The following is a 115,343-nucleotide window of genomic DNA, read 5'->3' as shown; positions in this document are numbered from 1 at the left end:
CTGCCGGCGCGTGCCTGCCCGCTCGGGCTGATGCGGCACGATGACGCCCGCGCCCTGTTCGGGGCCATCGTCGGCGCGGACCGGCTGCGCCGGGAGGGGGCCGACGCCGACCGTGTCCTCGCCGAGTGCGGATCACTTCCGCTGGCGGTACGGATCGCGGCCGCCCGGCTCGTGAACCGGCCCGGCTGGAGCGTCGGCACGCTGGCCGACTCGCTGCGCGACGAGCGCGGTCGCCTCGGGGCGGTCCGCTTCGGCGAGCTGGAGGTGCGGGCCGGCGCCGAACTCAGCTACCGCCATCTGCCCGAGCCCGCCGCCACCGCCTTCCGCACGTTCGGAGACCTGCCCGACGACGCCGTCCCGGGCTGGCTCGTCGCCGTAGCGACGGGGTGCGACAGTGAGACGGCGGGGGGTCTGGACACCCTGCTCGACGAACACCTCGTCGAAGTCGTCGGCAGAGACCGTCTCGGCCTGAACCGTTACCGCATGCACGACCTACTGCGGTGCTACGCCCGGGAACTGGTCCTGACGGAGAATCAGGAGATCCGGCTGCGGCGTCGCCTGCGGGTCATAGACGCGCTCACCGCCCTCGCCCGCTCCGCCAACGCTGCCATGCCCACCCGCTTCCTCGGTGTGCTGGGCGAGCCCGACGAGCGGGGTTTGCCGGACGGATCGGCCCACGATGTCGTCCTCATGGTGCGCGCCCGGCCCGTGGACTGGTTCGAGAGCGAGCACCGCAACCTCGTCGCCGCCGTCGACGCAGCAGTCCGGCTCGGGCGGACTGACAGGGCCGCCGACCTGGCGATCGAACTGGCGGGCTTCTTCGACATGCGCGGCTACTACGGGGACTGGCTGCGGACCCACCGGCTCGTGCTCGACGCCATGCCGCACCACGACGACGTCCGGGCTGCTTCCCTGCTGCGCAACCTCGGCCAGCTTCATCTCTACCAGGACAGGTACCCGGACGCGCTCGCCTCCTTCGACCGGGCCAGGGCGCTCTTCGCTGAGCTCGGACACCCCACGGGGGAAGCGATCGCCGCGGTGGGCTCCGGCTCCGTCCACCGGATCGTGGGTGATCTCGACGCCGCGCTCGGGACGTTCACCGCCGCGCTCGAGGACTTCGCCGCGTACGGCGACCGGCACGGCGAGGCGGTGGCACGCAACGCGATCGCCTCCGTCTGGCTGGAGCGCAAGGACCCGGAGGCCGCGGACGGCTGGCTGCGAGGGGCCCTGGAACTGTCCCGTGCCGACGGGGACCGGCACCGCGAGGCACAGGTGCGCCGCAGGGTCGCCATGCTGCACGAACTGCGTGGCGAACCGCAGGCGGCGCGTGCCGAGCTGGAGCGAGCCCTCGGCATCTTCGACGAGTTGGCCGACCTGCACTGCGCCGCGTACGTGCAGCAGAGCATCGCGGAACTGTGCTTGCGGCAGGGCGACGCCGGTGAGGCGTCGGCGCTGTTGACCGGTGCACTCGCTGTGCAGCAGCAGCTCGGGGACCGCCGCGCCGAGGCCCAGGTGGCGGGCCTGCTGGGCGAGTTGCACGACGCGACCGGCCGCAAGCAGACCGCGCGGCACTACTTCAACCGATCCCTCGCCACCTGGCGCCGCCTGGGTGTGCCCGATGAGGCCGGACTGGTGGACGCCAAACTCCGCTCCATGCGCTGAGAGGCTGTCGGGTGACCTCCGGCCGGGCGGCCGGCACGCACGCTTCCCGTGTTGTCGTCAGTCGGCGCCGCGCCGCGTCGGCTCCCTCTCCGCCCCGGAATCGCACGCACCGAACCGCGTTCGCATGCGGCTCAGAGGCCACCCGACAGCCTCTGAGCGGCGCCGATGGAAACAGGTGTGGGTGCGACCGCCGTCGCACCCACACCCGGCTCAGGGGATCACTGGGTGCCGGCCGGTCCTTCCGCCGACACCCGGCGGTGTGTCAGCATCTGTTGTTGCTGACCTGGTTGCGCCTGAGGTAGTCGCTCCACGTGACACCCTGGACGACCGCGACGACGACCGCTCCGTCGTGCTTCTGCTCGTAGTGGAGGTGCGGGGAGATGTCGTACAGGGCCGAGGTGTTGCCGACCTCGCCGATCAGCTGGCCCACGTTCACCGTGGCGCCCGCGGCCACCGAACGGGTCCTCAGATGGGCGTACCGTGTCTGCCAGCCGCCCCCGTGACCGATGACTATCGTGTTCCCGTATCCGGCGCCCGTCGAGTAGTACGACTCGAGGACCGTGCCACCGGCACTGGCGAACACCCGGCGGCCCAGGTCGTCCGGGGTGCCGTTCGCGTCGTAGTGGTTCCAGTCGATCGAGTGCGCGGGACTGTGCCCCGACCAGTTGTTGCCCAGCCATGTCTGGTTGCACTCGAAAGGCATCTTGAAGGCGGGCCGTGCGGCAATGGCGGCTTCCGACGAGTTCGCGACCGGCGTCGCGACAGCGGTGGGAACGGTGAGAACTGTGGCCGCGACCGCGCTCATGGTGATCAGCGACCGGCGGAAATTCCTGTGCATGGCTCTCCCCTTGTCGTCTTGCGTCGGGTGACACGGCGATTCAAGAAGGCGGGCATACACAGCGGATACATTCCGCCCACCGACCCCGCACACCTGCTTCCTCGCCGGCCCAGAGGCGTGCAGGGCTGTGGTGGAATCCCTCTACGTCACAGGCGTCCGCGCCCCGGAGCGAGGGTGCCGGTGGGCTCGATCCGCTGTGGCTGACATTCGAGATCCGGGGTTCAGCCCCGGCAGGATGTCCGACGTGGAGAGCATGGGGAGGCCAGACGTCCGGCAGGGGCGTAGGCGTTGGACAGCGTGGTCAGGTCGTCCACGTCCTGGACCTCGACGGGCTGAACCCACCAGCACCCACCGCGGTGCGTGTCCTCGTAGGTGAGTGCGCCGCCATGCCCCGGCCGGCTTCGGTGTGCCTCGCCGCGCACCGCTCTTGGCTGTTATGTGGGAACGGCAGCGGAGGTCCTCAACCCTACGACCCGGCCCCGGGGCCACCTGATGATCCCTTGGGTGGCCGGAGGGTTGCGATCTCGAAGGAGCTTGAGGTGCTCGCGCGCGGTGCCGGCCGGACGGTGGGAAGGGGGCGCTGGGGACCAGTTGGGGACCACCCGCTACGCGCGGTGGTGCACGATGCATGCCTACACGCACCACTCGCGCCTGGATGAAGACCGCTGCATCCAGAAAATCCTCTTGACGCTCACTCCTTGGGGGTCAAGGGGGCGCAGGTTCACCTCCTGTCGTCCCGACTGGAGACAGTTGTCGATCAAGGCCGGTATCGGAGGTATGCGATACCGGCCCTCGGTCGTTCTCGGGGACCGGCGGGGCACCGGTGTGCTTCGACCGGGCCGGTGTCAGCGGCTCGCGACGAGGGGATGTCGGCCCCGATCGCTGCGCGCCCTCAGGCCGCCGTCGGGAGGCGTCCGGGGCACACCTCCGCCTGCACCGCCGGACCCGGTCCGGCGCGCGGCGCGCACGCGTGGGCGACGCATGCAAGTCCCGGACCCGCCCGACGGTTTGGGTACCCGCGCACCCGTTCCTGAGTAGGAGCGCTCATCTCCCGGGGACGGCTCGGCGGCCACAGTGGACGCATACGACAGCGCCAGCCACTGGAGAAGATCATGTACCTGCCCCGCAGAACGAACCGATCCGCCACCGCCCTCCGGCCGACGGGGGCACGCCTCGTGGTCGCCGCCCTCGCGAGCGGAGTCGCCGCGCTGCTGCTCACCGGATGCGCCGGGTTCGAGTACCGGGAGGACGTCTGCTCGGACGGCGAGTATCCGGTCATGTCCGTGGGTGCTACCGGTTCCGCCTGCGTGTCCGACGACGAAGAGCCGCCCACGGGCTTCGTGCGGTATCCGGAGGGCAAGGTCCCGCAGCAGGTGGACGACAAGTGGGACGTGTACTGGAACACCCACACCCTCGACCGGGACGGCCGTGTCATCGACGCCCCGGCCGGCTGAGGCGCGCGGACGGTCCGCCGGTCGCACGGCGGACCGTCCCGAGGCCCCGCGTCCTTACGGCGGGCCGCGCCAACGCCCGGCCCAGCCCCGAGGCCCCGCCCGCGCCGTGCGGGCGGGGTCTCAGCGGGCCACCAGCAGCCGGGCGGGGCTGCGGGAGGTGCTGCCCAGACGCCAGGTGACGGACGCGGCCGGCTCCGCGAGCCGGAGGTGGGGGAACCGGGCGGCCAGCCGGTGCAGGGCCAGCCGCAGTTCCAGCCGGGCCAGCCACGCGCCCAGGCAGTAGTGCGGGCCCGCGCCGAACGACAGGGTGGGCGCCTCCAGCGGAGCGAACAGGTCGTCGGGATGTCCGGTCCGGAACACGGCGGGGTCCCGGTTGGCGGTGCCGCAGTCCGCGACCACCACCGCACCCGCGGGGACGACGACGCCGCCCACCTCGACGTCCACCGACGCCCGGCGGGTGCTGCCCCGGTCGTCGCCCAGCGGGATCAGGTGCAGCAGCCGGTCGGCCACCACTCCGGCCGCCTCCTCGTCGGCCCCGATCAGGGGCCAGGCGTCGGGCCGCTCGTCGAGCAGATAGAGCAGCGCGTTGCTCAGCATCGTCATGGTGCTGTCGTGGCCGCCGACCACCAGCCCGCAGACCAGACTGACCAGTTGCGACTCGGGGATGGCGCCCTCCTCGTCGGCGGCCAGGACCAGGCTGCTGACGAGGTCGTCCCCCGGTTCGCGGCGTCGCCGCTCCAGCAGCCGGGCGCCGAAGTCCAAGAACTCCGCCAGCGCCGCGTCCACCTCCTCCTGGGGCAGCGAGCCGTCGGTGAAGGCGTACTCGGTCCAGTGCCGCAGGCGCTCGCGGACCGACGGGTCGAGCCCCATCAGGCGGCTGATCACCGCCACCGGCAGCGGCAGGGCGAACTCGGCGACGATGTCCGCCCGTCCCTCCCACCGGGCCAGCTCCGCCAGCAGTTCGTCCACGATCGACGCGATCCACGGCTGCCACCGGGCGACCGCCCGGGGCGTGAACGCCCGGCGCAGGGTGCGGCGCAGGCGGAGGTGTGCCGGACCGTCCTGGTTGAACACCAGGTCCGGATCGCTCACCAGCCCCGACGTCCCCACCGGCCCCGGCCCGTCCGGCGCGTGGAGTTCCGCGCGGGTGAACCGGCCGTCGCCGAGGACCTGCCGCACGTCCGGGTAGCGGGTCACCAGCCACCCCTCGGAGCCGTCCGGCAGGGTCGTCGGCCGGGGCGGTCCGGGCGGGCCGAAGTCCAGCCGGTGCAGGGGGAGCGGGCCGGTCGGGCCACGGGTGCCGGTGTGGTCGAGGGGCGGGGTGGTCACACGGCCTCCTGGTGGACGCGGTCGGCGCGGTGCGGGCGGTGCGAGGAGCGGGCGGCCCGCCGGGGCATGGTCTTCACAGCTGCACCAGTACTTTCCCGCGGCCGGCGCCGCGGTCGTGGTAGAGGCTCGCGTAGGCGGCCGGGATGGAGTCGAAGCCGTGGTACAGGGTGTGGTCGCACACCACCTCGCCGCGCCGTACCAGATCGCCCAACTCGGCATGCAGCGCACACCAGTTCTCTTCGGTGAACCACTCCAGCGAGAAGATCCCGCGCACGGTGGCGCGCGGGAACATGAGGTACGGCAGCAGCCGCGGTCCGACCGCGTCCCGTCCCACCTGGGTCGCCCACTGCCAGCACACGGCGACCCGGCTGTCGATGTTGAGCATGGGGAACACCGCGTCCGTCACCGCGCCGCCCAGGTTGTCGAAGTAGCGGTCCACCCCGTCCGGCGCCGCACTGGCCAGCGCGTGCCGGACGCTGTCGGCGTCGTCGCCCTGCCGGTAGCGGACCACCGCGTCGAACCCGAGCCGCTTCAGGTACTCCGCCTTGCGCGGACTGGAGGTGGTGCCGACCACCCGGGCGCCCGAGAGCCGGGCGAGCTGGCCGACCAGGGTCCCCACCGAGCCCGAGGCGCCGCTGACGACGAGGGTGTCGTTCGGACCGGCCGCGAGGAAGGTGCGCAGGGTGCCCCAGGCGGTCATGCCGGGCCCGCCCATGGAGCTGAGAGCCGTCGCCAGCGGCAGCGCGTCGTCGTACCGGCCCGGGTCGAGCCGCCGGTACGCGGGGAACACCATCGGGAAGGTCCCGGTCTGCCAGAGCGCCGCCGCGCCGGTGCCGATCACGTGCGAGCGCCAGCCGCCGAAGCCCTGCACGAGGTCGCCCGGCCGGTGGGCCGCGCGGGGGCCCGCCTCCAGCACCTCCATGATCGAGTCGGCGCCCATGTGCGCGCCGAGCGGGGTGTCCAGCGCGATGCCCTGGAGGTACGGGTCGACCGACACGTAGAGGGTCTTCAGGAGCATCTCGTCGGGGGCGAGGTCCACCTCGACGTCCTCGACCACTTTCGCGTAGACGCGGTCCACGTCGGGGACGCCCTCGACGTGCTCGCGGACCACCCATTTGCTGATCTTCACAGGGGTTGCCTTTCCGTACCGTGGGGGCCCGGCTCCGCCGGGTCCGCGGACCGGCCGGCTCCGCCGCCGACCGGGATGACGACATGGGTGGGCGGGGGAGCGGACCGGTCGACGTCGGCGGTGAACTCCCGGCCGTCGTCCCGGCAGACGAACTGCATGACGTGCCTGCCCGCCGCCGCCGCGCGGATGAGGCCGCCGGTGGTCGCCCAGACGCCCGACTGGTAGAAGTCCGCCAGACCCGGCAGTCCGGGCCCGTGCTTCTTGACCAGTTCCTCCAGCTTCTCGCCGCTCTCCACGAACGGCTGCCAGCCGAGCACCGTCCCGTCGTGGTTGCCGGTGTACCGGACGTGGGTGAGCGGGCTCGACACGTCCCGCACCGTGACGGCGTCCGTGATGCCGGGGAACCGCTCCTCCAGGAAGCGGACGAGCGCGAGGCGGGCCCTGCGCTTCGCCGCGTAGTAGCCGCGCCCGTGGCGCACCGGCAGGGTGTGCAGTTCCTGGCCGCCGCGGGACCGCGTGACCTGCTCCGGCCCCTCGTCGAGGGCGCGCCAGGGGGCGATGTCGCAGAAGTACGTCACGTACACGACGGTCGTGCCGCGCGGGGAGAGCTCCGGGTAGTGGCGGCTGCGGAACTGGACGTTGATGCTCGGGTGGCGGATGCCGGTCAGTTGGGACGCCACGTCCTCGTCGAGCAGGTAGGTGGTGCACGGGTCGGCTTCGGGGAAGGACCGGTCGAGCCCGAGGAAGAGGGTGAAGTAGCCCGGGAACACCATGCCCGGTTGGTCGATGGTCTCGGTGTAGAGCTTGCGGTAGTCGTCATCGAGGTACCGGCCGCCGAGGAGCTTCCTCATGGTGGTGGGTCCGTCGCACGCCGACACGACGATGTCGGCGCGCAGTTCGCTCCCGTCGCTGAGGCGGACGCCGACCGCCCGGTCCTCCTCGACCAGCACCTCCTCCACCTTGGCGTTGTACCTCACCCGGCCGCCGAGCCGCAGGTACCGCTGCTCGACCGAGCGGGCCAGGCCCAGCGACCCGCCCTCGGGCACCCCCGCGGAGAGGTTGGCGTGCGAGGCGAGCTGGAAGTGGGTCGGCAGGACGGGGAAGTTGGGGTGTTTTTCGTAGAGGACGAAGTTGAACGCCTGGCGCAGCAGCGGATCCTGGAAGCGGGCCGAGTACTCCGACATCAGGACGGAGATCGACGCGCGGACCGCGTTGAAGTACGGCAGGAACGACGCCAGCATGCGCCAGCGCTCCACCCGGCCCATCAGCCCGACCGGCTTGAGGAACGGGTAGACGGCCAACGCCTTGCGGAAGGCGCGCAGGCGGTCGCAGAAGTCCCGGACACGCCTCTCGTCGGCCGGGGACAGCGCGGTCAGATGGGCCTGCAGGCGGTCCGGGTCGGAGTAGAAGTAGACCGCCCGGCCGTCCTGCCCGCGCACGACGTTGAAGACGTCGAAGTGGCGCACCTCCTTGCCCTGGAGGGCGCCGAGCTCCAGCCAGATCTGGTGCATCTCGTTGCCGGGACCGCTGCCCAGCATCCAGCTCACGCAGGCGTCCAGGGTGAAGTCGCCGCGCTCCCAGGCGGTGCAGCAGCCGCCGGGGACGTCGTGCATCTCCAGGACGTGGGACCGGTAGCCGTTCATCTGCGCGTAGGCGCCGGTGGACAGGCCGCCGAGCCCCGCACCGATGATGATCATGGTTTCCCGGCGGCGCGCGTCCGCCGGCCCCTTCCTCCGCCTCGTCACGCGCCCGCCCCCTCTCGGGAGGACCACCGGTCGAGCTGGGGGAGCCGTCCCAGCTTCCCGGCGTGCCAGGGCTCGGTGGCGGTGCTCTCCCAGGCCCGGAACGGAATCCCGAGCTCGGCGCAGAGGTACTGCACGGCGAACCTCCCGGTGGAGGCGGCGCGGATCAGGCCGCCCATCCCGACCCACTGGCCAGCCATCGAGAAGCCGCTCAGCCCCGGCAGCCGCATCCGGTCCTTGCCGACCAGGTCGGCCGCCACGTCGTCCGCGTCGGAGAACGCCTTCCAGGCCAGGATCGAACCGTCGTGGTTCCCGGTGTAGCGCCGGGTCGTGGCCGGCGAGGCCACGTCCACCAGCTCGATCCGTCCGGCGGCGCCGGGCCACTGCCGCTCCAGGAAGTCCCGCACGAACGCGGCCACTTTCCGTTTCTCGGCCCGGTAGGCCCTGCGGTCGGTGCGGCGCAGCGTCTGCCAGTGGGCGTAGTCGCTGAAGTAGGTGCAGTGGACGACGGACTTCCCGGCCGGGGCGAACCCGTCCGCGTAGCGCGAGCGCAACTGGACCACCAGGCTGTGCTGGAGCGCGCCGGGCAGCCGGGCGGCGTCGTCGGCGGGGAGGAGGTAGGTGGTGCTGTGGGCGTCCCCGGCGGGGAGGTCGCCCCGGATGCCGACGAAGGCCGAGACCACGGCGGGGAAGAGGGTGCCGGGCCGCCCCAGCAGTTCGTCGTAGAGCCGGTCGATCCGGGGGCCGGTGTACCGGCCGCCGAGCAGCCCGTACACCGCGGTGCGGCCGTCGCAGGCGGCGACCACGTGCTCGGCGTAGTACGTCCTGCCGTCGCGCAGCCGGATTCCTACGGCCCGGTCGTTCTCGACCAGCACCTCCTCGGTCCGGGCACGGTAGGTCACCGTGCCGCCGAGCCCGGTGTACCGCTCCTCCAGCGACCGGGCCAGACCGAGCGAACCCCCTTGCGGGAAGCCCGCGTTGCCGTGGTGGGCGGCGGCCATGTTGAACAGGTACGGCAGCAGCGGAAAGCCCTCCGGGTCCTGGAAGAAGATGTTGCGGAACGCCCTGCGCAGCAGCGGGTCCTCGAACCGGTCGGCGAACCGGTGCATGGGTGTCGCCGCGGTCCGCCAGAACAGGCGGAACGCAGGGAGCACGGTGCGCAGCGTCGCCGCACGCTCCCGGACGGTCCGCAGGTCCGGCGCGGTCAGGAACGGGTACAGCTCGATGTCGACGAAGCGCCGCAGGTCCCGGCAGAAGGAGCGGATCAGCCGCGCGTCGGCCGGCGACACCGACAGCAGGTGCGCCTCCAGCCGGTCCGGGTCGTTGTAGAACGTCACGGACCGCCCGTCCTCGTCGACGACCCGGTTGAACAGTTCGAAGTCGGTGATCGTCTTGCCGTCCAGGGCGCCGAGCTCGCGCCACACCCGGTGGGCGTCGTTGCCGGGGGCGGTGCCGATCAGCCACTCGATGCAGTAGTCGAAGAGATAGCCGTCGCGGGACCAGGCGGTGCAGCAGCCGCCCGGCAGCACGTGCTTCTCGAACACCCGCGTGCGCAGCCCGCTCATCTGCGCGTAGGCACCGGTCGACAGGCCCGCCACGCCCGCGCCGACGACGATCACGCGGGGCGGGCTGCCGGGGGTCCGCTCGCGTCGGACCCAGTCGGACTCGTCGTCATCGCGCACGGTGTTCCCCCTCGGTCAGCAGGTCCCGCACCAGCGCCGCGTTGGCCGGCAGGTGGGCCGGGTCGAGCATCTCGGCGTGGGTGCCCGAGCCGCGCCGGACACGGGTGCCGAGGGTGGAAGCGCCGTGCCAGGAGCCGGGTGTGCCGACGGCGTGCAGCGCGGTCTTCTCCTCGTCCGTCACGACGCTCACGTACGCCCCCACCGCACCGGAGTTGGGGGTACGGCCGCAGAACGCCAGGTACTCGGCGGCGTGCTCCAGCGCGGTGCGGGTGACGATCTCCGACCCGGTGTGCCGGCGCAGGTGCAGGGCGAGTTCCGCCTCGAAGGCGGCGAGCCCCCGGGGGTCCGGCTCGTACGACTTCACGGTGCGCAGCGAGTCGAGCACCACCACGTGGCCGACGGTGCGACCGCGTGCTTCGAGCTCCTTGGCGACCTCGAAGGCGAGGTTGCCGCCGAGCGAGTACCCGAGCAGCAGGCAGGCGCCCGCGGGCTGCTCCCGCTCCACCAGGTCGGCGTAGCGCCGTACCTTGTCGTCGCCCGGCAGATAGTGGAATCCCACGACCCGGTACTCCGCCAGTCGCGCGGCGAGGCCGCGGTAGACCAGGCCGTGGCCGCCGGCCGGAGGGAAGCAGAAGAGCGGCGGCTCCCGGTCCGGATTGAAGGCCAGGAAGGGCAGTTCGTCGGCCGGCGTGGTGGTGACCAGGTCCTCGACCGCCGCGGCCATCCCCCTGAGGGTGGTGACCCGGTACAGGCGGCTGACGGGGACGGCGACGCCGAACTCGGTCCGCAGGTGGTGGAGGAGCTCGATCAGCTTGACGGAGCTGCCGCCGCACTCGAAGAAGTCGTCCCCGAGGCCCGGCCGCTCCGCCCCGAGCAGCCTTTCCCACAGCCGGGCGGTCGTCGTCTCGTAGAGCGTCACCGGCGGTTCGTACGCCTCCCGCAGGTCGCCGGTGCGCGGCGCCGGCAGCGCGGCCACGTCGACCTTGCCGTGCGCGGTGAGCGGCAGCGCGGGCAGCTCGGTCACCGACGACGGCACCATGTAGGAGGGCAGGGCGTCCGCGAGGTGGCGGCGCAGCGCCCGGCGGTCGAGCGTCGCGCCCGGCTCGGGCACGACGTAGGCGCACAGTGCGGGCTCGCCGGCGGCGTCCGGGCGGACCACCACCACGGCCCGCGCCAGACCGGGCCGTCCCGCCAGGTGCGACTCGACCTCCCCGATCTCGACGCGGTGCCCGCGCAGCTTGACCTGACCATCACTGCGCCCGACCAGATGCACCCGCCCCCGGGCGTCCCAACGCGCCACGTCACCGGTCCGGTAGAGCCGCGCCGGCGGGGAGTCCGCGTCACGGCCCAGGGACCGGGTGACGAACCGGCGGGCCGTCTGCTCCGGGTCGCCCGCGTATCCGAGCGCGAGCCCCTCGCCCCCGATCCACAGCTCGCCCGCCACCCCGGCCGGCACGGGATCGCCGTGCGCGTCGAGGATGTACAGGACGGTGTGCGGCAGCGGCCTGCCGATCGGCACCATCAGGCCGGGATCGAGATCGTCCACCGGCCCCTCGAAGAAGGCGCTGTCGATGGTCGCCTCGGTGACCCCGTACGAGTTGACGACCCGGGTGCCGGGTCCGCACAGGTCACCCAGCCGCCGGTATTCGGCGACCTTCCACGCGTCCGAGCCGACCACCAGCAGCCGCATGAAGTCCAGGCGCTCCCCCTCCCGCTCGCAGTGGTCCATCAGACCCCGCACCACCGCGGGCACGAACTCCGCGCAGTCGACCCGTTCCGTCCGCATCGTGCGGTACAGCCGGGCCGTGTCGAAGAGGAGGTCGCGGTCGGCCAGCACCAGGGTGCCGCCCGAGCACAGGGCGCGCACCAGGTCACCGGTGAAGACGTCGAACGAGGGCTCCGCCATCTGGAGGTGGACCGACACGTCCTCCTCCAGCCGGTACGCGCGGCGCCAGGCGTGGTACGCCGCGGCGAGTGAGCCGTGCCCGACCCGCACCGCCTTCGGACGGCCGGTGGACCCCGAGGTGGTGATCACGTAGGCGGGGGAGTCCGGAGCAGGCCGCGCGCACGGGGCGGGACCGTCGTGCTCCGCCGTGCGCAGGGCGTCCGGCGTCACCACGGCCGCCGGCAGCGCCTCGGCCCACGCGGTGCGGTGGCCGTCGACGACGACGAGTTCGGCGCCGGCGTCGGTCAGCACGCGCGCCGCCCGGTCAGCGGGCTGGTCGGGGTGGAGCGGCAGATAGGCCGCGCCCGTCTTCAGCACCGCGAGCAGGGTGACCACCAGCTCCGGCGACTTGTCGAGGCAGATCCCGACGACCTGCCCCGGCCCCGCACCCCGCAGACGCAGCCCCCGGGCCGCGGACTGCGCCCGGCGCTCCAACTCCGCGTAGGTCAGCCGTTGTGTCCCGCATGTCCTGCCGCCGAGACCGGGCGCCGAGACGGCGACGGCCTCCGGGCGGGCCGCCGCCACGTCGGCGATCAGCCGCTGCACCGGGCGGAACTCCTCCGGTGCGGTCCAGGCCGGGGAGAGCTGCGACCGGCCGCTCCACTCCCCGAGCAGCTCGGCGCGCTCCTCCCGCCCCAGCATGTCCAGCCGGGACGTGGGGAGTTCGCCCGGCGCACCGGTCAGACCGTCGAGCAGCCGGACGTAGTGCGACGCCATCCGGCGCACCGTCTCCGGCAGGAAAAGGTCGGTGTTGTACTTGAACACGCAGTGGAAGCTGCCGTCGGACTCGTCCTCGTACACCGACAGCGTGATGTCGAACTGGCCCTCCTCCTCGGGGAGTTCGATGTAGTCGAGCCGGTATCCGTACCGCTCGGCGGAGACCTTGTGGGTGAGCAGGATGAACATCGCCTGGAAGACGGCGGAACGGCTCGGATCGTGCTGGAGGTCCAGCTCCTCGACCAGCAGGACGAACGGGTACTCCTGGTGGTCGAGGCCGTTCAGGACGGTCCGGCGGACCTGGTCGAGCAGTTCGCCCACGGTGGGGGACCCGCTCAGGTCCCCGTGCAGCGGGAGCGGATTGACGAAGTAGCCGTACACCGCACCGAATTCCTGCTGGGTGCGGCCGGTCACCGGACTGCCGACCACCACGTGGTCCTGCCCGGAATAGCGGTGCAGCAGCAGGTAGTAGGCGCTCAGCAGCACCATGAACGGGGTGACGCCATGCCGTTGTGCGAGCGCGTGCACCCGGGCGCCCAGCCCTGCGTCGAGGACGAAGAACTCGGAGGCCCCGTTGTGCGTCTGCACCGCGGGCCGGGGCCGGTCCGTCGGCAGGTCCAGCAGCGGCACCTCGGCGGGCAGGTGCGCGCGCCAGTAGTCGAGCATCTTCGCCGCCTCCGGCCCCGCCAGGAAGCGGTTCTGCTCGTTGAGGAAGTCGAGGTAGCGGGCGGCCACCGGAGGCAGCGACGGCTCCCGGCCCTGCCTCAGCGCCTCGTACACCGTGAACAGCTCGTCGATGAAGGTGAACGTCGAGATGGCGTCCGAGACAATGTGGTGGACGGCCTTCATGATGACCCAGCGGTCCCGGTCGCGCCGGAACAGCCGGAAACGGAAGAGCGGGTCGTGCTCCAGGTCGTAGGGTGCGCGGTACTCGCGGACGACGGCCGACCGGATCTCCTCCCAGTCCTGGCCGGTCACGTCGAACAGGGCCAGGTCGACAGCCGTACCCGCGGTGGTCCGCTGCACCGGGCGGCCCTCCTCCAGATGGAAGTTGGTGCGCAGCGCCGGATGCCGGACGACGAGCCGGCGCACCGCCTCGAACATCAGGTCGGGGTCGATCTCGGCGCGCACCTCCACGGCGCCGCCGATGTTGTACGCGTAGCCGTCCGGATTGAGCTGCTTGAGGAACCAGAGGGCCTTCTGGTTCTGCGTCAGCGGGTGGTCGTCCGGATCGGTGAAGAGGGTGACCGCACCGGCGCCGTCTCCCGCGCCGTCGGCCGCCAGCTTCTCGGCCAGTCCGTCGTGCAGCAGGCCGGCCAGTTCGCGGACGGGGGTACCGCTCAGCAGCGCGACCACCGGCAGGGCGACGCCCACCTCCGCCTGGGTCCTGGCGCGCAGCTCCATCGCGAGCAGCGAGTCGAGCCCCAGCGCACCGAGACCGGCCGCCGGGTCGACCGCCCCGGCGGGCGAGCGCAGCACGGCGGCGGCCAGCGCGGTGAACCGGTCGGTCACCAGGGTGAGCCGCCCGGAGGCGTCGGCCGCCCGGAACGCGTCCAGGAATCCGCTGCCGCCCTCGGGGGCGTGTTCCCGCGCGGCGGCCGCCAGTGCGGCGACCAGCGGGGGCGGCGCGTCGTACCAGGCGAGGAACACCGGCCAGTCGACCACGGTGGCCACCACCAACTGGGCCCGGTCCTGCCCGAGGACCCGCTCCAGGACCCGCATCCCGGCCTCCGGGGCGAGCGAACTCATCCCGCGACTGTGCAGATAGTGGTCCACCAGGCCGAGATCCTCGATCATGCCGGTCGCCCACGGCCCCCAGTCGAGGCTCAGCGCCGGCAGCGCCCCGGCCCGGCGCCGGTGGGCCAGCGCGTCCAGGAACGCGTTGCCCGCCGCGTAGTTGGTCTGCCCCGCCGTCGTCAGCAGCGAGGCGATCGAGGCGAAGAGCACGAAGTGCTCCAGAGGTTCGTCCCGCAGGTGCCGGTCCAGCACCGCGGCGCCCACCGCCTTCGGGTCGTACGCGGCGTCGAACGCCTCGCGGTCCATCTCGGCGAGCACCCGGTCCCGGACCCGCCCGGCCAGGTGGAACACCCCGCGCAGCGGCGCGCCGCCACCGTCCCGGTAGGCCGCCAGCCACCCGAGGAACGCGTCCTCGTCGGTGACGTCGACCGTCGCCAGGACCGGCTGCGCGCCGAGCGCCTCCAGCTCCCTCAGCAGCGCGACCGCCCGGCCCGGCGCGGACTCCGGGTCGGTCTCCGGCCAGTCCTTGCGTGCGGGGACCGCGGTGCGGCCCATCATCACGATCCGGCGGGCGCCCCGCTTGGCCAGCGTCCGGCACAGCAGCCGGCCGAGCGCCCCGAAGGCCCCGGTGACCAGATACGCGCCGTCCGCCCGCAGCCGGACCGGCAGCGGCCGGGTCAGCCTGTCGGCGGGCAGCAGCCGGCTGGTCGCCCGGCGGTCACCGCGCAGCCCGATCTCCTCCTCGTCGTCGGAGCCGAACTCGCGCAGCAGCGCCCCGGCGTCGTCACGCGCCCCCGCCGCGCCGGCCGCCCGTCCGGGGTCGAGGTCGATCAGCTTGCCCCGGAAGGCGCCCAGTTCCTGATGGCGCAGCACCCGCGTCACCCCCCAGGCGGCGGCCGGCGACGGCTCGACCGGATCGCCCGGCGCCACCGGCTGCGCCCCGCGGGTGACGACGTGCAGCCGTCCGCCGTCCGCCCGCGACGCCAGCGTCCTGGCCAGCGCCACCAGGGAGTACGCTCCCGTGCCCGCGGCCCGCGCGAGCCCTTCCCGGCCCCCGCACGCGTCGAGCGGCGGCAGGTCGAGGTTCCACAGGTGCACGATCGTCCCCCGGAACGGGCGCCCCTCCTCGTCCAGCGCCGCGAAGAGCCGGTCCCAGTGGCCGGCCCGGTCCGGCACGAGCGTGAACACCCCTTCCTTGTCCGCCCCTTCGAAGGAGGTGCCGGCCCGGACCGTCCGGCAGCGGTCGCCGCGGGCGGTCACCAGCTCCGCGAAGGCGTCCGCCACACCGCCACCGCCGTCCGTGAGGAGCAGCCAGTCCTGGACGCCGGCCGGCTCCGGAGCCGCGACCGGGGGCAGGTCCACCCACCGGGGCTCGACGAGCCAGGAGTCGACGGTGGCTCGGGAGACGGCGGCCGACGCCTTCTCGACGTCGGCCGCCCGGAAACCGCGCAACCGGCCGAGCGCCGATCCGTCCTCGGCGTACAGGGACAGGTCTCCGACCAGTTCGTCGCCGTCCTGCCCGGTCACCGTGGCGTGCACCCACAGCGGCCGGTCGCCGACCGGACCGATCGCCACCTCGGCGATCGACAGCGGCAGCCGCATGCCGGCCGGGGCGGGCGGGGTGCCGGGGACCGGGATCAGCGGGGTCAGCAGGGACTGGAAGCAGGCGTCCAGCAGCACCGGATGCAGGTGGTGACGGGCCGCGTCGTCCCCGATCCCGGCCGGCGGGGCGATCCGTGCCAGGACCTCGCCGTCGCCGATCCAGATCTCCCGCACCGCCCGGAACGCGGGCCCGTAGTGGTAGCCCAGCGCCGACAGCCCCGCGTACACCTCCGCCCCCTCCAACCGCCGGACGGCGCGCCCCCGCACGGCGTCCGCGTCCAGTGGCGGGACCGGGGCGTGGCGCTGGACGGCACGCACGACACCGCACGCGTGCACCGTCCGCTCCGCGTCGGCGCCGTCCGGCGCGGAGGCGACGGTGAAGTCGCCGCTCTCCAGCGAGAGCGACACCTGCACGGTCCTGGTCTCCTCCTCGGACAGGAACAGCGCCTTGCGCAGCTCGACGTCGGTCAGCACCGCCGCCGTGCCGTCGCCGCCGAGGGAGCGGACCGCCTGGGCCGCCATCTCCAGATAGCCCGCCGCCGGGAACACGACGGTGTCCTGGATGCGGTGGTCGGCGAGGTAGGGCAGCCGCTCGGTGTCCAGAGCGGCCTGCCAGGTCGGGTCGCCGTGGTCGGTGCGACGGCCCAGCAGCGGATGGTCGAGCAGACCGCGACGGACCTGGGCGACCACCGCCGGCTCCGTCCAGTGGCGGTCGCGCCGCCACGGGTAGGGCGCCAGCGCCACGGGCCGGCCCGCGGGCTGGAGCACGTCCCAGGCGACCTCGACGCCGAGGCTGTGCAACTGGGCCGACGAAGCGGCGAAGCACGCGGACTCGTCCTCCGCGCGCCGCAGGGACGGCAGCACGACGGCCGTACGGCCGCCGTCCGCCAGGCACTCCCGGATCGCGTGACCGAGGACCGGATGCGGGCCGATCTCCAGGAACAGACGGTGCCCGTCGTCGGCGAGACGGTCGACGGCCGCCCGGAAACGGACCCGGTCCCGGACGTTGCGCCACCAGTACCCGGCGTCCAGCTCCGGGCCCCTGGCCACGCCCTCCCGCCCCGTGAGGTGCACCGGCACCAGCGCCGGACGGGGATCCAGATCGCCCAGTGCCGCCAGCAGCTTGTCCTTGATCCGGTCCATCTCCGCGCTGTGGTAGGGAACTTCGACCGCGAGGAACCGGGTGAAGACCTGTTCGGCCCGCAGTTCCTCGGCCAGCGCCGCCAGCGCGCCCTCGTCCCCGGCCAGGGTGACCGCTCCGGGGCTGTTCACGGCGGCCACCGAGATCCTGTCCCCGTGGTGCCGCAGCCGGCGCTCGATGCCGTCCTCCGGCAGGCCGACGGCGAGCATCCCGCCGGTCCCCGCCAATGTGTGCTGGAGACGGCTGCGGTGCACCGCGATCCCGACCGCGTCCCGCAGGGAGTAGACGCCCGCCTCGTAGAAGGCGGCGATCTCACCGGTGCTGTGGCCCACGACGGCCGCAGGGTGGACGCCGTAGGACCGCCACAGCGCCGCGAGTCCGGCCTGCACCGCGAAGTTGGCGGGCTGCGCCAGCCACGTCTGCGACATCCGCGAGACGTCCTCGTCGGCCGCCATCTCCTCCAGCAGGGACCAGTCGGCGATCCGGCGGATCTCCCGGTCGCACGCCTCGACCGTCTCCCGGAACACCGGTTCGTCCGCCAGCAGCCCGCGGCCCATGCCCCACCACTGCGGGCCCATCCCGGTGAACACCCACACCGGCGACCGCCCTCCGGAGGGCGGCGCGCTCCCGCGGATCACCCGCGGATGCGGTTCGTTCCGCAGGTACGCGGCGAGCCCTTCGTCCAGGGACTCCCGGCACGAGTACACGACCGACAGCCGGGACTCCAGGTGCTGGCGCCGGTGCGCCAGGGTGTGCCCGAGGTCCGCGAGGTCCACCCCGCCGGCGAGCTCGGTCCGGATCGCCTCCGCCCGCTCGGGGAGTGCGTCCGGGTGGCGGGCGGACAGGGGCAGGATGCTCCAGCTCCGGCCCGTCGCGGGTCCGGGCCGAGGCGTGGCTTCCGTACCGGAGTCCGTACCGGAGTCCGTACCGGAGTCCGTACCGGTCTCCGTTCCGGCGTCCGTGTGGGTGGCGGCTTCCCTCGCGGCGTCGGCGTCGGCGTCGGAGTCGGTGTCGGTGTCGGTGTCGGTTGTGGTTGCGGCGTCGGGCGCGGCTCCGGTGCCGGTCCCTCGCTCCGGACGGGCCGGCGCCGTGGGTGCCTCCTCCAGGACCACGTGGGCGTTGGTGCCGCCGAAGCCGAAGGAGTTCACCCCGGCGCGGGCCGGTCCCTCGTGCGCGGGCCAGTCGGTCACCCGGTCGGGGAACTCGTAGGGGGAGCCGTCGCGGTCGATGGCGGGGTTGATCCGTTCCAGGTTGATGTGCGGCGGGATCAGCCGGTGTTCGAGGGCGAGCGCGGTCTTGATGAGGCCCGCGATGCCCGCGGCCGCCTCGGTGTGCCCGATGTTCGCCTTCACCGAGCCGACGTACACGGGCGCGCCGGGCGTCCGCCCGACGGAGAGCACCCGGGACAGCGCGTTGGCCTCGACCGGGTCGCCCACCGGGGTCGAGGTGCCGTGCGCCTCCATGTACTGGAGGTCGCCCGGAGTGATGCCGGCGTCCGCGCAGACCCGCCGCACCAGGGACGCCTGGGCATCCCCGTCGGGCACCGTGATGCCGTTGGTCCTGCCGTCCTGGTTGACCCCGCTGCCGATGATCACCGCGTGGACCGGGTCGCCGTCCGCGATCGCGTCCGCGAGCCGCTTGAGCGCGACGAGCCCGACGCCCTCCGCGCGTACGTAGCCGTCGGCCGCGGCGTCGAAGGCGCGGGACCGCCCACCGGGGGACAGGAATCCGCCCTTGGTCTCGGCGACGGTGTACTGCGGCGCCATGTGCAGCAGGACTCCGCCCGCGAGCGCGAGGTCGCTCTCGCCCCTGGCCAGGCTCTGGCACGCGAGGTGGACGGCGACCAGGGACGAACTGCAGGCGGTGTCCACCGAGAGGCTGGGGCCCCGGAAGTCGAAGGCGTGCGAGATCCGGTTCGACACCATCGTCATCATCGTGCCGGTCGCGGTGTGCGCGGCCAGCGTCCCGAAGCTCAGGTCGGAGAACTGGAGGATCTTGTAGTCCAGCGTGAACGCCCCGACGTAGACGGCCGTGTTGGAGCCCGCCAGGTCCGCGGGGCGCTGCCCGCCGTCCTCCAGCGCCTCCCAGGCGACCTCCAGGAGCTTGCGCTGCTGCGGGTCCATGTGGTCGGCCTCGCGGGGGCTGATGCCGAAGAAGGCGGGCTCGAACTCGTCGAAGCCGTCGATGTACCCGCCCCGGCCGCCGGTCAGCCGGCCCGGCTTGTCCCGGTGCGCGCTCCGCAGGGTGGAGACGTCGTAGCGGTCCGCCGGGGTCGGCGTCACGCAGTCCTTGCCGTCCACCAGATTCCGCCAGAAGGACCGGTGGTCGGTCGCGCCGCCGGGAAACCGGCAGCCGATACCGATGATCGCGATTCTGTCCGTCGAAGCGCCGCCGGTCGGGGCGCCGTCGCTGGAAGCGTCGTCCGTCGAGTCAGCCACGAGGGCACACTCCTCAAGTGGGTTCGGTGGTGCGGGCGTTGCCGCACGGGTCAGCCGCAGGGGTGGTGTCGGTGGGCGTGTTCCGGGGGCGCGCGCATCGCTGGTACGGGCCGGGAGGCGGCGGGCTCCACGGGGCCGGGACGCGGTTCAGGCGGTGGTGCCGGTGCCGGTGCCGCGGTCGTGGTTGTTGCCGTTGTGGTTCTTGGCGTCGCGGTTCGCGCTGGGGCGCCAGGGGTGCAGGAGGGTCGCGACGATCTCGTCGGTGCTCGGGAACGCGGCGGGATCGGTCAGCCCCACCGCGACCGGTTCACGGCCGGGCCGCCAGGTGAAGCTTCGGAAGAGGTGGTCCCAGCACGACAGGTCGGAGCCGTAGTGCCCGGCCTCCGTGAGATCCGTACTGTGGTGCAACCGGTGCTGTTCCGGGCTTGCCAGAACGTGGTTGAGCGGCCCCAGCCGCACATCGATGTTGGCGTGGACGAAATAGCCCTGAGCGGTCGTGAAGAGGCCCGCTGCGAGCACGGCCTCGGCCGAGAACCCGACGAACGCCAGGGTGAGTTGGACGACGCCCTGGGCGAGGACGATGTCCAGCACGTGGTTGACGCCGTTGTTGGCGACGTTGACCTTCTGCGGGACGTGGTGCACGCCGTGGAACCGCCAGAGCAAGGGGTGGGTGTGGGCCAGGCGGTGCACCAGGTACCCGGCCAGCGAACCGCACAGCAGCGCCCCGGGAACCCCCGCCCACAGCGGCATTGCCGTCCCGGCCGGCGCCACCCGGATCACCGCGGCCGTCACCAGGAACTGCGCCACCGCGCTCGCGGCCATGGTCAGCAGAAAATGGATGCCGTACCAGCGCCATTCCGCGCGGCTGGGATGCCAGGTGCGACGGTGGGGAATCACCCTTTCGAGAATGGCCAGATAAAGCAGGGTGAATACCAGAAACAGTGGACTGACCGTGCCGGGGTCCCATCGGAGGACCAGCGAACCGGCCGCCATGGCGACCGTGGCCGAAAAGAGGAGGGGAAAGGCTGCTGAGCGGAGCAGGGTACGTAAGTGTTCGGTGCGGGCCAGGGGTCCGAGGTCTTTCCGGACCGTGCCCGACGACTGGATTTCGTCGATCGGACGTCCTTCTTCTTCGCGCACCCCGGTCACCTCCGTCGATGAGGGTGCGGGCCGCCCGACCTGCGCCGTTGCAGGGGGAGCGGCCGCTGTCGGCGGTATGCGGGGGAGTCGCCGCCGGGCCCGGCGCATGGAGCGGCGCGCCGCACGTCGGCGGTGGTGTGAGGGAGGGAAGGGGACGGGCCGACCGGAACCCGGCGGGCGGTTCACGCGCTCCGCGGCCCCGGCCGGGCTCGCATGATTCTTTTCCTTTTCCGGCGGCTTCAATCCTCGTATGGAGCGAGAGAGGGAACTCTTTCGGGGGACGTCCGATGTGCTCTCGGGTGGGAGATTCTCGGCCCGTGCGGCGGGAATTGAGCGAGGAATGGTTTCGGCGAGGCGAACCGAATAGTCATCTTTTCATTCATGCGGCCGGGGTGTGTTCTGTTGAGGGGTGGCCGGCGGTGGCGGTCGGTGGCGGTCGGTGGCGGTCGGTGTCCCAGGAGAACCGCCACCGGTCCGCCCTCGCCGGGTCGATGCCGCCGCACCGCACCGGCCGCCGCCGACGGTGCGTGTGCGGTCCCCGGTCAGGTAGGCGAGTTCCACACCCGGTGCCCTTTATTTCGAGCATGGAACGCAGCTCCCACGCGTTCGCCACGTCCACCACGGGATAGCGGCCGGTGCTGCGGTCGCCTCCCTCGGCAGTCCGGCCGTGGGCGAACAACTCGACGGGGGCGGGCGGGTGATCATCGCCGGACCGGGTGGGCATGAACCCGGCCATGTCCCGTTCGACCGCCCCCACCACGTCCCCGTCCCCGTGCTTCCACCCGGTCACGACCAGGCAGGTTCGCCCGAGCGTGGTGGCGATGCGTCTGCCGGGCTTGAGTGCCGCGAGGGCCGGACGGAGCCCCGGACCGGCGGGTAGCCCCACCGTGGACACGATGCGGTCGTACGAACCGGGCACGTGCTCCGTCGCGTCCGCAGTGACGAACTCGGGGTGGTGGCCCATGGACGCGAGCCGTTCACCGGCGGAGCTGGTCAGGTACGGGTCCACGTCCAGGCTCGTCACGTTCTCGGCCCCGAACCGGACGGACGCGTATGCGGTGAGCCCGCCGGCTCCGGTGCCCAGGTCGAGCAACGACAACCCGTCCCCGAGCCGCCCGTGTCGCAGTATCCGTACCGCCAGGCTCGGCAGTGTGGCGGACGACGTGGGCACGCCCTCGGGATGGTCCCCCTGCTGTGCGTGGTCGGCGTGGAGCGTGCCTACCTTGGTGACCAGGGACCGGTCCGAGTGAGCCGCGTGCAGCCACGCTTCCGGGATGGCCGATCCGTCGCGGAGAACCCACGCCCCCGAACCGTCCGCTTCCCACCAGCGCGGGACGAGCCGGTGTCGGGGCACGGTCGCCACCGGGCCCAGCCATCGGGAATCCGGCTCCGCCACTTGGTGGGCGAGCCTGCCCGCTCTCTCTTCCCCATCCATGGTGCGAGCCTTCCAGTCCTCAGTAAGCGGGATCGCACGCTTCGGTGTTCGCGGGGTCGCAGTCCCCGGAACCGTCCGGTGGGCACGCGCTGCGGGTAGGAAGCGGATACGCGCGGAGAGGTCCCGCCATGCTGCTCCGCCGAACAGCTCGGCGAGCGGCGTTTCCCGCACGTTGCCCGCCGGGAAGTGTCGCGCGAGCACGCAGCCTGCGAGGTCGCTGTTCGGCAGGGTGGCAGCTCGTCCACGGGTGCACCGTCCGCAGAGACTGGATACCGGCGAGCGGGCGGGCGCTGCGTTGAGCGTCGTCATTGTGCGTTTCCTCCCGTGTGGCGTTGCAGATGTGCGACCCTGCCCGATCACCGCCGCCTCAACGGCGGCGGCGACCAGGCGGAATCGGCGTCAGCCGGATCGGCCCGCGTGGGCGAAGGGTTCGCCGTCCACCAGCAGGGGCAGTCCGGAGCCCCGGTCGCTCGCGTCCACGGCCTGGCGGATGCGCCGTTCCTGGTGCAGGGGATACAGCGAGTGGAGCTGGTCCACGGGCATCCGGCGGAGGCCGGACACGTCGTCCGTCGCGGCGTCGGGAATCCGTACGCGGGCGGCGTCCGTGGCGCTGACGACACCGCCGTCGGGGACGACGTGCAGCCCGCAGGGTTCGCGGCTCCCGAAGTCGGCACGCACGTGGTCCAGCACGAAGTAACGGCGAAGAACGCACCGGAGGCCGGTCTGCTCCCGCAGTTCGCGCGTCGCCGCCTCCGGGACCGACTCGTCGCCGTACGCGCTGCCGCCGGGCAACTGCCACGCCCCGTGCGCCGGCTTCACCATGAGCACGGCGCCGCCCGGATCACGGACCAGGACCAGCGCTCCGACCCGGCGCGGGAGCGGAACGACGAAGTCATCGTGCGCCATGGCCGCCCCCTGGATGCGCCTCGGCCTGGTGACGACGGCGCAGGACCCGCCAATCGGTCGCCCGGCTCAGGTCACCGGCGGACTCGGCCTCATTCTCGGCGAGTTCGTGATCCAGGCACACGGGGCAGCCGTCTGTCTGCTCTACCCGTACGGGGTGCTGTTTCGCGGTCACCGTGCACGTCCCCGGCTTCTCGCGTTGTCCCGCGCCACTCCGGCGCGCATGCGTTCCTCAGGGGTGGCCGGTCGCACTATCGTCGGCTCGGCCTCCCATTCCCGGCCCCCGCCGAGCGGCCGCAGGGCCCAGTACGGGCCCGACCGTCCACGGAACTCCCCGACCCGACCGGATCGGCTCGTATCGACCATGACTACCCCCAGAGAGGGTGGTTCCGGCTCTGTGACCACGCGCTCGCCTTCCTCGAAGCGTTCCTGCTGTTCGCTCTAGGCAACCGCGTGATCACGCACAGCGGTACTGTTGGGAAGCGCACAATGATTAAGAGCGTTAAGCGCTCAACGGCGTCGTGCACAGGGAGTTGAACCGATCGTGGGCACCAGCGAGCCGAACACCGCACTGGAGGGTTTGTTCCGCGAGACCGGGTGGACCCTGCGGCAATGCGCGCAGGCCATCAACCGGGTGGGAACGGAACGAGGCACCCCGAAGGCTTACCGAGCGCCGTCCGTGCACCAGTGGCTGGGCGGCGGCATGCCCCGTGACGATGTGCGGCCGTTGATCCTGGAGGCGTTCGCCCGCAGACTCGGGCGACCCGTCACGCATGCGGACGCAGGTTTCCAACCCCCCCGGGCCGGGACGGAGGGCGGGGCGTCCAGCACGTTTGACGGAATCATGGACCTTGGCCGGCTGGACATGGACCCGTCGCGCCGTGGTGTGTTGAGCGTCGCACTGTTTTCCGTCGCCGTCACCATTCCCGATTGGCCCGACGTGGTGGGGCGCATGGAGGCCGCGCACACAGGTTCCCGGACTCGCATAGGCATGTCCGACGTGCGCACGGTCACGGCCATGACAGAACAACTCTCGTCGATGGACGACCAGTTCGGGGGCCGGACCGCTCGCCCTCTCGCCGCGACATTCCTGGTGAACACCGTCGCCCCCTTCCTGCGGACGGACGGACCCGAGGACGTGCGGAAAGCGATGATGTCCGCCGCGTCCGACCTCTGTTACCTCACCGGATACATGGCGGTGGACGAGGGGTTGCACGGCCTCGCACAGCGGTACTACGGGAAAGCCCTGGAACTCGCGGGGGCGTCGGAAGACCATCTGACGTTCTGCACCACGCTGCGGGGCATGAGCGTGCAAGCGGTGGATCTGGGTCAAGGTCCGCTGGCCATGAGGCTCGCGGACGCCGCTGCCGCGTCCTCCCCGCAGGCCGGGCCACGCATGCGCGCCTTCCTCGTCGGGCAGCAGGCGCACGCCGCCGCGCACGTCGGGAACCGGCGATCCGCGCTGATGTACCTCCAGGAAGCCGAGGTGGCCATGGACAAGGCCGAGTCCCGGGGCAAGGTGTTCGGCTCCTACGATCCCGCGTCGCTGAACTACCACACCAGCCAGGTCCGCTACGAGATGGGAGACGCGCACGGGGCTGTGGCGGCTCTCCAGGAGTCGGACCGGCTTCGGTACGGCGTCTATCGGCGCACACGCGTCAAAGAGCGGGCGATCCTTGCCGAACGGCAACTGGCCGTAGGGCACCTGGAAGCGGCGTGCCACACCTGGGGGCGGGCGCTGGACGATTATCCGTTGGTCAACTCGGGGCGCATCGACAAACGAATGACCGACATGTTCACTTTGGTCCGGCCCCATCTGCGCAACCACGAGGCTCAGTCCCTCTACGAGCGCGCACGTGAGATGGTGCGTCCGGAGCTGGTCCCGGCATAGCGAAGGCCCCGCCGCGCCTTCCGGGGGAGGCGCGGGCGGGGCTTCGTCACGCTGCCACCGGCCGGAACACCGCGCGGCGGAGCCCGGCCGGGGGCCCCGGGCGGCCGGCGGATCCCGGGCCCGGTCAGGCGGTCCGGCCGGAGCCCGAGCCGCCCGACGCCGCCTTGATGCCCTTGGTGATGGTGTCGAGCACGGACAGCTTCGGGGCGTCGGCGCTGACGTCGAAGCCGGAGCGGACCACGACCAGCATGTCCTTGCTGGTGGGGGACGGGAAGACCAGCGACTCGACGTACCCGTCGTCGCCCTTCTTCGTCACCACCTTCCAGCGCACCACGTAGCCCTTCTGCCCGGCCACCGTGACGGCCTCGGACTTGAGCTGCTCGTGGGAGGTGATGCCCTCGTACGCCTTGTCGCCGTAGGACTCCTCGGCGTTGACCGAGATGTCCTTCTTGGCGGCGGCCTCGGCGGTGGTCGCGGTGTTCTCCAGGGCCGCCGCGGGGGCGGAGAAAACGCCGCCGCGCACGCACGTCGTGTCGGCGGCGCCGGGGCACGCGTACTCGCCCGTGGTCAGGCCCGCGCCGACCGTGCCGGACTTGCCGGTCCAGCCGTCCGGGACCGGCAGCGCGATGCCGCTCGCCAGGTCGGTGGCGTAACCGTCCTCGGTGCCGGGGACCTGGGAATCGGGGGACTGCTCCTGGCCGTCCCCGCCGCCGTTCTGCCCGCCGCCGTTCTGCCCGCCACCGCCGCCCGGCGCGCCGGGGCCGCCGGAGGGGGCGCCGGACGGGCGGCCCGCGGGGGCGGACGAGGCCGCCGAGTCCTTGCCGCTGTCGTGCCCGAGCACGTACGCACCGGTGCCGACGGCCGCGAGAACCACCACGCCGGCCAGGACGCCGACAGCGATGCGTAGGCGACGGCGCCGGGTCACGGCGGGAGGGATGCGGAGTTGGTCGGTCCACTGGCTGCCGTCCCACCAGCGTTCCTGTGCGGGGCCGAATCCTGTGTACCCGGGGTCTGGATGCCAGCCGGGCGGGGTCGTCTGGTTCACGGTCATACCGTATGCGTACTGAGTGAGAATCACATGAAATGGTTGGCGTGATATCGCATCCGCCGACCGGATCTCGGATCCCGGTTGCCGAGCCCCCGCCGTCCGCGCGCCCGTCCTCACCCGAGCAGCAGTGCCCCGCCGTCCCCACCCGTCCTCACCCCAGCAGCAGTGCCGTGGCCACCGTCACCGGCGCGGCCAGGATCGTCGAGAGCAGGATGGACTCCCGCGCCAGCCGGACGCTCGTGCCGTAGTGGGTGGCGTAGGTGAACAGGTTCTGCGCCGCGGGGAGTCCGCTGGTGACCACCACGGCGAACAGCGCCGGGCCGTCGAGCCCGAACGGGCCGGCCGCGATGGCCCAGGCGATCAAGGGCTGGGCGAAGCTCTTGAGCGCGACCGACAGCAGGACCGGGCCGCGCTCCCTGCCGCGGGCCGGGAGTTCGCTTCCGTGCAGCGAGATACCGAACGCCAGCAGCACGCCGGGCACCGCGATCCCGCCGATCAGCACCACCGGTTCCAGCACCGGGCCGGGGATGCGCAGGCCCACCAGGTTGACCGCGACGCCGGACAGCGAGCCGATGACGATCGGGTTCCGGAACGGGGTGGTGAGCAGGCGTGCGACCGACTCGCGTTCGCCCTGCCCGGACGTCTCGATGACGGTCAGGGCGATCGGGGTGACCACCAGTTGCTGGAAGAGCAGGATCGGCGCGATCAGGGTGCCGTCCCCGAGGACGTACACCGCGATGGGGATGCCGAGGTTCCCGGCGTTCACGTAGCAGGAGCAGAGCGCCCCGATGGTGGTGCGGCCGACGCTCCAGCCGCGTACCGCTCCGACCGTGACGAAGGCGCCCGCGACCACCAGGGTGCTGAGCGCGGTCACCGCCAGCGGCAGCGAGATCATCGCCGACAGGTCGGCGGAGACCATCGTGGTGAACAGCAGTGCGGGCGAGGCGACATGGAAGGAGAGCTTGGTGAGGACCGTACGCCCGTGCTCGCCCAGGACGCCGGTCCGGCCCACCAGATAGCCGACGGCGATGATCGTGGCTATGACGCCGAAACCGGTCAGCACCCCGTTCATCGGCGACCCGGCGGGGATGCGGGGGAGGGCGGGACCGCGGGATTCGGATGTGTCATGCATGCAACGTTATGGATCATGGGGCGGTCCGCACAAGGTGCCTCAGGCTGTGGTCCGACCACATGGCGAGCGTGACATAGGCTGAGAATTCGACCCTATGGTGACGAGCGCCGGCGGCGTCCCCGCGCGGACCTCCCGTGGCGGGCGGCCGGGGCAGGGAGTGGTGGATGCCTGTCGAGTGGGAGCCCGTGCGGCAGTCCCGTACGCATGAACTCGTGCTCCGGTCCATCGAGGAACGGGTGTTCGCCGGGGAGCTGCGGGCCGGTGACCGGCTGCCTCCCGAGCGGGAGCTGGCCCCGGTGCTCGGGGTGAGCCGCTCGGCGCTGCGCGAGGCGCTGCGGGTTCTGGAGACCATCGGGGTGCTCGTCGCGCAGCCCGGCCGGGGACCCGACTCCGGCGCGCGGATCGTCCGCAACCCCGACGACGCGCTGGGCCGGCTGCTCCGGCTGCACTTCGCCCTCGGCAGCTACGGACTGCACGACGTCCTGGAGGCACGCGTCACGCTGGAGCGCTCCAGTTTCGAGGCGGCCGCCCGTCACGCCGCCGATGAGGACCTGGAGGCGGCGGCCGTGCTGCTGGCGAGGATGGGGGAGCCGGGGGTGACCGTGGCCGAGTTCAACGATCTGGACACCCGTTTCCACGTGCTGATCGCCGGGGCCTCCGGCAACGCCCTGACGTCCACCCTCACCTCGGCGGTCCGCGAGTCGGTCCGGCCGCTGATCCTGCGCGCGCTGGAAGAGGTCCCCGACTGGCCCGCCACCGCGCGCGCCCTCAACGACCAGCACACCGCGCTGCTGGGCCTGGTCCGGCGGGGCGCCGGCGCCGAGGCCGCCGATCTGGTCGAGGAGCACATCCGGGGCCTGCACGGCACGCTGGTCGACGAGAACGCCGAGCGGGACGAAGCCCGGCCGGGCGAAGACTGACACGCCGCGCCGGAGACCGGAGAACATCCGGGGGCGGAGGGAGGGGACGGTGCGCCGCGCACCGTCCCCTCCGGCGTTTCCTCCGGCGTTTCTGGGCCATGCGGGTGGAGCGATGCGGCCCGAGGCTAGTATGGTCCGACCATAGAAACGATCGGGGAGGACCCATGCGCATCGGACTCTTCGCCACCTGTCTGGGAGACACGCTGTTTCCCGAGGCGGTGAGATCCACCGCGGTACTGCTCGCCCGGCTGGGCCACGAGGTGGTGTTCCCGCCGGAGCAGACCTGCTGCGGCCAGATGCACGTCAACACCGGCTACCAGCGTGAACCCGTGCCGCTGGTACGGAACTTCGCCGAGCAGTTCGGGGACGCGTCCATCGAGGCGGTGGTCATGCCGTCCGGCTCCTGCGCCGGGTGCGTGCGCCACCAGCACCAGATCGTCGCGGACAAGTACGGGGACGCGGCGCTGCGCGCGGGGGTGGCCGGCGTCAGGTCGAAGACGTACGAACTCTCCGAGCTGCTGGTCGACGTCCTCGGCGTCACGGACGTCGGCGCGCACTTCCCGCACCGGGTGACCTACCACCCCACCTGCCACTCGCTGCGGATGCTCCGGGTCGGCGACAAGCCGCTGTCGCTGCTGCGCGCGGTGGACGGGATCGACCTGGTCGAACTCCCGCAGGCCGACTCCTGCTGCGGCTTCGGCGGTACCTTCGCGGTGAAGAACGCCGAGACCTCGTCCGCGATGCTCCAGGACAAGATGAAGAACATCACCACCACCGGCGCCGCCGTGTGCACCGCCGGAGACTCCTCCTGCCTGATGCACATCGGCGGCGGCCTCTCCCGCATCCGGTCCGGCGCCCGCACCCTGCACCTGGCGCAGATCCTCGCCTCCACCCGCACCTCGCCGTACGCCCTCCTGGAGGCCGCCGCGTGAGCACCTTCCTCGGCATGCCCGCCGCCCCGCCCCGTTCCCCGTACGGAACCGGGAACCTGCGCGGCGAACGGAAGTTCCCCCAGGCCGCCCACGACGAGCTGCGCAACGAGCAGTTGCGCCGCAACCTCGGCAAGGCCACCTCCACCATCCGCGCCAAGCGCCTGAACGTCACCGGTGAACTCCCCGACTGGGAGCAGCTCCGGGACGCCGGATCCGCCATCAAGACCGACACCATGAACCGGCTGCCCGAGCTCCTGGAAGAGCTGGAGCGCAAGGTCACCGAGCACGGCGGCACGGTCCACTGGGCACGGGACGGCGTCGAGGCCAACGCGATCGTCGAGCTGCTGGTGCGGGCCACCGGCAGCCGGGACGTCATCAAGGTCAAGTCGATGGCCACCCAGGAGATCGGGCTCAACGAGCATCTGGAGTCCGTCGGGATCACCGCGCACGAGACCGACCTCGCCGAGCTGATCGTGCAACTGGCCCACGACAAGCCGTCGCACATCCTGGTGCCCGCCATCCACCGCAACCGCGACGAGATCCGGGAGATCTTCCTCAAGGAGATCCCCGGCGTGGACCCCGGCCTCGACAACGTGCCCGCGCACCTGGCCGCCGCCGCACGCGCCTACCTGCGCGAGAAGTTCATGACGACGAAGGTCGCCGTCTCCGGAGCCAACTTCGGCATCGCCGAGACCGGCACCCTCTCCGTGGTCGAGTCGGAGGGCAACGGCCGCATGTGCCTGACCCTGCCCGACACCCTCATCACGGTGATGGGCATCGAGAAGGTGCTGCCCCGCTACTTTGACCTCGAAGTCTTCTTCCAGCTCCTGCCGCGCTCCTCGACCGGCGAGCGGATGAACCCGTACACCTCGCTGTGGACGGGCGTCACGCCGGGCGACGGGCCGCAGGACTTCCACCTGGTGCTGCTCGACAACGGACGCACCGCCGCCCTCGCCGACACCGTGGGCCGCGAGGCGCTCAACTGCATCCGCTGCTCCGCCTGCCTCAACGTCTGCCCGGTGTACGAACGGGCCGGCGGACACGCCTACGGCTCGACCTACCCGGGTCCGATCGGCGCGGTCCTCACCCCGCAGCTCGCCGGGATGCACGCCGCCAAGGACGACCCCAACAGCTCACTCCCGTACGCCTCCAGCCTCTGCGGAGCCTGCTTCGACGCCTGCCCGGTGAAGATCGACATCCCGTCGATGCTGGTCGAGCTGCGCCACCAGAACACCGAGCAGTCCGGTGTCACCGCGGAGAAGCTGGCCATGAAGGCGGCCGCCGCCGTCATGAAGAGCCCGAAGCTCTTCACCACCGCCCAGAAGGCGGCCGGCCTCGGCCGGGTCGTCGCCGGCCGGGACCGTACGATCTCCCGCATGCCCCCGCCGTTCGCCGGCTGGAGCGACAGCCGCGACACAGCCGCCCCGCCGAAGCAGACCTTCCGCGACTGGTTCGCCTCGACCGAGGGCGCCGCCACGATGCGGGCGGCGGCTGACGAGGCCACCGCGGCCGGCCCCATGGAGGACGAGAAATGACGACCACCGCCCGCGACACCGTCCTCGGCCGGGTGCGGGACGCCCTCGCGCTCGCCCCCGCGCCGGAGGTGGTCGTCCCGCGTGACTACCGCACCGGGCGCACCCTGCCCGACGCCGACCGGCTGGCCCTGTTCACCGACCGGCTGGTCGACTACAAGGCGTCGGTCCACCCCTGCACCGCCGACCGCACCGCCGAGACGATCGCCGGCGTCCTGCGCGCACGCGGCGCCCACCGGATCGGCGTCCCCGCCGGGCTCGACGCCGGCTGGCTGGCGGCGTACGACGGGGAAGTCCAGCAGGACTCCTCGGACATCCCCGCACCGGACCTCGGCGAGCTGGACGGGGTCGTCACCGCCTCCGCCGTCAGCTGCGCGGAGACCGGCACGATCGTCCTGGACGGTTCCCCCGACCAGGGCCGCCGCGCCCTCTCCCTCGTCCCCGACCTGCACGTCTGCGTGGTGGACCTGTCGTCCGTCGAGGTCGGCGTGGTCGAGACGGTGGCCCGGCTGGTCCCCGAGCGGCCGACGACGCTCATCAGCGGACCCTCGGCCACCTCCGACATCGAGCTGGAACGGGTGGAGGGCGTGCACGGCCCGCGTACCCTGGCCGTGGTGCTCCGTACCGACGTCTGAACGAAGTGCGGTACGCCCGGCCCGATCTGACGTAACGTCAGTGCGGTCACGAGCCGGCGTGCGGCGGCGGTCCCTGACAGCCGCCGCCGTACGCCTTCGCGGGCTCCCGGCCCGCGTCTACCGCTCGCCGTGCTCCACCGACACCGCCACCGGGGCCGACACCGGGGTTGCGGCCCGAGCCGCCTTGGCCGCCCGCCCGAAGGAGACCCGGGTGACCGCGCCGTCCTCGGCCCAGTCGACCTCGACGGTGTCGCCGTCGACGTTCACCCCGCGCACCACCGTGTCCAGGGCGGTCGGCCCGGCTTCCGCCGTCAGGGAGGCGAGGGCGGCGACCAGCACCGTCCCGGCGGCGTCGCCGACGAGCCTCGGCACCACCGCCCAGCGGGTCCAGGCGGTACCCTCCGGAGCGCGTACCTCCTCCCGCGTGTCCCAGCCGTGCAGGCCGTGCAGCGCGGAGACCACCGGCCCGTCGGGCGCGGTCGCCCAGCCGGTCTGCTCGATCCGGGCCCCCGGCGGCGCGCCGACCACCCGGTGGACGCGCAGCTCGTGACGGCCCCGGACCACCGTGACGCTCTCCACCCGCAGTCCGGGCACCGGCTGCCGCCCGGTGAAGACCGGCCGGTACGCGGACGCGGCCCACCCCCATCCCTCCCCGTGCCCGGCGCCCAGCGGCTGGATCCGGCGACGGACGCCGCGCACCCCGCCCACCACCACCGCGAGGTGGTTGTCCGCGGTGTTCAGCGCCGAGGTCGGGCCCGAGACGGTCGAGTAGGCGAACCGGGCGTAGTGCGGGTCCTGTTCGTCCGCCGACTCGGCCATGTGCGGGTGGACGTGGTCGCTGCCGTGGTTGTGCAGCCGCACCACCCCGTCGGCCCCCGTCGACTGGAGCAGCAGCCCCGGAGCGGGCAGCGCGAGAACCCGGTCCGGGCCCTCGCTCGGCGCGGCCCCCTCCGGAGCGGTCCACAGCGGGTGGTCGGCCGGGGCGAGCAGCGAGACGAACGCCTTCGACGCCCAGTACGGCGACGCCGGCCCGGAGTACCGCTGGAGCGTCGCCGCGTGCGGGCCGTGCCAGCCGAGGCTCAGCAGCCCGTCGTCGCCGCCCGCGCCCCGCTCCAGGAAATAGCGCAGCGAACCGCTCAGCAGTCTGCGCGACACCCCCGGCGCGAGCGGGGTGTGACCCGACACCGCGCCGATGCCGACGGCCGCGCCCGCCGCGAACCGGTAGGCGAGCGAGCGCCCGAAGTACATCGGCGCGCCGTCACCGCCGAACATCAGGGAGAACCCCTCCAGGTGCTCCCGCAGCCGGGCCCCGTAGTGGTCCAGCAGCACCCCGTCGCCCGAGAGGTGGGCGTCCAGCACCGGATACAGGTGCAGCGCCCAGCCGTTGTAGTGGTCGAAGGCGCGGCCGTCCCCGTCGGAGTACCAGCCGTCGCCCCGGTACCAGCCCTCCATCAGGTCCTGCGCGCGGGCGCGGGCCGCGGCGGTCTCCGCGTCGCCCCGGCCCACCGACTCCAGGAACCCGGCGACCGAGTAGGGGAAGAGGTACCAGTTGTTGGCGGCGGGGGTGTGCCGCAGGGCGTCGCGCAGCCATGCCTCGGCGCGGTCCTGCACGTCCCCGTCGAGGCGGTCCCACAGCCACGGCCGGGTCAGCCGCAGGCCGATCGCGACGGACGCGGACTCCACCATCGGCTGGCCGAAGACCGTGTGGTCCCGGATGAGCGGCCACGACTCGGCGTCGTCCCGGCCCGGCGTCAGCGTGCCGGCCGCGAGCCCGTCGGCGTACCGCTCCAGCCAGCCGTGCGGGTCCTCGCCGTCGGCGCCCGCCACCCGGAACGCGGCGGCCAGGAAGGTGCGGGCGTACCCCTCCAGCCCGTCGGAGCGGACCCCGGAGGCGGACGGCGGGCCGGGCAGGTCGAGCAGGGCGCCGCCCGGGGTCGCCCACCGCCACGCGGCGTGCAGCAGTCCGTCGGCCGCGGCCTCCCAGTGCGGCCGGGTGTAACCGGTGTGCGGGCTCAGGGCCCGGTCCTCGGCGGGGAGTTCGAAGGGAAGGGTCATGCGAGGAATGCCAGCCTCTCGGGTCGTACGGGATGGGCGAAGCCGTCGCCGGCGGCCCAGTGGGCGACCTCCGAGGCCGCCAGGGCGGCCAGCCGCCCCAGTTCGTTGCCCTGGGAGCCGGCGAGGTGCGGGGTGATGAGCGCGTTCTCGCACTCCCAGAGCGGGTGGTCGGCCGGCAGCGGGTCCGGGTCGGTGACGTCCAGCACGGCGCGGATGCGGCCCTCGCGCAGGACGCCGACGAGCGCGTCCTGGTCCACGACCGGACCGCGCGCGGTGTTGATCAGCGCGGCTCCCTGAGGCATCGAGGCCAGCAGCTCCGCGCTGACCAGGCCCACGGTGGCCGGCAGCAGCGGGGTGTGCACGCTCACCACGTCGCTGCGGGCGAAGAGTTCGCCCAGGCCGACCGCCTCCACCCCGAGCGCCCGCGCCTCGGCCTCGGAGACGTACGGGTCGTGCAGCAGCACCCGCAGGTCGTACGGGCGCAGCAGCTCGATCACCCGGCGGCCGATCATCGACGCCGACAACAGGCCGACCGTGCGCCGGTAGTTGCCGGTCTCCCTCGGGACGCGCAGCCATTCGCCGCGCTGCCGCGTCTCCCGGTAGGAGCGGGCGCGCTCCAGCACCCGCTTGCCGGTCAGCAGGATCATCGCGACCGTGTACTCCGCCACCGGCAGCGCGTTGGCGGCGGCGGCCGAGGACACCTCGATCCCGCGTTCCCAGCAGGCGTCGGTGACGTGGTTGCGTACCGAGCCGGCGGTGTGCACGACGGCCCGCAGCCGGGGCGCGGCGGCGAGCACCTCGGCGTCCAGGGGCGGGCACCCCCAGCCGGTGACCAGGATCTCCGCGTCGGCGAGCGCCGCGCGGGCGCGGTCGGTGGTGAGGTCGGCGAGCGCCGGTGTCGGGTCGAGGTCGCAGACCTCCGCGAGCGCGGCGAGCGCGTCGGGCGGCAGCACGTGCTCGGCGGCGGCGGCACTCATGGCGAGCACCGCGCGGGGCCGGTACGGGCGACGGGATTCGGGCAGGTCGGTCATCTCTCTCCTGATACGAGGGGCACGACGGGGGCGAGGGGTGCGGCCGCCGCACGCGGCGTCACGGCCGGGGGCCGCCGCGCCCGGTCACTTGACGGCTCCCGCGGTGAGTCCGGACCGCCAGAACCGCTGGAGCAGGGCGAACGCGAGGACCAGCGGCACGACGGCCAGCAGCGATCCCATGATCACCACGGGGTAGTACTCGGGCGACACGGAGGCGGAGCTGTTCCAGGTGTAGAGGCCGAGGCTGACCGGATACAGGTCCTGGTCGGAGAGCATCACCATCGGCAGGAAGAAGTTGTTCCAGATGGCGGTGAGCTGGAACAGGAAGACCGTCACGAGACCGGGGGCGAGCATCCGCAGCGCCACCTTGACGTACGCCGCCAGTTCGCCGGCCCCGTCGATCCGGGCCGCCTCCAGCACCTCGTCGGGCACGTACCCCTGACTGAAGATGCGGCCGAGGTAGACACCGAACGGATTGAACAGCACGGGGATGAAGACCGCCCAGAAGGTGTTCACCAGCCCGGCCTGCGACGCCATCAGGTAGAGCGGCAGGGCGAGCACGGTCTGCGGCACCATCACGGCGGCCAGCACCAAGCCGAACAGCTTCTCCTTGTGGCGGAAGGCGTACTTGTCGAAGGCGTAGCCGCACGCGACGCTGATCAGCGCCCCGAGCGCGGCGCCGAGGACCGCGTACAGCAGGCTGTTGGCGTACCAGCGTCCGTAGAGCCCGCCGTCCATCGAGAACAGGTCGTCGAGGTTGCGCAGGAACGAGAAGCCGTCCAGCGACAGGACGTCGCTGGAGAACAGCGCGTCGCGGTCCTTGGTCGAGGCGAGCACCAGCCAGAGCACCGGCGCCAGGGTGTAGAGCACCGAGAGTCCGACGACCAGGCGAACGGTCGAGCGGCCCAGCAGGCCGCGGGCGCCGCGGACACGGGCGGGCCGCGGGGCGGCGGCGGTCTGCGCACTCATCGGGTCTCCTCCTGCGCGGCGTCGGCGCGGTTGGTCCAGCGGGTCACGCCGTAGGAGAGCGCGATCGTGCACACCAGCAGCACCACCGAAGCGGCCGCGGCCAGGCCGTAGTTGTTGCGGGTGAAGGCGGCGTCGTAGATGTACATGCTGGGCGAGAAACGGGAGTTGATCATTGGTGTGGACTGGCCGAGCAGCATCGGCTCGGTGAAGAGCTGGAGGGCGAAGATCAGCGTGAACATCGCCACCATCACCACCGACGACCGCACCAGCGGGGCCTTCACCCGCAGCGCCGTGCGCACCGGCCCGGCGCCGTCGACCACGGCGGCCTCCAGCACCTCGCGCGGCACCGCCTGGAGCGCGGCGTAGAAGACCACCATGTTGTAACCGAGGTTGCTCCACAGCGCGATGTTCACGATGGACGGCAGCACGGTGTGCACCCCGAGGAAGTCGACGGTGACGTCCATCGTTCCGAGCAGTTCGATGACCGGGCTGAGCCCCGGGGTGTACAGGTACAGCCAGATGATCGCCGCGATGATGCCGGGCACCGCGTGCGGCAGGAAGAGGGCGAGCTGGGCGGTGGCCCGCAGCCGGACCACGCCCGCGTCCAGCAGCAGCGCCAGGGCGAGCGCCCCGAAGACCATCAGCGGGATGTAGATGAGGCAGTACAGGGCGACGACGCCGAGACCGCCGAGGAACGTCGGGTCGGTGAGCACGGCGGTGTAGCCGCGCAGGCCGACGAAGACCGTGCGCTCCGGGCCGAACCCGAGTCCGGGCTGGTCGTCGCTGAAGAAGCTCAGCCACACCGCCGTGCCCACCGGAATCAGGAAGACGGTCAGCAGCAGGACGAAGAACGGGGTCATCAGGACGCCGGCCGCGCCCAGCCTGCGCCGCTGGGCGGTGCGGCCGGGACGTGCCTGCGCGGTCCCGGCCGCCGCCGGGCGTCCGGCGCGGGGCGCGACGGTGGCCGTGGTGGTGCTGGTCATGGGAGTCACCTGCCTCTGTACGGGGAGCGGGGGCCGCGTCGCGGTGCGCGTGGGGTGACCGGCGGGCCGCCGGCGTGACGGGTCCTCATGTCGAGTTCCGGGTGGTGGCGAGACCGAGCGCCCGGAGGTCGGGCATGGTGCCCTCCTCGGCCGCCTCGATCGCGCCGAGGACCGTGCCCCTGCCGCCGCCCGCACGGGCGAAGCCGTCCTGCATCACCTTGATCGTCGCGGTCATCCGCGGGCCCCAGACCCAGCCGTCCCGGATGGTCCGCGCCTGCTCGTCGAAGAGCCGGTAGAGGTCCTGGCCGCCGTAGTACGTGCGGTCGAACGCCTCGCTGCCCACCGGGACCAGGCCCGGAACGGCCGGATACTGGCTGCTGGCACCGCTGGAGAGCCGGGCCCGCAGCGCGTCCGGGTGCGACACCTGCCACTCGATGAACTCCATGGCGGCCTCCGGGTGGCGGCTGTCGCGCGTCACCGCGAAGGTGGAGCCGCCGTGGGTGCCGACGGCCGGGTCGGAGGTGTCCCACTGGGGGAGCGGGGCCAGCTTCCACAGCCCCTTCTGGCCGGGCCGGGCCTTCATCTGCGCCCCCGCGTCCCAGGCGCCGCTGAACCGGGCGAGCACCAGGCCGTTGCCGATCTGCGCGTCGCTCTGCCTGCTCTCCACCCCGTTGACGAAGACCTGGTCCCGGTCGATGAGGCGCTGCCAGTACGCCGCGACCCGGCGCGTCGGGGCGTCGGCGAGCGAGACGTTCCACGCGCCGCCCGAGGTGCCGAACCACCGGGCCCCCGCCTGCCAGGCGAACGCGGCCATGTGACTGCCGCCGTCGGTGGCGAACAGCGCGGCCCGGCGTTCGCCGCCCCGGGCGCGTACGGCGGCGGCGACCTCGGCGAACTCGTCCCAGGTGCGCGGCACCTGGAGGCCGTACGCGTCGAACAGGTCGGTGCGGTAGTGCATGACCATCGGTTCGACGTCGAGCGGGACGCTGAAGACCTTCCGGTCGAAGGTCGTGAGCGCCAGGGCCTGGGGCAGCAGCTTGCGGCGCAGGGTGTCGCTCAGCAGGCCGGTCAGGTCCCGGACCACGCCGTCGATGGCGAACCCCGGCACCTGCGGGTACTCCAGGGTCGCCACGTCCGGCGCGTTGCCCGCGCGGGCCGCGTTGCTGAGCTTGGCGTAACCCCCCTGGTTGCCCGAGGGGACCTGCTGGAAGTCGACCTGCACGGTGCGGCTGCTGCGGTTGAAGGCGTCGACCACCTCCTGGCTGCCCCGGAGGGCGGACCAGAAGGTGATGCGGGTCTTCCTGGTGGTGCTGGTGGTGCTCGTTCCGGCCGACGCGCCGCCGGCGTCGCAGGCGCTGAGCGCACCTGCCGACGTCAGCGCGGCGATCGTGGCCAGGACGGATCGACGGCTCTGTCGACCGGGCATGGGCGCCTCCCGCGGCTCCTGTTCGGGACAACGGGAATACTGATCGCCTGACCGGATGCGGTCAATAGATCGCTCACAAGAAAACCAAAGCGGTCAAACGCTCACTCTGGAACGGGTGTCACCGCGCTCGTCGACCCGCGCACCTTCAACGCGGGGAGCAACTCCGTGCGGCGGACCGGCCCGTCCGCGCCCGGCCCGCCGCCGAGCCGCAGCAGCATCAGTTCCGCGGCGGCCCGCCCGACCTCGGCCTTCGGCGGCGACACCGCCGTCAGCGGGGTGGAGCCGAGCGCCGCCACCACGTCGTCGTACGCCACCACCGAGCAGTCCTCGGGAACCCGCACCCCGCTCTCCGACAGCCGCTGCACCAGCATCAGCGCGTCCACGTCACCGTGCAGCACCGCCGCGGTGGCCCGCCGCTCCCGCAGCACCCGCGCCAGGTCGGGGGCCGACGCGTCGGCCCCGCCGCGCGGGCGCACCGGAGCCGGCTCCGGCACCGCGTCGGGCGAGCTCAGGATCACCGACCAGTCCTCGACCTCCGGCCGGTCGGCCGCGATCCGGGCGAACGCCGCCCGGACGGTACGGGCCGTCGGACTGTCGTCGCGGGCGGCCAGCACGATCCGGCGGTGCCCGAGCGCCACCAGGTGGTCCACCGCCAGATGGACGCCGTACCAGTGGTCGGAACAGACCGTGTCCAGGGCGTGCAGGGCGCTGCCCGGCGCGGGCCTGCGCTCCATCAGCACGGTGGGCACGCCGAGCCCCGCGAGCCACGCGTAGTCCGCCTCCTGCGCCGCCACCGAACGCCACCGCGGCGCGATCAGCAGCCCCCGCGCACCCGCCTCCAACGCCCGCTCCACCAGTGGTTGTTCGGTACCGGCCGCCTGCGGGGCGATGTGCAGCGCGATGCGCAGCCCGTGCTCCTCCAGCAACGACCGGGCCCCGTGCAGCGTCTCGTAGAGGTACGAATGCCGCTCGGGCACCACCAGCGCCACCGGCGCACCCGCCCCACCCTCCCGCCGCCGCTGCGCGGGCAGCGAGGCGGGCTCCTCGGCGTCGGCCGGCCGCACCACCCCGTGCCCGCGCCGCAGCCGCCCCTCGACGGCCAGCTCCTCCACGTCGCGCCGGACCGTCACGACGGAGACCCCCAGTTCGGCGGCGAGCGAACTCACCTTCACCGCCCCGCGCGAGCGCACCACCGCCAGGATCCGCTGACGCCTCAGTTCCACCGGCTCCCGCATGCTGGGGTCCCTGCCCTTCGCCGTACCGCCACACAGTGATCGTTCGACCGTATCGACGACCGCTTTGGGGGCGCAGCATAGCCAGGAAACCCGTCGGGCCACCCGCGGGGCGTGCTTTCCGGCGACGACCGGCTCCCGGCGGCGATCGCACGATCAGGTGTGCATACCATCGGGTCCCGTATGGATACCCTCACGCTCTGGCAACTGGCCGTGCTCGCCGCGGCGTCCGTCCTCGTCGGCTTCTCCAAGACGGCCGTCAGCGGGGCCAATACCGTCAGCCTCGCGATCTTCGCCGCGGTCCTGCCCGCCCGCGAATCGACCGGGGTACTGCTCCCGATCCTGATCGCCGGCGACGTGCTCGCCGTCCTTGTCTACCGCAGGCACGCCCACTGGCCCACCCTCCTGCGGCTCTTCCCGGCGGTCGCCGTCGGCGTGGTCGCCGGCACGGCCTTCCTGGCCGTCGCGGGCGACGACGCGGTCCGGTCCTCGATCGGCGCGATCCTGCTGTTCATGTCGGGGGTCACCATCGCCCGCCGGCGCCGCGCGTCCGCCGCCCCGGCCACGGGCACGGAGGAGACGGCACAGGACGGGCCGCAGGAGACCTCGCGCGGACGCGGAGCCGCCCGGCTGAAGGCCGGCTCGTACGGGGCGCTCGGCGGGTTCACCACCATGGTGGCCAACGCGGGGGGCCCGGTGATGTCGCTCTACCTGCTGTCCGCGGGCTTCCGCAAGCTCGGCTTCCTGGGCACCTCCGCCTGGTTCTTCCTCATCGTCAACGTCTCCAAGGTGCCCTTCAGCGTGGGCCTCGGGCTGATCGACGCCCGGTCGCTGCTCCTGGACGCCTGCCTGGTGCTGTTCGTCCTGCCGGGCGCCTGGCTGGGCCGGCGCTGCGTCGATCGCATCAACCAGAAGCTCTTCGAACGCCTGGTGCTCGCGGCGACCGTGCTGGGCGGGCTCCAACTGCTGCTGCGCTGAGGCGGTCCACCCCGAGCCGGCGGGGGAGCGGGCGGCACGGCTCAGGGGAGCAGCAGCCAGTCGGTGCCGATCGCCGCGACCAGCGTCGCCCCGAGCAGCCAACTCCCCAGACGGGTGCGCCCGTTGCGGCTCAGTTCGAGGACGATGCCGCAGAGTATGAGTGCGATCCCGTACACCCCCACGACCAGGACCGACGCACGGCTCGCGAGGCGCAGCGCCAGCACGACCGCCATCGCCGCCATGCCGAGCGAGGACAGGACGACCCGGAGCCGACGGGCCTGACGGGGCGTCAGTGGAGCCTGTGGGGCGTCGTCGGCGGCCGGGGCAGGCTGCTCCGGCTGGGCAGGCCGGGCGAGCTGCTGGGGCTGGGCGGGCACGTCGGGCTGGTGAGGCCGGGCGGGCTGGGTGGCGGTACCGGCTACGGCGCCGGCGGAGTCCGTCGGGGCGTCCGCTTCCTCGGCTGCCGCCCCTTCGGAGTCTGTTGCCGGGCCCTCCGGCTCCCCGCCGTTCGCCCGCGCGCCGACCGCCCCGTCGTGGCCGGCCGGGGCGCCGTCGGCACTCCGGTCCGTGCCCGGGACCGTGCTGGCGGAGGCGCTGTCGTCCCCGCGGGGGACGGCGGAAGCGGTCGGGGAGGCCGGCGGGTGGTCCTCGTCGTGGGTCTGTTCCTGGTCAGCTGTACTCATGCGGTCGGATCGTAACGGCTGCGCGTGCACGGATCGCGCGCGCCTCCACGCCGCCCGCCCGCGCACCGTGCCGCCCCGCACTCCCGCCCCCGCGCCGCATCGGCCCAGGCCCGCCCGGGCGCTTCGGACGACGTGGTGTCGGGGCGGGAGGGGAGCCGGGCGGTGCAGCCGGGGAACGGGTGACGAGGTGTCAGGCGATCGAGGCCGAGACGATGGCGGCGACGGCGAGGTTGCAGGAGGCCGTGACCCAGACCGCCGGGTGCGGCTCCCGCTCCACCAGCGTGGCACCGAGCTTGCCCGGCGTCACCAGGTCCACGACGAGGAAGGCGACGGCCATCATGACCAGGCCGAGCAGCCCGAAGGCCGCCGTCGACACCAGGCCCTTGCCGAAGTCCTCGTACGTCGTCCAGATCGAGGTGAAGACGATGCCGCCGATGCCCACCAGGGCCGAGCTGAGCAGGACCGCCGCGTTCCGGTTGCGCTCCTCCCATATCTGCCGGCCGAGCTTCCCGGGGGTCAGGGCGTCGATCAGGAAGATGCCGAGCACGAGGAGGACGACGCCGAGCGCCCCGTAGGCGGTGGCGCGGCCGAGGCCGTTGACGATGTCGGTCATGGGGAGGTCGTCTCCAGATCGCTGCGTGGTCGCGGAGGAGTGGTTCCCCCGCGCGTGATGCAGCGCATGATCGTCGTGCGACGGGTTCCGGTCAAGAAAGAAGGCCGCCGCGACGGATCCGCCGCCGGTCGAAGGCCGGTGTGGAGGCCGCCCCGGCACCCCGCCCCCGGGGCGCATCGGCCGCTCTCAGGGGCGGAGCCGTGGCGCCTCCGACGCCGCGTCCATCACGCCCCCCGCCCCCAGCCGGTCCGCCAGCTCCTCGGCCCAGGCGATCAGCGCGGCGACCCGGAGCCCGTGCGGGTCGACCGCCCGGTAGGCGGCGATCGCGGCGGCGCCGCGTCGCAGCAGCCGTGCCCCGCCCGCCGCGTTCCCCCGCGCCGCGTGCGTCAGCCCCACCGCCAACTGGGCCATGCCCCGCCACAGTTCGCGTTCCTCCTGGGGCCCCGATTTCCAGGCGTCCTCGAACACCTCGTGGGCGTGGAACGGCATCCCGGCCCCCAGCAGCCGCTGCGCCTCGCGCACGGTCTCGCCGGGGGCGCGCACCACGCCCTCGGGCTGTCGCTCCACCCCGTGGCTGCCGTACGGGAGCGGGCGGCCCAGCCCGTCCCGGGGGCGCGCGTTGTGCGCCCTGCCGTCGGCGTCCCGGTCCCTGCGCGTCTCGTCCACATCCCCGATTGTGCCTCGTACCTGGCGCGAAACGGTGTGGTGAACTCCGCCAACCACTGTCCGTGGCCCCCCGCGCACGACTAGTCTCGACAGTCGTCCGCACCACTCTGGGGAAGGGGAGGCATGAAGCCGTCCCGGCCGTTGTACGAGCGCGAGCCCGAGATCCAGGCTGCCACCGAAGCGTTGAACGCCCTGTGCGGAGCCCAAGCCATAGGCGGGCTGCTGGTGTTCAGCGGAGAAGGGGGCATCGGGAAGACCGCGCTGCTGGCGGAGATCCAGACGATGGCCGCGGACCGTTGCACCGTCTGGTCGGCCCGCGGCGGCGAGACCGTGACCTCCGTGCCCTTCCACGTCGTACGCCAACTGCTGCAGCCCGCCCTCGACGAGCTGTCGCTCGACGACCGGCTCGAGCTGTTCGGCGACTGGTACGAGATCACCGCCCCGGCCCTCGGCCTGGCGCAGCCGAGTGGGCCGCAGCCGGACCCGCAGGGTGTCCGCGACGGCCTGGACCACGTGGTCAGAGGCCTCGCCACCCGGCTCAGCCACCGCCCGCTCCTGCTCGTCGTGGACGACGCGCACTGGGCCGACGGCGAATCACTCGCCTGGCTCTCCCGGTTCACCGCGCACCTCCACGAACTCCCCGTCCTCGTCGTCCAGGCACAGCGCCCGAAGGAGCTGGCCGATCGCGGCGACGACTGGGTCGCCGACTGGAGCCCCGCGGCCGGCGGCCCCGAGAGCAAGAGCCGCCTCGTCAGGGTCGCGCTGCGCGCCCTCACCCCGGACGCGACCGCCGAACTGGTCCGCGCGGCACTCGGCGAGCACGCCGACGACCCCTTCTGCCGCGAGGTGTGGGCCGTCACGGGCGGCAACCCGTACGAGGCCGTCGAACTCGTCGCCAAGGTCCAGGACAACCAGCTGCCGCCCGTCGAGGAATCCGCCGGCGAACTGCGCGAACTCGGCGCGTCGGCCCGCGGCAGCGGTCTCGTCGCCCGGCTCGAACGACTCGGCACCAACGCCAACCGGTTCGCCTGGGCGGCCGCCGTCCTCGGAACGGAGATCTCGCAGGAGCTGGCCGCCTCACTGGCGGGCATGACCCCCGCCGAGGCCGCCGACTGCACGGCGAGGCTGCGCGACGCCCGCATCGTCACCGGCTTCGACCCGCTGGAGTTCGTCCACCCGTTGATCGCGAGCGCCATCTACCGCTCCATACCGTCCGCCACCCGCACCGCGTTCCACGGCAGGGCCGCCTGGGCCATCACCGAGGCCGGCATGGGGGCGGCGGCCGCCTCCCGCCATCTGCTGGAAGTGCACCCCGAGGCCGACCAGGACGTGGTCCGACAGCTCCGCGAAGCGGCTCGTCAGCACCTGGCCGTCGGCGCGCCCGAAGCGGCCCGGCGCTGTCTGGAGCGCGCCCTGCGGGAACCCCCGCGCCCGGAGGACCACGCCCCCGTCCTGTACGAACTCGGCTGCGCGACGCTGCTGAGCTCCCCGCCCACCACCGTCCGCCACCTGCGGACGGCCCTGGAGATGCCGGGCCTCGACGACGCCCTCCGGGTGGACGCGACGTTCCGGCTGGCCGCCGCGCTCGCGCACAACAACGAACTCCGCGAGGCCGCCGCCACCCTCGCCTCCGAAGCCGCGCGCACCGCGCCGGGTCCGGGGCTGATGCGGCTCCAGGCCGCGCACTTCCAGTGGGAGGGCATGCAGGCCGAGGAGGTGGACGCCCCCGGGCGCTCGCGCCGGCTCGCCAACAACACCCGGCACCTCGCCGGACGCGACAACGCCGAGCGCGCCCTGCTGACGATCCGCGCCTTCGACGCCATGATGCGCGGCGAGAACGCCGCCATGATCGTGGACTACTGCGAACGCGCCCTGGTGAACGGCAGCCCGGCCCGCGGGCTCGGCTGGACGGACGCCGAATGGGGCTTCGAATTCCCCACCATGGTCGGGATCACCTACGCCTTCACCGACCAGCTCGACCGGGCCGAAAGCCTGTTCAGCGAGGCGGTGCGGGCCTTCGAGATCTCCGGCTGGAGCGGCGCGCACCTCGCCTTCGCGCACACCCTGATGGGCCTGGTCCACCGGCGGCGCGGGAAGCTCGCGGAGGCCGAGGGCTTCCTCCGCGAGGGCCTGCGGCTCGCCGACCGCGTCGGCACCGGGCTCGCCGTGCAGTGGGACGCCGCGTGCCTGCTCATCGACACCCTGCTGGCCCGTGGGCGTACCGCGGAGGCGCGGCTCGTCGCCGACCGGTACAAGTTCGGTGCGCCGTGGCCCAGCGCCATGGTCCTGCCGGACGGCCCCTGCGTCCACGGCAGGCTGCTGCTGGCGGAGGGCCGCACCAAGGAGGCGATCGCCGAGCTGGAGTCGATCGGCGCCGCCCTGGAGGCGCGCGAACGGTTCAACGGAGTGTGGGCCCCGTGGGCCGGCGACCTCGCCCGTGCGCTGAGGGACGAGGACCCCGTGCGCGCCGCCGAGCTGGCCAACCGGGCCAGGCAGCACGCCGAGCGCTTCGGCACCGACACCGCCATCGGCGAGGCCCTGCGCTGCCTGGCGCTCTTCGCCCCCGAGGAGGAGGCCCACCGCCTCCTCGCCGATGCCGTCCGCCACCTCACGGCGTCCGACTCCCAGTACGAGCTGGCGCTCGCCCGCTACGACTACGGTGTCGCGACGCGGGACCGCCGGGAGCTCGCCCAGGCCCAGAAGCTGGCCGTCCGGTGCGGAGCGGAGGAACTCGTCGAGCGCGCCCAGCGCGCGGGCGCGTCGATCCGGTCCTCCGAGTGAGGTAATGTTTTCCCTGCGACCGCGCCGGACGGAACGACCGGAGCGGGACCGCAGCGGGACGTGGCGCAGCTTGGTAGCGCACTTGACTGGGGGTCAAGGGGTCGCAGGTTCAAATCCTGTCGTCCCGACTGGAGACAGTCGTTGATCAAGGGCCGGTATCGGAGACATCCGATACCGGCCCTTGATCGTTTTTGGGGACCGGTCGGGGACCGTGTGGGAGCGGTCGAGAGGCACCGCGAGGCGGGCGGCCCGCCCGGCGCCGAGGTCGAGCACCGGGTCAGGTCTGCACCGCGGCGCACAGGGCCCGCGCCAGCCATTCCAGCTCCCCGGTCGCGTCGGGGGACGCATGCTGCCCGCGCACCCGGGCGACGAGCCTGCGGTAGTGCTCTGCTCCTGCCTCGATCCCTGCCTCCAGGCTGCGCAGCACGGCGGCCCGATCGGCGTCACCGTACAGCTCGGACAGCACCTTTGCCGCTGCCGGCCCCTCGGGAGCGACCCCGCGCTTTCTGACCTCCCCGACGGTCTGCACGACCTGCCTGGCCCACCAGATGGACGCCCCGGGCGGACGGCCCTGCCCCGGTACGGGGGTGTTGAGTTCCATCCATGTGCGCAACCGGGCGCGGAACCCGGGGTCCCGAACCAATTCGGCCAGGTCGATCCAGGCGTCGACCTGCTCGGGTGTGGGATCGTCGGGCAAATCGATGCTGTAAGCGCGCACGCGGTCGCGAAAGCGCGGGTCGTCGAGGCCGCCGAACACCTCCTCCTTGAACTCGTCGATGATCTGCTTGCGCTCGGCGGCGGAAAGCCGCGCCAACCGGTTCATCAGTGCTGTCTCCTCAACGGTCGAACCACGTTTCGCCACGGTGGACAGGACGGCCCGGCTCACCTTGAGGGAGCGGATCTGCGCGTCGAGCGCGGCCACATGCGCGCCGGCGACCCCGGCGACCGTGGAGCGGCCACTCAGGACACGGCACACGTCATCGAGCCCGAGGCCCAGCTCCCGCAGGGTGCGGACCAACTCGACGCGGGCCACGGACGCGGCGTCGTACAGCCGGTAGCCGCCCGCGGAGCGGGCTACGGGCGGTACCGCCCCCTCGTCCGACCAGAAGCGCAGGGTACGTACCGGAAGTCCGGTGCGGTGCGCGAGACGGCCGATGGTGAGCACTTCGGTGCGTTCGTCGTCCATGAGTCAGATCCTGGACCCTCCGGCGGCTGGAGACTCAAGCGCCCGTGGGTTCCTGAACGTCGCCAACTCCCCCCGGAGCCGCTCGACATCCCCGGTCTCACACCTCGAAGATGCCCGCCATCAGGCAAGATCACTCAGGGTGACGAAGCGCTGCTGGTCCCACCACCCGGTGTCCCGGCGCCTCCACCTGGGCAGTGGTCGTAGTCGGCCCGGCCTTCCGCCTCGGATACCGTGTTCCCCTACGGGGCGCCATAACGGATGTGACGCCCCCCACCGGAGGTAGTCAGCGTATGAGTTCAAAGCGCAGCAAGAATCCAGCCCTGCCCGTACTTGACGACGCATTCCGACTCGCGTCGGTCAAGGACGCCGAAGAGTCCACCCGCGACCTGGCCGCGCGGCTGGCCACCGCCGAGCTGCGCCGCGTCTCCCACCCGGGCCGGGTCACCTGGGAGCCGACCGATCAGGCCGAGCCCGTACCGGTCCCGCCGACCGTGGTCGACGGTGACGGGGACCTGTGGCTGCGGGACCGGGGCACCGGCACCTGGACCATGCCCGAGTTCGACCCGAAGGAGTTCCCGGCCCGCTGCGGCGAGGTTCTGACGTGGACCCAGCTTGCCTGCGAGTTCGGCCCGCTCACCGGACTGGCCGACGACCGCCGCATCGGCGGCCGGCGCTGACCGCGCAGCCTTCTGGGTTGACCGCACCCCTGAAACGCGCGCTGCGGGGAGCCGGGTGTAGCGGAGTCCGGTCTCCGGAGTGAGGTGAGGGACGCCCTGTCCCAGGCGTTGTGCAACCACCTTCAGTACGGCAGGCCCTCCGCCGCCGCGTTCAGGGCGGCGTTCAGGCATGAGGCGATCTCGCTGTCCGATGCCTCCGGGAAGTCCGCGTATCTGCGCGCGAACTCCTCCATGGCGGCGCGCAGCGCGCCGTTGAGCGTGGCGGCGTGCACGGCGACCCTCAAGTCGCCGGCCTGCGCGCCGGAGCGTTCCGCGAGCAGTTCGGTCAGGACGGGAAGGGCCTCGTCGTGCGCCTGCAGCCAGACGGCGCGCAGAGCCGATTCGGTGGAGGTCATGCGAATCAGGTCGAGGATGGCGGGGACGGCCGCGGGCAGATCGCCCTCGCGGCACGTCTTCGCGAAGAACTCCAGCAGGCTCATGTCCCTGGGCCAGTGCCGCAACCGTTCGACGATGAAGTCGAGTCCCGCTCCGAGCAGGGGCAGTACGCAGCTCTCCTTGCTCGGGAAGTGGCGCCACAGGGTACGGGAGGAGATGCCGACGACTCGGGCGATCTGCTCGCCCGTCGTCGCCACGACGCCCTGTGAGGTGAACAGTTGGAGGGCCGCGACGGCGATCTCGAGTCGCAGAGCTTCCTTGCGGCGCTCCGTGAGGGACTGCTGCACACCGTCTCCCGTCGCCCGCCGCGAAGTCCGCGGCGGCACCTGATGCCCCCCGCGGCCTGCTCGTCCGTCCCCGCGGCCCGCTCTCCCGTTCCGCCTCGCCGCAGCATATCCGGGGGCCTCGCGTTCCCGAACAGCGTGAACGGTGCTTTGTGCGAGCCGTCGCCGAAGGCGGCACGTCTGTGTCCGAGCCGTCGGCGCCCGGCGCACGGCCGCGTCGGAGCTTTGGCGCGGACTTCACGCGGCACGTGCAGACACCTTGTCTCTGACTGACACCCCTCTTTACTCTGCAGTAGGTGACTGGCGAGTAACCGCACTCGTCCGCCCGTTACGTGTCATGCGCGCGACAAGAAATCATGCTCCGGAGGGCGCGATCCGCCCTGCGTCGGACCCCGCACAGCGACCGACCGCACGTCAGCGACCGACAGCACGTCAGCGACCGACCGCACCTTCCCCCTCTCCCAGGAGCTGCTCATGTCCTCCACCAGCGGCTTTCCCAGCAGGCGCGCCGTGCTCACGGGCGCCGCCGCCGTGACCGCGTCGAGCGTCCTCCCCACTGCCGCAGCCTCGGCGGCGACTGCCCGGACCCCGCTGACCCGCGAAGAGCACCGGGTCGTCGTCATCGGTTCCGGCTTCGGCGGAGGCGTCGCCGCGCTGCGGCTGGCGCAGGCGGGCGTCCCGGTAACCGTCCTGGAACGCGGTCGCCGTTGGCCGACCGGTCCGAACGCGGAGACGTTTCCACGCGTCTCCGGTCTCGACAAGCGCGCCCTGTGGCACGGCACGCTGCCCGACGCCGTCAAGCCGCTCGCCCGGCTGATCGGCACTCCACTGAACTTCGAGCCCTACGTCGGCCTTCTCGAACCGGTACTGGGCGAGAACATCTTGAGCGTCTGCGCGGCCGGGGTGGGCGGTGGTTCCCTCGTGTACCAGGGCATGACGCTCCAGCCGTCCGAGGCGGTCTTCAACACCTGGCTGCCCGAGGAACTCGACTGGCGGCGCATGAACGAGGTCCACTACCCCCGCGTCGCCCGCATGCTCCGGCCGGCCACCGCCCCCGACGAACTGATCGCCACCCCGAACTACCGTGCGGCCCGGATCTTTGCCGACCGGGTGCGCAAGGCCGGTTACGGCCTGGAGAAGATCCCGATGCCGGTGGACTGGGACTACGCGCTGGCCGAACTGCGGGGCGAGATGAAGCCGTCGTACACCAACGGCGACTGCGCGCTCGGCGTCAACAACGGCGGTAAGCACTCCGTCGACGTGACGTACGTGAAAGAGGCCGAGGCGACCGGCAGAGTCACCGTGGCCACCCACCACGACGTCACCTCCGTCGCGCGGGCCGCCGACGGCCGTTGGGACGTGCACGTCGACCGGACCGACGACCACGGCGTCGTGCGGGAGCAGAAGATCCTCACCACGCGGGCCCTGATCATGGCCGCGGGCAGCGTCAACACCAGCAAGCTGCTGGTCCGGGCGGGCGCGACCGGAGCCATCCCCGACCTGCCCGACGGACTCGGCGAGGGCTGGGGCACCAACGGCGACCGCATCTACGCCTGGACGAACCTGTGGGAGGACTTCGGCGGCGAACAGGGCGGCCCGGTCGTCTACGGCAGCAAGGCGTGGGACGACCCGTACACCGCCCACACCGTGATCCAGGCATCCCTCCCCCCGCTGGGAATCAACACCAGGACGACGATGCTGGTCGGCTTCGGGGTGAGCCCCGACCGGGGGCGCCTGCGCTACGACTCGGCCACCGACTCCGTGTCCCTGCACTGGCCTTCGGGCGGCGACGCCGCCGCCCACCGGGCGATCCACCGCAGGGTCACGAAGATCGCCCAGGGCCTGGGCGCGCTGACCGACACCAACGCGCTGGTCAACAGCACTTGGCACCCCCTGGGCGGCGCCCCCATGGGCACCGTCTGCGACCTGGACGGACGCGTCCGGGGCCAACGTGGCCTCTACGTCCTCGACGGCGCGCTCATCCCGGGCACGACCGGGGCCTGCAACCCCTCCATGACCATCGCCGCCGTCGCCGAACGCGCGATGGACTCCCTCACCGCCCAGGACGTCGGCACGGTCATCTGACCGCCACCACCCACCCCGTCCCGGTCCCTTCCCCACTCCCCCCATCCGTCGAAACAGGAGCACACCTTGAGCCGCAAGAGATTCCGCCCCCTCACCGCCTCCACCACCGCCCCCTACCTCGCCGGGGTCGTCGCCGGCGCCGTCTGCCTGTGCCTGGCGACTGTTCCGGCCTCCGCCGCCGACACGGCGCCGGTCGTCTCGCGCGGGGTCACCATCCCCGCGTTCTACAACCCGCCGGCCTACCTGCCTTCGGCCAACGGCGCCCTGGTGCGCACCGAACCGATGAAACTCGGGCTGAGCATCCCGGGGCTGGACGGCCGCCCGATGCCGGGTACCGCCACCCGCCTGATGTACAAGTCGACGGACTCCTCCGGACAGCCCGTCGCCGTCACCGGCACCTACATCGAACCCTCGGCCGCCTGGAAGCAGTCGGGACCGCGCCCCCTGGTGGCGATGGCCTCGGGCACCATGGGGCAGGGCGACCAGTGCGCACCCTCCTTCGCCCTGGAGAACCCGCTGACCCTCACCGGCGACACCGTCTCCGTCGGCTACGAGGCCCTCGCCGCCTACCGGATCCTCGCCACCGGCGCGGCGGTCGTCCTCACCGACTACGTCGGCCTCGGCGCCACCGACCGCCTGCACACCTACGTCAACCGGCTCGACCAGGGGCACGCCGTGCTGGACGCCGCCCGGGCCGCCCGCTCGGTGCCGGGCGCGTCGGTCACCGCCGCTTCCCCCACCGGCCTGTACGGCTACAGCCAGGGCGGCGGCGCCGCGGCCTCGGCGGCCGAACTCCAGTCCTCCTACGCCCCCGAGGTCCCCCTCGCCGGCACCTACGCCGGCGCACCGCCGGCCGACCTCACGTCCACCATGAAGGGCATCGACGGCAGCGCCCTGGCCGGCGCCCTCGCCTGGTCCGTCAGCGGCTTCGCCCAGGCGGACCCCGACGTCCGGGCCGTGGTCGAGAACAGCATCAGCGACGCCGGCAAGGCCGCACTGAAGGACGCGTCCACCATGTGCGTCGGTGACGCGCTGTTCGGCTACGGCTTCACCAAATCCACCAAGTGGACCAAGGACGGCCGTTCCCTCAGCGACGTCATCGCCGCCGAACCCCGTGCGCAGGCCGCTCTGGACAAGCAGCGCATCGGCACGCTCAAGCCCACCGGTCCGGTGCGGGTGGCCACCGGTCTCCACGACGACATCGTGCCGCACGCACAGGCCCGGCAATTGGCCGTCGACTGGTGCCGCAAGGGCGGCAGCGTCACCTACGACGCCTTGGTGCTGCCCAACCTCGGCGACAAGATCCTCACCAACCACCTCGTGCCGCTCCTCACCGATCAGGGCGACGCCATCTCGTGGCTGACCGACCGCCTGGCCGGCAAGCCCGCCACCGGCAACTGCTGGAGCATGCCCGTCCAGCCCTGACCATCCCGCTCGGCGCCGCCGGGGGCCCGTCCCCCGGCGGCGCCGAGCGGATCACGGCGGCCTGCGACTGGTCCGGCGGCCCGTCGACCTGGCTTCCGAGGTGCGTGCGCGCAGGGTGTTCTCCACGGCTGACGGCTGACGGCTGACGGCTCACGCCGGAACTCCGGGTTCCGGGCGATCGGAGCGGCGGCAGCTGCTCAGTTGCGGGGCAGCACGCCGAGGAGGGCGGCGGTCAGAGCCAGCTTCAAGGAGTCCTCCAACTCCCCGTGGAAGCGGGCCAGGTCGGGCTCGGCCCGGTAGGCCGCCTGCAGACTGGGCGGGGGTGTGCTGTACGCCGACAGCGCGCCGGCCATGACCATGGTGTGCAGGCTGAACAGCGTCGCGTTCTCGCCCAACTCCGGCAGGTACTTCCGGACCAGACCGCTCATGGTGGCCAGGCGGTCCAAGGAGGCTCGCTTGTAGCGTGCGACGACCTCGACGGAGACGTTGTGTTCCAGAACGCCGCCCTGCGCCGCGAAGAGGTCGCACAACACCACTCGGCCGGCGAGTGAGCGGCTGAGGATCCCGGCCACCGCTGCCGCTCGCTCGGCCATGGGCAGATCCTCGTCGACGTCGGCGGCCAACTCGCCCGCCAGTTCCGACAGCCACTCCTGAAGGAAGCGGTCCAGCAGCTCCAGCAGCACCGCCTCGCGCGACTCGAAGTAGCGCAGCACGTTCGGTTTCGCCAGCCCTACCCGGCGGCTGAGCTCGTTGAGGGTGACCGCGGCCACGGGCATCTCGCCGAGCATGGCCGACGCCGTGGTGAGGATCGCCCGCCGGCGGATCTCCCGCTGCTCTTCGGTGCGCGCCCGCTGGAAAGTCACGGTCATCAGCCTAACTTAGGTACCCCCGGTACGTTGACAATGTACCGGGGGTACTTTAGCGTCGCGGATACAAAGTACCGTCGGTATGTAACCAGGTGGGGGCTCAGCATGAACGAAGAGTGGACGACTGCGAATATTCCGGACCAGCGCGGGCGGGTGGCCGTGGTGACCGGGGCCAACACCGGACTGGGGTACGAGACCGCGAAGGCGCTCGCCGGGCACGGGGCGTCCGTGGTGCTCGCCGTGCGCAACGTCGAAAAGGGGGAGCGGGCCGCGGCCCGCATGACCGGCGACGTGACCGTTCAGGCGCTGGACCTGACCTCGCTCGACTCCGTCCGGACGGCGGCGGCGTCGCTGCGGTCCCGGTTCGACCGGATCGATCTGTTGATCAACAACGCCGGCGTCATGTACACCCCGAAGCAGACGACCCGGGACGGCTTCGAGCTGCAGTTCGGCACCAATCACCTCGGCCACTTCGCGCTCACCGGGCTGGTGCTGGATCTGATGCTGCCGGTGCCGGGCTCACGCGTGGTGACGGTCAGCAGCACCGGCCACCGCATCCGGGCCGCGATCCACTTCGACGACCTGCAGGGGGAACGGTCGTACGGCCGGGTCGCCGCCTACGGTCAGTCCAAGCTGGCGAACCTGATGTTCACCTACGAACTGCAGCGCCGGCTCGCCACGCACGGCAGCACCGTCGCGGTGGCCGCGCACCCCGGAATGTCCAGCACCGAACTCGCCCGCAACACCCCTGCGGCCCTACGGCTTCCGCTCACCCTGCTCGCGCCGTTGATCACCCAGAGGCCGGCGATGGGCGCGCTGCCGACCCTGCGCGCCGCCACCGACCCCGCCGTGCTCGGCGGCCAGTACTACGGCCCCGGCGGACGCAACGAGGTCAAAGGCCATCCCCAGCTTGTCCTTTCCAGTCCGCAGTCGTACGAGGCAGCCGTCCAACAGCGGCTGTGGGCCGTCTCCGAAGATCTCACCGGGGTGCGGTTCCCCTTGGCCGAGCCCCAGCAGACCCCGTCTTTCTCGGGATCGGCCACCACGAACTAGCTGTATGGACCCTCAGCGTTGTTGGCGCGGCTGATCGGCGGCTTGCCGTCGAGTGCGGTGTGGCGGTGGTGGTGGTCGTAGCTGTGGAGGAAGTCTGCCAGGGCAGCGAGCGCTCGTCGTCGGTGCCGTGCCCGGAACCCGTTCGGTCGGCGGGGCTCAGTCCTCCCCCCGTCCCGTGCGCTGCTGGAGTTCCCACAGGGTCCGGAACAGCCCCGGTTCGCGGGTGAGTTCGTCGTAGGTGCCCTCCTGGACGATGCGCCCCCGGTCGAGGACGACGATGCGGTCGGCGACGCTCACGTTGGTGAGGCGGTGGGTGATCAGGAGCACGGCACGGTCCTCGGCGAGCGCGCGCAGACCGGTGAAGATCCGGTACTCGGCGCGGGCGTCCAGGGCCGCAGTCGGCTCGTCCATCACCAGCAGGGACGCCCGCCGGTGGAAGGCCCGGGTGAGGACGGTGCGCTGCCACTGCCCGCCGGAGAGCTGCTGACCGCCGAACCACTCCGCGGTGAGCAGGGTGTCCAGACCGGATCGCAGGCCGGGCAGCATGTCGATCGCGCCGGACGCCTCGCACGCGGCGAGCACGGCCGCGTCGCCGGTGTCGCCCTGGCCGAAGGTGATGTTGTCGCGCAGCGTCAGCGGCAGGTGGGTGTACTTCTGCGGGACCAGCGCGACGTTCCTCCAGGCGTCCCACGGGTCGAGCTCGGAGGTGGTGGCGCGGTCCCAGGCGACCGCACCGCCGGTCGGCAGCAGCAGCCCGCAGAGCAGCCGCGACAGGGTGGTCTTGCCCGAGCCGTTCTCGCCGACCAGGGCCACGATCTCGCCGCGCTCCACGTGCAGCGAAACCCCGGTGACGCTGTCGGCGGGCGCGCCGTCGTACCGGTAGCTGACATCGCGGGCCTCGAACCGCTGCGGGGCGGCCGGCAGGGTGCGGGTGCCGCGGGAGACCGCCATGGCCTGGCCGTGGGCGTTGTCGAGGAACCGCTGCCAGTCCTGTACGTACCAGCCGGTGCGGACCAGGCGGGCCCCGCCGGCGATGATGCCCCGCACCGACCCGGTGGCGGTCTGGAGCGCGAACACCGCGCCCCCGCCCGCCGCCAGGTCCATGCGGCCGGTGGCCAGCAGGTACAGCAGCGCCGCCCACACCGTGGCGGACGCGACCCCGCCGACGGCCGCCCCGGCCAGTCCCATCCAGGCCCCGGTGTCGGCCGCCGTCCGTTCGGCGGCGTTGACCGAGGCGGCGAGCCGCCGGTACCGCTCGATCAGGAACGGGCCGGCCAGGCAGGCCCGCATCTCCTCGCTGGACTCCGTGAAGGCCATGTGCCAGCGGAGTTTGGAGAGCATGCGGCGGCGCCCCGACGTCTCCAGGCCCGCCAAATACAGCACCCGCGCGGCGCGCACGTACGCGGCCGCCTGCGGCAGGCACGCCACCAGGAGCAGGGGCAGGAGCGCGGGGTGCAGGACGGTCAGCACGGTCGCCCCGGCGGCGAGCGTGGCCGTGGCGGCCAGTACGTCCTGCGACTCGGCCACCAGGTCGGGGGTCACCTGGGCGCCTCGGTCGGCGATGTCGTAGAAGTCGTTGTATCCGGGCTGGTTGTTGGCCGCGAGTTCGGCGCCGAGCGCGGCTTCGATCATCGTCAGTTCCGCCGCGCGGGCCAGCACCGGCCGCAGCCGGCCGGTCAGCCAGGTCACCACGATGCCCAGCAGTGCGCGCACGCCCGCAGCCCCGGCGACGACCGCCAACTGCGGTGCCGCGCCCCATAGCCGGTCGGCGATGTCCCCGGACGAGACGAGTGCGGTGATCGTGCTGGTGACGGCGAGCAGACCCAGAGCCGCCAGCACCCCGGTGCCGACCTGGCAGGCCAGCAGGCCGGCCGTCGCCGCCCGGTCCACCCGCCAGGCCATCTTCAGGGACCGGCCGACCAGCGCGGGCAGCCGTCTCGCCATGGTGCCGCTGGTCAGCTGGGCCCCCGCCCGGAGCCGGGACTCGTCGCGGTAGAGGAACTCCTCCTTCTGGTCGTCCTTCCGTGCCTCCCGGGGTCCGTCCTCGGACGGGGTGTCCGCACGGCGCTGTCCGGGAGCGCGGAGCCGTGCGGGGGCGGGGGGTGCGTGGAGGGCGTCGGGCGCTTCGGGCCCACCCGACGGGTCGGGCGTGCGCGAGGGGTGTGGCGTGCCCAACTGCTGTGGCTTACCGGACTGTTCGGGCGTGCTGAGCTGTTCGGGCGTGCCGGGCGAGGTCATTGCGGCCCCCTCTGCTGTCGGTTCGCGGGTGGTTCACGAAGCTCAACGAGCGCCCCCGCAAACCGAACACCTGTGTTTCGGTCGGACCCCGAACCCCCTGGTTCAGGGCCCGCACGGGCGTGCGGTCTACATCCATCCGCGCGCGGCACGGGCCGGCTCCGGCGCCGGGTTGGCCGAAACGCCGCGAACGGTATCGGGGAGGCGGAAACGGGTGCGTTCCTGAGCCGGGTCGCGCCACGTGCCGGCGGACCGGAACGCGGGCGTTCGGAGAGGCGGGGGTGCGCGAGTGGCCGAAGTGGCTGGTGTCGATCTTTGTTCCAGCTGTGTAAAGCGCCACGTGATCGCCCACCGAAGCGGGCGTGACCGGAACCGCAAGGCCTTGCTTCCGGTCAATGATCCGGTCCGCACTGACATGACATGTACATCGCTGCAAGGATCACCGCACCGCACCCCGCACGCACCACCCCTGCTCCACAGGACTTCACTTCGCAGTCAAGAAGGAGTACGAGTGACGAGCGACAGGCGTTCTCACAGAACCCTTTCCCCCGCACGCCGCGATCCGCTGCGCCACCGCGCCGCGGCCGGCGCGCTGGTGGTCACCGCGGCGCTGTTCGCGGTGTGCCTCCCCGCCTCCGGAGCGAGCGCCGGACCGCAACCCGGTCCCGCACGGTCCGCGACCATCAACATCACCGCGAAGCCGAAGGCCGGCGCGCTGCCCGTCGACCTCACCCCCGCCGAACGCGGGAGCCTGCTCACGTCCGCAGCCCGGTCGGGCGCGACCCTCGGGCCCGCGCTGAAGCTCGGAGCGGAGGAGGAACTTCTGCCGAAGGACGTAGTCAAGGACGCCGACGGCACCGTTCACACCCGCTACGCCCGCACCTACGCCGGACTCCCGGTCATCGGCGGCGACCTGATCGTCCACCAGAAGACCGGAAGCCGCACGGTCACCAGGAACACGGACGCGAAGATCGCCGTGCCGACCACCGAGGCCGCCCATCCCGCGGCGAAGGCGGCGAAGTCGGCGCTGAAGGCCGCGGCCGACGAGGGCACGGCCGGCGCCGAACAGGACGGTGCTCCGCGGCTCGTCGTGTGGGCCGCCGACGGCACCCCCACCCTCGCCTGGGAGACCGTCGTCAGGGGCGTCCAGGACGACGGCGCACCCAGCGAACTGCACGTGGTCACCGACGCGACCAGCGGCAAGACGCTCCGCGACTTCGAAGGCGTGCAGAAGGGCAGCGGCCACGGACAGTTCAGCGGCGAGGTCGGCATCGAGAGCACCCGGGGCGCCGGCGGCCTGTTCGAGCTGAACGACACCCGGCGCAACCACAAGACCTACGACCTCGCGCACCGGACGACCGGCACCGGCACCCTGCTGACCGACGCCGACGACGTCTGGGGCGACGGCACCCCGGCCCATGTGCAGACCGCCGCCGTGGACGCCGCGTACGGCGCCCGGAAGACCTGGGACTTCTACCACGACCGCTTCGGCCGCAACGGCATAGCCGACGACGGGCGCGCGGCCTACTCCCGCGTCCACTACGGCAACAACTACGTCAACGCCTTCTGGCAGGACGCCTGCTTCTGCATGACCTACGGCGACGGCGCCGGCAACGCCGCCCCGCTCACCGCCCTCGACGTGGCCGCGCACGAGATGTCCCACGGCGTCACCGCCTCCACCGCCGACCTCATCTACAGCGGCGAGTCCGGTGGCCTCAACGAGGCCACCAGCGACATCTTCGCCGCGGCCGTCGAGTTCTTCGCCGACACCCCGACGGACAACCCCGACTACGAGGTCGGCGAACTCATCGACATCAACGGGGACGGCACCCCGCTGCGGTACATGGACCAGCCCTCCAAGGACGGCGGCTCCCAGGACTTCTGGAGCCCGACCACGGCCCGCCTCGACGTCCACTACTCCTCCGGCCCGGCCAACCACTTCTTCTACCTCCTGGCCGAGGGCAGCGGCGCCAAGACCGTCAACGGCGTCGCCTACGACAGCCCGACCGCCGACGGCCTGCCGGTCCCCGGCATCGGCCTGCACAACGCCACCAACGTCTGGTACCGGGCGCTGACCACCTACATGACGTCCAGCACCGACTACGCGGGTGCCCGCACCGCCACCCTCCGAGCCGCCGCCGACCTGTTCGGCCGGTCCAGCGAGGCGTACGAGGCGGTCGGCAACACCTGGGCCGCCGTCAACGTCGGCCCCCGCTTCGTCGACCACATCGCCATCACCCCGCCGCGCGCTCAGGAGGCCGCGGTCGGCCAGCCCGCCACCGCGCGGATCAGCGCCGACACCAGTCGCGCCGCCGGCCTGACCTACTCCGCCACCGGCCTGCCCGCCGGGCTCACCATCGACCCCGCCACCGGCGTCGTGTCCGGCATTCCGACGGCGGCGGGCGACTTCACGCCCACGGTCACGGTCCGCGTCGTCGGCCAGACCGACAGCGCCTCCGTCACGTTCGCGTGGACCGTCGTCCCGTCCGGCGGCGACTTCTTCGTCAACCCCGGTGACGTGGACATCCCCGATCGCGGCGCCGCGGTGACCTCGCCGCTCATCGTGACCAGCCACCCCGGCAGCGCTCCCAGCGACCTCCAGGTCACCGTCGACATCATCCACACCTACCGGGGCGACCTGGTGGTCGACCTGGTGGCCCCCGACGGCACCGCCTACCGGCTCCAGAACTCCAGCAGCAGCTCCGCCGACGACATCCACGCCACCTACACGGTGGACGCCTCCGCCGAACCCGGCGACGGAACCTGGCTGTTGCGGGTGCAGGACCTCTACTCCCTCGACGTCGGACACATCGACAGCTGGAAGCTGACGTTCTGATCCCGCCGCCGCCCCCTCGGTGAAGGCCGTCCCGCGCGACGACGGCCGTCTCCCGCGCCCCGCCCGGTCCCCCCGGGCGGGGCGCGCCGCGTCGCGTCCGGCAAAACCGGATCGGGCGCGGGCGGGTCCGTGGCGCGGGCCGGTCGGCGGTGCGCGCTCAGCCGAGGAAGGACCAGCGGTGGTCGTCCGCGTCGTTGCACGGGAAGATCGTCAGCCGTGCGTCGGGGCCGCCGCCGTCCTTGTTGGAGACGTCCAGGCAGAGCCCGTCGCTGGAGAAGCTCCGTATCCAGTAGGTGCCGCCCGGCCGCGCGTCCAGCCACCAGAGCTGGTTGTCGCCGGTGGTGCCGTTGCACGGGAACTCGCTGACGCTGGTGGTGGACGCGACCGGCCCGTAACCGGGCAGGTCCAGGCAGAGCCCGTCCTTGACGTTGCGTATCTGGTAGAGGTCACCGCCGGTGGGGCCGGTGTCCGCATAGCGCATGTCGAGGGTCCAGACCTGGTTGTCACCGTTGCCCGCAGCGCAGTGGAACTGGTTTACGGGGCCGTTGACCGCGCCCTTCCCGTACCCCGGCACGTCCGCGCACATCCCCGTGGTCAGGTTCTTCAGCAGCACCCGGGAGATGCTGGGGTGGGACGGGGCCTTCTTCGGCTTGGCCGCCGCTTTCGCCTTCGCCTTCGCCGAGGCCTTCGGGGCGGCGGACGGCTTCGGGGAGGCCGCGGCGGGAGCCTGCTGCCGGACGATCGGCGCGTCGTCCCCGGCGGACGCCTTGGGCGAAGGGGCGGTGGGGGAGGGCGTGGGCGACGGCGACTGCGCCGCGTAGACCCCGCCGTTCCCGGCGCCGTCCTCGGGCCCGTCGCCCTGGAGCGTGGTGCCCGCCGCCAGGTCGGCCTTCGCGGCCTCGTCCTTGTCGGGTTCCTGCACCGCGAGCAGCAACGGCACGGCGAGCAGCACCGATCCGGCCAGCGCGGCGGCGGCCAGCATCGCCTTCTTCGGGCGGTGCACGTCCGCGCCCTCCTCGTCCGAGGCGGTGGCGGTGGCGGTGGCCGTGACGCCGCTCCCGGTCTCCGCGAGGGTCGCGGCGGCGGCCTGGGCACCCGCCCCGGTCCCGGGCTCGGCCGCCGTATCCGCACCCCGCGCCGCCTCACCCGACCGACCCGTCTCCTCCGTCCGAGTCCCCTCGGTCCGCGTTCCCTCGGTCTGCGTCCCCTCCGTCCGAGTCCCCTCCGGCCGCGTCCCCTCCGGTGCGGCGGCCAAAGCCCCGGCGGCACCCGTGCCGGGCGCGCTTGCCCGGCTCTGTGTCGCCTCCGGATCGCCGGCGGTCTCCGGGCTCCGCGCGGCTGCCGGATCGTGGGCGGTCTCCGCCGGAGTCACCGCACTGCCGACCGGCGTCCCCGAACTGGGTCCCCCGGTACCACGGTTCTGTGAGCCTGCCATCAATGGTCCTTCCCGGCCTGACTGTTGGTGTGTCTGGTGTGTCAGGACGCTACACGCGGCGCTCGTCCTCGCACCGGCCCACGGGCCTCGGGCGGGCAGATGAGACTCGTCCGTAATCGCCACGGGCACGGACCGCCCCACACACGGCGCCGGGCCGCCCGCGCGCCGTGCGCCGGTCGGCCCCTAGGGTGGTGTGCATGCTGAAACTCGGGATTCCGGTCATCGGTGTCGAAGACGTCCCCCGTGCCGTGGAGTTCTGGACCACGGCCCTGGGTCTGGTCGAGAGCGAGGAGGCGCGGAGTGAGACCTGGCGGACGCTCTGTCACGCCGACGGTTCGGGACGGGCCCTCGGGCTGCTGCGCAGCTCCTCCCCGGCGGAGCCGCACCCGCGCCTCCACCTGGACCTGTTCGCCGCGACGGCGGAGGAACAGCGCGCGGAGGTGAGCCGGTTGACGGGGCTGGGGGCACGGGTCGTCGACTGGGACCTCTACCCGCCGGACCCCGACTTCGTGGTGCTCGCCGACCCGGACGGCAATGTCTTCTGCGTCGTCGACCTGAGCCACGCCCCGAGCGGGCCGACACCCTCCTGACCGGCGGGACCGCGCCGCACCCGGTGGCGTGCGGGCGGCTCACACCACCAGGCGCAGCGACGTCCCCGACACACCGAGACGGACCGACTGCCCCCAGGTCAGCTCCAGCGCGTCGCCCTCCATGCCGTCGCCGAACACCACGATCCGATCGGACTCGACGGTGAGGCGCAGACCCTGACCGCTTGTCAGTTCTCCGGAGACGAGCGAGGTGCCGGTGGCGGGGGAGGGCCAGGCCTCCCGTACGAACCAGATCAGGTGCGGGTCCGAGGGGGCGGGCAGTCGCAGGGTGCTGCCCCGCTCCTGCCACAGGGAGCGGAGCCAGCCGGTGGCGCCGGTGCCGGTGCCGACCAGGACACCTGAGGACGCCTGGGACTCCGAGGCGTCCGGAGCGCCGGCGGCAACCCCGTCGGGGCCCAGCCGGTAGCGGGCGGTCTGGTGGCCGGGCGGCCCGAGGTAGATCTCGTTGAGGGCCAGCAGCCGCTGGCTGTCGTCGGCCACCGCCTCCACCATCGTCAGCTCGTCCGTCCGCACCCGGGTCGACACGGCCGCGCCGAGCAGCGCGGCCGTGTGGCGGGCGCGGTGACGGACGAGGACCCCGGGGTTGCGGCCCGGGTCCGCGTCGACGCCCACCACCGGCTGCCCCGCCAGGTACTTCGCGGCGTTGGCGACCAGGCCGTCCTGCCCCACCACGACCACCACGTCCTCCGGGGCGAACAGGAACCGGTCGAGGTCCGCGCGTTCGACCCGCGACCGGCGCCACGACAGCGGGACGGCCGCCGCCACGTCCGTCAGCGCCCGCCGGGCGCGTTCGTGGCGCCGGACCACCTCGTCGATGGACCGCCCCCGCGACGAGAGGAAGAACGCCGCCTGGCCGTGCGTGCCGTGCCGGGCGAGGAGTTCCTCGTACTCCGTCGTCCGGTGCACGATCACCGCGCGCGGGGCGAGGCTCACGCCCCGGCCCCCGTGCCGGCGCCGCCGAGCTTCGCCAGCAGGCCGGTGAGCACGTCGGGCGACAGGGTCAGGCTGTCGATCTTCGGCAGGGACTCGGCCGCCTTGGTCGCGGCGAGCGCGTGCAGCACCGCGGGTTCCACCTCGGCGTGCACCCGCAGCCAGGCGGCCTGAGCGTCGGCCCGCGCGGCGCCGACCTCGCGGGCGGCCTCGGCCTGGGCCCTGGCCAGTCGCACCGTGCGGGACGCCTCGGCGGTGGCCCGTACCTCGTCGGCGGCCGCCTTCTCCTCGGCCTCGCGCCGTGTGTTGGTGCCGCGCTGGTCGACGAGCTGCTCCTCCCGGCGGGCGAGTTCGATCTGGCTGGCGAGCTCGTTCTCCGCGATCGTGCGTTCCCGCTCGACGGCGACCGCCCGGCGTTCGTAGGTGGCGCGGTCGGCCTCCTGCTGGATCTGCTCGCGGGCCGGGGTCCGCAGGGCGCGTTCGACCTCCGCCTCCGGCCGGATCGCCACCACCCGCACCGCGACCACTTCCAGTCCGGTGGACGGCAGCCGCGGCTCGGCGGCCAGCCCGGCGGTGACCCGGTCGCGGACCAGGGCGACACCGTCCACGAGCGCGGCGGCGAGCGGCGTGCGGGCCAGCGCGTCCAGGGTGTGCTGCTGCGCGGTCTCGGTGAGCAGGGTGGCGATCTGCTCCAGGGGCGCGCTGCGCCAGATCCCGGTGTCCGGGTCCACGGAGAAGTCGAGCCTCGCCGCGGCCACCGCCGGGTCCATCACCCGGTAGGTCACGGTGGCCTGGACCGTGACGTCCTGGAAGTCGGAGGTGCGGGCGTGGAAGGCCATCGCCAGCTCCCGGTCGTCCACCGGCACCTCGGAGAGGGCCGCGGAGAGCGAGCGATACCAGAAGCTGAGGCCGGGCCCGTCGTGGGTGAGGACGCCGCGCTTGTGGTGGCGGATGTGGGCGGTGGGAGCGGAACGCAGGTGGCGCCAGCCGAAGCGCCGGGTGATGTCTGCCATGGTGGCCAACCCCTCTTTTTTCGTCATGACGACGATAAGGGAGGATGGCGGTTGTCGTCAAGGGGACGAAAAGGGGGGGGCGACGAACGGCCGGCCGGCGACCCTCGGGGGTCGCCGGCCGGCCGGGTGGGTGCGCCGCCCCCGTCCCCACGGTGCGGCGCGTGCGGGCCGTCCTCATCCGCCAGGACGAGCGGCCCACGTCTCTCAGGACTCGGGGGCGGGGGCCTCCAGTCCGAGTCCGGGCAGTACCGCTTCGCGTGCGAACCGGACCAGGAAGTCGTCGTCCGCGTACGCCTCGCCCAGCAGGGGGCGGGCGCGCAGCACGCCCATCAACTGCGCCGGCACGTACGGTGCGGCCGGGTGGTCCGCCGCGATCTCGCCGCGCTCGACGCCCCGGGCGACCATGGCGTCGATCGCGGCGATCTCCGGGACCACCAGGGACTCGCGCAGCGCGCACAGCAGCTCGGGGCTCTGCATCACCGCATGGCTGAGCGCGTGCATCAGTGCGGTGTCGCGGCCGGAGCTGGAGCTGATCTCGGCCGCCGCCGCCAGCAGGTCGCCCGCCAGCGATCCGGTGTCGATGTGCCCCAGTCGCATGCCCCGGTTGTTGTGCAGTGCGGCCAGAACCAGCTCCGCCTTGGACCCCCACTGCCGGTAGAGCGTCGACTTCCCGCACCGCGTCCGGGAGGCCACGCTCTCCATCGTCAGGGACTCGTAACCGCTCTCGCGCAGCAGGTCGAGCGTGGCCGCGTAGAGCTCCTGGACCCGCTCGGGGGTGATCTTCGAGCGGCGTGACGGGGACGCCTGCTCGGGCGCGGCTTCCTGCGGCATCTGCTGTCCCTCCAGCGGCGTGGGCGGCGGTGACATCGGCTATCGATACGCCAGTGTACCGATACGTTCGCGTATCGGTACACTGGCGTATCGATAAGGCGGGAAATCGTTCCCGCCCCCGCACCACGCTTCGTCTGTAAAGGGGCACCGGGGTGATACAAACCCGCAGGAAGCCTGCGGGACGGGAGCCGGACACTTCAGCCCGACCGCCCCTCGTCCGCGAGCTTCTCCTCGTCGTCGGACTCTTCCTCGTGTACAAGCTCGGCCGTCAGGCCGCCAACGGACACGTCGAGGAAGCCTTCCGCAACGCCGGACACGTATGGCACGCCGAACGGATCCTCGGTCTCCCGGACGAGAAGTCCGTCCAGGCCCTCCTCCTGCACGGCGACACCCTGATCCATGTGGCCAACACCTACTACGCCACCGTGCACTTTCCGGCCACTGTGCTGTTCCTGGTCTGGCTTTACCTGCGCAGGCCCCGCCACTACCTCTGGTCCCGGCGCATCCTAGCCGTCCTCACCGGCGCGGCCCTCGCGCTGCACCTGCTGGTGCCGCTCGCGCCGCCGCGCATGCTCGCGGCGTCCGGACTCGTCGACACCGCCCAGGTCTACGGCCCCTCCGTCTACGGGCCCACCCCCAGCACGGACAGCATGGCCAACCAGTTCGCCGCGATGCCCTCGCTGCACTTCGGCTGGGCCGTGATGGTCGGTGTCGGTCTCGTCGTCGCCACCCGTTCCCGCTGGCGTTGGCTCTGGCTGCTGCACCCGCTGGTCACCCTGCTGGTCATCGTCGGCACCGCCAACCACTACTGGATGGACGCGATCGTGGTGAGCGCCCTGCTCGCCCTCGCCTTCGCCGCGATCCGGCTCGAACCCGCGGCCGGCCCGCTCCCCGGCCACCGCCCGTGGCCCGCCTCCGCCGCCGGGACCACGGCGGGCCGCGCGACCCCGGCGCCCACCGCCGCGTACGCCGCTCCGGCCGCCGAACCGCCCGCCCTCACCTCCACCGGAGCCCGGCGATGAACGCCACCCTCGCCGCCGTCGTGCTCTCCCTCGTCTCCGCCGTGGCGTACGCCTCCGCCGCGGTGGCGCAGTCCCGGCTCGCCGAGCGCACCGAACCGGACACCGGCGTACTCGCCCTGCTCGGGCGCGGAGCCTGGTGGGCCGCGGTCGGCCTGAACGCGACCGGCGCCGCTCTGCACGTCGCCGCCCTCGCCTACGGGCCGCTCACCCTCGTCCAGCCGCTCGGCGCCCTCACCCTGGTCGCCGCCGTGCCGCTCGGCGCCCGCGCGGCCGGCCGGCGGGTCAGCCGCACCGAGTGGCAGGGCACCGCCCTGACCCTGGTCGGCCTGGCCGCACTGCTGACCGCCGCGGGCGGCGCCGCGCCGCACCGGACCCTGTCCACCGGCGAGGTCCTGGCCGTCGGCGCGGTCACCCTGGCCGCCGTGGCGGGCCTCTGCCGACCCGGCACCCGCCCCGGCCTGCGGCACGCCGCCGCCTCCGGCATCACCTCCGGCGTCGCCTCGGCCCTCACCCAGACGCTGACCGTGGCCCTCACCGGACACGGCTCCGGCTCGCCGTTCGGCCTGCGGCTGGTGGTCGTGGCGGTGCTCGTCGCCGGATTCGCGGCCGGCGGCCTGCTGCTGTCGCAGACCGCGTACAGGGGCGGCCTCGGCGCGCCCCTGGCCACGCTCACCCTGGCCAACCCGCTGGCCGCCGCCGCCATCGGCATGATCCTGCTCGGCGAACGGCTGCACGGCGGTGCGGTCGGCGTCCTCGCCGCGCTCGTCGGCGGGGCGCTCGCGGTGCGCGGGGTGACGGTCCTCAGCCGGGCCCAGGAGCGGAGCCTGCACGCGGCGGCCCCGGCCGGCCCGCCCACGGGCGCGCCCGCACGCCATGAGTCCTCGGCCGTCCCGCCCGCACCGCAGGGGCCCCCGGCCGTCCCGCCCGCACCGCAGGAGCCCCCGGCCGCCGATGCCGGACCGGCCCCCGCCGCCCCCGTTCCGTCCCGGGTGGTGATCGCGGCCCCCCGCCCCCAGGACCGCACTGCCTCGGGCCCGGTCGCGGCGGGCCCCGTCACCGCCGGTCCCGTCACGGCCGGCGCGGGTTCCTGACCCCGGGGGTGCGGGCCCCGGGCCCCCGGACCGATCCCCGTGCCCGTCCCCGGAACGATCTACGGACCGGTACCGGTACCGGTACCGGAACCCGGCAGGACGGGTGCGCGGACCGGGCGCCGGGCCCGCGCCCGTGGCTGACCCGTAGGCTCCAGCCGTGCCCGGCCGCGCCGGGCTGCTAGCGCTCCACCGGCGCCGGGCCCTGCTCCAGCTCCGCCAGGGCTCCCGCCAGCCAGTCCGTCCAGAAGGTCTCCAGCTCGATCCCGCCCCGCAGCACCAGGTGCTGGAGCCGGTCGGCGGGGGAGTCCCGGCCCGGCGGGAAGTCGCGCGCCTCGATCTCCCGGTACTCCGCCAGCTGCCTGCGGTGCAGCTCCAGATGACGCCGAAGCTCCGCGTCCAGCCCGGCCGCCCCGACCACCGCCGCCGCCCGGATGCGCAGCAGCAGCGGATCGCGGGCCGGTTTCGGGTCCTCGCTCCGCCCCACCCACGCCACCAGTTCGGTCCGCCCCGCGGGCAGCACCTCGTACTCCTTGCGGCCGCCCCGGGCCGGCGGGTCCGGCCGCAGCGCCCGGATCAGCCCGGCCTCCTCCAGCTTCCCCAGCTCCCGGTAGATCTGCTGGTGCGTGGCCGACCAGAAATAACCGATCGACCGGTCGAATCTGCGCGTCAGTTGCAGCCCGGAGGAAGGCTTCTCCAGCAGAGCGGTGAGGATCGCGTGGGGGAGGGACATGACGTGCATCCTAGGGACGGGCGCAGACGCCCGACGCCCGCCGGGGGCTCCGGCGGACACGCTCGTCAGAGTGCGGCGGCCAGCTCCGTGCCCTGCCGGACGGCCCGCTCGGCGTCCAGCTCCGACGCCACGTCCGCGCCCCCGATCAGTCGCACCCGACGGCCTGCGGCCCGCAACTCCTCGTACAGCTCGCGGCGCGGTTCCTGACCCGTGCACAGCACCACCGTGTCCACCGCCAGCAGCCGCTGCTCACCGTCGACCGTCAGGTGCAGCCCGGCGTCGTCGATCCGGTCGTACGTGGCGCCCGCGATCATCGTGACGCCCCGGTGGCGCAGTTCGGTGCGGTGGATCCACCCGGTGGTGGCGCCCAGCCCGGCGCCGACCTTGCTGGTCCTGCGCTGCACCAGGTGCACCGTGCGCGGCGACTTCGGCCGTACCGGCTCGCGCAGCCCGCCCCGGCCCTCGTAGGCGGTGTCCACGCCCCACCGGCGCAGGAACGTGTCCGCGTCGTGGCTCGCGTCGTCGCCTCCGCCGGTGAGGAACTCCGCCACGTCGAAGCCGATGCCCCCCGCCCCGACCACCGCGACCCGGTCGCCGACCGGCGCCCCGTCGCGCAGCACGTCGAGGTAGCTGACGACGCTGGGATGGTCGACGCCCGGTATCGCGGGGGTGCGCGGCTCGACGCCGGTGGCGAGGACCACCTCGTCGTACCCGGTCAGCGACCCGGCGTCGGCGCGGATGGAGAGCCGCTGTTCGACGCCCAGCTCGGCGAGCCTGGTGCGGAAGTAGCGCAGGGTCTCGTTGAACTCCTGCTTGCCCGGCACCCGGCGCGCGACGTTCAGCTGCCCGCCGATCGCGTCGGCCGCCTCGAAGAGGGTGACCGTGTGGCCGCGTTCCGCGGCCGTGACCGCGCAGGACAGCCCGGCCGGACCGGCTCCGACGACCGCGACCCGCTTGCGGGTCCGGGTCGGGGTGAGGACCAGTTCGGTCTCGTGGCAGGCCCGCGGATTGACCAGGCAGGAGGTGATCCGCCCGCGGAAGACGTGGTCCAGGCACGCCTGGTTGCAGCCGATGCAGGTGTTGATCGACTCCGCCCGGCCGGCGGCGGCCTTGGCCACGAACGCGGGATCGGCGAGGAACGGCCGCGCCATCGACACCAGGTCGGCGCCGCCGCCGGCCAGCACCGCCTCGGCCACCTCGGGGGTGTTGACGCGGTTGCCGGTCACCAGGGGCACGGAGACCGCGTCGCGCAGCCTGTCCGTCACCCAGGTGAACGCGGCACGCGGCACGGAGGTGGCGATGGTCGGGATGCGGGCCTCGTGCCAGCCGATGCCGGTGTTGATGATCGTCGCGCCGGCCGCCTCGACCAGCCGGGCCAGCTCCACGACCTCCGGCAGCGTGGAACCGCCGGGCACCAGGTCCAGCATCGAGAGCCGGTAGATCACGATGAAGTCGGCCCCGACCCGCTCACGCACCCGCCGCACGATCTCCACCGGGAAACGGACCCGGTTCTCGAACGAGCCGCCCCACCGGTCGGTGCGCCGGTTGGTGGCGGGCGCCACGAACTCGTTGATCAGGTACCCCTCGGAGCCCATGATCTCGACCCCGTCGTACCCGGCGAGCCGCGCCAGCCCCGCCGCCCGCACGAACTCCTCGACGGTCTCCTCGACCTCGGCACCGGTCAGCGCGTGCGGGACGTACCTGCTGATCGGTGCCTGCAACGCGCTCGGCGCCACCAACCCGGGGTGATGGGCGTACCGGCCGGTGTGCAGGATCTGCATCGCGATCCGGCCGCCCTCCGCGTGCACCGCGTCGGTGATCGTACGGTGCTCGGCCGCCTCGGCCGCGGTCGTCAGCTTCGCGCCGCCGGCTGCCGTCATCCCGCGTTCGCCCGGGGCGATGCCGCCCGTGACGATCAGTCCCACGCCGCCCCGGGCGCGCTCCGCGTAGAACGCGGCCATCCGCGCGAAGCCGTTCTCGGCCTCCTCCAGACCGGTGTGCATCGACCCCATCAGCACCCGGTTCGGCAGGGTGGTGAACCCGAGGTCGAGCGGGCTCAGCAGGGTGGGGTACAGGCTCATCCGGGTCTCCTCGGTGCGGGGGGTCCACGCCTTTCTAGACCACCCGGACAGCCTTGTGCAACAAGTTGCACAATGGCGTACGTCGCATCCTCCCGCTCTGCCTCTTCCGGTGGCGGCGGTGCGGGCGGCGCAGGCGTGGGGCCCGGACGGCCGCCGCGCCCGTCCCCCGTACGGCGTAACCGATCGGGCCCGGTGCTCCCGCCGCGACCACAGTGGAAGGGCCCGCCCGGCCATGACGGCGGGCGCGAGCCCCGCCCTACTCCGGCCCAGGGAGACACCCATGACCTGCTTCAACCGGCGCGACCTCGGTCTGTTCGTCCTACGGGTGGGGACCGGCGCCGTCCTGGCCGCCCACGGAAGCCAGAAGCTGGTGGGCTGGTTCGGCGGCGGCGGCATCGAGGGCACCACGGCCGCGATGGAGGCGATGGGTTTCCACCCGCCCAAGCACAGCGCGGTCGCGGCGGGCCTCGGCGAAGGCGCCGGAGGTGTGCTGCTGGCCCTCGGCCTCGCCACCCCGGCGGCCGGAGCCGCCGCGGCCGGAGCCATGGCCGGAGCCGTCGCCGTACACGCCCCGGCGGGGTTCTTCGCGCAGGGCGGCGGCTACGAGTACCCGGCGTTCCTCGGCTTCACCGCCGCCGCCATCGGTCTCGCCGGCCCCGGCCGCTACTCGCTGGACCACCTCACCTGTCACGTGCTCGACCGCCCCTGGGTCGTCGGCCTCGCCTTCGTCGGCGCGGCCGCCGCCGCGGCCGCCGTCGTCGGCAAGCGCGCCAAGGGCGTCTCGGCGGCCCGCGAGGATGCGCTGGGCGACGACTCCGCCTGAGTGTCCGCGCCGACCTCGTGCAGTACGTACAGAACCCAGAGGTCCGGGTCGCCCACGTACTGGTAGAGATCGATCCGGTCCGTGTCCCCGCCGACGTTCCACCCGTCCCACGTGCAGCCCCCGACCGAGACGTCGACCGCCTGGGTCCAGGTGTCCCGGCCGGGGGAGTACGTCCAGGTGCCCCGCCCGTCGCACTCCGCCGTCGAGTACTCCCGGGAATCCCGGTCCAGCGATTCGAAGTCCACGCCGGTCGCGATGACCGTGCCGTCGGCGGCGAAGTCGAGGGTCCCGCCGCGCCCGTCGGACCAGGTGCCGACGAGTGCGGCGGGGCTGAGGACCGGCGGGCGGTACTCCTTCAGGAGCCCCGTCGACAGGGCTGCCTCGCCGGCGCAGGCGGTGACGAGCACGGCTGCTGTCCCGCCGACGGCCACCTTCGTGAGCAGGCTGCGGGCCCGGGAGCGGCTGGTCAGGGCGGGGGCCGCGATCACGGCGGTGAGGATCAGGGACTGCGCGGCGCCGTCGGCGAGTGAGGCGGCCGACCCGGTCGCGGCGGCCCGCGGCAGCAACACGATGAGGGGCAGCACGGCGGCCGGCGGCAGGACCCACCACCACCGTTCGCGGCCACCGAATCTCCGTCCGAGCGCGTCGCCCAGCCATACGGCGGGAAGCACCACCAGCAAGGTCACCACCGGCCCGAGGAGCGCTGCGCCGAGGACCAGGGCAAGCAGCAGGAACGACGTGCCTTGGACGTTGCCGACGTTCGGTGTTTCCAGGGTCTGCTGATACACCATGAGGACGGCGACGCCGAGCGCCCCCTCCAGGAGCAGGGTCAGTACCGACACGACCAGCATCCGGGTGAAGGATCGCTTCCGTCCGGCTCCCGCGGCGTTTCCCGGCCCGGCCTTCCCCGCCCGGACCGCCCCCGTCCCCCATGCCCCGGCGGCTCTTCGCGGTTCGTCCTTGCTCATGATCGTCCAACTCCCCCTCCGGACAGCACTAATGAACGCGGCTCACCCGGTACACGGGTGCCGCGCTTGCATCCTTCCAGTACTATTGAACGCGTTCAATCGGGAGGTCGGAGGTCCGGAAGCACACGGGGAGACGTGTCCCACCCTCCCGCCTCGCATTGATCCGCCGCGCCGGGGCATCCGGCTCAGCATGGAAACGAGTGCGGTCAGACAGCGCGGCGAGGGCCAGGCCCGGCGAGCCGCGAACAGCAAAGCGGTCGAGATGGGCGCGCGAGCCGGGTTCGTCGCACGCGGCATCCTGTACTTCCTCATAGGGCTGCTGGCCCTGCAGATAGCCTTCTCCGACAGCGGGGGCAAGCAGGCCGACCGGGGCGGGGCGCTCGCCGAGGTGGCTTCCAAGCCCTTCGGTGAGGTGGTGCTCTGGCTCCTCGGCGTGGCACTGGTCGGCATGGCGCTCTGGCGGCTGTCCGAGGCCCTGTTCGGCCAGGCGGGACAGGACGGCGGCAAGGCGGGCAAGCGCCTGATCGCCGCCGGGCGGTTCCTCTTCTACGGATTCGTGTCCTACTCGGTGCTGTCCTACGCGGCCGGTGGCCAGAGCAGCGGCAGCGGGTCGAGCGACCGGCAGACCGACGACGTGACCGCGAAGGTCCTCGACTGGCCCGGCGGGCAGTGGCTCGTCGGCATCGCGGGCCTCGTGGTGGCCGGCATCGGCATCTACATCGCGGTCCGCGCGCTGATGCGGAAGTTCCACAAGCACCTGCGCATGAGCGCCATGTCCCCGAAGGTCCGTCGCGCCGTGGACGTCCTCGGGGTGTTCGGCGGGACCGCCCGGGGCGTCGTCTTCGCCACCGCCGGATGCTTCGCCGTGGCCGCCGCCGTCCAGCACGAGCCGGGCAAGGCCAAGGGCATGGACGACACCCTGCGGTCCTTCACCGAGACCCCGGTCGGCCCCTGGCTGCTCGGCCTGATCGCCCTCGGTCTCGTCGCCTTCGGCGTCTTCTCCTGGGCCAACGCCCGCTGGCGCGAGGTCTGACCCGACCTGAGACCGCGACCACCACGAGGACCCCACCCGGACCGGATGGGGTCCTCGCGCGTGCCGTGGGTGCGTGCCGGGCGGGCAGGCGCGGGTGCCGGGCGTGTGAGACGGGCGCGTGTGTGCGGTGCCGCCGGCCCCGGTTCAGGATCTGGCGCGCGCCTCCGCGAAGCGGGCGCGGCCCTCGGCGAGGTCCACCAGGGGCTCGGGGTAGGTCTCGGACGAGGGGCGCTCCGGGCCCAGCTTCCACGGCTCGTGCACCGAGGAGCCCTGGATTCCGGCGAGTTCCGGCACCCATCGGCGTACGTAGGCGCCCTCGGGGTCGTAACGGCGGCCCTGGATCACCGGGTTGAGCACCCGGTTGGGGCGGCTGTCGGTTCCGGTTCCGGCCATCCACTGCCAGTTGAGCTGGTTGTTGGCAACGTCGCCGTCGACCAGCAGTTCCCGGAAGTGGGCGGCGCCGACGCGCCAGTCCACGTACAGCGTCTTGGTCAGGAAGCTCGCGGTGAGCAGTCGGCCCCGGTTGTGCATCCAGCCCTCGTGGGCCAGTTGGCGCATCGCCGCGTCGACCACCGGGTAGCCGGTGCGGCCCTCGCGCCATGCCCGGATCTCCTCGCCCGCGTCGTGCTCGCCGCGCCAACGGTCGTGCTGGGGGCGGTAGTCGGCGTGCGAGGCGGTCGGGCGGGCGGCGAGCACCTGGTGGTGGAAGTCGCGCCAGCAGAGCTGCCGGACGAACGCCTCCGCGCCGGGGCCGCCCGCTGTGCGCGCCCCGTGGATCAGCTCGGTCACCGAGACCGTGCCGAAGTGGATGTGCGGGGAGAGGCGCGAGGTGGCGTCGCCCGCCATGTCGTCGTGCAGCTCCTCGTACGAGGCCAGCCCGGCTCGCCGCCACGCCGCGAACCGCGCCCGGCCGGCCCGCTCGCCGCCTTCGGTGAGGCCGGGCGAGACGTCTCCCGCGTCCCTCCGGGCGGGCAGGTCCAGCGAGCCGGGGCCGTCGGGCACCCGGACCGCGCGGGGCGCGGTGAGCGGGTCGCGCAGCGACTTCTCCGACCAGCGCCGGAAGTACGGGGTGAAGACGGCGAAGTGGTCCGACCCGGCGCCGGAGGGAACCACGCCGCCGGGCGGGACGGCCGTCACCACCGCGTCGTGGACGTGCAGCCGGCGCCCCTGCGACTCCAGCGCCTCGCGCAGCCGCTTCTCCCGCGCGTGCGCGTACGCGCTCACCCCCGCCGACATGCGCACGTCGTCGGCGTCGGTCTCGGCGGCGATCCGGCCCACCTCCTCGGCCACGTCGCCCGCGCGCACCACCAGCCGTCCGCCCCGCTCCCGCAGCCCCGCGTCCAGGTCGCGCAGGCAGTCGGCGAGGAACGCCCGCCGGTTGGGCGCGGCGAACCCGGTCTCCTCGATCCGCCGGTCCAGCACGAACAGCGGTACCACCTCGTCGCTCTCCTTCACCGCGGCGTGCAGCGGCGGGTGGTCGTGCAGCCGGAGGTCGGAGGTGAACAGGACGACCGAGACGGACATGGCGCTACTCCAGCGGGGGAACGACGGTGGGGGAACGACGGCGGGGAACCGGCAGGGAAGGGGAGGGGCGGCGGGCGGACGACCGCGCCCGGGGGACGGACGTGCTGGGGCGGGTGGGGGAGTCGGTACCCCGGCGCGACGCCCGGGGCGCGGGGGGTCGCCCTCGGGGCGCCAGGGCCCGACACCACCGATTCGGCAGCTTCAGTCACCCCGGATGCACCGCTCAGCCGGAAACCGGGGCTTTCGCCCGTACGGGTGAAGGGGTGCGGCCGGCGGCCCGTGCGATGTTGCGGGCCATGCCGCCGAAGACGATCGCGTGGAACGGCGACACGCTCCACCAGTAGGCGTGCCCGAGCAGCCCGCGCGGGTGGAAGATCGCCCGCTGCCTGTAGTGCGAACGACCGTCGCCCCGGTCCTCCGCGTACATCTCCAGCCAGGCCAGGCCCGGCAGCCGCATCTCCGCGCGCAGCCGCAGCAGCTTGCCCGGCTCGATCTCCTCGACCCGCCAGAAGTCCAGGGAGTCGCCTACCCGCAGCCGCTCCGCGTCCCGCCGGCCGCGCCGCAGCCCCACCCCGCCGATCAGCCGGTCCAGCCAGCCGCGCACCGCCCAGGCCAGCGGGAACGAGTACCAGCCGTGGTCGCCGCCGATGCCCTCGACGACCCGCCACAGCGCAGCGCGGGGGGCGTCCACGTCCAGCTCGCGCTCGTCGGTGTACAGGCTGCCGCCCGCCCAGTCGGGGTCCGTCGGCAGCGGGTCGCTCGGGATACCGGGTACGGCGGCCGAGGACCACCGGGTGGTCACCTTCGCCTCACGGACCCGCTGAAGCGCCAGCTTCAGGGCGGTGTCGAACGGGAACGGGCGGTCCGGGCCGTCGGGTACGTACTCCGCGATGTCGTGCTCGTGGCAGACCACCTCGTACTTCAGCGACTCGGCGAGGGGGCGCGCGATGGACCGGGGCACCGGGGTGACCAGCCCGATCCAGTGGCTGGACAGCCGGGGGGTGAGCATCGGGACCGGCAGGATCAGACGCTTCCGCAGGCCCGCCACCTGGGCGTACCGCTCCATCATGAGCCGGTAGGTGATGATGTCGGGGCCACCGATGTCGAAGGTGCGGTTGACCCCGGCCGGCATCCGGGCGGCTCCGACCAGATAGCGCAGCACGTCACGGACGGCGATCGGCTGGATGCGGGTGGAGACCCAGCTCGGTGTCACCATCACGGGCAGCCGTTCGGTGAGGTAGCGCAGCATCTCGAAGGACGCGGAGCCCGAGCCGATGATCACCGCCGCCCGCAGCACGGTGGTCGGTACTCCTGAATCCAGCAGGATGCGGCCGACCTCGGCGCGCGAACGCAGATGGGGCGAGAGTTCCGACTCCGGTACGTCCACCGGCCCCAGGCCGCCGAGGTACACGACGCGCTCCACGCCCGCGGCACGGGCCTGCTCGCCGAAGATCCGGGCCGCCTCGCGGTCGGTCCGCTCGAAGCCGGATCCGGTGCCCAGGGCGTGCACCAGGTAGTAGGCGATCTTCACGTCGCGCATGGCCACGGCCACCGTCTCCTCGTCGGTGACGTCGCCCCGTGCGATCTCCACGTCGCCCGCCCACGGGTGGTCCCGGAGCTTCTGAGGGGTCCGGGCCAGACACCGCACCCGGTGTCCCGCCCTCAGCAATTCGGGAACCAGCCGGCCCCCGATGTATCCGGTGGCGCCGGTCACCAGACACCGCGCCCCGCCGTCGTTCTCGTCCGCCATGGGTACCTCCGCCTCCGTGTACCGGACCCCGCGGCCCACCGTCCACCGTGTACGGCCGCCGACCATTCCGCCCGGCGGGCCACGCCGGATGCACCGGTTCTCCCTGCCCGCGGACGGCCGAATGGGTCGCGGTGAGCACCGGAAAGGGTCCGCGACGGCCCCGGCACGGTAACGGAGGGACGCCGTCGTGATCTTCTCGAAAGGTCCGCCGGGCGCGTCGGTCCCACGTTCGGGCGGCGTCCCGCCCGGCGACGGGTACCACGGCAGGCGTGCCCCGGCGCGAACTCGGTGTGATTCGGCGCATCCGGGGGGCGGTGATCGCCGGAAGAGACGCGAAGGGACCCGCCGGGGCGCCGGCCCGGCGGGTTCCGTATCGGCAGCAGCGCCCGCAGGGGCACGACGGGACGGAGCGTTACGCAGACGATGCGAACACACGGACGTGCGACGCACTTCGGCCTCATCCGGGCGGACGCGGAACGGTCGGAAGCGGAACGGCCGGGCGGGGAGCGGTCGGACGGGCAGCGGGACGGCCAGGACCGGACGGACGGGGCCCCGGCCGACGGCCAGGGGTTCCGCCCGGAGACCGCGGCGGACCCCGGGACCGGGTCTCCGGGCGGGCCGACGGCCGGTGCGCGGTCCCTCCGGTCGCCGCGGGACGTCGACGCCGACGTGGCCGGAGCCGTCGTCGCCACCGCCCGCGCCGTGCTGGACGCCCGGGTCGGCGAAGCCGCGGCCGTCGACACCCTGTTCGCCCGTGACATCGCCGCACGCGTGAGGGACTTCGCCCTCGGCGGTGGCGGACGCACCCGCTCCCGGCTCCTGTGGTGGGGCATGCGCGCCTGCGGCGGCGGTACGGAGGTCACGGACGCGGCGCTCCGGCTCGGCACCGCGCTCGAACTCATCCAAACCTGCGCGCTGATCCACGACGACGTGATGGACGGGTCCCCGCTGCGACGCGGCCGGCCGGCCGTCCATGTGCAGCTCGCCGCGCGGGCGGGCACGCCGCCGGACGCCGGGTTCGGCGTCTCGGCGGCCGTCCTCGCCGGCGACCTGGCGCTCGCCTGGGCCGACGACACCGTCGCCGCCACGCGGCTGGAACCGGACACCCGCGACCGGGTCGACGCGCTCTGGCGCGCGCTGCGCACCGAAATGGTCGCCGGCCAGTACCTCGACCTGTACGGACAGGCCACCGGCTCGCGTTCGGCCACCCACGCCGTGCGGACCGCCTGCCTGAAGAGCGCGCTCTACTCGGTGGAACGCCCGCTGGCGCTCGGCGCGGCGCTGGCCGGCGCGGACGGCGCCACCACCGCGGCGCTCTGTGCCGCGGGCCGGGCCGCCGGCACCGCGTTCCAGCTCCGCGACGACCTCCTCGGGGTGTTCGGCGATCCGGCGGTGACCGGCAAGCCGTCGGGGGAGGACGTCCGCGAGGGCAAGCCGACGTATCTGGTCGCGGTCGCCCGGGACCTGGCCGAGGCGGCCGGCGACCGTGCGGCGCTCGACCTGCTCGACACCGCGGTCGGGGACCGGGGGCTCACCGAGGACGTTCTGGACCGGGTGCGGGTCGTGCTGGTCCGCACCGGGGCGCGCGACGCCGTCGAACGCCGCGCGGCCCGCCTCGCCACCGAGGCCGAGCGCCACCTCGCCGCCGCCCCGCTGGCACCGGGGCCGGCGCGCGAACTGCTCCTGCTGCTGCGCCGTGCGGCCGGTGTCGGCGCTCCCCACCCGCCGGGGCACCCGGCCCTCCCGACGACCGGCCGATGACGGGCGCACACCGCCCGACCGGACGTCCACCGGTGTCCCGCCCCGACCGCCGGACGTCCGCGCCGCGCGTGCTGCCGGACCGGTCGCTGACCCGTCGGCAGCTCCGGTGGACGCCGCGCCCGCCGGCTGACGGTCCGTCCGCCGCAGTGGGAAGCGACGCGTTGTACCGAGAACCGACCCGCCGTCCCGTGAACCGACCCGAACCGACCCGCCGTTCCGAGAACCGACCCGCCCGCCGGCCCGACGACGACCCACGAACCGTAAGGACCACCGCCCCATGAGGACCACGCAAGGGCCCACCGACCACGTCGTGGTGGTCGGGGCCGGGCTCGCGGGACTGTCCGCCGCGCTCCACCTGCTGGGCGCCGGCCGCCGGGTCACCGTCGTCGAACGCGACCCGCTGCCCGGCGGCCGGGCCGGGCGCCGCGACGTCGGCGGCTACCGCGTCGACACCGGCCCGACCGTGCTGACCATGCCCGACCTCGTCGAGGAGGCGTTCGCCGCCGTCGGCCACCGGCTCGCCGACCGGCTCGACCTCGTCCCCCTGCACCCCGCCTACCGGGCCCGGTTCGCCGACGGCTCGTCGCTCGACGTGCACACCGAGGCCGCGGCCATGGAGGCCGCCGTCGAGCAGTTCGCCGGCGGCCGGGAGGCGCTCGGCTACCGGCGGCTGCGACAGTGGCTGGAACGCCTCTACGCCGTGCAGATGCGCCGGTTCATCGACGCCAACTTCGACTCGCCGTTCCAGCTCCTCCACCCCGATCTGGCCCGGCTCGCCGCCCTCGGCGGCTTCGGCCGGCTCGACGCGCGCATCGGACGGTTCGTCACCGACGAGCGGCTGCGCCGGATCTTCTCCTTCCAGGCGCTCTACGCGGGTGTGCCGCCGGCCCGCGCGCTCGCCGCTTACGCCGTCATCGCGTACATGGACACGGTGGCCGGGGTGTACTTCCCGCGCGGCGGCATGCACGCCCTGCCGCAGGCGCTCGCGGACTCGGCGGCCGAGGCGGGCGCCGCCTTCCACTACGACACGTCGGTGGCCCGGCTGGAGCGGTCCGGCGACCGGATCACCGCCGTCGTCACCGACCGGGACCTGCGCATCCCGTGCGACGCGGTGGTCCTCACCCCCGACCTGCCCGTCAGCTACCGGCTGCTCGGGCGCGCCCCACGCCGCGCCGTCCCGCTGCGGCACTCGCCCTCGGCGGTCGTGCTGCACGCGGGCACCGACCGGACCTGGCCGGAACTCGCCCATCACACCCTGTCGTTCGGCGCCGCCTGGAAGGGCACCTTCCACGAGCTGACCCGCACCGGCGCGCTGATGAGCGACCCCTCGCTGCTCATCACCCGGCCGACCGCCGGCGACCCCGGCCTCGCCCCGCCCGGGAAGCACCTGCACTACGTCCTCGCGCCCTGCCCCAACACCGACATCGGCCCGGACGCCCGCGCCTGGGGCGAGCTGGGACCCCGCTACCGCGACAGCGTCGTCGCCGAACTGGAACGGCGCGGCCTGGCCGGATTCGGCTCCTCCATCGAGGAGGAGTGCCTGGTCACCCCCGCCGACTGGACCGCCCAGGGACACGCGGCCGGCACCCCGTTCTCGGCCGCGCACACCTTCCCGCAGACCGGGCCGTTCCGCCCGGCCAACCTCGTCTCGGGCACGGTGAACGCCGTACTCGCCGGCTGCGGCACCACACCCGGCGTCGGCGTGCCGACCGTCCTCGTCTCCGGCAAGCTCGCCGCCGCCCGGATCACCGGCCCGCGGCCCCGCCGCTCCACCGTGCCCGCCCCGCGCCCCGTCCCGAAAGGCACCGCCGTATGACCGCCCGCGAACTCGACGCGGCAGGCATCCACGACCCGGAACTGCGGGCCGCCTACCTCGCCTGCCGCGCCCTCAACGCCCGTCACGGCAAGACCTACTTCCTGGCCACCCGCCTGCTGCCGGTCGACCGCCGCCCCGCCGTGCACGCCCTGTACGGCTTCGCCCGGTGGGCCGACGACATCGTGGACGAGCCCGGCGGACGGCAGCGGGAACCCGCGCTGCGCGCCCTCGAACAGCAACTGTCCGAGGGGCTCGCCCGGGGCCGCGCCGAGGAGCCGGTGATCCGCGCGCTGATCGACACCGCCGACGCCTACGGCATCGACCACCGCCACTTCACCGATTTCATGGCCTCCATGCGCAGCGACCTGACCGTGACCGACTACGCCTCGTACGAGGAACTCGGCCGCTACACGCACGGATCCGCGGCCGTGATCGGCCTCCAGATGCTCCCGGTGCTCGGCACCGTCGGCCCGCGCGAGGAGGCCGCCCCGTACGCCGCCGCGCTCGGCGTGGCCTTCCAGCTCACCAACTTCCTGCGCGACGTGGGCGAGGACCTCGACCGGGGCCGGGTCTACCTCCCCGCCGACCTGCTCGCGGCGCACGGCGTCGACCGCGAGCTGCTGAGCCACAGCAGGGCCACCGGCAGCCGGGACGCGCGGATCACCGGGGCGCTGCGGGCCGCCGCCGCCCACAACCGCCGGATCTACCGGCAGGCGCGGCCCGGACTCGACCTGCTGGACCCGGTCGCCCGCCCCTGCATCCGTACCGCGTTCGTGCTGTACGGGGGGATCCTGGACGCGATCGAGGCGGACGGTTACGCCGTGCTGCACCGGCGCGCGGTCGTCTCCCGGGCCCGGCGCGCGACCGTGGCCCTGGACGGCCTGGTCCGCACCGTCGCTGCCCGGACCGTCGCCCGCACCCGCGCCGCCGGGCGGCCCGTCGCCCCCGGCGCCTCCACCGCCCGGCACACCACCGGACCGGCCGCCCGGCCCGCACCGGCACCGCGGACGCCCGTACCCGAGAGGGACCGCGCGGGCCGCGAGGACGCGTCGTGAACCCCATGGAACCCGCACGGGCCCGAACGGCCCCGGCCCGCCGGGCCGGGACCCACCGCGAGGAGGCGGCATGAGCAAGGACCGACGCGGCCGGATCCCCCTGAGCCTGCGGCGCGACCCGGTGCCGTGGGACCGCCAGCGCCCCACCTGGCGGGAGGCCAGGCCCGCCCTGATCGCCGGCGCCCTGAAGCACGCGTCGGCCCGGCCGTCGGGGAACTGGTACGTCATCGGCGGGTCCCGCGCGATCGCCCCGGGCGCGTCCTTCGGGCGGAAGGTGGCCGGCACCGAGGTCGTGGTGTGGCGGGACGCCGACGGGCTGCTGCGCGCCGGTCCCGGCGCCTGCCCGCACCTCGGCGCCCCGCTCCGCGACAGTCCCGTCCGCTGCGGCACCCTGGTCTGCCACTGGCACGGACTGGCCCTGGACGGGGGCCCGTTCGCCGGATGGGAGCCCTACCCGGCGTACGACGACGGGGTGTTGTGCTGGGTGCGCCTCGATGCGGTGGGCGGCGAGGCCCCGTCGGACCGCCCGGTGATTCCCGCACGTCCCCGCCCTGCCGCAGCGCTGGACGCGGTGTACGAGGGGTTCGGTGTCTGCGAGCCCGAGGACGTCGTCGCCAACCGCCTCGACCCGTGGCACGGCGCCTGGTTCCACCCGTACTCGTTCGTCGACCTGACCGTGCTGGACACCTCCGGCGCCGACGGGTCCGACGGGTTCGCCGTCGAGGTCTCCTTCAAGGTGGCCGGGCGGCTGGTGGTGCCCGTGCGGGCGGTGTTCACCGCTCCGGAGCCGCGAACCGTCGTCATGCACATCACCGAGGGCGAGGGCCGGGGCTCGGTGGTGGAGACCCATGCCACCCCGCTCGGCGAGGACCGGTCGGGACGGCCGCGCACCGCCGTGGTGGAAGCGGTGATCGCCGCCTCCGACCGTCGCGGCTTCGCCGTCGCCCGCGCGGCCGCCCCACTGCTGCGCCCCCTCGTACGGGCGTCGGCGGGCCGGCTGTGGCGCGACGACCTCGCCTACGCCGAACGCCGCTGGGAACTCCGCAGCACGGGCCGGTTCCCCGGCTGACACCGGGGGCGGGGCGGGGGCCCGTCCCCGCCCCGCCGTCCGCCGGCCGGGACGGCCCCCGCCCCCTCCGTCAGCCGCCCAGCCGGGCCAGCGCGCGCAGGGGGGCCGAGCGTCCCGCACGCGGCACCGTCCACAGCGTCTGACCGCGTACGCCCCACCGCTCCAACAGGGCGTTGGCCGCGAGGAAGCCGCTGGTTGCGGCCCGCTCCATCAGGGCCACCGGCAGCCCGGTGCGGACCAGGTCGCCCGCGATCACCACCGACGGGTCCGGGGTGCGGACCGTGGGCCGGTCGGCGTATCCGCCCACCGGGAAGTGCGGGCAGTCCGCCCGCCACTCGTGCCGCGCGTCCACGATCCCGGCCGACGCCGTCTCCGGGTACAGCCGGTGCAACTGCCGTAGGGTCTCCGCCCGTACGGCCTCACGGTCCGCGTCCGGGGAGATGGCGTACGCGTGCAGCTCGACGACGGAACCCCCGGTGCGGCGGGCCCAGCGCCCGGCCTCGCCCTCCCAGCGCTCCAGCACGCTGACGTTGTCCAGCGGGCCGAACCCGCTCGTGCCGAGGAAGCCGGGCCGGTCCGGCGCCACCGGCCGGTCCAGCCAGAGCCGCGACACGAGGAACGGCGGCGCCGTCCGCAACCGCCCGATCCTGGCCCGCCACGCGGCGTCGCCCAGCTCCGGGGACGCCTCCACCAGCGACCGCAGCCCGCCGCCGTCAGGCGCCAGCACCACCGCGTCGTACCGCACCGTCGCACCGTCGGCGCGGACCTCCGCCCCGTCCCGCTCCGGCGTCACCCGCTCCACCGCCGACCCGGTGCGCACCCGCACCCCGTGCTTCTCCAGGTACGCGCCGAGCGGGTCCCACAGCGCCTGCGGGAACGGCTCGCCCGGCACGTCGAAGAGCAGTCCCTCGGCCGATCCGAGGAAGTAGATGTGGAACATCAACACCAGCTCCGCGGCCGAGAGTTCGCCCGGATCGGCGAAAAAGCTGCGGGAGAACACCTCGAACGCCAGGTGGTGCGCCGCCTCGGGGAAGCGGACCCGGGAGAGAAAGTCGCGGGCGCTGACCCCGTCCAGCTGTTCGTAGACCTGCGGCACCCGCACGTCCAGCAGCGGGAGCGCCGCGCGCGGGTTCATCGCCAGCAGGTCGCGCGCACCGAAGGTGGGGCTCAGCGCGACGAACCCCAGCGCGCTGAACGGAGGCGTGCGCGGCACCCGCGCGAAGCTGTCGTACGTTCCCGAACCGTGGCGCAGCGGGTAGTCGGGGACCGCGGTCAGCGAGGAGAGCGAGGGATCGACCCGGCGGATCAGCCCCCGCAGGTTGTAGTACTGCCGGAAGAACGCGTGGAAGCCGCGGCTCATGGTGACCTCGGACCCGTCCGCCAGCCGGGTGGACCAGCCCGCGAGCCGGCCGCCCAGCTCCCCGCCCCGCTCGTGCAGGGTCACCCGTACGCCGCGTTCCGCCAGCACGGTCGCGGCGGCGATGCCCGCGATCCCGCCGCCGACCACCGCCACCTCGGGAGCCCCGCCGGTGAACCGCTCCCGGCCGGGGACAGGGTGGAGCACCTCGGCCCTGCGGTCCCGGCCGTGCCGCCGCCCGTCCGGGACCCGCCCGCGCCCCCTCATGCCCCCGCCTCCGCCGCCCGGGGGGACCGGGCGGTGAACGTGTGGGTGATGCCGGTCTGCCATCCCGGCAGCGGCAGCACCCGCACGTCCTCGAAACCGGCCCGCCCCGCCCGCCGCGCGAACTGCGGCGCGGTGTCGAACTCCAGGACGCTGCGCCAGAGATGGCGGTACAGCTCCGCGTCGCGCGCCACCCGCCCGAGCGGGATCACGACGGTCCGGCAGACCGCCGTCCACACCGCGCGCGGGACCGCGCCCCCGGCGAGCGTGTACTCGTGCACCGCGAGCCGCCCGCCGGGCGTCAGCAGCTCCCGTGCGGTGGCCAGCGTGTCGTCCGGGTCCGTGACGTTGCGGAAGAGGTACGCGGCGAACACCGCGTCGAACGGGCCGCCCAGGGCGTCGGCGGCCAGCTTCTCGACGGGGGAGTGGACGAAGGAGACGTGACCGGGCCAGTCCTTCGCCGCGGCGCGTTCCAGCATCCCGGCCGACGCGTCCACCGCCACGATCTCCGCGTCGGGCGCGGCGGTCAGCAGCGCTGCCGTGGACGCGCCGGTCCCGCACCCCAGATCCAGCACCCGCAGCCCGGCCCCGCCGAGCGGCAGCCCCAACCGGCGCGCGGAGCGGCGCAGATGGGAGTGGTAGCCGGGGCTGGCCGCCACCAGCCGGTCGTAGGCGTGCGAGCCGCGGTCGAAGGCCGCCGACAGTTGGGCGTCGTGGAGCAGGGTCATGAAAGGTGTCACTCCTGGTGGGGCAGTGCGGGCCGGCCGTGCCGGTCCGTCGGGTGGGTGCGGGGCCGGTGCGGGGCTGCGGGGGAGGCCGGGCGCCGGGGCAGGAAGGGCAGTTCGGCGACGGTCCTGAGCATCGGCGCCACGGGTGTCCGCAGTCCGACCAGCAGGTCCTCGTGGAACCGGGAGGTGCCGTCGAGGAACCGCAGCAGGCGCTCGGCGGGCACCTCGCGGAAGAGACCGGTGAAGAACGCGGCCCCGTCCACCCGCCCGGTGTCCAGGGCCCGCAGCATCACCGCGTCCATCGCCCCGGACCACGCCCGGTACGGCGGAACCGGCTGCGGCGGCAGCCCCCGGCGCAGCCGCGCGGCGATCGCCCGGCCCTGCCGCTGCACCGCCGCGAAGGTGTACCCGGTGGAGGCCCGGGTGGCGCCGCCGGCCGTGCCGATCCGGAAGACCGACGCGCCGGCGCGCACCGGGAACCGCCCGTCGGTCATCGGGATGACGCCGCGCTCGCGGCCCAGCACCTCGTACCGCCCGAGGCCCAGCACCTCGTCGGCGTACCGGCGCAGGGCGTGCGCGTAGCCGGCCTCGTCCAGCGGGGTCCGGGAGAACTCGGTGTACTCCACCAGCGCGGTGTGCGGGTCCGTCGGCAGCACGTAGCCGAAGGAGAGGCCGTGGCCGGGCTGCGGGGTGCGGAAGTCCATCAGGTCGGCGGTGCCGGGGTCGAAGACGGGCTGTTCGGTGCGCAGGAACCAGCCGCCGAAATGCTGGAGCAGCGTGGTGCGGGCCGGGGGGAGCCGGCGCGGCGGGCGCGAGTCGAAGGCGTACCGGGCGGTGTACACCGTCCGGCGGCCCCCGTCGTCCAGGCAGACCACCTCGGCCCCGCCGTCCGGCGTGTCCCGCACCGCGCGCACCGTCGCCGTGACGCGCCGCAGACCGGCCGCGCCGGCCAGGCGCCGCTCCACGAAGGACTCGAAGGCGTCGGAGCGGAGCATCTTGTAGCGCAGCGGGGCCGGTTCGACCACCGTCGGCGCACCGTCGGCGCCGCGCACCCGCAGCCGGCGCCACGACCCCGACAGCACCGCGTCGAACTCGCCGCCCGCACGCTCCCAGAAGCACCAGGTGCGCGGCGGCGGCCGCAGCGGACCGGGCGGCGCGTCGATCAGCAGGACCGACGGCGCCCGCCCCCGGCCGGGGGCGCAGAGGCGGTGGGCCAGCGAGAGCCCGGCGAGTCCCGCGCCCACGACGACGACGTCCGCGTGCGGCAACGAAAACCCCTCTCCTACGGTGTGCCTACGGGCCGACGACGGGGCGGGCGCCGCCGGAGACCGGAACCGCCCGCCGGTCACGCACGCACCCGCGTTGTCGACGATCCTTCCGCAGCCGGGGCCGATCCGGATGCATCCGACGCGCGGAGGCCGCGCGTCGCTCCACCGGCCGCCGGCGCCCCGCTCAGCCGGAGGAGTCCGGGGGCCGGCCGGTTCCTTCGATCTCGGCACGGATCACCGGCCACAGCCGGGCCGGCGGGGGCAGCGGCAGGTCGGCCGCGGTGGCGGTGCGCACGGCCCGCACGACGTCGCGCAGCGCCGCCAACTCGGTGCGGCAGCGGACGCAGCGCCGCAGATGGGCGGTGACGCGCGGGGTGCGGACGGACTCGTTCCCGAAGGCCATCTCGGTCAGTACGTCGTCGGGGGCATGAGGCACCTGGCTCCCTTCCTCGCCTCCTGCTTCGGGCCGGGACACGGTTACGGACGCAGCGGGCGGCGCGGAAGCCCCCGTACGGCGGAACGCCGCACGCCCCCGGCTCCGTGGGCCGGGGGCGTGCCGTACCGGCGCGCCCGCGTGGACGGCGGGCGGCCCGGCGGTCGGGGGCGCGGGCGTGGGGCGCGGGTCAGCGGGCGCCGTGGCGGCGGTCCGCGGCGGGCGCCGGGGAGACGGCACGGCCCGCGGTCACCGGGGTGGGCGCGGGGCGCGCGGCACGGGCGGCGTCCTCGCGGGCGGCACGGTCCGGGTGGCGTTCGCGCCAGTACGGGTTGTCGTGCGGCAGGCCGCCGGTCACCCGTCCGTACATGCCGAACGTCATGATCAGCAGCCCCATCACGAAGCTGAAGACGACGTTGGACATCCGGAAGTCCAGGAAGTTGGCGGCCCGGTCCAGGATGAAGATGTGGACGAAACCGCTGAGCACGAACAGCGCGCCGACCACCATGTTGATCGTGGAGGCGGTGTTGCCGCCGACCACCGCTCCGGCGACCAGCACGCAGCCGACGACCACCGAGATCAGACTGAGCAGGCCGTTGGTCGACAGCCCCGCGACACTGGCGCCCGCGGTGTCGAAGAAGGCGAGCTGGTCCGCGAAGCCGAGGGCACCGAACACCAGCAGCAGGATGCCGCAGAGTCCGGCTCCCACGCGGTAGACGCGGGCCAGCCGGTGGTCCAGGGGGAATTCGTCGCGCAGTTTCATGACCGCTCCTGTTCCGGAATCCGAACGGCCCGGCCGGGCGGGGTGCGCACCGGCGGCGGGCGGGACGACTGTGGGTCAGCGCACCTCGGGAGCCGCGTCGGCGAGAGCCCGGCGCAGCCGCTGCAGGGCCCGCCTGGCGTGGCTCTTCACGGTCCCGAGCGGCAGCCCGGTGCGCTCGGCGATCTGCACCTGGGTGAGGTCGTCGAAGAATGCCATGCAGAGGATGTGCCGCTGAGTCTGCGGCAGGCGGCTCAGTTCCTGGGTGACCAGCACCCGGTCCAGGACCGCTTCGGGGCGCGCGGAGTCGGCGTCGAGCACCTGTTGCCGGGCGGCCGACGCGGCGGCCAGTTCGGTCCTGCGGGTGCGCGCCGCGAGTGCGTCGGCGATCTTGCGCCGGGTGATGCCCACCAGCCAGCCCGGCAGCGGGCCGCGCTCGGGGTGGTATCCGGCGCGCCCCCGCCAGGCCGCCATGAAGACCTGCTGCGTCACGTCCTCCGCCTCCCGCACGTCCCCGAGGGACCGGGCGGCCAGCGTGTGCACCAGGGTGCCCCACCGGACGTAGACGCGGGCGAAGCAGTCGGCGTCGCCCCGGACCAGGCCGGCCGCGAGTTCCGCGTGCTCGGCCTCGTCCGACTCGGGGGTGCCGTAGGAGCTTGCGTGGGGTGGGCCGGAGACCGGGCGCGGACCGCGCGGCGCGGACACACGGTGCTCCGGCGCGTCGCGCGGCGGCGCGGCGGTGGTCCGGGCGGGTGTCTCGAGCGCGGTCATGGGGGTCCCTCCTCGTCCCGCGGATGCGGCGGCCCTGCTCCGGGCGGCCACGGAGCCCCGTTCCGGGCTCCGGCGGGTCCCGGAACCCGGTTGCCGGGCCCGGATCCGCTCCGTTGCGGTCAGAGAACCCGCGAACGCATCGAAGCAGCAACATGCATCGTTTCTGCGTCGTATCGTGTCCGCATGGACGAGTCGGTCGCTCAACTCACCCGGACGGCGCCCGAAGGCGGACTGACGACGGGGGCCGTGGCACGCCTGCTGGGCGTCGCCCCCACCACCCTGCGGACCTGGGACCGGCGTTACGGCCTCGGGCCCGCCGGCCGCGAGGGCGGCCGGCACCGGCGCTGGACCCCGGCCGACATCGCCGTGCTGGTCCGCATGTGCGAGCTGACCAGTGCCGGGCTGCCGCCGGGGGAGGCCGCGCGCGCCGCCCGCAGCCCGGAGACGGCCGGCGGCCCCGCGCCCTCCACGCCCGGCCCCCGGCCCTCCACCGCCCCCGGAGCCCTGCCCATCGGCCGCGCCCGGACCGAGGCGCGCGGGCTGGGTCGGGCCGCCGTGCGGCTGGACGGCCGGACCGTCGACGCCCTGCTGGCCGACGCGCTGGACCGGCACGGTCTGGTGGGCGCCTGGGACGAGGTGATCATGCCGACCCTGCACGCGGTCGGCCGCAAGTGGGAGACCTCCGGCGAACGGTACGTCGAGGTCGAACACCTGCTGTCCTGGCACGTGTCCAGCGCCCTGCGAGGAGCGGCCACCGGGCCCGAGCCGCGTCCGGGAGCCGGAGTCTCCCTGCTCGCCTGCGCCCCCGACGAGACCCACACCCTCCCGCTGGAGGCGCTCACCGCCGCCCTCGTCCAACAGGGCCTGCCGCTGCGGATGTTCGGCGCCGCGCTGCCGGTGGACGCGCTGGAGGAGGCGGTGCGCCGCACCGGTCCCACCGCCGTCGTCCTGTGGTCGCAGTCCCGCACCACCGCGAGCCGCGCGCTCGTCCTGCGGATGGCCGGAATGGAGTGGGGCGTACGCGGCGCCCGCACCCGCCCCGCCCTGCTGCTCGCCGGACCCGGCTGGGCCGGCCCCCAGCCCGCCGGAACCCTCCGGCCCACCAGCCTCGGGGAGGCCCTCGCCACCCTCGCGGCGCTCGCGGTGCGCTGACCGGGGGATGCGCGGTCCGCCGCCGACGCCCCGTCACCCGCCCGGAACGGACGGCCGGCGTCCGCTCAGCCGGACCCGCACACCGGCAGGTCCTGCCGCACCCGCAGCGAGTCCAGTTCCCTCAGCAGGTCGCCGAGTTCGTCCGGCGCGACCAGGTGACGCAGGACCGCCTGCTGGAAGGCGTCCCGTGTGGTGCGGGGCATGGCGTCGGACGCGTCCCAGCAGCGGACCCGGCCGGACCCGCGCAGGATCTCGCCGATCTTCCCTCCGGTCGCGTCCTGCCCGCCCGGCTCGGCCGCCCTGTTCGCCGTGTACTCCGGCAACTCGGTCCCGGGGTCCGCCAGGTAGCGGATCAGCTGTTCGGCCTCCGGGGTCCGGTGGTACACGGCGGCGAGGTCGCCGGAGACCTCCCAGGCGCCGGCGTTCGGCCCCGCGCCGGGAACGACGTCGGAGAAGTGGACGAAACCGCCTTCCCCCGCCCAGCGTCCGGCGCGGAAGGAGCCCTGGTGCTCCAGCCGACCGGGCGCGCAGGCGTCGGCGAAACCGGTGGTCAGCGCCTCCTCGGCGGGCCGGCCGCCGCCCGCGGCCACCATGTCCGCCCAGGTGGACCACGCCTTGGCCACCGCTTTGTCGGTCCACGCCAGCTTGCCGTTGGCCCAGTCCTCGTACACCCGTGGGCCGGCCTGCTGGAGCAGGATGTCCTCGACCCAGTCGGTGCCGGGCCAGCCGGAGGTGGCACCGGACTCCATGCCGAGGCACCACCGTCCGGGCGCGACCGACTCGGTCGGCGCCGTTCGTCCGCCGTACCAGACCATGCTCTTCAGCCCCGTCTTGACGGGCAGCCAATAGGTGTGGGCCTCCTCGCCCGGCACGGTGATCTCGGGGGCCCAGAACCGGTCGTACTGCTCCGTGTCGAACAGCTGGTCGAGCGGATGCAGTCGACCGTCCATGGCGTGGGCGAGCAGCTCTCCCGGTCCGGGGAGCACCGCCACGTCGGGCGGGCTGCCGGCCGCCATGTCGGCGGCGAGCACCTGGCTGAGCGCCGAGCTGCCCTGGTAGACCACGTCGATCCGGTACTTCGCCTCGAACGGCTCGATGACGTGTTCCTCGAACTGAGCCCGCTCCTCGCCGCTCCAGCTGGCCAGCAGGGTGACGGAACCCTGCGTGCCGCGCATCCACCGCACCCCGCCGTACACCCCGGCGGCGAGCAGGACCAGGCAGACGCAGAGAACGCCGAGCGTACGGGGCCGGGGGGCCCTCACCGCGGCACCCGGAACCGGTACTCGGCGATCCGCGGCCACAGCCCCCACACCGTCAGAACCACGACCACAGCCCCTCCCAGCACGATCCAGTCGGACAACGACGCCCAGAACCAGGCGTTTTCGAGGATTCCCGCCACCTCGTCCGCGACGTCGGGAACCCTTTGAGCGGCAACGGGGTCCCGCACCCGGGAAAGGGCGTCCGCCATGGCCGCGTGCGCGGTGGCCGTGCGGACGGCCAGCGCGGGCACACCGATCGCGCCCAGCGCGGCGGCCGCGGACAGGGGAAACCGCACGGGTTCCCGGAAACGCCGCCGCAGGAAGCGCTGTGTCTCCAGCAGTGCGGCACACCACGACACCCACAGAGCCGCGACCGCGCCCCAGCCCGCCCACGACTGCCACGGAAAGGCGGCCTGCCGTCGGGCCTCCGCCACTTGGCCGGCCCGCAGGTCGGCGAGACGGCTCATGATGTCGCCGTCGGCGCCGGGGCCGAGGACCTGGTCCGCGTAATGGAGATACGCCGCTCGCAACGGCGAACCGGCCGGCTCGCGGCCCATGCGGTCCAGCCAGACCGAGTAGACCGCGATCAGGCCGGTGACCGTCTGGAGGTCGTGGCGGCCCTCGACGCCGGTCACGTTCTCGGACGCCGCGAGCGCGAGGCTCTGCTGGGCGACCGAGATCCGCGTGTGGAACTCGCCGCTGATGTCGCCGCCGCCACCGCTCTCGACGACGCGGTGGGCGCCGTCCAGGGCGCCGCGGGCGGTGTCGACGGCGAGGATGCCGGGAGCGGTCGCGTCGTTGAGCGGCACCGCGTCGTCGTGGACCCCCCGGTAGGACAGGAACAGCGCGAGCGTGGTGGCGATCGCGAGGGCCAGCAGCCTCCTGAGCCTCAGGGCGAGGTCCCGGCCGGTGGTGCTCACCTCCGCTCCTCGAAACGGTGGCCGCAGGCCGGACAGAACCGGGCGGCTGCCGGCGACGCGCCGGAGCAGCGCGGGCAGCGCGTCGTGGCCCTGTCCGGGGCCGGCCCGGCGCCCGGCGCGGTGCCCGACGACGGGCCGTAGGTGCTGTGGCTGCTCACCGTGATCAGCCGCTCGAAGTCGACGGCTGCCGCCTCGGGGCGCAGGACCACCCGGCCGGCCCGGGCGTCCTCGACCCGCACCAACCGGGCCAGCCGGTCCAGGTGTTCGGCGGCGCCCACGGCATGGGCCAGCTGGACCGCCCGGCCGAGATGCCGCTCCGCCTCGTCGCGCAGACCCTGGCGGTGGGCGTCGGTGGCGGCGGCCACGGCTTCGCCGAGGCGTTGGTGCTGCCCGAAGTGCTCGACCTGGGCGTCGGTGTGCTGGGACAGGGCGGGGTTCTCCGTCCAGTGCACCAGACACGGTTGCGGCGCGGGCAGCCGCGCCCCGGTCCCCGGAGCGTCGACGGCGACCACCGCGAGCTGCAGATCCTCCCCGCGTGGGCGGCCCTCGGGGTCGGCCGACAGGCAGAGTTGGTAACGGCGGGTCTCGTCGCCCCAGGCCCGGGTGACGAAATTCGTGCCGTCCTCCCCGGTCAGCTCGGCCTCGTGCGGAAAGACCTGCTTCAGGTAGCGCACGGAACACCCGGGCATCGTCGTCACGGAGATCCTGAGTTCCGGAACACTCTTGGCGACCAGACCGTCCATCAGCTTCTCGTAGGCGGCGGGCAGGTCCTGTTCCTCGCGCACGGCGTCGGCACTGCCGTGCAGGCGCGTGGCGATGCCCACCAGTTCACGGCCGTCCCAGCCGTCTCCGATGCCCCACGCGTCACAGACGAAGCGGCCGTCACAGGCATCCAGGACCGGCCCGAGCGGCATCTGATCGTCGTGCTGGTTCTTGCCGTCGGTGAGGAGCAGCACGTGCCCGATGGGCGCGTGCTGTGCCGCCAGCAGCCGGCGGCACAGATCCAGCCAGGCTCCGATGCACGTACCGCCGCCGGCGACCAGATCGTGCACGGCACGCGCCGCCCGCGCCCGCGTGCCGGGGGAGGCCCGCACCATGCCCGGCGCGTCCGGGTACACCATGGAGGCCCGGTGGTCACCGCGCACGACCGCGAACGGGGTGCCGTCGGGCAGCTTGCGGATCGCCGCGAGCGCCGCCTGCTGGGCGGCGTGCAGCTTCTCCACCGGCCAGCTCATCGAACTGGAGCAGTCGACGGCGAGGACCTGCGCGAGGACCGGTCCGTCCGGACCGCCGGCGCTCCCGGCTCCGTCCACCCGCACGCTGAGGACGCAGTGCATCCGCGGGTCCCCGGACTCGTCCGAGAGGTACTTCCACTGGCTGATCTCCAGCCCCACGGTCATCCGCCCGCCCGTCCGGGGCGATCCTGTGTCCACGCCGTCCCCACCCCTCGTCGTTCCGCAGTCCCGCGTCGCCGTCGATCACGCAGTCCGCCGCCACCTCCGCACGCGTTCCCGGGGGCCGGGTGGCCGCGGCAGCACCGAGTACGCCCGGTCCAGGAGGTCGCCGCGCTCACCGACGCTGCGCGTCTGACCTGCCAGGCGCTTCAACGACCGGTGCAACAGTCCGCGCAGCGCCTCCTCGGTGTCCTGCGGCCCGAACAACTCGCCGGCGGGAAACCCGCCGCCCCAGCCCCCGGCCGGCCGGCCGACGAGGGCGTGCTCCCGCAGTTCCGCGACCAGGCGGTCCCGGGCGGCGCCGTCCCCCAGGCGCAGCCCGGCCAGCCGTTCGCCGGCCTCGACCAGGTCGGCGGCGGTCGGCCGGGAGCCGCCCGGCGGCCACCAGGCCAGCACCCGCACCGCCGCGATCCGGGCCGCGTCGAAGTGCCGGGCCGTGGTCGGGACCTCGTCCAGGACCGCCACGGCCGCCCGGCGGCCGTCCCGGCGCAGCCGGACCCGGGCCAGACCGAACGCGGCGCTGCCCTGGGCGGGGTCCCGCCGCCCGACGGCCTCGTAGTACTGCTCGGCCGACTGCTCGCGGGCCCGCGCCCGGTCGGCCGGGTCGTGTCGGGGACTCCGGTGCCCGCGCGTCGGCGCCGGGTCCGTCGGCCGGGACCGTTCGGGCGGTGCGCGCAGATGCTCGGCCAGGTATTCGGCGCAGTACCCGAGCGCCAGTTTCGGCGCGGTCTCTCCGGGCAGCGCGGCGTAGGCGGCGGCGAACTCGTCCTCCGCCTCGCCGACCGCTCCGCGGGTCAGGTGCACCAGCCCCCGGTGCCAGAAGATCCGCCAGTCGTGGGTGCCGCTCCACTGCTCGGCCCGGCCCGTCCACACCTCGGCACGCTCCGCGTCCCCGGCGTTCACGTAGGCGCGGCACAGCCACAGAGCGCTTTCCACGGTCCGCAGCGCGGGGTCGCCCTGCGCCTGCTCCGCGACACGGTCGGGTGTGCCCGCGGCGAGTTGGCCGAGCAGCACCGCCGCAGGGTCCGAGGGATCGGGGCGGGGTACCGGCAGTGCCCGTGCCGTCTCCCGGGGGTCGGGGGCCCCGGCCGGCAGGGCCGGCTCCCCGCCGTGGGCGTGCTCCGTCCAGCGCGTCAGCGCCGGGACGGTGCCGAGGCCGTCGCCGAAGACGGCTGCCGTCGCCGAGAACCGGGTGGACCGCTCCGGATAGGGCTCGTGTCCGCCCAGTGCCTGGTGTTCGCGCAGCACCTCCCACAACTGACGGGACATCTCCGCCGCGGAACGGAAGCGGGCGGCGGGCTCGGCATGGGTGGCCCGGCGGATCAGCTCGTCGAAGGAACGCGCGGCGAGACCCACCGGCGGGGCCGCCCGTTCGGCCAGTACCTTCAGGGTCCGGCCCACGGTGAACAGGTCGCTGTCGACGGCGAGTCCGCGTTCCTCCCGCTCCTTCTTCGGCGGGGCGTAGCCGTGGGTGAAGACGATCCCGGAGGAACGGTCGTCGGTACGCCGGATCGCGCCCAGGTCGATGACCTTGATCTCGCGCCCGTAGTGGATGACGTTCTCGGGCTTCATGTCGCAGTAGAGGAGACCCTGGTCGTGCAGGTACTCCAACGCGCCCAGGATCTTGCAGCCGTAGGTGATGACGTGCCCGAACTCGAGGCCGCCGGGGCCGAAGAGCCGGGCCAGCGCCTCCCGCGGGGCGGAACCGATCCAGGCCAGGGAGCGCCCGCCGACGTACTCCATGACGATGTAGCCGGTCGGGTCGGCTTCGCCCGGCGCCCGGTGCTGGACGTGGGTGACGATGCGGACGATGTCACGGTGGTGGAGCGTCGTCAGCGAACGGCGTTCCTCGACGGCGGCACGCCGGGCCACCGCGTCCCCGGTGTTGATCAGGCCCTTGAGGACCACCTGCAGGCCGGGCACGCGGGTGTCCTCGGCGAGGTAGACCCAGCCGTGGCCACCGACCGTCAGGTACCCGAGCACTTCGTAGTGGTCGCCCACCCGGTCGCCCGGACGGAGTTTCGGCAGGAACGAGTAAGAGGTTCCGCACTCGGGGCAGAACCCGTGGTCGGGCGAGGGCGACCCGTCGTACGAGACGCCGATGGTGCCGGCGCAGTTGTCGACACCGCAGCGCCGGCCGCCGCTGGGGGGACGGGCGCTGGTGCTCGCCGCCTCGGAGGGCGCGGGTGCGGGCAGGTGGGGGAGGACGAGGAGACCGTCGCGGTCCAGCACGCCGGTCGTGGGCGGCGCGGGAGCGGACGAGGGAGAGGGTCGTGCCGGACCGGAGTGGTCCGGGGGTGCCGCCGCGGGACGCGGTGGCACCGCCTCCGGGGCCGCGGGACGTCGGAAACAACGGTCGCAGAAACCCGTGACCATGATCCGGCCGCCCCGGCAGCCGGATCTGACGCAGGGCGCACCGCTCATGCCGACGGCCCCCCGTGCGTCCGCCGGTGCGCCGCGGGGCCGGCGGGCGTCCCGTCGCCCGCGCCCCGGTCGCCCGCGTCGCCGTCGCTCGTGCCCCCCGCGGCGCCGATGCCGTCGACGCGGCGGGTGAACGCCTCCACCGCCGCCTGTGCCACGCGCACGTCGCAGGGGGTCGCACGGAGCAGGGCGTGCGCCCTGAGGTACAGGTCGTCGACCGCCCGGTCCTCCGCTCCGAGGGTGGAGCGCTGGTACAGGACGTGGTACCCGCGCAACCGGCCGGCGAGTTCGTCCCTGCGCTCGCGCAGCCGCCCGAGCCGGGCGAGGCTCCTCGTCAGCCGGGCCGCGACCCGGTCGGCAAGCCGTTCGTAGCGGGAGAGGTCCTGACCGAGGGGCGGGTCCGGGGCGTGTAGGCGCAGCAGGTCGGCGAGCGCGGCGTGCGCGGCCACCAGATCCGGGCCGGGAGGCCGGACGCCGTCCGGCACGACGGTCGTCAGATGCTCGTGCAGGCTCGCGGCGAGGGGACCGGTGATCTCTTGCAACCGTGCGACGAGCACGGCACGGCGTTGCCGCGCCGGCCGGATCAGCAGGTCCTGCCGCGCCCGCCGGTAGTGCTCCCCGTCCGTGCGGAAGACCAGCAGCAGACGGCTGCCCCCGGCCCGCAGCGCCTCCAGCACGTCCAGCAGCGCGGGCGGGTCGAGTGCTTCGTCCACCCCCACGACGACCAGCGTGAGGGTGACCTTCGCCGCCCGGATGCGGTCCACCGCGGACTCCCCGGTGTGCTGCCACAACCCCATGCGTTCGGCGATCCGCTCGGCCGTCTCGGCGGATGCGAGGCCCCCGGCGTGCAGGGCGAGATCGTGGCCCCCCGCCGACGGGACCGTCTCGGGCGGGTCCAGCGAGGTGCGGCTGAGCGAGGCCGCGGTGCGCAGTTCCCGGTCCGCCAGGGTGATGGCACGGCGCAGCGTGGCGGCGCGGGGGCCGTCGTGACCGACCACGCTGATCTTCAACGGGGTGCCGTCGTCCTGCAGCCAGGAGGCGAGACGCTGGGCGAACCGCTCGTCGAGCATGTCCTTCGCGGCATCGTCGTCGGTGGGGAGCAACCGTGCGTCGACGGCCGTGCGCCCCTGCGTGTAGACCTCGACCTGGGGGAGGTGGCGCACGATGGTCTCGGCGGGCGTCATGTAGGAGAAGAGGTTGCCGTGTTGGTCCCGCTGACCGCTGAGTACCATCCCGACGACCCGGTGGGTCAGGCTGTCGGCGACTCCCGCGCCGCTGCATCCGGGGCTGGCGAGCTCACCGGGACTGGCCGGGCTCATCTGCACCTGGCCGTCCCGCCCGCAGCCGCCCACCAGGGTTGCGCGGAACCAGATCCCGCCGTTGTGGTCGAGCGGAAAGCCGTACATCCGTACGTGCCGGTCGGGCGCGGACAACCGGTGGAGCCGCGCGGCCTCGGAGGCCGGGCGGGGGGTGTCGAGCCGCAGCAGCGCGACGTCCCCGCGAGGATCGAGGTCCGCGTCCAGCGTCTCCGGGACATAGGCGTCCCCGTCCACGCGGGCGGGCACCGAGGGCACGCCGTGACCGGGCGCGCCGACGAACTCCGCGGTGATCCGGGCTCCCGCTCCGTCCACCACGTGGGCGCAGGTGAGCACGTGGTCGGGGCCCAGCAGGATGCCGGCTCCCACGATCTCGCCGTCCGCCCCTCGGAGCCGCACCGCCCAGCTCGGCGTCTCCATCGGAGGAACGGCCACGACGCCCCCGTCCGCAGCCATGCTGGTGACTATACGGGCGTCCGGAGCTGTCGCATACTGATGCGTCAGGTAATCAACAGGGCTTGTGTGGAGGCGAATTGACGAACGAACCTGGTTTCGTCGGGCTGGCCGAGGTGATCCGCCAGATCAGGGGCGAACTGGAGGAGGCCCGTGGTCACGCCGTGGGTCACTCCGTCGGTTTCGCCGTGGAGGACGTGAATCTGACCTTCACCGTGCAGGTCCACCGCTCCGGAACCGGCCGCGGGGGCGTCCGGATCGGCGTGGTGACGGCGGAACTCGGCGCCACGGTCGACCGACAGACGACACATCAGGTGCAGGTGTCGTTGAAGCCGGAACTCGCCGGCGGCGAGCGGCTGAAGGTGGGCCGGAACCAGGTACCCCCGGCCGGGTCCGCGGGAGCCGCCGCCGGGGCCGCGCCGATCGCACCCTGAGGGACGGGCGTCCGACGGCGCGTGGGGAGGGGGCCACCGAACGGTGGCCCCCTCCCCGTGCGTGCGGCCGGCCACGGGTCTGACCCGCCCGCCCGCGCACACCCCCGCACACCCCCGCACACCAAAATGTTCATTCGAACATATCTGTGTGAGAATGGGGTCATGGGTGTTGCCGATCGTCTCGACCTGACCCTGCGACTCGTGCAGGGTTCCGCCGACCGGACGTCCGTGTCCGATCTCGCGCGCCGTCTGTCCGTCTCGGAGATGACCGTGCGCCGTGACCTGGACGCGCTGGAGCGGCAGGGCCTGGTCCGCCGGGTCCACGGTGGCGCCGTGGCCACCCGCACCCGGGCGGAGGAGGCCGGATTCTCCGCGCGGGACGCGTGGCAGACCGCCACCAAGGACCGGCTCGGGGCCGCGGTGGCGGCGCTCGTGGAACCGGGCTCACGGGTGCTGCTCGACGCCGGTACCACGACCGTCCACGTGGCGGAACACCTGGCGGCGCGCGCCCCGCTGACCGTCGCCGTACTGAGCCTCCAGGCCGCGGTACGGCTGGCCGACCTGCCCGGCGTCGAACTCCTCGTGGTCGGCGGCCGGTCCCGCGCGGGCGAACGCTCCCTCGTCGGGCCGCTCGCCCTGCGCACCCTGGAATCCCTGGCCTTCGACACGTTCGTCATGTCGATCGGGGGCGTGCACGCCGAGCACGGCTGGTCCGAGTTCTCCCTGGAGGACGCGGCCGTCAAACAGGCCGGGCTCGCCCAGGCGGACCGCACGGTCGTGGTGGCCGACGCGACCAAGCTGGGCGTACGCGCCTTCAGCCAGGTCGCCCCGCTCCGGGCGGCCGACCACTTCGTCACCGACCGGGCCGCGACCGACGCCGCGGCCCACCCGAGCGGCCCGAGCACCCTCGACGCCCTGCGCGAGGCGGGCGTCGAGGTCACGACGGCCTGACCCCCCGCCGGGCGCCCCCGCCCCGGCCGCTGCCCGCACCCACCCGCCCCACTCCGGCCTCCCGGCCCCTCCCGGCCCCGTGTCCAGCACCGTTGGAGATTTCCCCGTATGAGAATCACCGCCCCACGCCCCCCGGCGGCTCCTGCCGCTCCCGCGCACCGCTCGTACGCCGGCGAGGCCCCCGCCGCCCGGAAGGACGCCCGATGACCGCCGGCCTCGACACCCCCGACCGCCGGGGACGCACCGGGCTCGACCAGCACGGCCGGGACCTGACCGGCAACCCCGACATCCGCATCCGCGACGTCGAACTGCTCTCCAGCGACTGGTACGTGCTGCGCCGGACCACCTTCGACCAGCGCCACGCCGACGGCCGGTGGACCACCGAGCAACGCGAGACCTACGACCGGGGCGACGGCGCGACGATCCTGCTCTACGACGCGGGGCGCGGAACCGTCCTGCTGACGCGGCAGTTCCGGCTGCCCGCCTACGTCAACGGGCACCCCGACGGGATGCTGCTGGAGACCGCGGCGGGGCTGCTCGACGGCGACGCACCCGACCGGGCGATCCGCCGCGAGGCGGCCGAGGAGACCGGCCACGAGGTCGGTGAGCCCGAGCACCTCTTCGACCTGTACATGAGCCCCGGTTCGGTCACCGAGCGCGTGCACTTCTTCGCCGCCCCCTACGACGGCTCGGCCCCCGGCACCGAGGGCCCGCACGGCGTGGCCGCCGAAGGCGAGGACATCACCACCCTGGAACTGGCCTTCCCCCGGGCCCTCGACCTGATCCGCACCGGCGGGATCACCGACGCCAAGACCGTCCTTCTGCTCCAGTGGGCCGCTCTGCACGGCCCGTTCGGGGGCGGGGGCGGCAGCGAGGGCTGAAGGTGCGGGGCCCGCCGGTCGCGTGACCCTCGCCGCTGCCGCGCCGACCCCGCCCCCGGACCCCTGCCCGCCGCGTCCGGACGGGCATGATGGGAGTCTCGGCGCACCCCGGACAGGCCGGGTGCGACCGTTCGAACGACGACGGGACGAACAGCATGCCTCTGCACGGCGAGTACGAACCGAGCACCAGCGAGTGGGTCCGCGAACAGGTCGCGGAGTACGAGGGCTCCGGCGGAACGGCGGGGACGACGATGCGGGGGATGCCCGTCGTCGTGCTCACCACGCTCGGCAGCCGCAGCGGGAAGATCCGCAAGTCCCCGCTGATGCGGGTCGAGCACGGGGGCAAGTACGCCGTCGTCGCCTCGCTGGGAGGGGCCCCGAAGAACCCGGTCTGGTACTACAACGTCGTCGCCGACCCGCGGGTGGAACTGCAGGACGGCCCGGTGCGGCAGGACATGATCGCCCGTGAGGTCACCGGCGAGGAGAAGGCCGTGTGGTGGGAGAGGGCGGTCGAGGCGTTCCCGGACTACGCCGACTACCAGGAGAAGACCGACCGCGAGATCCCGGTCTTCGTCCTGGAACCGGCACCCGCGCCCCACGAGTAGCGCCCCTCCGGCCCGGCGCACGCGGCCGTCGTCCGCGTCCCGACCACGAGCAGCGCGCAACCCGAGGACGCACAGCCCTGCACCCCCGGCCCTCACGGGCCGGGGCGGCCGGTCCCGGCCCGCCCCCGGCCGGCGCAGAGAGTGAGGAACCCGGTCATCGCGGCCGGCGCGTCCTCCGCGCGGCCGGTGCCGTGACGGGAGGGCTCGCGGCCCGGGGTGGCCGCAGCGGGCCCGGATGCACGGCCGGGCTGCCACCACCACGTCACCCCGTCCCGGGCGCCCCTGCCTTCCGCACCCCTTCTCCGCGAAGTCCGGGGCGGGGCCGGACTTCGCGGGCGCGCCGTCACGGAAGCAGCCGCGGCGAGCGTTTCGCCGCCACGTCCTCGACCCAGCCGAGCGCCAGCACCGCCGCGGCGATCAGCACCCAGGCCACGCCGAACATCAGCCAGGTGCTCTCCAGCGGCAGGTGCGCCTCGGCCCACGGGAACCGCCACAGCAGGTCGATGGCCGCGACGCTCAGCATCAGCGCGATCTCGTGCCAGAGATAGATCGTCACCGCGCGGGCGTTGAACACCGCGACCACCCGGTCGGCCGCCGGACGCTTCGCCAGGCCCTGGCAGTCCAGCCGGAACCGCAGCAGGAGCAGGACGAATCCGGCCGAGAACAGGGCCTGGGCCAGGGGGATGTCGTCGAGGTCGTACGAACCCTCGGAGCGGTGGTGGAACGCCCACCAGAGGCCGGCGGCCATCAGCGGCACACCGGCCGCCGCGACGGCCGCCGGGCGCAGCCGGGCGAGGACGCCCTCGCGGTGGGCGAAGCCCAGCAGCCAGCAGAACAGGAAGATCGACAGGTCGGTGAGCGTGGTGCCCAGCCGGCCCTCCGGCGCTTCCCACACCGTCTCCAGCAGGACGACCGGCACCAGGGACAGCGCGAGCACCACGAGCGGCGCCGACCGGAACAGCCTCAGGAGCAGCGGCGACAGCAGCACGAACCACAGGTAGGTGCGCAGGTACCAGAGCACCGCCCACGCCTGCTCGCCCCACTCGTTGCCCGGAGGGTCCCCGACCGGCAGCACCCAGTACAGGACGTCGATCCCCGGCACCCAGCCGTGCAGGAGCATCGCGGCGCCCAGCATCAGGCCGAACACCCAGACGGGGATCAGGAGCCGTCGCAGCCTGCTGCGGATCACGGTGAGCGCGGGCCGCTCCAACGAACGCGCCATCAGCGACCCGGCCAGCGCGAACATCACGCCCATGGACGGGAAGACCATGCTCAGCCATGGCCATTCGAAGGTGTGGTACGTGACGACGCGGACGAGCGCGACCGCCCGCAGGATGTCGAAGTAGCGGTCCCGCCCGCTGCCCCCCGGTGCGCGCGACGGGGGAGCGGGGGCCCGGTCGGAGGACGGCGGGCGGGCGAGGAGCAGCCCCATGGTGGGCACGTCCTGGCCCGAGCCGGCCAGCCCCCCGGAGCCGCCCGCCCCGCATCCGCCCGCACCGGCCCCGGACTCGCCCGAGGCGGCCGCGAACCCGCCCGCACCCGCCGCCGACCCGCCCGAGGCCGCCGTGAACCCGCCCGCACCGGCCGGGACGGCGTCCGTCCGTGCGGGCGGACGCCGTCCGGGATCCGCCGCCTTGCGGTGGGCACCTGCCATCAACGCACCTCCGTACCAGGAATCTGCGCGCCGACCTCGCCGGTGCGCTTGAGTTTCTGCCGGCGCAGCCGCCCGCCGGTCGCGGCGGTCACACACGAAGGGATCAGCACGAGAGGCATCAGCTGCCGGTGGGCGAGCTGGTGCGACGGCAGCATGAGCAGATACCGGTACTTCTCAGCGTCGAGCCGGAACGCGCGGGCCGCGCAGACGAGCTGAACCGCCGGCACGGCCAACCAGGCCGACAGCGACGCCTTGAAGTCCAGGAACAGCATGGCGTATGCAGTGAAAACGTCGATCATCGGGGCGAACAAGGGCGTGAAGAATCTGGAAGGCACCACCAGGGGCATGCCGGCCCGGCCGAACCTGCCCGACGGGCCCCGGTCCGTGACGGAGCGCCGGTGCTTCCACGGGGCCCGCATCGTCCCGTAACTCCACTTGTATCGCCGGAGCCGGCAGAACGACGGAACGCCGCCCCCCGCGGTGCGGGGAACGGCGTCCGGTCTGCTGCGTGGGGCGTGTGCCCGATGGGCGGGCTCCTGCGCTCAGACGGCCTGCGGCTCCGCGGCGACGGCCGCGGCGAGCTGCGAGACGATCGCGGTGATCTGCTGGGCGACCTCCTCGTCGTCGACCGGGTGGGTCGAGGCGAAGCGGGTCAGCGAGCCGGCGATGGAGAGCTTGGCCTCGTCCAGCACGTTGCCGCCGGCGATGCCCGCGGCCTTGCGGGCCTCGTCCTGCGCCCACACGCCGCCGTACTGGCCGAAGGCGGTGCCGACCACGGCGACCGGCTTGCCGGTGAAGGAGCCGGCGCCGAAGGGACGGGAGTACCAGTCGATCGCGTTCTTCAGGACGGCCGGCATGGTGCCGTTGTACTCCGGCGAGAAGAGCAGGAAGGCGTCGGCGGTCGCGGCGGACTCGCGCAGGCGCGCGGCGATCTCCGGCACGTTGCCCTCGATGTCGACGTCCTCGTTGTAGAAGGGCAGGTCGCCGAGACCCTCCTGGATGTCCACCTCGACGCCCTCGGGCGCGAGCTTGGCCGCGGCCTCCGCGAGCTGGCGGTTGTGCGAGCCGGCGCGGAGGCTGCCGACGAGGGCGAGAATGCGAACGGACATGAGGGGACTCCTTGTGACGGCCGCCGGGGGCGCGGCGGCGCAAGAACGGAAGTAAGCGGACCGTGGTCCGGTAATGGGTATAACACGCCAAGCGGACCGAGGTCCACTTTCCCCGGACCGCTGTAATGTGGACGTCATGACCGCGCAGCCCGGGGCCCCCGACGCCCCCCTCTCCTCCGCGGTGCGGCTGCTGCCCCTGGCCGGTCATGAACCGCAGGAGCGCGCCGACGCCGCCCGCAACCGCGTCCGCCTGCTCGAAGCCGCCTCCCGGCTGGTGGCGGAGCGGGGCGCCGAGCACGTGACCATGGAAGCCGTGGCGGCTGCCGCCCAGGTGGGCAAGGGAACCGTCTTCCGGCGCTTCGGCGACCGGGTCGGGCTGATGATGGCGCTGCTCGACCACGCCGAGAGCGAGTTCCAGCAGGCGATGCTCTCCGGTCCGCCGCCGCTCGGCCCCGGCGCGCCCCCGGTGGAGCGCCTCGGAGCCTTCGGCGTGGGCACCGTCCGGCACCTGATGACGTACATGGACCTGTACGTCCAGGCGGACGGCTGTGCGACCCGCCGCTACACCACGCCCTCACGCATCGTCCGCGCCTCCCACGTCCTCACGCTGCTCCGCGAGGCCGGGGTGGACGGCGACCTGCTGCTGCTCACCCAGACACTCATGGCCTCGCTGGATCCGGCGCTGCTCAACTACCACCTCAACGTGGTCCACATGCCGCCGGAGCGCGTCGAGGCCGGCTGGCTCGACCTGGTCGCCCGCGTCGCCCACCGCTGCTGACCTGCGCCACGCGCCCGGACCCTGTCCGGCGGCGCACGGAGCCGGGCCGCCGCACTGCCGAAACCCCGGAAACACGCGGGGGCGGGGCCCGGTCCCGGACCCCGCCCCCGCGTCACCCCGCCCCGCGTCACCCCAGCCCGTCGGTCAGGCCGCTCCGCCCGCCGTGCTCTGCTGCTCGGCCGCGGCCCGGTACAGCCGCCGCAGCCGGACCACCCCCAGGTCGTGCTGGTACAGGTTCTCGTGCTGGTCGGCGTCGAACGGCATGGACTCCAGCATCACCCGGTCCTGCTCCAGCACCTCCCAGTGCCGCTTCTCGATCAGCGTCTTGTACAGGAAGCGCCAGGTGTCGCGCTGCCAGCCCTGCACCCGCCGGTAGCGCCAGAAGAAGACACCGGTGCGCCCCTCGTCCACCGGGCACGCCATGCCGACGATCCCGAACGCGCCGCCCGGACCGGCCGAAGGCGGGTACGGGATCGACAGGTCCACCCAGTCCACGCCGGTCCGGCACAGCTCCACCCAGTCGAAGTTGACGCCCCGCTGGTCCGTCTTCTCGAAGAAGTAGCCCCGTTCCGTCTCGCGGATACGGAACTTGGCCGTCGTGCCGCCCTCGAACATCGTGTGCGACTCGTGGTGCAGGAACGCCCCGTGCATCGGGTCGAGCAGATTCTCCATCGCGTACCGCCACGGCACGTTCCACTCCGCGTAGCAGAGGATCGCCTCGATGTCCGGATCGGTCAGCGGGTCCGGCAGGGCCAGTTCCACGGGCTCCGGGTGCCGCTCGTCGCCGAAGTACGCGAGGATCGCGCCGCCCACCTCGCGCACCGGCAGCGAGGTGACCAGCCGCTTGCCCTCCAGCGCGCAGCCGGGCAGGCCGGGCACCGAGACGACGGTGCCGTCCGTGGCCACCTCCACCCCGTGGTACCAGCACGCCACCCGGTCGCCCAGGTGCGCGCCGAGGGAGAGCGGCGCGCCCCGGTGCGGACAGCGGTCGGCGAGCATCGACAGCTCGCCGTCGGAGCGGCGGAACAGCAGCCACTGCTCGCCGAGCGCGGTCACCCTGCGCATCGCGCCGGGCGCGACGAAGTGCGAGGGGACCACGGCGTGCCACTGGTTGCGCAGACCGGTGGCGTAGATGTGCTCCGCCGGGGCGGACGTCGTCAGTGCCACGGTGGTCACGCCCCCAGTCGCTTCATCTCGGCGCGGAACGACTCCTCGGTCCACGGCTCCCCCTCGGGGGTGTGCACCTTGCGGGCGTTGAGGCCGCGCACCACGTCGGACAGCTCGTGCCCCTCCACGGTGAACACCTCCTCCAGCGTGGCGGCCAGCTTGTACGCGTAAGCCGTCGGCTCCTGCGTACGGGACTGGTGGACCTGGAGATACGGCCAGGTCCCGGTGGTGTGCGTCTCGGCGGTGCGCGTCTCGGTCGTGCGCGTCTGGGTCATGCGGTGTCCCTAAGGAGGTAGGCGGTCCGGAGATGAGTGGGGGAAGGTCAGAGGTCGAGGACGAGACGTCCGGTGGCGCACCGCGAGACGCAGATCATCATCGTCCCGCCGGTGGCCCGTTCGGCGTCGCTCAGCAGGAAGTCCCGGTGCTCCGGCTCCCCTTCGAGCACCCGGGTCTCGCAGGACCCGCAGACGCCCTCGCGGCAGCTGCTGTCCACGCCGATGCCGGCGTCCTCGGCCGCGTCCAGGATCGAGCGGCCGACGGCCACGCCGAACGTCAGGCCCGAGCGGCGGGCCTCCACCTCGAACGCCGCTTCGTCGCCGGTGGGTTCGGCGACCGGGGCGGAGAACCGCTCCAGCCGCAGCCGGCCCGCCGGGCAGCGCTGTTCCACGGCGGCCAGCAGCGGCTCCGGGCCGCAGGAGTACACCAGGGCCCCGTCCGACAGGCCGGCCAGTGCCGCGTCGAGGTCGATGTGGCCCAGCTCGTCCTGCGGGACAAGCGTGACCTCACCTCCCAGGGACGCCAGTTCGGCGGTGAAGGCCATGGAGGCGCGGCTGCGGCCGCCGTACACCAGCCGCCAGCGGCCGCCCCGCCGGGCCGCCTCACGGGCCATCGCCAGCAGTGGGGTGATGCCGATGCCGCCGGCGACGAACAGGTAGGAGTCCGCGTCCTCCAGCTCGAAGCGGTTGCGGGGCCGGGAGACCACCACCTCGCGTCCCGGCCGCAACTGGGTGTGCACGAAGCGCGAACCACCCCGCGAGGACGGCTCGTTGAGCACACCGATGCGGTACCGGTCGCTCTCGCCGGGGTCGCCGCACAGGCTGTACTGGCGGATCAGGCCCCCGAGATGGACGTCGAGGTGGGCCCCCGGCGTCCAGGCGGGCAGCGGCTTGCCGTCGGGGTGGGTCAGCTCGACGGACAGGACACCGTCGGCCTCCCACGTCATGCGGTGGACGATCAGGCGCAGCGTGTCGTCACTCATGGTCGGGTGCCTCCTTACCGGCAGTACGGGTGGGTCGGGGGTACGGTGCGGCGGTCCGGGCCCTACTGGCCGGGGATCCGCACGGGCGGGGTGAACGGGGTCTTCATCGGTCCGAGGGCGTTCAGGTCGACCTCGACGAGCGTCGGTCCGTCCGAGGCGACCGCCTCGGCGATCACCGGCCCGGCGTCCCGCTCGGCGGCGATCCGCCGGTACGGCAGCCCGCACGCCTCGGCCAGCAGCGCGAAGTCCGGGGTGACCAGGTCGACGCCGGAGCGCCGGTCCGCATACCGGTCCTGCATGTTGCGCAGCACGCCGTACCCGCCGTCGTTGAAGACGAGCAGCGTCAGCCGGGGCCGCTCCTGGGCGAGGGTGAGCAGCTCGCCCAGGTGGACGGCGAGCCCTCCGTCGCCGGCGATGACCACGGTCGGGTCGTCCGGCCGGGCCAGTGCCGCCCCGATGCCCATGCCGAGCCCCTGGCCGATGCCGCCGCCGCGCGGGAAGACGTTGTCCCGCGGGTCGTACATGTCGAGCAGCCGGTTGCCCCAACTGCTCGACGGGATGGTGACGTCGCGGGCGACCACGGCCTCGCGCGGCAGCGCCGCCCGGATCGCGTCGCAGATCGCCGCCTGCGGGCCGATCCCCTCGTGCAGCGTCTCCCGGACCCGCGCCCGGACCCCGGCCACCCGCTCGCTCCAGCCGTCCTCGGCCCGAGCGGCGTGCGGCAGCAGCGCCGTCAGGGTGGCCGCGGCCTCGCCGTGCAGGCCGTGCGCGACCGGGTACACCCGGCCGAGCGAGCCTGGGTCGGCGTCGATCTGGATGTGGGCGGCCGGCAGGCCCAGCGTGTAGTCGGCGGTCTCGTTGGAGCGGAAGTGGGTGCCGATCGTCAGCAGCACGTCCGCCTCGTCGAGCAGCGCCCGCACCGCGGGGGAGGTCCCGAAGTTGCCGATCACCTGCGGGTGGTCCTCGGGGACCGCGCCCCGGCCGGAGTTCGAGGTCAGCAGCCCCGCACCGGTCGCCTCCAGCAGCCGGGCCAGCTCCGTGCCGGCCCGCGCCGCGCCGCCGCCCGCCCAGATCAGCGGCCGGCGCGCGGACGCCAGCAGGGCTCCTGCGGCGGCGAGCGACTCGGCGTCCGGCACCGGAGCCGGGGTGTCCGCGACGGCAGGGACCGGCTCGTCGAGCTGCGCCGCGTACTGGAGGTCCACCGGCCACTCCACGCTCGCCGGGCCGCCCGGCACCGCGAGCGCCGCACGGGCCGCCTCGCGCAGGACGCGCCCCGCGGAACGGTCGTCCGGAACGCCCGCCGCGTGCACCGAGACCGCGCCCAGCATGGCGAGCTGGTCCTTCGTTCCGTGGATGAACCCGCGCCCGCTGCCCAGGTACGCGCTCTCCACCTGGCCGGTGACGTGCAGCACCGGGCTGCCCGCGCTCAGCGACTCGATCAGCGACCCGGCCGCGTTCCCCGCGCCGGTGCCGGTCGAGGTGAGGGCGCAGCCGAGGGTCCCTCGGGCCCTGCCCCAGGCGTCGGCCGCGTTGACGGCGGACGCCTCGTGCCGGACGGGGACGAAACGCAGCTCCCGGTCGACGGCCTCCACCAGCGGCAGGTTGTGCACACTGACGATGCCGAAGACGGTGTCGATGCCGAGTTCGCGCAGGACGGCGACGAGGAGATCGCCTCCGTTGTCGTAACGCATGGGTTCTCCTCAGAGGATGGAGCGGTTGACGCCGCCGCAGACGTCGACGCTGGTGCCGGTGATGTAGGACGCGCGGGGCGAGAGCAGGGCGACGACCGCGTACGCGACCTCGTCGGCGGTGCCCAGCCGGCCGAGCGCCACGCCCCGGTCGGCGGCGAGTTCCGCCTGCCAGTCCTCGTACGGCATGCCCGATCCGGCGGCGGCGTGCCGCCGGGACCACTGGCCTGTGTCGATGAGGCCGAGACAGACGGAGTTGACCCGGATGCCCTCGCCGGCCAGCTCGGCCGAGAGGGACTTCGAGAGGTTCAGGACGCCCGCGCGGGCGGCGCTGGTGGTGATGAGACGGGTCTCCGGCTGCTTCGCCAGCACCGCGTTGATGTTGACGACGCTCGCCGCGTCGGACGCGGCCAGATGGGGGCGGGCGGCGCGCAGCGGGTTGAGGACGCCCGCGAACTTCAGCTCCAGCTCGTCCCGCCAGTCCTCGGCCGTCGCGTCGTCGAGCCCCTTCATGCGGGACTGGCCGGCGTTGTTGACGAGACCGTCGACCGCCCCGAACCGTTCGGCGGCGGCGCGGACGAAGCCGTCCACGGCCGCCGCGTCCCGTACGTCGCACGGGGTGGTGAACAGGCGGTCGCGGCCGGCGCCGAGCCGGGCGGCCGTCCTGGCCAGCCGGTCGGCGTCCCGCCCGCAGGTGGCGACGTTCGCGCCCTCGTCGAGCAGGGCGCGGACCGTGGCCAGGCCGACGCCCGAGCTGCCGCCGGTGACCACGATCGTGCGGTCGGCGAGGCCCAGATCCATAAGTCGTCTCTCCTGCGTGTCAGTTCATGGTGAAGCCGCCGTTGACGGCGATCACCTGTCCGGTCAGATAGCGGGACTCCTCGCCCAGCAGGAAGGAGACGATCCCGATGAGGTCGTCCGGCTGCTGAGGGCGGGAGAGGGCCCGGTTCAGGCGGTAGAGGTCGTGCCGCTCGGCGGGCACCGTCTCCGTCGCCTCGCACTCGGTGAGCCCCGGCGCGACGGCGTTGACCGTGATGTTCCGGGGGCCGAGCTCGCGGGCCATGGCCCGGGTGAGCGCGATGACCGCGCCCTTCGAGGCGACGTAGTGCGCGAGCCGGGGCGAGCCGTAGACCGCTGCGTCCGAGGCGATGTTGACGATGCGGGCCGGCTCCGCGAACAGCGGGTACAGCGCCTTCGCCACCAGCCACGGACCACGCGTGTTGACCGCCATCAGCCGGTCCCAGGTCTCCAGGCCGATGTCCTGGAACTCCTTGCCGCCCACGCCGTTGGCCAGCGCCGCGTTGTTCACCAGCCCGTACACCTGGCCGAACGCGCCCACCGCCTCGGCGAGCCCGGCCACCGACGCGGGGTCCGCGACGTCGCACCGCACGAAGTGGGCGTCGGCGCCCAGCCCGCACAGCTCGGCGGCCGCCCGCTCGCCCCGGTCCCTGTCCAGCTCGGCGACGACGACCCGGAAGCCGTCGGCGCCCGCCCGGCGGGCCATGGCCAGTCCCAGGCCACGGCCCGCCCCGGTGACGACGACGGTGCGCCGCGCGGTGCCGGGACCGTCAGCCACGGGTGACACCGTGCATCGGCGAGTACTCCGGGTAGGACGGCACCTGCGGCTTCCGGGTGCCGATGACCACGCAGAACAGGGCGTCGGTGTCGCCCTCGTTCTTCAGCGAACGGGTGACGCCCGCCGGGACGACGATCATGTCGCGGTACCCGAGGGTGCGGTACTCGGCCTCGTCGGGGCCGCGGTGGATGCCGACCTTGACCTGGCCCTCCAGGACGAAGAACGCCTCCTCCACGTCGTGGTGGGTGTGCGCGGGGCCCTCGGCGCCGGGCGGCAGCAGCATGTTGGAGAAGGTGAACCCTCCGGACGGCAGGATGCGGCTGTCGCCCTCGTGGTCGCCGGTCGCACCCGACCCCACGTAGCGGATCTGGCCGCGGCGGAACTGCGGGCCGGCCTTCTCCTGGAAGGAGAGGGTGTCGAAGTCGGCGACGCGGGACTCCTTGGTGGCGATCAGGGAGTCGGTGTACGACGCGAGGTCGTCGCCGTTGTCGTAGGCGGTGGTGGTCAGCGGCATGGTGGTTCTCCTGTTGCTCGCGGGTTGCTCGGGAAACTCGGGAAAATCGGGAAAGGGAGGACGGCTCGGGAGCGGGTCACCCGGGAAGGTGCGCCGGACCCCGGGCGGCCGCCCGTTCGGGGATGCGCGCGGTGATGCGCAGGTGGGCGAGCACCCAGGCGTCGAAACGCTCCGGCTGCTCCTGGTTGGCCAGATGACCGGCGTCCTTGACGATCACGTAGGCGGTCTTGGGGAGGGCGCCGGCCACGGCCTGGCTCGCGTCCGGGCCGGTCACCGTGTCCCGGTCACCGCACAGGACGAGGGCCGGTGCCGTGATCGAGGGCAGTTCGTCGCGCAGATCGGCCGAGGCCATCGACTCGGCGGCGTACGCGTAACCGGGCAGCCGCACCGAGGCGGCCATGGTCTCCACCACCCGGCGGACCAGCTCCCGAGGTGCGTCGGGGGAGACCAGCCGGGGTCCGCGCGCCTCGGCGAACGCCCTGGGGCCCGCGGCGGCCAGGTCCTCGGCCCGCGCCCGCATGCCGGCGGCCTTCGCCGGGTCGGTGCCGGAACCGACGCTGGAGTCCGCGACGATCAGCGAGGCGACCAGCTCCGGGTGGCGGGTGGCGAGCCGGAGCGCGATCACCCCGCCCCAGGAGACCCCGAGCACGTGCGCCTCACAGCCGCGTTCCCGGATGACGGCCGCCGCCGCGTCCGCGAAGTCGTCCAGCGACAACGGGCCGGGCGGATCGGCCGACTTGCCGTAGCCGGGTGCGTCCCACGCCACCACCCGTACGTAGGCGGCGAGTTCGGCGAGCTGGGGGACGAAGGCGGCGGACGAGGAGCCGATGCCGTGCAGGCACAGCAGCAGGGGTCCCCCATCACCGGCCTCCTCGACGTGCACGTGTGTCGCGGGTGCGGTGCGGGCCGCGGCGGCGGGGCTCACAGGATCTGCCCCGACCGGCCGGCCAGCGCGGCGAGCGAACGCAGCACCGCGTGCGGCACGATCCGGCTGGTCGCCGGGTTGCCCGGGTCCGGCAGGTGCGCCACCTCGAAGCGGTACGCGCCTTGCGGCCCGGAAGCCTCGATGACGTGCCGGGTGCGGTGCGCCGCCGGGTCCGCGACGACCCGCACCCGGACCGCGTCCGGGTCGCCGACGGCCAGCGCGACCGAGGCGGCCACGTTCGTCGACTTCGGGAACTTCACCGGAACCTCGCGGGCCGTCCCGGACATCACCTCGACCGCCTCGGTGGTGGTACGCAGCAGAGTCAGCAACTCCGCGTCCATCCATGGCTGTTCGAGGGTGGACGGCAGTTTGGTGGTGGTCAGGCGCACCTCGTCCAGCGGACCCATCGAGCGGGCCGCCTGGAGCAGGTCCAGGCCGCCGACCGCGCCGCCGGTGAAGTACACCCGGCCGGGACCGGCCTTCAGCAGGCGTCCGGCCAGGGCGTCGTCGGTGAGCGCGCCGGTGGAGGCGATCAGCAGGTCGGTCCCCGACTCCAGCACCCGCTCGCCCCAGGCCCGCACCACGCCCTGGCCGGCCGCCTCGACGATCAGGTCGCAGAGATCGAGGGCCTCCTCGAAGGCGACCTGCCGGGCGGGAGAGGCCTCGCCGAGCGGACGGTTGTCCACGACGCACACCAGTTCCGCGCCGGGCACCGCCTTGTCGGCGAGCGCGGTCCCGACGACCCGGCCGATCGCTCCCCACCCGACGATGCCCACCTTGCGGACGTCGCTCATGCGGCACTCTCCTTCACGGACGCGGATGCGGATGCGGGCACTTCGGGGACGGCGGCGGGGGCGGCGTCCACGGGGGCGAGCGGACCGGGGTCCGGGGCGCCCGCCATGTGGCAGCGGATCTTCGCCGAGGGCGGCCCCGCCGTCCCCCACAGGTCGGACAGCTCCGGTACCCGCCGCCACACCCGGGCGATCCAGGCGTCCTCGACGATCTGGGCCACCTCGGAGGTGTACTCGCAGACCAGCCCGGACGGGTCGGTGAAGTACGAGAAGGTGTTGTTGCCGGGGCCGTGCCGGCCCGGCCCCCACTCCGGCGCGATGCCGTGGTGGCGCAGCCGCCCGAGCCCGCGCATGAAGTGGTCGACCGAGGTCATCTCGTAGGCCACGTGGTTGAGCGAGGTCCACTCCGCCTGGTTGAACGCCACGCAGTGGTGGTCGGAGCCGCAGCGCAGGAACGCCATCCGGTGCTCGGACCAGTCCGAGACGCGCAGCCCGAGCACGTCGGTGTAGAAGGCGACGGCGGCGTCGATGTCGGTGGTGTTGAGCACCGCGTGGGTGACCCCGACCGGCACCGCGCCGTCCCGGCCGCGCGGCACGACCGCGTGCACCTGGGCGCTGATCTCGATCAGCCGCCCTTCCGGATCGGTGAACCGCAGCCCGTAACCGCCGCCCGCCTGTTCCAGCGGCCCCGGTCCGAACGCCGGGACGATCCCGCGCTCTTCGAGCCGCCGGGCCGCGGTGTCGACCTCGGCCGGGGTGCCGACCGCGAACGCCAGCCGGCCGAGGCCGACCCGGTCCCGCTCGCTGAGGTGCAGGACGTGGTGCTCGTCGCCGGTGCCGCGCAGCCAGCGGGCTCCGGTGTCGGACTCGACGGTGGTCAGACCCCAGACCTCCTCGTAGAAGTCGGCGGCCTCGGTGAAGGCGGGGGTGTGCAGCTCGACGTAGCGCAGCGAGCGGAGGCGGGCGATCGGGCCGGGGGGTGCGGTGTGCATGGTGTGTCTCCAGACGGGCGGCTCAGGTGCGTGCCGGGGTCAGTTGGCCCAGGGGAGGGGGGCGTCGGAGGTGCCCCAGTACAGGGACTTCTGCCGCTGGTAGGCGCGGATCGCGTCCCGGCCCTTCTCGGTGCCGAGGCCGCTGTCCTTCCACCCGCTGAACGGCGTGGACGCGCTGAACTGCTTGTACGTGTTGATCCAGACCGTGCCGGCCTCGACACGGCGGGCGATCCGCCAGGCGGCACGGGCGTCGCGGGTCCAGATTCCGCAGGCCAGACCGTAGACGGAGTCGTTGGCCTGGCGCACCAGGTCGTCCTCGTCGTCGTAGGGGAGGACCGCCAGCACGGGGCCGAAGATCTCCTCCTGGCAGGTCCGCGAGGTGTTCGGCAGCCCGGCGAGGACGGTGGGCAGGTAGTACGCGCCGTCCGCGTACCGCTCGTCCTCGGGGGCGTGTCCGCCGCACAGGACCCTCGCGCCCTCGGCGCGGGCCGCGTCGACGTGCGCGGCGACGGCGTCACGGTGCTTGTGGTGCACCAACGGGCCGACCTGGGTGCCTGGTTCGGTGCCGGGTCCGACGCGCAGCTTGCGGACCCTGGCGACGAGTTCGCCGACGAACTCGTCGTGGACCGGGCGCTCCACGAAGAGGCGCGAGCCCGCGATGCAGGACTGGCCGCTCGACGAGAAGACACCGAACATGACCCCCGCCAGGGCCTGTTCGAGGTCGGCGTCGGCCCGCACGATCGTCGGCGACTTGCCGCCCAGCTCCAGCGAGGCGGGGGTCAGCTTCTGCGCTGCCGCCGCGGCGATCGTGCGCCCCGTCTCCGTGCCGCCGGTGAAGCCGATGCGGCGCACCAGCGGGTGGCGCACGACGGCGTCGCCGACCACCCGTCCGCTGCCCGGCAGGACCGACAACAGGGCGGTGGGCAGACCGGCTTCGGTCAGCGCGCGGGTGATCAGACGGCCGAGGGCGAGCGAGACCAGCGGGGTCCAGGCGGCGGGTTTGAGCAGCACGGCGTTGCCGGCGGCCAGGGCGGGCGCGATCTTCTGCGCGTCGCTGGCCACGGGGGAGTTCCACGGGTTGATCGCACCGACCACCCCGAGCGGCTCGTGGACGCTCATCGTGACGTACGCGCCGCGGGACGGGGTGATCGTCTCCTCGGCGGTCTCCAGGGCGGCGGCCATGTACCGGAAGGTGCCGGCCGCGCTCAGCGCCAGCGCCTTCGTCTCGGCGAGCGTCTTGCCGGTGTCGGCGGTCTGCACCGCGGACAGCTCGTCGGCGGCCTGTTCGGTCAACTCCGCGATGCGGTGCAGGACGCGGGCCCGCTCGTGGGGCAGCAGATCGCGCCAGGCGGGGTCGGCCACGGCTGCCGCGGCCGCCTTCGCCGCCTCGTCGACCTCGGCCACGGAGGCGCAGTGCACGGTGGCGAGCACGCGTCCGGTCGCCGGGTCGACGGTGTCGACCGGCTCGCCGGCGCCGCGCCGCCACTGACCCGCGATCAGGATGTCGGTGGAGAAGGGAAGCACGGCGGGACCTCCGGTCGAGGGGCGGGTGTCAGGGGCTCCGACGGGCGGCGCCGGGCGGGCCGCAGGGGCCGTTCCCCGGCTGGGGCGTTCGTTGTCGAAGTGCTAGAAATCTAAGGGCTTAAATAATTTGGCGCAAGGCCCCGCTCCGGAAAAATTCGACGGTCCAGTTCGAGGCGGTGGCGGCGGGGGTCGTGAAAGCGGGCGGGTCGCGTGAACATCCTATTTCTAAGCCCTTAACCATTGACCGCTTAGGTACATCGCCCTAGTGTCTGCGCAACTCCTCTGTAGGCGGAAGGGACCCCCTTATGACGACGGTGGCCGGCAAACCAGCCCTCGGCTCCGTGGCCGCACGACTCGAACGGCTGCCGCACTCGCGCTGGCACATCAAGGTGCGCTTCCTCATCGGAGCCGTCACCTTCTTCGAGGCGTTCGACCAGTTGCTGGCCGCCTCGGCCCTTCCGGAACTGGCCGACCAGTGGAACCTGTCGACCGGGCAGTCCACCTTCGCGGTCACCTCCGCCTCCGTCGGCATGCTGCTGGGCGCTCTGGCGGCGGGCTGGCTGGGCGACCGGATCGGCCGGGTGCGCACCGTCGCACTCGGCGTCGCCCTCACGGGCCTCGCCAGCCTCGCGGTCGCCTTCTCCGGCTCCATCGAGATGTTCTCCCTGTTCCGCTTCCTCCAGGGGCTCGGGATCGGCGGCGTGGTGCCCGTCGCCGCCACCTACATCAACGAGATCGCCCGCTCCGACCAGCGGGGCCGCTTCTTCCTGCTGTACGAGATGGTCTTCCCGGCCGGCCTCGCGGCGGCCACCCTGATCGCCGTCTGGGTGATCCCGCACTTCGGGTGGCGGGCGATGTTCCTGATCGGCGCGCTGCCGGTGGTGATCGCCGCCGTGCTGTCCCGCAAGGTCGAGGAGTCGCCGCGCTGGCTGTTGGCCCGCGGCCGCACCGAGGAGGCCGAAGCGGCCATCCTGCGCATCGAGGCCGAGGTCGTCCGCGGCACCCGCGAACCGCTGCCGGCCCCCGCGACCGAGGTCCCCGACGAGGTCACCGCGGGCCGGCTGCGCGACATCTTCAAGGGGCGCTACCTCCGCCGCACCGCCGTCGTCTCGGGCCTGTGGTTCGTCGCCTACTACGTCAACCACGGCATCTCCACCTGGCTGCCCTCCCTCTACACCAAGGAGTTCGGCCTCGACCTGACGACGGCCCTCGTCTACACCCTGCTGAGCAACGTCACCGGTCTCCTCGGCACCCTGGCCGTCGCCCTGCTCGTGGACCGGATCGGCCGCCGCCACGCGCTGATGGGCGCCCTGGCGGGAACCGTCCTCTCGCTGGGCGTCCTCGCCCTGCTCGGCGCCACCTCGGGCCTCCAGGTCGCCGTCCTCGCCTCCTGCACGACCTTCTTCCTCTACGCGATCAACGGCGGCCTCTACCTCTACTCGCCCGAGCTCTACCCGACCCAGAACCGGGCCAAGGGCGCTGCCTTCGGCGGGATCTGGAACCGACTCGGCGTCATCCTCGGCCCCGTCGTGGTCGGCGCGATCATGGGCGCGGGAGGCGGACTGCCGCTCGTCTTCGCCCAGCTCGCCGTCATGGGCGCGGTGGGTGTCGTCATCGCCTGGTTCGCCGTCGAGACCAAGGGCAAGACCCTGGAGGAGCTGAACTCCTGAGGCGGCAGGGGCGGTTGGCCGTCCCGCCCCACCGCACGAGGCCCGCCTCCGTCGCCCCCGCCCCGGCGGACGGCACGGAGGCGGCGGGCGTCGCGGGTGGGACCGCGCGGAAAGCCGTGTGATCATGACGGGTACGCCCGCGACGCCTCAGCGGTAAGATTCTCAGTGCTGTGACATGTGCCGATACCGGCAGTGTCACGGCTGCCGTCCATGCCTTCGCGCGGGTGACCCCGGGGCGGGCACGGTGGCAAGCGCAGTGGGAAGGCCGGGAGGGGACGCCGGCGGGAGCCGTGGAAGGGAAGGCCGATGGCCGCATCGAAACCGGCCGGCGACGACGCCGTGGCGAAGGTGGTCGAGGACTGGGCGCGCGAACGCCCCGACCTGGACACCGCGCCGCTGGAGGTGCTGGCCCGGCTTCACCGGTCCTTCCTCCGCTACAGCACCCGGCTCACCGCCTCCATCGAGCGCCACGGCCTGTCGGTCGCCGGCTTCGACGTGCTGACCGCCCTGCGCCGGGCCGGCGAACCGTACCGGCTCACGGCCGGGCAGCTCGCCGACTCGGGCCTGGTCTCCTCGGCGGGCGTCACCCTGCGCATCGACCGGCTGGAGAAGGACGGTCTGATCGTGCGGGAACGCGACGCCGAGGACCGCCGGGTCGTCTACTCCCGCCTCACCGACCACGGCCTCGCCACCGTGGACACGGTCTTCGCCGAGCACCTCGACAACGAACGCCGCATGCTCGGCGGGGTCACCCCCGCCGAGCGCCGCCAACTGGCCCGCCTGCTGCGGAAACTGGAGACGTCCATCCTCGCCTCGGACGAGGAGCCGGTACCGGGCGCCTGACCGGGCGCGGTCACCCCGGCCGGTACGCCTCCGGCGCCACCCCCACCGCCTCGGTGAACCGGGTGCGCAGGACGGACGCCGACGGGCACCCCACCAGGCGGTGGAGCTCGGCGGGCCCCGCCGTGCCGTGCCCCAGCAGCACCACGGCGAGCCGGACCCGACGGGCCGTCAGATAGGCGTACGGGGAGATGCCGTAGGCCTCCCGGAACCTGCGGCCGAGCAGGCCCGCCGGCATGCCGGCCTCGCGGGCGAGCGCCTCCATGTCGAGCGGCAGCGCGTACTCCCGGTCGAGCCGGTCCCGTACGCGGCGCAACCGCGCGAACTCCGCGAGGCGCTGGGCCGCGGCACGGGCCCGTCCCCACCCCGGACGGCACATGGGCGTACTCCTTCGGCGACGGGCGAGTGCGTGCGGTGTGGGCGTCGGCGCCGGCGGCGCGGCGCGGCGCGGCGCGGTGTGGGCGCTGGTGACGGGCCCGTGCACGACGGCCGGTCCCGTTTGCCGGTCAGCGGAGCTGCTGGATGCGGACCAGGTTGCCGGCCGGGTCGCGGAAGGCGCAGTCGCGGATGCCGTAGGGCTGCTCGGTCGGCTCCTGCACCACCTCGGTGTCCCCGGCCTGCACCTTCTCGAAGACGCCGTCGAGGTCGGGGGTGGCCAGCAGGATCCAGCCGTAGGTGCCCTTGGCCATCATCTCGGTGATGGTCCGGCGCTCGTCCTCGGTGATGCCGGGATCGAGCGCCGGCGGCGCCAGCAGGATGGAGGTGTCGGGGCGGCCGACCGGTCCGACGGTGATCCAGCGCATCTTGCCCTGTCCGACGTCGCTGCGGACCTCGAAATCGAGGACGTCGCGGTAGAACGCCAGGGAGGCGTCCGGGTCCACGTGCGGAAGGGCGACGGTGTGAATGGTGATGTCCATGCATGCAGGCTAGAGGCCGCCCGGTGGCCCCGCTTCTCGATTCCTGACCGGTCCGCCACCGGTCGGGCTCCGGCCCACCGGAACCCGCCCGAGCGCCCCCGGCCCCGCGCCGTCAGGACAGGAGTTCCACGTACCCGTCCGTGCCGTGCACCCGGATCCGCTGCCCGTCCCGGATCAGCCGGGTGGCCCGCTGCACGCCGACGACCGCCGGCAGGCCGTACTCGCGGGCGACCACCGCGCCGTGCGTCATCACCCCGCCCACCTCCGTCACCAGTCCCGCGATGCCCACGAACAGCGGCGACCAGCTGGGGTCGGTGTGGGCGGTGACCAGGATGTCGCCCGCCCGCAGGTCGGCGTCCGCCAGGTCGAGCACGACACGGGCCCGGCCCTCGACGGTCCCGGCGGACACCGCCACCCCGGGCAGTGCTCCGGCCGGCACGTCGTCGCGGCGGTACGCCCCGGTGAGGGCCTCGCCGTCGGAGGTGAGCACGCGGGGCGGGGTGAGCGCGTGGTACGACCGGAACTCCTCCTTGCGCCGCGCCACCAGCCCCGCGTCCACCCGCAGGGTGCGCGCCGCCTCGTGGAACTCCTCGAAGGTGAGGTGGAAGACGTCCTCCCGCTCGGCGGTCGCCCCGGCCCGCACCAGTCGGTCCGCCTCCGCCAGCAGCGCCCGCTTGTAGACGGCGTAGCGGCTGACGATGCCGTACTTCGGGTACTCCCGGTATCCGATGAAGGTGCGGACCCGCTCGATCGTCCGCCGGGTCTCGTCGGCCTTGCGGTCTCCGTCCGGCAGGGTCCGCAGCCGGGACAGCACGTCCTGCTCGAAGGCGCGCGCCCGCCGCAGGCCCTCCTCGAAGCGGCGGGCGGCGGCGCCCGGTGCGAAGTCGCGGACGTGGTCCAGGATGACCGGCGCCAGCGTGCTCGGCCGCTCGTGCCAGCGCGGCCTGGTGATGTCGATCTCGCCGACGCAGCGCATCCCGTACCGGTCGAGGTACGCCTCGATCGCCCCGCGCGCCTCCGGGCCGCCCGCCACCTTCGCCAGCGCGTCCAGGAAGTCCGCGTCCCCGGCGTCCCCGGCGTTCCGCAGGAACGCCACCACCTCCGGATGCGGACGGACCACGTCCGCGACGTCGAGCAGCGCCAGCCCCATCTCGGACGTGATGTTGCCCGGAGCCGACAGGGTCAGCGTGTCGGCGGCGTTCTTCTCGCCCAGCCACTCCAGGAGCCTGTCGTTCAGCCACCAGGTGGCCTCCATCCCCGCCATCAGCGCCCGGATGGACAGCGGATCGCTCAGTACCCGCTTGTGCTCCGCGAACGCCTCCCGCAGGAAGTCGAACAGCTCGGGTCCGGACTTCGCGCGGATGTCGCGCTCCAGGGCGGCGACGGACGTCTCACTGCGTGCGACCAGCCCCGTGACGATGGCCGGATCGGTCTCGACCGGGGGCGGGGGAGTACCGGGAGGCGGCCCGGCGGGGGCCGGGTCGGGGAGC

At 73.4% G+C, this 115,343-nt stretch carries 91 protein-coding genes, 1 tRNA gene and 2 pseudogenes (2 of these 94 cut by a window edge); 32 read left to right on the top strand and 62 right to left on the bottom strand.

From position 1 onward, the window contains the following. Positions 1-1,662 carry the 3' portion of a BTAD domain-containing putative transcriptional regulator gene (locus Q0994_RS15240; RefSeq protein ID WP_299534469.1) on the top strand. The gene continues 1,230 nt to the left of window position 1, outside the view, so the window shows 1,662 of its 2,892 coding nt (coding positions 1,231-2,892); its start codon lies off the left edge, out of view; it ends in the stop codon at positions 1,660-1,662. A 262-nt stretch (positions 1,663-1,924) separates the two neighbouring features. On the opposite strand, the gene Q0994_RS15235 is transcribed toward Q0994_RS15240, so the two are convergent. After that, on the bottom strand, positions 1,925-2,500 hold the full coding sequence (locus Q0994_RS15235) for a M23 family metallopeptidase (RefSeq protein WP_299534467.1): 576 nt from the start codon (positions 2,498-2,500) through the stop codon (positions 1,925-1,927). A gap of 1,112 nt (positions 2,501-3,612) precedes the next feature. Between Q0994_RS15235 and Q0994_RS15230 the strand changes: the two genes are divergently transcribed. Beyond that, on the top strand, positions 3,613-3,954 hold the full coding sequence (locus Q0994_RS15230) for an SCO0607 family lipoprotein (protein ID WP_299534465.1): 342 nt from the start codon (positions 3,613-3,615) through the stop codon (positions 3,952-3,954). Positions 3,955-4,074: 120 nt separating this feature from the next. Here the strand turns inward: Q0994_RS15230 and Q0994_RS15225 are convergent, their stop codons facing one another. The 9 genes from Q0994_RS15225 to Q0994_RS15185 form a co-directional block, all read right to left on the bottom strand. After that, a complete protein-coding gene (locus tag Q0994_RS15225; protein ID WP_299534463.1) occupies positions 4,075-5,283 on the bottom strand; it encodes a cytochrome P450 in 1,209 nt (402 codons plus the stop codon). Between the two features lie 73 nt (positions 5,284-5,356). Beyond that, positions 5,357-6,412, bottom strand: coding sequence for an NADP-dependent oxidoreductase (locus Q0994_RS15220; protein ID WP_299534461.1), 1,056 nt, complete (start codon positions 6,410-6,412; stop codon positions 5,357-5,359). Then, positions 6,409-8,109, bottom strand: a complete 1,701-nt coding sequence (locus Q0994_RS15215) for an NAD(P)/FAD-dependent oxidoreductase (RefSeq protein WP_299534459.1) — start codon at positions 8,107-8,109, stop codon at positions 6,409-6,411. The genes Q0994_RS15220 and Q0994_RS15215 overlap by 4 nt, the downstream gene beginning before the upstream one ends. A 44-nt stretch (positions 8,110-8,153) precedes the next feature. After that, positions 8,154-9,836 (bottom strand): NAD(P)/FAD-dependent oxidoreductase, encoded by a 1,683-nt coding sequence (locus tag Q0994_RS15210; RefSeq protein ID WP_299534457.1) that lies wholly within the window; start codon positions 9,834-9,836, stop codon positions 8,154-8,156. Further along, the gene (locus Q0994_RS15205) at positions 9,826-19,416 is read right to left on the bottom strand and encodes a non-ribosomal peptide synthetase/type I polyketide synthase (protein WP_299534455.1); all 9,591 of its coding nucleotides are present in this window, start codon (positions 19,414-19,416) and stop codon (positions 9,826-9,828) included. Before Q0994_RS15205 ends, Q0994_RS15210 begins: the two co-directional genes overlap by 11 nt. Before the next feature lie 147 nt (positions 19,417-19,563). Beyond that, positions 19,564-20,523, bottom strand: a complete 960-nt coding sequence (locus tag Q0994_RS15200; protein WP_299534856.1) for a sterol desaturase family protein — start codon at positions 20,521-20,523, stop codon at positions 19,564-19,566. Between the two features lie 412 nt (positions 20,524-20,935). Beyond that, positions 20,936-21,991, bottom strand: a complete 1,056-nt coding sequence (locus Q0994_RS15195; protein WP_299534452.1) for a methyltransferase domain-containing protein — start codon at positions 21,989-21,991, stop codon at positions 20,936-20,938. A 399-nt stretch (positions 21,992-22,390) separates the two neighbouring features. Continuing rightward, the gene (locus Q0994_RS15190; protein WP_299534450.1) at positions 22,391-22,897 is read right to left on the bottom strand and encodes an NUDIX domain-containing protein; all 507 of its coding nucleotides are present in this window, start codon (positions 22,895-22,897) and stop codon (positions 22,391-22,393) included. Positions 22,898-23,065: 168 nt separating this feature from the next. Beyond that, positions 23,066-23,260, bottom strand: coding sequence for a hypothetical protein (locus Q0994_RS15185; RefSeq protein WP_299534447.1), 195 nt, complete (start codon positions 23,258-23,260; stop codon positions 23,066-23,068). A gap of 178 nt (positions 23,261-23,438) precedes the next feature. Here Q0994_RS15185 and Q0994_RS15180 point away from each other — a divergent pair, with 178 nt between their 5' ends. Then, a complete protein-coding gene (locus Q0994_RS15180) occupies positions 23,439-24,785 on the top strand; it encodes a tetratricopeptide repeat protein (protein ID WP_299534445.1) in 1,347 nt (448 codons plus the stop codon). 124 nt (positions 24,786-24,909) lie between these two features. Here Q0994_RS15180 and Q0994_RS15175 read toward each other — a convergent pair whose 3' ends face one another. Then, positions 24,910-25,830, bottom strand: coding sequence for a DUF2510 domain-containing protein (locus tag Q0994_RS15175; protein ID WP_299534442.1), 921 nt, complete (start codon positions 25,828-25,830; stop codon positions 24,910-24,912). Positions 25,831-25,984: 154 nt separating this feature from the next. Further along, the gene (locus Q0994_RS15170; RefSeq protein ID WP_299534854.1) at positions 25,985-26,905 is read right to left on the bottom strand and encodes an AEC family transporter; all 921 of its coding nucleotides are present in this window, start codon (positions 26,903-26,905) and stop codon (positions 25,985-25,987) included. Positions 26,906-27,129: 224 nt separating this feature from the next. Between Q0994_RS15170 and Q0994_RS15165 the strand changes: the two genes are divergently transcribed. The 4 genes from Q0994_RS15165 to Q0994_RS15150 all read left to right on the top strand — a co-directional run bounded on the left by Q0994_RS15165 (position 27,130) and on the right by Q0994_RS15150 (position 30,984). Then, the gene (locus tag Q0994_RS15165) at positions 27,130-27,885 is read left to right on the top strand and encodes a FadR/GntR family transcriptional regulator (protein ID WP_299534440.1); all 756 of its coding nucleotides are present in this window, start codon (positions 27,130-27,132) and stop codon (positions 27,883-27,885) included. Between the two features lie 164 nt (positions 27,886-28,049). Next, a complete protein-coding gene (locus Q0994_RS15160) occupies positions 28,050-28,817 on the top strand; it encodes a (Fe-S)-binding protein (RefSeq protein WP_299534437.1) in 768 nt (255 codons plus the stop codon). Then, positions 28,814-30,352 carry a lactate utilization protein B gene (locus Q0994_RS15155; protein ID WP_299534434.1) on the top strand — a complete coding sequence of 513 codons (1,539 nt, stop codon included), beginning with the start codon at positions 28,814-28,816 and terminating at the stop codon, positions 30,350-30,352. Before Q0994_RS15160 ends, Q0994_RS15155 begins: the two co-directional genes overlap by 4 nt. After that, positions 30,349-30,984 (top strand): LUD domain-containing protein, encoded by a 636-nt coding sequence (locus Q0994_RS15150; protein ID WP_299534432.1) that lies wholly within the window; start codon positions 30,349-30,351, stop codon positions 30,982-30,984. Before Q0994_RS15155 ends, Q0994_RS15150 begins: the two co-directional genes overlap by 4 nt. A 117-nt stretch (positions 30,985-31,101) precedes the next feature. Here the strand turns inward: Q0994_RS15150 and Q0994_RS15145 are convergent, their stop codons facing one another. The 6 genes from Q0994_RS15145 to Q0994_RS15120 all read right to left on the bottom strand — a co-directional run bounded on the left by Q0994_RS15145 (position 31,102) and on the right by Q0994_RS15120 (position 38,683). Continuing rightward, entirely contained in the window at positions 31,102-33,039 is a 1,938-nt protein-coding gene (locus tag Q0994_RS15145; protein ID WP_299534430.1) for a DUF2264 domain-containing protein, read from the bottom strand. Continuing rightward, complete coding sequence (locus Q0994_RS15140; protein WP_299534428.1) at positions 33,036-34,070, bottom strand: hydroxyacid dehydrogenase; 1,035 nt, start codon at positions 34,068-34,070, stop codon at positions 33,036-33,038. The genes Q0994_RS15145 and Q0994_RS15140 overlap by 4 nt, the downstream gene beginning before the upstream one ends. A gap of 84 nt (positions 34,071-34,154) precedes the next feature. Further along, positions 34,155-35,039 carry a carbohydrate ABC transporter permease gene (locus Q0994_RS15135; RefSeq protein WP_299534426.1) on the bottom strand — a complete coding sequence of 295 codons (885 nt, stop codon included), beginning with the start codon at positions 35,037-35,039 and terminating at the stop codon, positions 34,155-34,157. After that, positions 35,036-36,022: a carbohydrate ABC transporter permease gene (locus tag Q0994_RS15130; protein WP_299534424.1), complete on the bottom strand. Its 987-nt coding sequence runs from the start codon at positions 36,020-36,022 to the stop codon at positions 35,036-35,038. The genes Q0994_RS15135 and Q0994_RS15130 overlap by 4 nt, the downstream gene beginning before the upstream one ends. A gap of 85 nt (positions 36,023-36,107) precedes the next feature. Beyond that, entirely contained in the window at positions 36,108-37,448 is a 1,341-nt protein-coding gene (locus Q0994_RS15125) for an ABC transporter substrate-binding protein (protein ID WP_299534422.1), read from the bottom strand. Between the two features lie 101 nt (positions 37,449-37,549). Beyond that, on the bottom strand, positions 37,550-38,683 hold the full coding sequence (locus tag Q0994_RS15120) for a substrate-binding domain-containing protein (protein WP_299534420.1): 1,134 nt from the start codon (positions 38,681-38,683) through the stop codon (positions 37,550-37,552). A gap of 180 nt (positions 38,684-38,863) precedes the next feature. On the opposite strand from Q0994_RS15120, the gene Q0994_RS15115 reads away from it, so the two are divergent. Then, positions 38,864-39,658 (top strand): sulfite exporter TauE/SafE family protein, encoded by a 795-nt coding sequence (locus tag Q0994_RS15115; RefSeq protein WP_299534418.1) that lies wholly within the window; start codon positions 38,864-38,866, stop codon positions 39,656-39,658. A gap of 41 nt (positions 39,659-39,699) precedes the next feature. On the opposite strand, the gene Q0994_RS15110 is transcribed toward Q0994_RS15115, so the two are convergent. From Q0994_RS15110 to Q0994_RS15100, 3 genes are all read right to left on the bottom strand, one after another. Then, entirely contained in the window at positions 39,700-40,341 is a 642-nt protein-coding gene (locus Q0994_RS15110; RefSeq protein ID WP_299534415.1) for a hypothetical protein, read from the bottom strand. A 190-nt stretch (positions 40,342-40,531) separates the two neighbouring features. After that, a complete protein-coding gene (locus tag Q0994_RS15105) occupies positions 40,532-40,954 on the bottom strand; it encodes a DUF350 domain-containing protein (protein WP_299534413.1) in 423 nt (140 codons plus the stop codon). A 186-nt stretch (positions 40,955-41,140) separates the two neighbouring features. Continuing rightward, positions 41,141-41,620, bottom strand: coding sequence for a DUF309 domain-containing protein (locus tag Q0994_RS15100; RefSeq protein ID WP_299534411.1), 480 nt, complete (start codon positions 41,618-41,620; stop codon positions 41,141-41,143). A 123-nt stretch (positions 41,621-41,743) separates the two neighbouring features. On the opposite strand from Q0994_RS15100, the gene Q0994_RS15095 reads away from it, so the two are divergent. Next, positions 41,744-44,401, top strand: coding sequence for an AAA family ATPase (locus tag Q0994_RS15095; RefSeq protein WP_299534409.1), 2,658 nt, complete (start codon positions 41,744-41,746; stop codon positions 44,399-44,401). A gap of 54 nt (positions 44,402-44,455) precedes the next feature. Continuing rightward, a tRNA-Pro gene (locus tag Q0994_RS15090) sits at positions 44,456-44,529 on the top strand. Positions 44,530-44,678: 149 nt separating this feature from the next. Here the strand turns inward: Q0994_RS15090 and Q0994_RS15085 are convergent. Further along, entirely contained in the window at positions 44,679-45,587 is a 909-nt protein-coding gene (locus tag Q0994_RS15085) for a MerR family transcriptional regulator (RefSeq protein ID WP_299534407.1), read from the bottom strand. 290 nt (positions 45,588-45,877) lie between these two features. Here Q0994_RS15085 and Q0994_RS15080 point away from each other — a divergent pair, with 290 nt between their 5' ends. After that, positions 45,878-46,264: a hypothetical protein gene (locus Q0994_RS15080; protein ID WP_299534405.1), complete on the top strand. Its 387-nt coding sequence runs from the start codon at positions 45,878-45,880 to the stop codon at positions 46,262-46,264. Positions 46,265-46,386: 122 nt separating this feature from the next. Here Q0994_RS15080 and Q0994_RS15075 read toward each other — a convergent pair whose 3' ends face one another. Then, positions 46,387-46,986 carry a TetR/AcrR family transcriptional regulator gene (locus tag Q0994_RS15075; RefSeq protein WP_299534402.1) on the bottom strand — a complete coding sequence of 200 codons (600 nt, stop codon included), beginning with the start codon at positions 46,984-46,986 and terminating at the stop codon, positions 46,387-46,389. Positions 46,987-47,457: 471 nt separating this feature from the next. Between Q0994_RS15075 and Q0994_RS15070 the strand changes: the two genes are divergently transcribed. Together Q0994_RS15070 and Q0994_RS15065 are read left to right on the top strand one after the other, a co-directional pair. After that, positions 47,458-49,068, top strand: coding sequence for a GMC oxidoreductase (locus Q0994_RS15070; protein WP_299534399.1), 1,611 nt, complete (start codon positions 47,458-47,460; stop codon positions 49,066-49,068). A 66-nt stretch (positions 49,069-49,134) separates the two neighbouring features. Further along, entirely contained in the window at positions 49,135-50,493 is a 1,359-nt protein-coding gene (locus tag Q0994_RS15065; protein ID WP_299534396.1) for a lipase family protein, read from the top strand. 197 nt (positions 50,494-50,690) lie between these two features. Here the strand turns inward: Q0994_RS15065 and Q0994_RS15060 are convergent, their stop codons facing one another. Next, positions 50,691-51,356 (bottom strand): TetR/AcrR family transcriptional regulator, encoded by a 666-nt coding sequence (locus Q0994_RS15060; RefSeq protein WP_299534852.1) that lies wholly within the window; start codon positions 51,354-51,356, stop codon positions 50,691-50,693. Positions 51,357-51,464: 108 nt separating this feature from the next. Here Q0994_RS15060 and Q0994_RS15055 point away from each other — a divergent pair, with 108 nt between their 5' ends. Next, positions 51,465-52,412: an SDR family NAD(P)-dependent oxidoreductase gene (locus Q0994_RS15055; protein WP_299534393.1), complete on the top strand. Its 948-nt coding sequence runs from the start codon at positions 51,465-51,467 to the stop codon at positions 52,410-52,412. On the opposite strand, the pseudogene Q0994_RS15050 reads toward Q0994_RS15055, so the two are convergent. Further along, positions 52,409-52,516, bottom strand: a pseudogene (locus tag Q0994_RS15050) (IS481 family transposase); the annotation flags it as partial. The gene Q0994_RS15055 and the pseudogene Q0994_RS15050 overlap by 4 nt on opposite strands. Positions 52,517-52,568: 52 nt before the next feature. Beyond that, positions 52,569-54,650, bottom strand: a complete 2,082-nt coding sequence (locus Q0994_RS15045) for an ABC transporter ATP-binding protein (protein WP_299534390.1) — start codon at positions 54,648-54,650, stop codon at positions 52,569-52,571. A gap of 592 nt (positions 54,651-55,242) precedes the next feature. On the opposite strand from Q0994_RS15045, the gene Q0994_RS15040 reads away from it, so the two are divergent. Continuing rightward, positions 55,243-57,483 (top strand): M4 family metallopeptidase, encoded by a 2,241-nt coding sequence (locus tag Q0994_RS15040; protein WP_299534850.1) that lies wholly within the window; start codon positions 55,243-55,245, stop codon positions 57,481-57,483. A gap of 157 nt (positions 57,484-57,640) precedes the next feature. Here the strand turns inward: Q0994_RS15040 and Q0994_RS15035 are convergent, their stop codons facing one another. Then, positions 57,641-58,486 carry an RICIN domain-containing protein gene (locus Q0994_RS15035; protein ID WP_299534388.1) on the bottom strand — a complete coding sequence of 282 codons (846 nt, stop codon included), beginning with the start codon at positions 58,484-58,486 and terminating at the stop codon, positions 57,641-57,643. Positions 58,487-59,115: 629 nt separating this feature from the next. Here Q0994_RS15035 and Q0994_RS15030 point away from each other — a divergent pair. Next, positions 59,116-59,508, top strand: coding sequence for a VOC family protein (locus tag Q0994_RS15030; protein WP_299534385.1), 393 nt, complete (start codon positions 59,116-59,118; stop codon positions 59,506-59,508). A 39-nt stretch (positions 59,509-59,547) separates the two neighbouring features. On the opposite strand, the gene Q0994_RS15025 is transcribed toward Q0994_RS15030, so the two are convergent. The 3 genes from Q0994_RS15025 to Q0994_RS15015 form a co-directional block, all read right to left on the bottom strand. Further along, positions 59,548-60,459, bottom strand: coding sequence for a hypothetical protein (locus Q0994_RS15025; RefSeq protein WP_299534383.1), 912 nt, complete (start codon positions 60,457-60,459; stop codon positions 59,548-59,550). Further along, entirely contained in the window at positions 60,456-61,469 is a 1,014-nt protein-coding gene (locus tag Q0994_RS15020; protein ID WP_299534380.1) for an SPFH domain-containing protein, read from the bottom strand. Before Q0994_RS15020 ends, Q0994_RS15025 begins: the two co-directional genes overlap by 4 nt. Positions 61,470-61,673: 204 nt before the next feature. Beyond that, complete coding sequence (locus Q0994_RS15015) at positions 61,674-62,300, bottom strand: TetR/AcrR family transcriptional regulator (RefSeq protein WP_299534848.1); 627 nt, start codon at positions 62,298-62,300, stop codon at positions 61,674-61,676. A 152-nt stretch (positions 62,301-62,452) separates the two neighbouring features. On the opposite strand from Q0994_RS15015, the gene Q0994_RS15010 reads away from it, so the two are divergent. Together Q0994_RS15010 and Q0994_RS15005 are read left to right on the top strand one after the other, a co-directional pair. Continuing rightward, complete coding sequence (locus Q0994_RS15010) at positions 62,453-63,322, top strand: phosphatase PAP2 family protein (protein WP_299534378.1); 870 nt, start codon at positions 62,453-62,455, stop codon at positions 63,320-63,322. Then, positions 63,319-64,413 carry a DMT family transporter gene (locus Q0994_RS15005; RefSeq protein ID WP_299534376.1) on the top strand — a complete coding sequence of 365 codons (1,095 nt, stop codon included), beginning with the start codon at positions 63,319-63,321 and terminating at the stop codon, positions 64,411-64,413. Before Q0994_RS15010 ends, Q0994_RS15005 begins: the two co-directional genes overlap by 4 nt. Positions 64,414-64,591: 178 nt before the next feature. Here Q0994_RS15005 and Q0994_RS15000 read toward each other — a convergent pair whose 3' ends face one another. Together Q0994_RS15000 and Q0994_RS14995 are read right to left on the bottom strand one after the other, a co-directional pair. Beyond that, positions 64,592-65,143, bottom strand: a complete 552-nt coding sequence (locus tag Q0994_RS15000) for a PadR family transcriptional regulator (protein ID WP_299534373.1) — start codon at positions 65,141-65,143, stop codon at positions 64,592-64,594. Between the two features lie 65 nt (positions 65,144-65,208). Beyond that, the gene (locus tag Q0994_RS14995; RefSeq protein WP_299534372.1) at positions 65,209-67,224 is read right to left on the bottom strand and encodes an NADPH-dependent 2,4-dienoyl-CoA reductase; all 2,016 of its coding nucleotides are present in this window, start codon (positions 67,222-67,224) and stop codon (positions 65,209-65,211) included. Between the two features lie 280 nt (positions 67,225-67,504). On the opposite strand from Q0994_RS14995, the gene Q0994_RS14990 reads away from it, so the two are divergent. Both Q0994_RS14990 and Q0994_RS14985 read left to right on the top strand, forming a co-directional pair. Further along, a complete protein-coding gene (locus tag Q0994_RS14990) occupies positions 67,505-68,047 on the top strand; it encodes a DoxX family protein (RefSeq protein WP_299534370.1) in 543 nt (180 codons plus the stop codon). 1,158 nt (positions 68,048-69,205) lie between these two features. Continuing rightward, a complete protein-coding gene (locus Q0994_RS14985; RefSeq protein ID WP_299534368.1) occupies positions 69,206-70,048 on the top strand; it encodes a DUF1206 domain-containing protein in 843 nt (280 codons plus the stop codon). A gap of 144 nt (positions 70,049-70,192) precedes the next feature. On the opposite strand, the gene Q0994_RS14980 is transcribed toward Q0994_RS14985, so the two are convergent. Next, positions 70,193-71,572 (bottom strand): deoxyribodipyrimidine photo-lyase, encoded by a 1,380-nt coding sequence (locus tag Q0994_RS14980; RefSeq protein WP_299534366.1) that lies wholly within the window; start codon positions 71,570-71,572, stop codon positions 70,193-70,195. A 223-nt stretch (positions 71,573-71,795) separates the two neighbouring features. After that, positions 71,796-73,322: an SDR family oxidoreductase gene (locus Q0994_RS14975; RefSeq protein WP_299534364.1), complete on the bottom strand. Its 1,527-nt coding sequence runs from the start codon at positions 73,320-73,322 to the stop codon at positions 71,796-71,798. A gap of 423 nt (positions 73,323-73,745) precedes the next feature. On the opposite strand from Q0994_RS14975, the gene Q0994_RS14970 reads away from it, so the two are divergent. From Q0994_RS14970 to Q0994_RS14955, 4 genes are all read left to right on the top strand, one after another. Next, entirely contained in the window at positions 73,746-75,083 is a 1,338-nt protein-coding gene (locus tag Q0994_RS14970) for a polyprenyl synthetase family protein (protein WP_299534362.1), read from the top strand. Between the two features lie 277 nt (positions 75,084-75,360). Beyond that, positions 75,361-76,899, top strand: a complete 1,539-nt coding sequence (gene crtI, locus Q0994_RS14965; protein ID WP_299534360.1) for a phytoene desaturase family protein — start codon at positions 75,361-75,363, stop codon at positions 76,897-76,899. Beyond that, the gene (locus Q0994_RS14960; RefSeq protein ID WP_299534358.1) at positions 76,896-77,954 is read left to right on the top strand and encodes a phytoene/squalene synthase family protein; all 1,059 of its coding nucleotides are present in this window, start codon (positions 76,896-76,898) and stop codon (positions 77,952-77,954) included. The genes crtI and Q0994_RS14960 overlap by 4 nt, the downstream gene beginning before the upstream one ends. Before the next feature lie 70 nt (positions 77,955-78,024). Further along, positions 78,025-79,023 carry a DUF5914 domain-containing protein gene (locus tag Q0994_RS14955; RefSeq protein WP_299534356.1) on the top strand — a complete coding sequence of 333 codons (999 nt, stop codon included), beginning with the start codon at positions 78,025-78,027 and terminating at the stop codon, positions 79,021-79,023. Between the two features lie 70 nt (positions 79,024-79,093). Here the strand turns inward: Q0994_RS14955 and Q0994_RS14950 are convergent, their stop codons facing one another. From Q0994_RS14950 to Q0994_RS14925, 6 genes are all read right to left on the bottom strand, one after another. Then, positions 79,094-80,647 carry an NAD(P)/FAD-dependent oxidoreductase gene (locus Q0994_RS14950; RefSeq protein ID WP_299534354.1) on the bottom strand — a complete coding sequence of 518 codons (1,554 nt, stop codon included), beginning with the start codon at positions 80,645-80,647 and terminating at the stop codon, positions 79,094-79,096. Further along, complete coding sequence (locus Q0994_RS14945; protein ID WP_299534351.1) at positions 80,644-81,372, bottom strand: class I SAM-dependent methyltransferase; 729 nt, start codon at positions 81,370-81,372, stop codon at positions 80,644-80,646. The genes Q0994_RS14950 and Q0994_RS14945 overlap by 4 nt, the downstream gene beginning before the upstream one ends. Before the next feature lie 8 nt (positions 81,373-81,380). Beyond that, on the bottom strand, positions 81,381-82,640 hold the full coding sequence (locus tag Q0994_RS14940) for a lycopene cyclase family protein (RefSeq protein ID WP_299534349.1): 1,260 nt from the start codon (positions 82,638-82,640) through the stop codon (positions 81,381-81,383). 184 nt (positions 82,641-82,824) lie between these two features. After that, positions 82,825-83,076 carry a hypothetical protein gene (locus tag Q0994_RS14935; protein ID WP_299534347.1) on the bottom strand — a complete coding sequence of 84 codons (252 nt, stop codon included), beginning with the start codon at positions 83,074-83,076 and terminating at the stop codon, positions 82,825-82,827. Positions 83,077-83,263: 187 nt separating this feature from the next. Continuing rightward, on the bottom strand, positions 83,264-83,836 hold the full coding sequence (locus tag Q0994_RS14930; protein WP_299534345.1) for a DUF4383 domain-containing protein: 573 nt from the start codon (positions 83,834-83,836) through the stop codon (positions 83,264-83,266). 75 nt (positions 83,837-83,911) lie between these two features. Further along, on the bottom strand, positions 83,912-84,604 hold the full coding sequence (locus Q0994_RS14925; protein ID WP_299534343.1) for a sigma-70 family RNA polymerase sigma factor: 693 nt from the start codon (positions 84,602-84,604) through the stop codon (positions 83,912-83,914). 183 nt (positions 84,605-84,787) lie between these two features. Between Q0994_RS14925 and Q0994_RS14920 the strand changes: the two genes are divergently transcribed. Beyond that, a complete protein-coding gene (locus Q0994_RS14920) occupies positions 84,788-85,756 on the top strand; it encodes a MerR family transcriptional regulator (RefSeq protein WP_299534341.1) in 969 nt (322 codons plus the stop codon). 65 nt (positions 85,757-85,821) lie between these two features. Here the strand turns inward: Q0994_RS14920 and Q0994_RS14915 are convergent, their stop codons facing one another. From Q0994_RS14915 to Q0994_RS14895, 5 genes are all read right to left on the bottom strand, one after another. Continuing rightward, complete coding sequence (locus Q0994_RS14915; protein ID WP_299534339.1) at positions 85,822-87,018, bottom strand: ABC transporter substrate-binding protein; 1,197 nt, start codon at positions 87,016-87,018, stop codon at positions 85,822-85,824. Continuing rightward, the gene (locus Q0994_RS14910; RefSeq protein WP_299534337.1) at positions 87,015-87,935 is read right to left on the bottom strand and encodes a hypothetical protein; all 921 of its coding nucleotides are present in this window, start codon (positions 87,933-87,935) and stop codon (positions 87,015-87,017) included. The genes Q0994_RS14915 and Q0994_RS14910 overlap by 4 nt, the downstream gene beginning before the upstream one ends. Continuing rightward, complete coding sequence (locus tag Q0994_RS14905; protein WP_299534335.1) at positions 87,932-89,368, bottom strand: VWA domain-containing protein; 1,437 nt, start codon at positions 89,366-89,368, stop codon at positions 87,932-87,934. The genes Q0994_RS14910 and Q0994_RS14905 overlap by 4 nt, the downstream gene beginning before the upstream one ends. Before the next feature lie 45 nt (positions 89,369-89,413). After that, a complete protein-coding gene (locus Q0994_RS14900) occupies positions 89,414-91,621 on the bottom strand; it encodes a tetratricopeptide repeat protein (protein ID WP_299534332.1) in 2,208 nt (735 codons plus the stop codon). Between the two features lie 188 nt (positions 91,622-91,809). Continuing rightward, complete coding sequence (locus tag Q0994_RS14895; RefSeq protein WP_299534330.1) at positions 91,810-93,582, bottom strand: serine protease; 1,773 nt, start codon at positions 93,580-93,582, stop codon at positions 91,810-91,812. A gap of 77 nt (positions 93,583-93,659) precedes the next feature. Here Q0994_RS14895 and Q0994_RS14890 point away from each other — a divergent pair, with 77 nt between their 5' ends. From Q0994_RS14890 to Q0994_RS14875, 4 genes are all read left to right on the top strand, one after another. After that, positions 93,660-94,013: a trypco2 family protein gene (locus Q0994_RS14890; protein WP_299534327.1), complete on the top strand. Its 354-nt coding sequence runs from the start codon at positions 93,660-93,662 to the stop codon at positions 94,011-94,013. 162 nt (positions 94,014-94,175) lie between these two features. Next, positions 94,176-94,964 (top strand): DeoR/GlpR family DNA-binding transcription regulator, encoded by a 789-nt coding sequence (locus tag Q0994_RS14885; protein WP_299534325.1) that lies wholly within the window; start codon positions 94,176-94,178, stop codon positions 94,962-94,964. A 203-nt stretch (positions 94,965-95,167) separates the two neighbouring features. Continuing rightward, entirely contained in the window at positions 95,168-95,845 is a 678-nt protein-coding gene (locus Q0994_RS14880) for an NUDIX domain-containing protein (protein WP_299534323.1), read from the top strand. Positions 95,846-96,000: 155 nt separating this feature from the next. Continuing rightward, positions 96,001-96,450: a nitroreductase family deazaflavin-dependent oxidoreductase gene (locus tag Q0994_RS14875; RefSeq protein ID WP_299534321.1), complete on the top strand. Its 450-nt coding sequence runs from the start codon at positions 96,001-96,003 to the stop codon at positions 96,448-96,450. Between the two features lie 343 nt (positions 96,451-96,793). Here Q0994_RS14875 and Q0994_RS14870 read toward each other — a convergent pair whose 3' ends face one another. The 3 genes and pseudogenes from Q0994_RS14870 to Q0994_RS14860 form a co-directional block, all read right to left on the bottom strand. Then, entirely contained in the window at positions 96,794-98,104 is a 1,311-nt protein-coding gene (locus tag Q0994_RS14870; protein WP_363325554.1) for an acyltransferase, read from the bottom strand. Beyond that, positions 98,104-98,550, bottom strand: a pseudogene (locus Q0994_RS14865) (bi-functional transferase/deacetylase); the annotation flags it as partial. The gene Q0994_RS14870 and the pseudogene Q0994_RS14865, both read right to left, overlap by 1 nt. 96 nt (positions 98,551-98,646) lie before the next feature. Continuing rightward, positions 98,647-99,213, bottom strand: a complete 567-nt coding sequence (locus tag Q0994_RS14860) for an NADPH-dependent FMN reductase (RefSeq protein ID WP_299534319.1) — start codon at positions 99,211-99,213, stop codon at positions 98,647-98,649. A gap of 136 nt (positions 99,214-99,349) precedes the next feature. Here Q0994_RS14860 and Q0994_RS14855 point away from each other — a divergent pair, with 136 nt between their 5' ends. Beyond that, entirely contained in the window at positions 99,350-99,991 is a 642-nt protein-coding gene (locus tag Q0994_RS14855; protein WP_299534317.1) for a TetR/AcrR family transcriptional regulator, read from the top strand. 144 nt (positions 99,992-100,135) lie between these two features. Here Q0994_RS14855 and Q0994_RS14850 read toward each other — a convergent pair whose 3' ends face one another. The 11 genes from Q0994_RS14850 to Q0994_RS14800 all read right to left on the bottom strand — a co-directional run bounded on the left by Q0994_RS14850 (position 100,136) and on the right by Q0994_RS14800 (position 110,426). After that, on the bottom strand, positions 100,136-101,158 hold the full coding sequence (locus Q0994_RS14850; RefSeq protein ID WP_299534843.1) for an aromatic ring-hydroxylating dioxygenase subunit alpha: 1,023 nt from the start codon (positions 101,156-101,158) through the stop codon (positions 100,136-100,138). A gap of 5 nt (positions 101,159-101,163) precedes the next feature. Next, complete coding sequence (locus Q0994_RS14845; protein WP_299534315.1) at positions 101,164-101,433, bottom strand: recombinase-like helix-turn-helix domain-containing protein; 270 nt, start codon at positions 101,431-101,433, stop codon at positions 101,164-101,166. 47 nt (positions 101,434-101,480) lie between these two features. Continuing rightward, positions 101,481-102,416, bottom strand: coding sequence for a PDR/VanB family oxidoreductase (locus tag Q0994_RS14840; protein ID WP_299534313.1), 936 nt, complete (start codon positions 102,414-102,416; stop codon positions 101,481-101,483). Between the two features lie 62 nt (positions 102,417-102,478). Continuing rightward, a complete protein-coding gene (locus Q0994_RS14835; protein WP_299534310.1) occupies positions 102,479-104,107 on the bottom strand; it encodes a thiamine pyrophosphate-binding protein in 1,629 nt (542 codons plus the stop codon). A 9-nt stretch (positions 104,108-104,116) separates the two neighbouring features. Further along, complete coding sequence (locus Q0994_RS14830) at positions 104,117-104,905, bottom strand: SDR family oxidoreductase (protein WP_299534307.1); 789 nt, start codon at positions 104,903-104,905, stop codon at positions 104,117-104,119. 19 nt (positions 104,906-104,924) lie between these two features. Next, on the bottom strand, positions 104,925-105,680 hold the full coding sequence (locus Q0994_RS14825; RefSeq protein ID WP_299534304.1) for an SDR family oxidoreductase: 756 nt from the start codon (positions 105,678-105,680) through the stop codon (positions 104,925-104,927). Beyond that, positions 105,673-106,194, bottom strand: a complete 522-nt coding sequence (locus Q0994_RS14820; protein WP_299534301.1) for a cupin domain-containing protein — start codon at positions 106,192-106,194, stop codon at positions 105,673-105,675. The genes Q0994_RS14825 and Q0994_RS14820 overlap by 8 nt, the downstream gene beginning before the upstream one ends. 76 nt (positions 106,195-106,270) lie before the next feature. Continuing rightward, positions 106,271-107,119 (bottom strand): alpha/beta fold hydrolase, encoded by an 849-nt coding sequence (locus Q0994_RS14815; RefSeq protein ID WP_299534299.1) that lies wholly within the window; start codon positions 107,117-107,119, stop codon positions 106,271-106,273. Then, positions 107,116-107,913 carry an aspartate dehydrogenase domain-containing protein gene (locus Q0994_RS14810; RefSeq protein ID WP_299534297.1) on the bottom strand — a complete coding sequence of 266 codons (798 nt, stop codon included), beginning with the start codon at positions 107,911-107,913 and terminating at the stop codon, positions 107,116-107,118. The genes Q0994_RS14815 and Q0994_RS14810 overlap by 4 nt, the downstream gene beginning before the upstream one ends. Continuing rightward, positions 107,910-108,902 carry a VOC family protein gene (locus Q0994_RS14805; RefSeq protein WP_299534295.1) on the bottom strand — a complete coding sequence of 331 codons (993 nt, stop codon included), beginning with the start codon at positions 108,900-108,902 and terminating at the stop codon, positions 107,910-107,912. Before Q0994_RS14805 ends, Q0994_RS14810 begins: the two co-directional genes overlap by 4 nt. 39 nt (positions 108,903-108,941) lie before the next feature. Continuing rightward, the gene (locus Q0994_RS14800; protein WP_299534293.1) at positions 108,942-110,426 is read right to left on the bottom strand and encodes an aldehyde dehydrogenase family protein; all 1,485 of its coding nucleotides are present in this window, start codon (positions 110,424-110,426) and stop codon (positions 108,942-108,944) included. A gap of 305 nt (positions 110,427-110,731) precedes the next feature. On the opposite strand from Q0994_RS14800, the gene Q0994_RS14795 reads away from it, so the two are divergent. Together Q0994_RS14795 and Q0994_RS14790 are read left to right on the top strand one after the other, a co-directional pair. Next, on the top strand, positions 110,732-112,096 hold the full coding sequence (locus tag Q0994_RS14795) for an MFS transporter (RefSeq protein ID WP_299534291.1): 1,365 nt from the start codon (positions 110,732-110,734) through the stop codon (positions 112,094-112,096). Positions 112,097-112,402: 306 nt separating this feature from the next. After that, the gene (locus Q0994_RS14790; protein WP_299534288.1) at positions 112,403-112,939 is read left to right on the top strand and encodes a MarR family winged helix-turn-helix transcriptional regulator; all 537 of its coding nucleotides are present in this window, start codon (positions 112,403-112,405) and stop codon (positions 112,937-112,939) included. 10 nt (positions 112,940-112,949) lie between these two features. On the opposite strand, the gene Q0994_RS14785 is transcribed toward Q0994_RS14790, so the two are convergent. The 3 genes from Q0994_RS14785 to rph form a co-directional block, all read right to left on the bottom strand. Further along, a complete protein-coding gene (locus Q0994_RS14785; RefSeq protein WP_299534285.1) occupies positions 112,950-113,315 on the bottom strand; it encodes a helix-turn-helix transcriptional regulator in 366 nt (121 codons plus the stop codon). Positions 113,316-113,442: 127 nt separating this feature from the next. Then, positions 113,443-113,853, bottom strand: a complete 411-nt coding sequence (locus Q0994_RS14780; RefSeq protein ID WP_299534282.1) for a VOC family protein — start codon at positions 113,851-113,853, stop codon at positions 113,443-113,445. A gap of 112 nt (positions 113,854-113,965) precedes the next feature. Next, positions 113,966-115,343, bottom strand: the 3' portion of a protein-coding gene (gene rph / locus Q0994_RS14775) for a rifamycin-inactivating phosphotransferase (protein ID WP_299534280.1). Its footprint extends 1,229 nt past the window's final position; 1,378 of the gene's 2,607 nt are visible here — the last part of the coding sequence; its start codon lies beyond the right edge, outside the window — the gene reads right to left on this strand; its stop codon occupies positions 113,966-113,968.

This window comes from uncultured Streptomyces sp., assembly GCF_947488945.1.
Lineage (GTDB): Bacteria > Actinomycetota > Actinomycetes > Streptomycetales > Streptomycetaceae > Streptomyces.
Note: the sequence above shows the minus strand (reverse complement) of the source record. Positions and strands in the feature narration are given on the sequence as shown.

Excerpts from the sequence above, each read along its gene's own strand:
- Q0994_RS14970 (WP_299534362.1), top strand. The coding sequence starts at position 73,746 with ATGCGAACACACGGACGTGCGACGCACTTCGGCCTCATCCGGGCGGAC.
- Q0994_RS14945 (WP_299534351.1), bottom strand. The coding sequence starts at position 81,372 with ATGACCCTGCTCCACGACGCCCAACTGTCGGCGGCCTTCGACCGCGGC.
- Q0994_RS15190 (WP_299534450.1), bottom strand. The coding sequence starts at position 22,897 with ATGGCGCACGATGACTTCGTCGTTCCGCTCCCGCGCCGGGTCGGAGCG.
- Q0994_RS14920 (WP_299534341.1), top strand. The coding sequence starts at position 84,788 with ATGGACGAGTCGGTCGCTCAACTCACCCGGACGGCGCCCGAAGGCGGA.
- Q0994_RS14830 (WP_299534307.1), bottom strand. The coding sequence starts at position 104,905 with ATGGATCTGGGCCTCGCCGACCGCACGATCGTGGTCACCGGCGGCAGC.
- Q0994_RS14895 (WP_299534330.1), bottom strand. The coding sequence starts at position 93,582 with ATGGCTGCGGACGGGGGCGTCGTGGCCGTTCCTCCGATGGAGACGCCG.
- Q0994_RS14870 (WP_363325554.1), bottom strand. The coding sequence starts at position 98,104 with ATGGCAGGTGCCCACCGCAAGGCGGCGGATCCCGGACGGCGTCCGCCC.
- Q0994_RS15125 (WP_299534422.1), bottom strand. The coding sequence starts at position 37,448 with ATGCCCGGTCGACAGAGCCGTCGATCCGTCCTGGCCACGATCGCCGCG.
- Q0994_RS14875 (WP_299534321.1), top strand. The coding sequence starts at position 96,001 with ATGCCTCTGCACGGCGAGTACGAACCGAGCACCAGCGAGTGGGTCCGC.
- Q0994_RS15095 (WP_299534409.1), top strand. The coding sequence starts at position 41,744 with ATGAAGCCGTCCCGGCCGTTGTACGAGCGCGAGCCCGAGATCCAGGCT.
- Q0994_RS15165 (WP_299534440.1), top strand. The coding sequence starts at position 27,130 with ATGCCTGTCGAGTGGGAGCCCGTGCGGCAGTCCCGTACGCATGAACTC.
- Q0994_RS14885 (WP_299534325.1), top strand. The coding sequence starts at position 94,176 with ATGGGTGTTGCCGATCGTCTCGACCTGACCCTGCGACTCGTGCAGGGT.
- Q0994_RS14855 (WP_299534317.1), top strand. The coding sequence starts at position 99,350 with ATGACCGCGCAGCCCGGGGCCCCCGACGCCCCCCTCTCCTCCGCGGTG.
- Q0994_RS15185 (WP_299534447.1), bottom strand. The coding sequence starts at position 23,260 with ATGGTCGATACGAGCCGATCCGGTCGGGTCGGGGAGTTCCGTGGACGG.
- Q0994_RS14880 (WP_299534323.1), top strand. The coding sequence starts at position 95,168 with ATGACCGCCGGCCTCGACACCCCCGACCGCCGGGGACGCACCGGGCTC.
- Q0994_RS15145 (WP_299534430.1), bottom strand. The coding sequence starts at position 33,039 with ATGACCCTTCCCTTCGAACTCCCCGCCGAGGACCGGGCCCTGAGCCCG.
- Q0994_RS15020 (WP_299534380.1), bottom strand. The coding sequence starts at position 61,469 with ATGGCAGACATCACCCGGCGCTTCGGCTGGCGCCACCTGCGTTCCGCT.
- Q0994_RS14980 (WP_299534366.1), bottom strand. The coding sequence starts at position 71,572 with ATGTCCGTCTCGGTCGTCCTGTTCACCTCCGACCTCCGGCTGCACGAC.
- Q0994_RS14820 (WP_299534301.1), bottom strand. The coding sequence starts at position 106,194 with ATGCCGCTGACCACCACCGCCTACGACAACGGCGACGACCTCGCGTCG.
- Q0994_RS15005 (WP_299534376.1), top strand. The coding sequence starts at position 63,319 with ATGAACGCCACCCTCGCCGCCGTCGTGCTCTCCCTCGTCTCCGCCGTG.
- Q0994_RS15110 (WP_299534415.1), bottom strand. The coding sequence starts at position 40,341 with ATGAGTACAGCTGACCAGGAACAGACCCACGACGAGGACCACCCGCCG.
- Q0994_RS14955 (WP_299534356.1), top strand. The coding sequence starts at position 78,025 with ATGAGCAAGGACCGACGCGGCCGGATCCCCCTGAGCCTGCGGCGCGAC.
- Q0994_RS14925 (WP_299534343.1), bottom strand. The coding sequence starts at position 84,604 with ATGACCGCGCTCGAGACACCCGCCCGGACCACCGCCGCGCCGCCGCGC.
- Q0994_RS14960 (WP_299534358.1), top strand. The coding sequence starts at position 76,896 with ATGACCGCCCGCGAACTCGACGCGGCAGGCATCCACGACCCGGAACTG.
- Q0994_RS14860 (WP_299534319.1), bottom strand. The coding sequence starts at position 99,213 with ATGTCCGTTCGCATTCTCGCCCTCGTCGGCAGCCTCCGCGCCGGCTCG.
- Q0994_RS15055 (WP_299534393.1), top strand. The coding sequence starts at position 51,465 with ATGAACGAAGAGTGGACGACTGCGAATATTCCGGACCAGCGCGGGCGG.
- Q0994_RS15170 (WP_299534854.1), bottom strand. The coding sequence starts at position 26,905 with ATGAACGGGGTGCTGACCGGTTTCGGCGTCATAGCCACGATCATCGCC.
- Q0994_RS14930 (WP_299534345.1), bottom strand. The coding sequence starts at position 83,836 with ATGAAACTGCGCGACGAATTCCCCCTGGACCACCGGCTGGCCCGCGTC.
- Q0994_RS15160 (WP_299534437.1), top strand. The coding sequence starts at position 28,050 with ATGCGCATCGGACTCTTCGCCACCTGTCTGGGAGACACGCTGTTTCCC.
- Q0994_RS14995 (WP_299534372.1), bottom strand. The coding sequence starts at position 67,224 with ATGAGCCTGTACCCCACCCTGCTGAGCCCGCTCGACCTCGGGTTCACC.
- Q0994_RS14790 (WP_299534288.1), top strand. The coding sequence starts at position 112,403 with ATGGCCGCATCGAAACCGGCCGGCGACGACGCCGTGGCGAAGGTGGTC.
- Q0994_RS14840 (WP_299534313.1), bottom strand. The coding sequence starts at position 102,416 with ATGAGTGACGACACGCTGCGCCTGATCGTCCACCGCATGACGTGGGAG.
- Q0994_RS15070 (WP_299534399.1), top strand. The coding sequence starts at position 47,458 with ATGTCCTCCACCAGCGGCTTTCCCAGCAGGCGCGCCGTGCTCACGGGC.
- Q0994_RS14975 (WP_299534364.1), bottom strand. The coding sequence starts at position 73,322 with ATGGCGGACGAGAACGACGGCGGGGCGCGGTGTCTGGTGACCGGCGCC.
- Q0994_RS15045 (WP_299534390.1), bottom strand. The coding sequence starts at position 54,650 with ATGACCTCGCCCGGCACGCCCGAACAGCTCAGCACGCCCGAACAGTCC.
- Q0994_RS14780 (WP_299534282.1), bottom strand. The coding sequence starts at position 113,853 with ATGGACATCACCATTCACACCGTCGCCCTTCCGCACGTGGACCCGGAC.
- Q0994_RS15235 (WP_299534467.1), bottom strand. The coding sequence starts at position 2,500 with ATGCACAGGAATTTCCGCCGGTCGCTGATCACCATGAGCGCGGTCGCG.
- Q0994_RS14990 (WP_299534370.1), top strand. The coding sequence starts at position 67,505 with ATGACCTGCTTCAACCGGCGCGACCTCGGTCTGTTCGTCCTACGGGTG.
- Q0994_RS14805 (WP_299534295.1), bottom strand. The coding sequence starts at position 108,902 with ATGCACACCGCACCCCCCGGCCCGATCGCCCGCCTCCGCTCGCTGCGC.
- Q0994_RS15130 (WP_299534424.1), bottom strand. The coding sequence starts at position 36,022 with ATGACCAGCACCACCACGGCCACCGTCGCGCCCCGCGCCGGACGCCCG.
- Q0994_RS15080 (WP_299534405.1), top strand. The coding sequence starts at position 45,878 with ATGAGTTCAAAGCGCAGCAAGAATCCAGCCCTGCCCGTACTTGACGAC.
- Q0994_RS14950 (WP_299534354.1), bottom strand. The coding sequence starts at position 80,647 with ATGAGGGGGCGCGGGCGGGTCCCGGACGGGCGGCGGCACGGCCGGGAC.
- Q0994_RS15030 (WP_299534385.1), top strand. The coding sequence starts at position 59,116 with ATGCTGAAACTCGGGATTCCGGTCATCGGTGTCGAAGACGTCCCCCGT.
- Q0994_RS15085 (WP_299534407.1), bottom strand. The coding sequence starts at position 45,587 with ATGGACGACGAACGCACCGAAGTGCTCACCATCGGCCGTCTCGCGCAC.
- Q0994_RS15150 (WP_299534432.1), top strand. The coding sequence starts at position 30,349 with ATGACGACCACCGCCCGCGACACCGTCCTCGGCCGGGTGCGGGACGCC.
- Q0994_RS14785 (WP_299534285.1), bottom strand. The coding sequence starts at position 113,315 with ATGTGCCGTCCGGGGTGGGGACGGGCCCGTGCCGCGGCCCAGCGCCTC.
- Q0994_RS15120 (WP_299534420.1), bottom strand. The coding sequence starts at position 38,683 with ATGCGGGAGCCGGTGGAACTGAGGCGTCAGCGGATCCTGGCGGTGGTG.
- Q0994_RS15135 (WP_299534426.1), bottom strand. The coding sequence starts at position 35,039 with ATGAGTGCGCAGACCGCCGCCGCCCCGCGGCCCGCCCGTGTCCGCGGC.
- Q0994_RS14845 (WP_299534315.1), bottom strand. The coding sequence starts at position 101,433 with ATGACCCAGACGCGCACGACCGAGACGCGCACCGCCGAGACGCACACC.
- Q0994_RS15195 (WP_299534452.1), bottom strand. The coding sequence starts at position 21,991 with ATGGATGGGGAAGAGAGAGCGGGCAGGCTCGCCCACCAAGTGGCGGAG.
- Q0994_RS15230 (WP_299534465.1), top strand. The coding sequence starts at position 3,613 with ATGTACCTGCCCCGCAGAACGAACCGATCCGCCACCGCCCTCCGGCCG.
- Q0994_RS15215 (WP_299534459.1), bottom strand. The coding sequence starts at position 8,109 with ATGATCATCATCGGTGCGGGGCTCGGCGGCCTGTCCACCGGCGCCTAC.
- Q0994_RS15000 (WP_299534373.1), bottom strand. The coding sequence starts at position 65,143 with ATGTCCCTCCCCCACGCGATCCTCACCGCTCTGCTGGAGAAGCCTTCC.
- Q0994_RS15115 (WP_299534418.1), top strand. The coding sequence starts at position 38,864 with ATGGATACCCTCACGCTCTGGCAACTGGCCGTGCTCGCCGCGGCGTCC.
- Q0994_RS14810 (WP_299534297.1), bottom strand. The coding sequence starts at position 107,913 with ATGAGCGACGTCCGCAAGGTGGGCATCGTCGGGTGGGGAGCGATCGGC.
- Q0994_RS15140 (WP_299534428.1), bottom strand. The coding sequence starts at position 34,070 with ATGACCGACCTGCCCGAATCCCGTCGCCCGTACCGGCCCCGCGCGGTG.
- Q0994_RS15015 (WP_299534848.1), bottom strand. The coding sequence starts at position 62,300 with ATGCCGCAGGAAGCCGCGCCCGAGCAGGCGTCCCCGTCACGCCGCTCG.
- crtI (WP_299534360.1), top strand. The coding sequence starts at position 75,361 with ATGAGGACCACGCAAGGGCCCACCGACCACGTCGTGGTGGTCGGGGCC.
- Q0994_RS14795 (WP_299534291.1), top strand. The coding sequence starts at position 110,732 with ATGACGACGGTGGCCGGCAAACCAGCCCTCGGCTCCGTGGCCGCACGA.
- Q0994_RS14835 (WP_299534310.1), bottom strand. The coding sequence starts at position 104,107 with ATGCGTTACGACAACGGAGGCGATCTCCTCGTCGCCGTCCTGCGCGAA.
- Q0994_RS14985 (WP_299534368.1), top strand. The coding sequence starts at position 69,206 with ATGGAAACGAGTGCGGTCAGACAGCGCGGCGAGGGCCAGGCCCGGCGA.
- Q0994_RS15105 (WP_299534413.1), bottom strand. The coding sequence starts at position 40,954 with ATGACCGACATCGTCAACGGCCTCGGCCGCGCCACCGCCTACGGGGCG.